The sequence below is a fragment of the Streptomyces puniciscabiei genome (genome assembly GCF_006715785.1).
Taxonomy (GTDB): domain Bacteria; phylum Actinomycetota; class Actinomycetes; order Streptomycetales; family Streptomycetaceae; genus Streptomyces; species Streptomyces puniciscabiei.
On the sequence record NZ_VFNX01000001.1, the window covers coordinates 3,354,019 to 3,464,959 of the forward strand.

The 110,941-nt window shown below is 70.5% G+C and carries 110 protein-coding genes, 3 rRNA genes and 3 pseudogenes (2 of these 116 running past the window's edge); 59 read left to right on the top strand and 57 right to left on the bottom strand.

Annotated features, from left to right (window positions below):
- On the top strand, positions 1–1,616 hold the 3' portion of the coding sequence (locus tag FB563_RS15395) for an AfsR/SARP family transcriptional regulator (RefSeq protein ID WP_208766298.1). Its footprint begins 1,720 nt before the window's first position; only the last 1,616 of its 3,336 coding nucleotides appear in the window; its start codon lies off the left edge, out of view; its stop codon occupies positions 1,614–1,616.
- Between the two features lie 25 nt (positions 1,617–1,641).
- Here FB563_RS15395 and FB563_RS15400 read toward each other — a convergent pair whose 3' ends face one another.
- Both FB563_RS15400 and FB563_RS15405 read right to left on the bottom strand, forming a co-directional pair.
- Entirely contained in the window at positions 1,642–3,558 is a 1,917-nt protein-coding gene (locus tag FB563_RS15400) for a sigma-70 family RNA polymerase sigma factor (RefSeq protein WP_208766299.1), read from the bottom strand.
- Between the two features lie 197 nt (positions 3,559–3,755).
- Positions 3,756–4,535 carry a TetR/AcrR family transcriptional regulator gene (locus tag FB563_RS15405; RefSeq protein WP_055708630.1) on the bottom strand — a complete coding sequence of 260 codons (780 nt, stop codon included), beginning with the start codon at positions 4,533–4,535 and terminating at the stop codon, positions 3,756–3,758.
- 377 nt (positions 4,536–4,912) lie between these two features.
- Here FB563_RS15405 and FB563_RS15410 point away from each other — a divergent pair, with 377 nt between their 5' ends.
- Both FB563_RS15410 and FB563_RS15415 read left to right on the top strand, forming a co-directional pair.
- Positions 4,913–6,292 (top strand): NAD(P)/FAD-dependent oxidoreductase, encoded by a 1,380-nt coding sequence (locus tag FB563_RS15410; RefSeq protein WP_055708629.1) that lies wholly within the window; start codon positions 4,913–4,915, stop codon positions 6,290–6,292.
- 132 nt (positions 6,293–6,424) lie between these two features.
- A complete protein-coding gene (locus FB563_RS15415; RefSeq protein WP_055708628.1) occupies positions 6,425–8,071 on the top strand; it encodes an ATP-binding SpoIIE family protein phosphatase in 1,647 nt (548 codons plus the stop codon).
- 200 nt (positions 8,072–8,271) lie between these two features.
- Here FB563_RS15415 and FB563_RS15420 read toward each other — a convergent pair whose 3' ends face one another.
- A complete protein-coding gene (locus FB563_RS15420; RefSeq protein WP_234357900.1) occupies positions 8,272–9,555 on the bottom strand; it encodes an MDR family MFS transporter in 1,284 nt (427 codons plus the stop codon).
- A 110-nt stretch (positions 9,556–9,665) separates the two neighbouring features.
- Between FB563_RS15420 and FB563_RS15425 the strand changes: the two genes are divergently transcribed.
- From FB563_RS15425 to rrf, 4 genes are all read left to right on the top strand, one after another.
- Positions 9,666–10,217 carry a MarR family winged helix-turn-helix transcriptional regulator gene (locus FB563_RS15425; protein WP_142218721.1) on the top strand — a complete coding sequence of 184 codons (552 nt, stop codon included), beginning with the start codon at positions 9,666–9,668 and terminating at the stop codon, positions 10,215–10,217.
- Between the two features lie 653 nt (positions 10,218–10,870).
- Positions 10,871–12,396: ribosomal RNA gene (locus tag FB563_RS15435) — 16S ribosomal RNA — on the top strand.
- Positions 12,397–12,701: 305 nt separating this feature from the next.
- A 23S ribosomal RNA gene (locus FB563_RS15440) occupies positions 12,702–15,820 on the top strand.
- An 82-nt stretch (positions 15,821–15,902) separates the two neighbouring features.
- Positions 15,903–16,019: ribosomal RNA gene (gene rrf, locus FB563_RS15445) — 5S ribosomal RNA — on the top strand.
- The 16S, 23S and 5S rRNA genes sit together here, the layout of an rRNA operon.
- A gap of 58 nt (positions 16,020–16,077) precedes the next feature.
- On the opposite strand, the gene FB563_RS15450 is transcribed toward rrf, so the two are convergent.
- Positions 16,078–16,626 carry a cysteine hydrolase family protein gene (locus FB563_RS15450; RefSeq protein ID WP_142218722.1) on the bottom strand — a complete coding sequence of 183 codons (549 nt, stop codon included), beginning with the start codon at positions 16,624–16,626 and terminating at the stop codon, positions 16,078–16,080.
- A gap of 53 nt (positions 16,627–16,679) precedes the next feature.
- Between FB563_RS15450 and FB563_RS15455 the strand changes: the two genes are divergently transcribed.
- Positions 16,680–17,246: a GNAT family N-acetyltransferase gene (locus FB563_RS15455; protein ID WP_142218723.1), complete on the top strand. Its 567-nt coding sequence runs from the start codon at positions 16,680–16,682 to the stop codon at positions 17,244–17,246.
- Here the strand turns inward: FB563_RS15455 and FB563_RS15460 are convergent.
- The 9 genes and pseudogenes from FB563_RS15460 to FB563_RS15500 all read right to left on the bottom strand — a co-directional run bounded on the left by FB563_RS15460 (position 17,243) and on the right by FB563_RS15500 (position 27,382).
- Complete coding sequence (locus FB563_RS15460) at positions 17,243–18,736, bottom strand: type IV secretory system conjugative DNA transfer family protein (RefSeq protein WP_142218724.1); 1,494 nt, start codon at positions 18,734–18,736, stop codon at positions 17,243–17,245. The genes FB563_RS15455 and FB563_RS15460 overlap by 4 nt on opposite strands.
- Before the next feature lie 11 nt (positions 18,737–18,747).
- Positions 18,748–20,160 carry an ATP-binding protein gene (locus FB563_RS15465; RefSeq protein ID WP_142218725.1) on the bottom strand — a complete coding sequence of 471 codons (1,413 nt, stop codon included), beginning with the start codon at positions 20,158–20,160 and terminating at the stop codon, positions 18,748–18,750.
- A 14-nt stretch (positions 20,161–20,174) separates the two neighbouring features.
- Positions 20,175–21,734, bottom strand: coding sequence for an SCO6880 family protein (locus FB563_RS15470; RefSeq protein WP_142218726.1), 1,560 nt, complete (start codon positions 21,732–21,734; stop codon positions 20,175–20,177).
- Positions 21,731–23,062, bottom strand: a complete 1,332-nt coding sequence (locus FB563_RS15475) for a hypothetical protein (protein WP_142218727.1) — start codon at positions 23,060–23,062, stop codon at positions 21,731–21,733. The genes FB563_RS15470 and FB563_RS15475 overlap by 4 nt, the downstream gene beginning before the upstream one ends.
- The gene (locus tag FB563_RS15480) at positions 23,052–23,882 is read right to left on the bottom strand and encodes a DUF8175 domain-containg protein (protein ID WP_142218728.1); all 831 of its coding nucleotides are present in this window, start codon (positions 23,880–23,882) and stop codon (positions 23,052–23,054) included. The genes FB563_RS15475 and FB563_RS15480 overlap by 11 nt, the downstream gene beginning before the upstream one ends.
- 108 nt (positions 23,883–23,990) lie before the next feature.
- Positions 23,991–24,299, bottom strand: coding sequence for a hypothetical protein (locus FB563_RS15485; RefSeq protein WP_009189392.1), 309 nt, complete (start codon positions 24,297–24,299; stop codon positions 23,991–23,993).
- A 357-nt stretch (positions 24,300–24,656) separates the two neighbouring features.
- Positions 24,657–24,854: pseudogene (locus FB563_RS45705) on the bottom strand (peptidase S8); the annotation flags it as partial.
- 236 nt (positions 24,855–25,090) lie between these two features.
- Positions 25,091–26,458 (bottom strand): annotated as a pseudogene (locus FB563_RS15495) (S53 family peptidase); the annotation flags it as partial.
- 297 nt (positions 26,459–26,755) lie between these two features.
- On the bottom strand, positions 26,756–27,382 hold the full coding sequence (locus FB563_RS15500) for a TetR/AcrR family transcriptional regulator (protein ID WP_411573205.1): 627 nt from the start codon (positions 27,380–27,382) through the stop codon (positions 26,756–26,758).
- A 53-nt stretch (positions 27,383–27,435) separates the two neighbouring features.
- Here FB563_RS15500 and FB563_RS15505 point away from each other — a divergent pair, with 53 nt between their 5' ends.
- From FB563_RS15505 to FB563_RS15530, 6 genes are all read left to right on the top strand, one after another.
- A complete protein-coding gene (locus FB563_RS15505) occupies positions 27,436–28,332 on the top strand; it encodes an oxidoreductase (RefSeq protein ID WP_055708090.1) in 897 nt (298 codons plus the stop codon).
- 268 nt (positions 28,333–28,600) lie between these two features.
- Positions 28,601–29,371 carry a trypsin-like serine peptidase gene (locus FB563_RS15510; protein ID WP_055708089.1) on the top strand — a complete coding sequence of 257 codons (771 nt, stop codon included), beginning with the start codon at positions 28,601–28,603 and terminating at the stop codon, positions 29,369–29,371.
- Between the two features lie 18 nt (positions 29,372–29,389).
- Positions 29,390–29,665 carry a hypothetical protein gene (locus FB563_RS15515; RefSeq protein WP_055708088.1) on the top strand — a complete coding sequence of 92 codons (276 nt, stop codon included), beginning with the start codon at positions 29,390–29,392 and terminating at the stop codon, positions 29,663–29,665.
- A gap of 248 nt (positions 29,666–29,913) precedes the next feature.
- Positions 29,914–30,141 (top strand): hypothetical protein, encoded by a 228-nt coding sequence (locus FB563_RS15520; RefSeq protein WP_055708087.1) that lies wholly within the window; start codon positions 29,914–29,916, stop codon positions 30,139–30,141.
- Between the two features lie 532 nt (positions 30,142–30,673).
- Positions 30,674–31,630 (top strand): C40 family peptidase, encoded by a 957-nt coding sequence (locus FB563_RS15525; RefSeq protein WP_079048940.1) that lies wholly within the window; start codon positions 30,674–30,676, stop codon positions 31,628–31,630.
- Positions 31,631–31,865: 235 nt separating this feature from the next.
- Entirely contained in the window at positions 31,866–32,570 is a 705-nt protein-coding gene (locus FB563_RS15530; protein ID WP_055708085.1) for a phosphatase PAP2 family protein, read from the top strand.
- Between the two features lie 47 nt (positions 32,571–32,617).
- Here the strand turns inward: FB563_RS15530 and FB563_RS15535 are convergent, their stop codons facing one another.
- Complete coding sequence (locus FB563_RS15535; protein WP_055708084.1) at positions 32,618–34,174, bottom strand: FAD-binding oxidoreductase; 1,557 nt, start codon at positions 34,172–34,174, stop codon at positions 32,618–32,620.
- A 353-nt stretch (positions 34,175–34,527) separates the two neighbouring features.
- Here FB563_RS15535 and pstS point away from each other — a divergent pair, with 353 nt between their 5' ends.
- The 4 genes from pstS (at position 34,528) to pstB (ending at position 38,664) form a co-directional block, all read left to right on the top strand.
- Positions 34,528–35,658: a phosphate ABC transporter substrate-binding protein PstS gene (pstS, locus tag FB563_RS15540; RefSeq protein ID WP_055708083.1), complete on the top strand. Its 1,131-nt coding sequence runs from the start codon at positions 34,528–34,530 to the stop codon at positions 35,656–35,658.
- A gap of 114 nt (positions 35,659–35,772) precedes the next feature.
- The gene (gene pstC / locus FB563_RS15545) at positions 35,773–36,780 is read left to right on the top strand and encodes a phosphate ABC transporter permease subunit PstC (protein WP_055708082.1); all 1,008 of its coding nucleotides are present in this window, start codon (positions 35,773–35,775) and stop codon (positions 36,778–36,780) included.
- On the top strand, positions 36,777–37,838 hold the full coding sequence (gene pstA / locus FB563_RS15550; RefSeq protein ID WP_055708081.1) for a phosphate ABC transporter permease PstA: 1,062 nt from the start codon (positions 36,777–36,779) through the stop codon (positions 37,836–37,838). The genes pstC and pstA overlap by 4 nt, the downstream gene beginning before the upstream one ends.
- A 49-nt stretch (positions 37,839–37,887) precedes the next feature.
- Positions 37,888–38,664: a phosphate ABC transporter ATP-binding protein PstB gene (gene pstB / locus FB563_RS15555; protein ID WP_055708080.1), complete on the top strand. Its 777-nt coding sequence runs from the start codon at positions 37,888–37,890 to the stop codon at positions 38,662–38,664.
- Positions 38,665–38,763: 99 nt separating this feature from the next.
- Here the strand turns inward: pstB and FB563_RS15560 are convergent, their stop codons facing one another.
- The 4 genes from FB563_RS15560 to FB563_RS15575 all read right to left on the bottom strand — a co-directional run bounded on the left by FB563_RS15560 (position 38,764) and on the right by FB563_RS15575 (position 41,110).
- On the bottom strand, positions 38,764–39,132 hold the full coding sequence (locus FB563_RS15560) for a PIN domain-containing protein (protein WP_055708091.1): 369 nt from the start codon (positions 39,130–39,132) through the stop codon (positions 38,764–38,766).
- Between the two features lie 8 nt (positions 39,133–39,140).
- Positions 39,141–39,398, bottom strand: a complete 258-nt coding sequence (locus FB563_RS15565; protein WP_055708079.1) for a hypothetical protein — start codon at positions 39,396–39,398, stop codon at positions 39,141–39,143.
- Positions 39,399–39,483: 85 nt separating this feature from the next.
- A complete protein-coding gene (locus FB563_RS15570; protein ID WP_055708078.1) occupies positions 39,484–40,482 on the bottom strand; it encodes an inorganic phosphate transporter in 999 nt (332 codons plus the stop codon).
- 7 nt (positions 40,483–40,489) lie between these two features.
- Positions 40,490–41,110 (bottom strand): DUF47 domain-containing protein, encoded by a 621-nt coding sequence (locus tag FB563_RS15575; protein WP_055708077.1) that lies wholly within the window; start codon positions 41,108–41,110, stop codon positions 40,490–40,492.
- A 205-nt stretch (positions 41,111–41,315) separates the two neighbouring features.
- Between FB563_RS15575 and FB563_RS15580 the strand changes: the two genes are divergently transcribed.
- The gene (locus tag FB563_RS15580) at positions 41,316–41,621 is read left to right on the top strand and encodes a metal-sensitive transcriptional regulator (protein WP_055708076.1); all 306 of its coding nucleotides are present in this window, start codon (positions 41,316–41,318) and stop codon (positions 41,619–41,621) included.
- 7 nt (positions 41,622–41,628) lie between these two features.
- Here the strand turns inward: FB563_RS15580 and FB563_RS15585 are convergent, their stop codons facing one another.
- Positions 41,629–41,826, bottom strand: a complete 198-nt coding sequence (locus FB563_RS15585; RefSeq protein ID WP_079048939.1) for a hypothetical protein — start codon at positions 41,824–41,826, stop codon at positions 41,629–41,631.
- A 92-nt stretch (positions 41,827–41,918) separates the two neighbouring features.
- Complete coding sequence (locus FB563_RS15590; RefSeq protein ID WP_055708074.1) at positions 41,919–42,767, bottom strand: SCO4651 family lipoprotein; 849 nt, start codon at positions 42,765–42,767, stop codon at positions 41,919–41,921.
- Positions 42,768–42,909: 142 nt separating this feature from the next.
- Between FB563_RS15590 and FB563_RS42940 the strand changes: the two genes are divergently transcribed.
- Positions 42,910–43,083, top strand: a complete 174-nt coding sequence (locus FB563_RS42940; RefSeq protein ID WP_167528488.1) for a hypothetical protein — start codon at positions 42,910–42,912, stop codon at positions 43,081–43,083.
- Here the strand turns inward: FB563_RS42940 and FB563_RS15595 are convergent.
- From FB563_RS15595 to mshD, 7 genes are all read right to left on the bottom strand, one after another.
- A complete protein-coding gene (locus tag FB563_RS15595) occupies positions 43,065–43,472 on the bottom strand; it encodes an NUDIX hydrolase (RefSeq protein WP_055708073.1) in 408 nt (135 codons plus the stop codon). The genes FB563_RS42940 and FB563_RS15595 overlap by 19 nt on opposite strands.
- A 19-nt stretch (positions 43,473–43,491) precedes the next feature.
- Positions 43,492–44,574 carry a CHAD domain-containing protein gene (locus FB563_RS15600; protein WP_142218729.1) on the bottom strand — a complete coding sequence of 361 codons (1,083 nt, stop codon included), beginning with the start codon at positions 44,572–44,574 and terminating at the stop codon, positions 43,492–43,494.
- Positions 44,555–46,909 carry an RNA degradosome polyphosphate kinase gene (locus FB563_RS15605; protein WP_199833017.1) on the bottom strand — a complete coding sequence of 785 codons (2,355 nt, stop codon included), beginning with the start codon at positions 46,907–46,909 and terminating at the stop codon, positions 44,555–44,557. The genes FB563_RS15600 and FB563_RS15605 overlap by 20 nt, the downstream gene beginning before the upstream one ends.
- A gap of 542 nt (positions 46,910–47,451) precedes the next feature.
- Positions 47,452–48,453 (bottom strand): hypothetical protein, encoded by a 1,002-nt coding sequence (locus tag FB563_RS15610; RefSeq protein WP_055706601.1) that lies wholly within the window; start codon positions 48,451–48,453, stop codon positions 47,452–47,454.
- A complete protein-coding gene (locus FB563_RS15615; RefSeq protein WP_055706600.1) occupies positions 48,450–49,346 on the bottom strand; it encodes an ABC transporter ATP-binding protein in 897 nt (298 codons plus the stop codon). The genes FB563_RS15610 and FB563_RS15615 overlap by 4 nt, the downstream gene beginning before the upstream one ends.
- Positions 49,343–49,729, bottom strand: a complete 387-nt coding sequence (locus FB563_RS15620; protein WP_055706599.1) for a GntR family transcriptional regulator — start codon at positions 49,727–49,729, stop codon at positions 49,343–49,345. Before FB563_RS15620 ends, FB563_RS15615 begins: the two co-directional genes overlap by 4 nt.
- A 94-nt stretch (positions 49,730–49,823) precedes the next feature.
- Positions 49,824–50,750, bottom strand: coding sequence for a mycothiol synthase (mshD, locus tag FB563_RS15625; protein ID WP_055706598.1), 927 nt, complete (start codon positions 50,748–50,750; stop codon positions 49,824–49,826).
- A gap of 183 nt (positions 50,751–50,933) precedes the next feature.
- On the opposite strand from mshD, the gene FB563_RS44910 reads away from it, so the two are divergent.
- Together FB563_RS44910 and FB563_RS15630 are read left to right on the top strand one after the other, a co-directional pair.
- Positions 50,934–51,056 carry a hypothetical protein gene (locus FB563_RS44910; protein WP_267888650.1) on the top strand — a complete coding sequence of 41 codons (123 nt, stop codon included), beginning with the start codon at positions 50,934–50,936 and terminating at the stop codon, positions 51,054–51,056.
- 265 nt (positions 51,057–51,321) lie between these two features.
- Positions 51,322–53,141: pseudogene (locus FB563_RS15630) on the top strand (ABC transporter ATP-binding protein).
- Positions 53,142–53,151: 10 nt separating this feature from the next.
- On the opposite strand, the gene FB563_RS15635 reads toward FB563_RS15630, so the two are convergent.
- Positions 53,152–53,799 carry a Uma2 family endonuclease gene (locus tag FB563_RS15635; protein ID WP_055706597.1) on the bottom strand — a complete coding sequence of 216 codons (648 nt, stop codon included), beginning with the start codon at positions 53,797–53,799 and terminating at the stop codon, positions 53,152–53,154.
- Positions 53,800–53,936: 137 nt separating this feature from the next.
- Positions 53,937–54,806: an NmrA/HSCARG family protein gene (locus FB563_RS15640; protein ID WP_055706596.1), complete on the bottom strand. Its 870-nt coding sequence runs from the start codon at positions 54,804–54,806 to the stop codon at positions 53,937–53,939.
- Positions 54,807–54,926: 120 nt separating this feature from the next.
- Here FB563_RS15640 and FB563_RS15645 point away from each other — a divergent pair, with 120 nt between their 5' ends.
- On the top strand, positions 54,927–55,415 hold the full coding sequence (locus tag FB563_RS15645) for a MarR family winged helix-turn-helix transcriptional regulator (RefSeq protein ID WP_079048799.1): 489 nt from the start codon (positions 54,927–54,929) through the stop codon (positions 55,413–55,415).
- 31 nt (positions 55,416–55,446) lie between these two features.
- Here the strand turns inward: FB563_RS15645 and FB563_RS15650 are convergent, their stop codons facing one another.
- The 6 genes from FB563_RS15650 to FB563_RS15675 all read right to left on the bottom strand — a co-directional run bounded on the left by FB563_RS15650 (position 55,447) and on the right by FB563_RS15675 (position 61,268).
- Entirely contained in the window at positions 55,447–56,928 is a 1,482-nt protein-coding gene (locus tag FB563_RS15650) for a sensor histidine kinase (protein ID WP_055706595.1), read from the bottom strand.
- A complete protein-coding gene (locus tag FB563_RS15655; RefSeq protein WP_055706594.1) occupies positions 56,925–57,659 on the bottom strand; it encodes a response regulator transcription factor in 735 nt (244 codons plus the stop codon). Before FB563_RS15655 ends, FB563_RS15650 begins: the two co-directional genes overlap by 4 nt.
- A 267-nt stretch (positions 57,660–57,926) precedes the next feature.
- Complete coding sequence (locus tag FB563_RS15660) at positions 57,927–58,166, bottom strand: hypothetical protein (RefSeq protein ID WP_055706593.1); 240 nt, start codon at positions 58,164–58,166, stop codon at positions 57,927–57,929.
- Between the two features lie 58 nt (positions 58,167–58,224).
- Complete coding sequence (locus FB563_RS15665) at positions 58,225–59,220, bottom strand: S1C family serine protease (RefSeq protein WP_055706592.1); 996 nt, start codon at positions 59,218–59,220, stop codon at positions 58,225–58,227.
- Positions 59,221–59,326: 106 nt separating this feature from the next.
- Complete coding sequence (locus FB563_RS15670) at positions 59,327–60,352, bottom strand: LacI family DNA-binding transcriptional regulator (protein WP_055706591.1); 1,026 nt, start codon at positions 60,350–60,352, stop codon at positions 59,327–59,329.
- Between the two features lie 127 nt (positions 60,353–60,479).
- Positions 60,480–61,268, bottom strand: a complete 789-nt coding sequence (locus tag FB563_RS15675) for a response regulator transcription factor (RefSeq protein WP_055706590.1) — start codon at positions 61,266–61,268, stop codon at positions 60,480–60,482.
- Between the two features lie 193 nt (positions 61,269–61,461).
- On the opposite strand from FB563_RS15675, the gene FB563_RS15680 reads away from it, so the two are divergent.
- Genes FB563_RS15680 through FB563_RS15690 form a run of 3 tightly spaced genes read left to right on the top strand, consistent with a single transcriptional unit; the run spans position 61,462 to position 63,830 of the window.
- Positions 61,462–62,322: an alpha/beta hydrolase gene (locus tag FB563_RS15680; protein WP_107100636.1), complete on the top strand. Its 861-nt coding sequence runs from the start codon at positions 61,462–61,464 to the stop codon at positions 62,320–62,322.
- A gap of 46 nt (positions 62,323–62,368) precedes the next feature.
- Positions 62,369–62,623, top strand: a complete 255-nt coding sequence (locus tag FB563_RS15685) for a MoaD/ThiS family protein (protein WP_055706588.1) — start codon at positions 62,369–62,371, stop codon at positions 62,621–62,623.
- A gap of 4 nt (positions 62,624–62,627) precedes the next feature.
- Positions 62,628–63,830: a hypothetical protein gene (locus FB563_RS15690; RefSeq protein ID WP_055706587.1), complete on the top strand. Its 1,203-nt coding sequence runs from the start codon at positions 62,628–62,630 to the stop codon at positions 63,828–63,830.
- An 88-nt stretch (positions 63,831–63,918) separates the two neighbouring features.
- Here FB563_RS15690 and FB563_RS15695 read toward each other — a convergent pair whose 3' ends face one another.
- The 5 genes from FB563_RS15695 to FB563_RS15715 form a co-directional block, all read right to left on the bottom strand.
- A complete protein-coding gene (locus tag FB563_RS15695; RefSeq protein WP_063797083.1) occupies positions 63,919–64,560 on the bottom strand; it encodes a hypothetical protein in 642 nt (213 codons plus the stop codon).
- Positions 64,561–64,948: 388 nt separating this feature from the next.
- Positions 64,949–65,239, bottom strand: a complete 291-nt coding sequence (locus tag FB563_RS15700; protein ID WP_043502058.1) for a DUF1416 domain-containing protein — start codon at positions 65,237–65,239, stop codon at positions 64,949–64,951.
- 58 nt (positions 65,240–65,297) lie between these two features.
- Positions 65,298–66,143, bottom strand: coding sequence for a sulfurtransferase (locus FB563_RS15705; RefSeq protein WP_055706586.1), 846 nt, complete (start codon positions 66,141–66,143; stop codon positions 65,298–65,300).
- Between the two features lie 129 nt (positions 66,144–66,272).
- Complete coding sequence (locus tag FB563_RS45455) at positions 66,273–66,353, bottom strand: Ms5788A family Cys-rich leader peptide (RefSeq protein WP_350751515.1); 81 nt, start codon at positions 66,351–66,353, stop codon at positions 66,273–66,275.
- Positions 66,354–66,563: 210 nt separating this feature from the next.
- Positions 66,564–67,307 (bottom strand): LmeA family phospholipid-binding protein, encoded by a 744-nt coding sequence (locus FB563_RS15715; RefSeq protein WP_055706585.1) that lies wholly within the window; start codon positions 67,305–67,307, stop codon positions 66,564–66,566.
- A gap of 117 nt (positions 67,308–67,424) precedes the next feature.
- Here FB563_RS15715 and FB563_RS15720 point away from each other — a divergent pair, with 117 nt between their 5' ends.
- Complete coding sequence (locus FB563_RS15720) at positions 67,425–67,688, top strand: DUF3099 domain-containing protein (RefSeq protein WP_055706584.1); 264 nt, start codon at positions 67,425–67,427, stop codon at positions 67,686–67,688.
- A gap of 4 nt (positions 67,689–67,692) precedes the next feature.
- On the opposite strand, the gene FB563_RS15725 is transcribed toward FB563_RS15720, so the two are convergent.
- Genes FB563_RS15725 through FB563_RS15735 form a run of 3 tightly spaced genes read right to left on the bottom strand, consistent with a single transcriptional unit; the run spans position 67,693 to position 68,563 of the window.
- Positions 67,693–68,055 carry a DsrE family protein gene (locus FB563_RS15725; protein WP_055706583.1) on the bottom strand — a complete coding sequence of 121 codons (363 nt, stop codon included), beginning with the start codon at positions 68,053–68,055 and terminating at the stop codon, positions 67,693–67,695.
- Positions 68,052–68,309, bottom strand: a complete 258-nt coding sequence (locus tag FB563_RS15730) for a hypothetical protein (RefSeq protein ID WP_055706582.1) — start codon at positions 68,307–68,309, stop codon at positions 68,052–68,054. The genes FB563_RS15725 and FB563_RS15730 overlap by 4 nt, the downstream gene beginning before the upstream one ends.
- A complete protein-coding gene (locus FB563_RS15735) occupies positions 68,306–68,563 on the bottom strand; it encodes a hypothetical protein (RefSeq protein ID WP_234357776.1) in 258 nt (85 codons plus the stop codon). The genes FB563_RS15730 and FB563_RS15735 overlap by 4 nt, the downstream gene beginning before the upstream one ends.
- A gap of 174 nt (positions 68,564–68,737) precedes the next feature.
- Between FB563_RS15735 and FB563_RS15740 the strand changes: the two genes are divergently transcribed.
- The 8 genes from FB563_RS15740 to ygfZ all read left to right on the top strand — a co-directional run bounded on the left by FB563_RS15740 (position 68,738) and on the right by ygfZ (position 74,713).
- Entirely contained in the window at positions 68,738–69,580 is an 843-nt protein-coding gene (locus tag FB563_RS15740) for a helix-turn-helix domain-containing protein (protein ID WP_055706581.1), read from the top strand.
- Positions 69,562–69,840, top strand: coding sequence for a DUF397 domain-containing protein (locus tag FB563_RS15745; protein WP_055706580.1), 279 nt, complete (start codon positions 69,562–69,564; stop codon positions 69,838–69,840). Before FB563_RS15740 ends, FB563_RS15745 begins: the two co-directional genes overlap by 19 nt.
- Positions 69,841–69,938: 98 nt before the next feature.
- Positions 69,939–70,652 (top strand): hypothetical protein, encoded by a 714-nt coding sequence (locus FB563_RS15750; RefSeq protein WP_063797082.1) that lies wholly within the window; start codon positions 69,939–69,941, stop codon positions 70,650–70,652.
- Entirely contained in the window at positions 70,649–71,503 is an 855-nt protein-coding gene (locus FB563_RS15755) for a hypothetical protein (protein ID WP_055706579.1), read from the top strand. The genes FB563_RS15750 and FB563_RS15755 overlap by 4 nt, the downstream gene beginning before the upstream one ends.
- Positions 71,500–72,456: a hypothetical protein gene (locus tag FB563_RS15760; RefSeq protein WP_234357775.1), complete on the top strand. Its 957-nt coding sequence runs from the start codon at positions 71,500–71,502 to the stop codon at positions 72,454–72,456. The genes FB563_RS15755 and FB563_RS15760 overlap by 4 nt, the downstream gene beginning before the upstream one ends.
- 235 nt (positions 72,457–72,691) lie before the next feature.
- Positions 72,692–73,267 (top strand): heme-binding beta-barrel domain-containing protein, encoded by a 576-nt coding sequence (locus FB563_RS15770; protein ID WP_055706578.1) that lies wholly within the window; start codon positions 72,692–72,694, stop codon positions 73,265–73,267.
- 33 nt (positions 73,268–73,300) lie between these two features.
- On the top strand, positions 73,301–73,738 hold the full coding sequence (locus FB563_RS15775) for a Fur family transcriptional regulator (RefSeq protein ID WP_055706577.1): 438 nt from the start codon (positions 73,301–73,303) through the stop codon (positions 73,736–73,738).
- Positions 73,739–73,747: 9 nt separating this feature from the next.
- Positions 73,748–74,713, top strand: a complete 966-nt coding sequence (gene ygfZ, locus FB563_RS15780) for a CAF17-like 4Fe-4S cluster assembly/insertion protein YgfZ (protein WP_055706576.1) — start codon at positions 73,748–73,750, stop codon at positions 74,711–74,713.
- A 183-nt stretch (positions 74,714–74,896) separates the two neighbouring features.
- Here ygfZ and dtd read toward each other — a convergent pair whose 3' ends face one another.
- A complete protein-coding gene (dtd, locus tag FB563_RS15785) occupies positions 74,897–75,322 on the bottom strand; it encodes a D-aminoacyl-tRNA deacylase (RefSeq protein ID WP_055706575.1) in 426 nt (141 codons plus the stop codon).
- A gap of 171 nt (positions 75,323–75,493) precedes the next feature.
- On the opposite strand from dtd, the gene FB563_RS15790 reads away from it, so the two are divergent.
- The 3 genes from FB563_RS15790 to FB563_RS15800 all read left to right on the top strand — a co-directional run bounded on the left by FB563_RS15790 (position 75,494) and on the right by FB563_RS15800 (position 78,617).
- Positions 75,494–76,105, top strand: a complete 612-nt coding sequence (locus FB563_RS15790) for an RsiG family protein (protein ID WP_055706574.1) — start codon at positions 75,494–75,496, stop codon at positions 76,103–76,105.
- Between the two features lie 57 nt (positions 76,106–76,162).
- On the top strand, positions 76,163–77,398 hold the full coding sequence (locus FB563_RS15795) for a GNAT family N-acetyltransferase (RefSeq protein ID WP_055706573.1): 1,236 nt from the start codon (positions 76,163–76,165) through the stop codon (positions 77,396–77,398).
- 304 nt (positions 77,399–77,702) lie between these two features.
- Entirely contained in the window at positions 77,703–78,617 is a 915-nt protein-coding gene (locus FB563_RS15800; protein ID WP_055706572.1) for a winged helix-turn-helix domain-containing protein, read from the top strand.
- A gap of 13 nt (positions 78,618–78,630) precedes the next feature.
- Here the strand turns inward: FB563_RS15800 and FB563_RS42945 are convergent, their stop codons facing one another.
- Positions 78,631–78,798 (bottom strand): hypothetical protein, encoded by a 168-nt coding sequence (locus FB563_RS42945; RefSeq protein WP_167528489.1) that lies wholly within the window; start codon positions 78,796–78,798, stop codon positions 78,631–78,633.
- A gap of 143 nt (positions 78,799–78,941) precedes the next feature.
- Between FB563_RS42945 and FB563_RS15805 the strand changes: the two genes are divergently transcribed.
- The 7 genes from FB563_RS15805 (at position 78,942) to FB563_RS15835 (ending at position 87,661) form a co-directional block, all read left to right on the top strand.
- Complete coding sequence (locus FB563_RS15805; RefSeq protein ID WP_199832835.1) at positions 78,942–79,823, top strand: winged helix-turn-helix domain-containing protein; 882 nt, start codon at positions 78,942–78,944, stop codon at positions 79,821–79,823.
- Positions 79,772–80,587 (top strand): HAD family hydrolase, encoded by an 816-nt coding sequence (locus FB563_RS15810; RefSeq protein ID WP_199832834.1) that lies wholly within the window; start codon positions 79,772–79,774, stop codon positions 80,585–80,587. The genes FB563_RS15805 and FB563_RS15810 overlap by 52 nt, the downstream gene beginning before the upstream one ends.
- 340 nt (positions 80,588–80,927) lie before the next feature.
- Positions 80,928–81,824: a winged helix-turn-helix domain-containing protein gene (locus FB563_RS15815; RefSeq protein ID WP_234357774.1), complete on the top strand. Its 897-nt coding sequence runs from the start codon at positions 80,928–80,930 to the stop codon at positions 81,822–81,824.
- A gap of 299 nt (positions 81,825–82,123) precedes the next feature.
- Complete coding sequence (locus FB563_RS15820; RefSeq protein ID WP_199832833.1) at positions 82,124–84,280, top strand: aminoglycoside phosphotransferase family protein; 2,157 nt, start codon at positions 82,124–82,126, stop codon at positions 84,278–84,280.
- A 19-nt stretch (positions 84,281–84,299) separates the two neighbouring features.
- The gene (locus FB563_RS15825; protein WP_055706569.1) at positions 84,300–84,917 is read left to right on the top strand and encodes a TetR family transcriptional regulator; all 618 of its coding nucleotides are present in this window, start codon (positions 84,300–84,302) and stop codon (positions 84,915–84,917) included.
- Positions 84,918–84,967: 50 nt separating this feature from the next.
- Positions 84,968–86,998: a HelD family protein gene (locus FB563_RS15830; protein ID WP_055706568.1), complete on the top strand. Its 2,031-nt coding sequence runs from the start codon at positions 84,968–84,970 to the stop codon at positions 86,996–86,998.
- Positions 86,999–87,121: 123 nt separating this feature from the next.
- Positions 87,122–87,661 carry a DUF6817 domain-containing protein gene (locus tag FB563_RS15835; protein WP_055706567.1) on the top strand — a complete coding sequence of 180 codons (540 nt, stop codon included), beginning with the start codon at positions 87,122–87,124 and terminating at the stop codon, positions 87,659–87,661.
- Positions 87,662–87,679: 18 nt separating this feature from the next.
- On the opposite strand, the gene FB563_RS15840 is transcribed toward FB563_RS15835, so the two are convergent.
- A complete protein-coding gene (locus FB563_RS15840; protein WP_055706604.1) occupies positions 87,680–90,049 on the bottom strand; it encodes an ATP-binding cassette domain-containing protein in 2,370 nt (789 codons plus the stop codon).
- A 151-nt stretch (positions 90,050–90,200) separates the two neighbouring features.
- On the opposite strand from FB563_RS15840, the gene FB563_RS15845 reads away from it, so the two are divergent.
- The 5 genes from FB563_RS15845 (at position 90,201) to FB563_RS15865 (ending at position 93,326) form a co-directional block, all read left to right on the top strand.
- Positions 90,201–90,767 carry a carboxymuconolactone decarboxylase family protein gene (locus FB563_RS15845; RefSeq protein WP_055706566.1) on the top strand — a complete coding sequence of 189 codons (567 nt, stop codon included), beginning with the start codon at positions 90,201–90,203 and terminating at the stop codon, positions 90,765–90,767.
- Positions 90,764–91,630, top strand: a complete 867-nt coding sequence (locus FB563_RS15850; protein WP_055706565.1) for an RNA polymerase sigma-70 factor — start codon at positions 90,764–90,766, stop codon at positions 91,628–91,630. The genes FB563_RS15845 and FB563_RS15850 overlap by 4 nt, the downstream gene beginning before the upstream one ends.
- Before the next feature lie 89 nt (positions 91,631–91,719).
- On the top strand, positions 91,720–92,196 hold the full coding sequence (locus tag FB563_RS15855; protein WP_055706564.1) for a helix-turn-helix domain-containing protein: 477 nt from the start codon (positions 91,720–91,722) through the stop codon (positions 92,194–92,196).
- Positions 92,197–92,273: 77 nt separating this feature from the next.
- Positions 92,274–92,864, top strand: coding sequence for a hypothetical protein (locus tag FB563_RS15860; RefSeq protein ID WP_055706563.1), 591 nt, complete (start codon positions 92,274–92,276; stop codon positions 92,862–92,864).
- A 141-nt stretch (positions 92,865–93,005) separates the two neighbouring features.
- Complete coding sequence (locus tag FB563_RS15865; RefSeq protein WP_079048796.1) at positions 93,006–93,326, top strand: DUF2516 family protein; 321 nt, start codon at positions 93,006–93,008, stop codon at positions 93,324–93,326.
- Positions 93,327–93,435: 109 nt separating this feature from the next.
- Here FB563_RS15865 and FB563_RS15870 read toward each other — a convergent pair whose 3' ends face one another.
- The 3 genes from FB563_RS15870 to FB563_RS15880 form a co-directional block, all read right to left on the bottom strand.
- The gene (locus tag FB563_RS15870; protein WP_055706562.1) at positions 93,436–94,737 is read right to left on the bottom strand and encodes a PP2C family protein-serine/threonine phosphatase; all 1,302 of its coding nucleotides are present in this window, start codon (positions 94,735–94,737) and stop codon (positions 93,436–93,438) included.
- 294 nt (positions 94,738–95,031) lie between these two features.
- Positions 95,032–96,123, bottom strand: coding sequence for a C40 family peptidase (locus FB563_RS15875; protein ID WP_055706561.1), 1,092 nt, complete (start codon positions 96,121–96,123; stop codon positions 95,032–95,034).
- A 199-nt stretch (positions 96,124–96,322) separates the two neighbouring features.
- Complete coding sequence (locus FB563_RS15880) at positions 96,323–97,135, bottom strand: class I SAM-dependent methyltransferase (protein WP_107100635.1); 813 nt, start codon at positions 97,133–97,135, stop codon at positions 96,323–96,325.
- A gap of 147 nt (positions 97,136–97,282) precedes the next feature.
- Between FB563_RS15880 and mshA the strand changes: the two genes are divergently transcribed.
- The 3 genes from mshA (at position 97,283) to FB563_RS15895 (ending at position 100,888) form a co-directional block, all read left to right on the top strand.
- Positions 97,283–98,620: a D-inositol-3-phosphate glycosyltransferase gene (mshA, locus tag FB563_RS15885; protein WP_055706560.1), complete on the top strand. Its 1,338-nt coding sequence runs from the start codon at positions 97,283–97,285 to the stop codon at positions 98,618–98,620.
- Complete coding sequence (locus FB563_RS15890; RefSeq protein WP_055706559.1) at positions 98,613–99,116, top strand: type III secretion system chaperone family protein; 504 nt, start codon at positions 98,613–98,615, stop codon at positions 99,114–99,116. The genes mshA and FB563_RS15890 overlap by 8 nt, the downstream gene beginning before the upstream one ends.
- Positions 99,117–99,220: 104 nt before the next feature.
- On the top strand, positions 99,221–100,888 hold the full coding sequence (locus FB563_RS15895) for a glycosyl hydrolase family 28-related protein (protein WP_208766300.1): 1,668 nt from the start codon (positions 99,221–99,223) through the stop codon (positions 100,886–100,888).
- Here FB563_RS15895 and FB563_RS15900 read toward each other — a convergent pair.
- Positions 100,867–101,667 (bottom strand): helix-turn-helix transcriptional regulator, encoded by an 801-nt coding sequence (locus tag FB563_RS15900; RefSeq protein ID WP_055709768.1) that lies wholly within the window; start codon positions 101,665–101,667, stop codon positions 100,867–100,869. The genes FB563_RS15895 and FB563_RS15900 overlap by 22 nt on opposite strands.
- Positions 101,668–101,716: 49 nt before the next feature.
- On the opposite strand from FB563_RS15900, the gene FB563_RS15905 reads away from it, so the two are divergent.
- Positions 101,717–102,142, top strand: a complete 426-nt coding sequence (locus FB563_RS15905; RefSeq protein ID WP_055709767.1) for a DUF2000 domain-containing protein — start codon at positions 101,717–101,719, stop codon at positions 102,140–102,142.
- 15 nt (positions 102,143–102,157) lie between these two features.
- On the opposite strand, the gene FB563_RS15910 is transcribed toward FB563_RS15905, so the two are convergent.
- A complete protein-coding gene (locus FB563_RS15910; protein WP_055709766.1) occupies positions 102,158–102,631 on the bottom strand; it encodes a carboxymuconolactone decarboxylase family protein in 474 nt (157 codons plus the stop codon).
- A gap of 486 nt (positions 102,632–103,117) precedes the next feature.
- On the opposite strand from FB563_RS15910, the gene FB563_RS15915 reads away from it, so the two are divergent.
- Together FB563_RS15915 and FB563_RS15920 are read left to right on the top strand one after the other, a co-directional pair.
- Positions 103,118–103,327: a hypothetical protein gene (locus FB563_RS15915; RefSeq protein WP_142218730.1), complete on the top strand. Its 210-nt coding sequence runs from the start codon at positions 103,118–103,120 to the stop codon at positions 103,325–103,327.
- 182 nt (positions 103,328–103,509) lie between these two features.
- Positions 103,510–103,761, top strand: a complete 252-nt coding sequence (locus tag FB563_RS15920; RefSeq protein WP_142218731.1) for a hypothetical protein — start codon at positions 103,510–103,512, stop codon at positions 103,759–103,761.
- 458 nt (positions 103,762–104,219) lie between these two features.
- On the opposite strand, the gene FB563_RS15925 is transcribed toward FB563_RS15920, so the two are convergent.
- Positions 104,220–105,473, bottom strand: a complete 1,254-nt coding sequence (locus FB563_RS15925) for an MDR family MFS transporter (protein WP_142218732.1) — start codon at positions 105,471–105,473, stop codon at positions 104,220–104,222.
- A gap of 167 nt (positions 105,474–105,640) precedes the next feature.
- On the opposite strand from FB563_RS15925, the gene FB563_RS15930 reads away from it, so the two are divergent.
- Complete coding sequence (locus tag FB563_RS15930) at positions 105,641–106,402, top strand: phosphoglyceromutase (RefSeq protein ID WP_055706918.1); 762 nt, start codon at positions 105,641–105,643, stop codon at positions 106,400–106,402.
- A 102-nt stretch (positions 106,403–106,504) separates the two neighbouring features.
- Here the strand turns inward: FB563_RS15930 and FB563_RS15935 are convergent, their stop codons facing one another.
- From FB563_RS15935 to FB563_RS15945, 3 genes are all read right to left on the bottom strand, one after another.
- Positions 106,505–106,729, bottom strand: a complete 225-nt coding sequence (locus tag FB563_RS15935) for a hypothetical protein (RefSeq protein WP_055706919.1) — start codon at positions 106,727–106,729, stop codon at positions 106,505–106,507.
- 481 nt (positions 106,730–107,210) lie between these two features.
- On the bottom strand, positions 107,211–107,879 hold the full coding sequence (locus tag FB563_RS15940; protein ID WP_142218733.1) for a pentapeptide repeat-containing protein: 669 nt from the start codon (positions 107,877–107,879) through the stop codon (positions 107,211–107,213).
- A 100-nt stretch (positions 107,880–107,979) separates the two neighbouring features.
- Positions 107,980–108,612 carry a response regulator transcription factor gene (locus tag FB563_RS15945; protein WP_063797088.1) on the bottom strand — a complete coding sequence of 211 codons (633 nt, stop codon included), beginning with the start codon at positions 108,610–108,612 and terminating at the stop codon, positions 107,980–107,982.
- 255 nt (positions 108,613–108,867) lie between these two features.
- Here FB563_RS15945 and FB563_RS15950 point away from each other — a divergent pair, with 255 nt between their 5' ends.
- Positions 108,868–109,740 (top strand): GAF and ANTAR domain-containing protein, encoded by an 873-nt coding sequence (locus tag FB563_RS15950; RefSeq protein WP_244329021.1) that lies wholly within the window; start codon positions 108,868–108,870, stop codon positions 109,738–109,740.
- A gap of 36 nt (positions 109,741–109,776) precedes the next feature.
- On the opposite strand, the gene FB563_RS42950 is transcribed toward FB563_RS15950, so the two are convergent.
- Positions 109,777–109,932 (bottom strand): hypothetical protein, encoded by a 156-nt coding sequence (locus FB563_RS42950; RefSeq protein WP_167528490.1) that lies wholly within the window; start codon positions 109,930–109,932, stop codon positions 109,777–109,779.
- 117 nt (positions 109,933–110,049) lie between these two features.
- Positions 110,050–110,739 (bottom strand): phosphate signaling complex protein PhoU, encoded by a 690-nt coding sequence (phoU, locus tag FB563_RS15955; RefSeq protein ID WP_055706922.1) that lies wholly within the window; start codon positions 110,737–110,739, stop codon positions 110,050–110,052.
- A gap of 180 nt (positions 110,740–110,919) precedes the next feature.
- On the opposite strand from phoU, the gene phoR reads away from it, so the two are divergent.
- Positions 110,920–110,941: the beginning of a two-component system sensor histidine kinase PhoR gene (phoR, locus tag FB563_RS15960; RefSeq protein WP_055706923.1), read on the top strand. The gene runs 1,238 nt beyond the window's last position; only the first 22 of its 1,260 coding nucleotides appear in the window; it begins with the start codon at positions 110,920–110,922; the stop codon falls past the right edge of the window.

A 110,941-nucleotide genomic window follows, 5' to 3' on the forward strand; every position in this document is an offset into this window, starting at 1 on the left:
GCATGCTCGAGACCATCCACGAGTACGCCACCGAGCGCGCGGCCGAGATCCCCGGACTGCGCGCCGGGGCCGAGCGCCGGCATCGGGCGTGGGTGCGGACGCTGGTGGAGGAGGCCGAGCCGCGCCTGCGGTCGGCGGACCAACTGTCCTGGATCTCCCGCCTGGAGAGCGAGCTCGACAACATCCGGGCGGCCTTGGACCGCTCCGTGCGCGCCGGCGACGAACCGGAGGCCGGCGCGATCGTGCTGGCCATCAGCTGGTTCTGGTGGCTCCGCAACCACCGCCAGGAAGCGATCGCCTGGGTCCGCCTGCTCCTCCGCCTGGGCGTGGCCCTGGACACCCTGAGGTCCTCGGACGCCCCGGTGCCCTCGGATGCCGGTACCGGCGCCGAGCTGATGTCCCTGGTGGAGTCGGCCGACCCCGTAGGGGCCTTCCTCGCCGTGCCCGACGGCGAGGCCGGGCATCCGCTGCGGGAGCTGCGGATGGACCTGCGGATGCTCGACCTGTTCCTGACCTCCGAATCGAATACCGAGCACCTCGCGGCCGACCCACGCGCCCGTGAGTACATCGCCCGCGTCCGTGCCGCCTACGAGTGCGGCGGTCCCCAGGCCGCCCGGCTCCCGGGCATCGTCTGGCCGCTGACCGCCTACTACCTGGGCGACCCGGCGGACCTCGGCCCGGACCTGACCGAGACCGTGGCCAACTGCCGTGTGTACGGCGGAGACTGGGAGATCGGCGTCTCCCTGATGTTCCGTACCCATGTGATCGTCGACTCCCCGGGCAACCTGCGGGGCGTGGACGAGGACCTGGCCGAGCTGCGGACGCTCAGCCGGCGCGTCGGGGACCGCTGGATGCGGGCGCAGGTGTGCAGCGCGGCCGGCGAGGCGGCCATGGTCCGCGGCAGGTTCGCCGAGGCACGCGGTGAGTACGAGGAGGCACTGCGCCTGGCCTACGAGGTCGGGGCGTACGCCGAGTCGCCGTTCCTGATGGCCCGGCTCGCCGAGATCTCCTACCGCTCCGGCGACACCGAGACCGCACTGGCCGTCCTGGAGGAGGCGGGAACGGCCGCCGACCGGTACGCGGTGCCGGAGTCGCGCGCCTTCGTCCTGCTGCTGCGCGCCCACATCGCCCTGCACCACGGGCAGGCCGCCCTTGCCCGCGAGCTGTACGAGCGGACCCACGCGGTGGCCCGCGGCGGCACTCCGCCACCGCAGTTCGAGGCGGCCCTGCGCATCGTCGAGGCGCTCCTCGCCGCCGAGGAGTCGGGCCCCGCGCACGGGCTGCCGATCGCCGCCGAGGCGCTGCGCGTGGCCCTGGCCCAGCGGTGCGCCGAGACGGTCACGGCGGGGCTGGTGGACGTCGCGGCCGGTCTGCTGGCCCGGTGCGGCGATCTCGCCGGCGCGGTCCGGCTGTTCGCCGCCGCGGACCACTGGCGCAACGGCAATCCGCGCCCCGAGCCGGAGTGCGGCGAGGCCGCCCGGGTACACGCCGACGCCCGCGCGGCCCTGCCGCCCGAGCGGTACGAGGCCGAGCGGGCCCGGGGAGCGTCCCTCGGCCCGGCCGACGTACTGCGGGAACTCGCCCCCACGGATCGGGCCCCCGCCCCCGGCCGCTGACGCCCACCGCCCTGCCGCCCCCGGCCTACCGGCAGGTGAACCGTGACTCCGCCCAGTCGGCGAGTGCCGTCTGGTCGAAGGCGTTGCCGTGCGGCCGTACGACGAGCCGTACGGTCCTGCGCCCGGTGAGGTCGACGTGGACGGGCACGGCCTGGTCGTGGCCCTTGACCGTGCCGGACTGCCAGAGCCGGACCCCGTCGGCCCAGACGGAGAAGGACACCTTGCCGAGGCCGAGCGTCATGTCGTCCACGCCGGCCAGCGCGTCGTAGGCGGTGCACTGCCGGTTGAGGGCGACGGTGACGGAGGACTCGCCGTGCACGGTCACCCCGCGCGCGTACCGCTTGTCGCCGATCGACATCCCGTGGCGCTGCCACACCCAGCTGCTCTCGGCGAGCTGGATCTCGGGCTTGGTGCCGTCGCCGTCGAGGTCGTAGTCGAGGTCGCTCAGCTCGTAGACGGTGGGCGCGGGCGGCACAGGGGGCGTCGGTGTCGGCGTGGGTCTCGGCGTGGGCGTGGGCGTGGGCGTCGGGGTGGGTCTGGGCGTCGGTGTCTGCGTGGGCGCGGGCGTGGGTGTCGGCGTGGGCGTCGGCTTCTGCGTGGGTGCCGGCTCGGGCGCGAGCACCACCGGCTCCGGCGCGGACTTCTTCTTCGACGGGGCCGGCGTCGGCGTCGGGGGCCGTACGACCGGCGCGGACGGTGACGGCTTGGCGGCCTCCTTCGCCGGCGGACGGCCGTCGTTCACCAGGGCCAGCGCCACCACGGCGGCGGCCACCGCGACCACACCGGCCGCGATCCCCGCCTTCACCGGCGCCGCGAGCCCCTCCGAGGCCGCGGCACCGCCCGCACCGCCGGACCCGCCGGACGACGCCCCGGTGGCCGCCGCGGCGGCACCCGCCGCCCCCGCCCCGGCACTCCCGGCGATGACGCCGAGCGCCTTGGCGTACCCGGCGGCCCCGAACCAGCCGATGACCGCGACCGGCACGACACCGGGGATACCGCCGGCGACCTCTTCGATCTGCGCGGCCGCCAGCCGGCACTTGGCGCATTCCTCCAGGTGCTTGCGCAGGCCCCGTTCGGCGCGGAGGCGCAGTTTGCGGCGGGCGTAGGTGCCGAGCTGGTCGGCGTAACGGGCGCACTCCTCGTCACCGGCCAGGGAGGCGCTGACGTGGGCCTGGAGATAGGCCTGCTTCAGCCCCTCGCGGGCGCGGCTCGCCAGCACGCGCGTGCCGTTGGCGTCCAGCCCGAACAGCACGGCCACTTCGCTCGGGGACTCGTCCTCCACCTCGGTGTGCCACAGCACGGCCTGCCAGCGCTCGGGCAGCGAGCGGAAGGCCTGCATGGCCATGGACTGCTCCGCCTCGTGCATCGCGCGCACATCGGCGCCGAGGTCCAGCCCCGCTCCGAAGGAGCCCAAGGACGCGGTGTCGTCGGGCACTTCGGAGGCGCGCGAGGCCTGCTGGGAGAAGACGGCGAAGTCGTCCACGAGCTGCTCACGCCGGGCGGACCTGGTCCAGTGCGCGGCGACGCGCCGCACGGAGGTCAGCAGATAGGCCCGCACGGCGTGCTCGGGCCCCGATCCGCCGCGCACCGCCTGCAGCATCCGGGCAAAGACCTCGGCCGTCAGGTCGTCGGCGGTGTGCCCGTCCCGGCAGCAGGTGCGCGCATACCGCCGTACGGAGCCCGCGTGCCGCCGGTAGAGCTCCTCGTACGCGGAGTCGTCACCGCCGCGCATCCGCTCGATCAGCTCGCCGTCGTCGGGGGGCGTCTCCCGGGGCGGCGGCAGCGCGCTGCCCTCACGCTGGGCCGGCACGCTCTTCCCGCTGCGCCCGACGGCGGAAGCCGGACGGCCGCCCTGGTTCGGCACCTGGGGCGGGGTCGGGCCGGCGGCGGCCTCCGCGCCCGCGTCGTCACCGCGTGACTCGTCCCACCCGTCAACGCCCATCGCGGAAAGCCCCCGCCCCCGGCCCAGCCCAACCCGTCACCGGCTCAGGGTGCCACAGCGCCTTTCGGCCAAGCCCCGCATGTTCACGGCATCCACCCATCCGAGGGTTCTTGCCGGCGCAGACCTCCGCCCACCACTCGAAAGGGTGGACGGCACCGCCGGCAAACGCCCACCCGCAGCCGCCGAAGACATGACCCCTACGCGGGACGTGACCGCAGCCCCTCCAGCAAAATGTCCAGCAGCCGCGCAGAGGCCGCCGCCTGATGTGCCGCATCCGGCAGGGACGGCGCCGCCGTGGCGATCACCAGCAGCACATCCCCCACGGACACATCCGTGCGCAGCTCACCGGCCGCCCGAGCCCGTTCCACCAGTTGCCCGACCACATCGAGCAACGCCCCGGCCCCGCTGTCCTCACCGGCGGACTCCCCGGACACCAGCCGAAGCTCCCCCGTCCCCGGCTGCACCCGCTGCTGCGGCACCCGGGCCTCCTCGGCGGAGCCCCCCGAAGCGTGCTGCTCGGCCGAACCGGCGGAGCCCTGCGCGGAGCCGACCCGCAGGACCTGCGGTGGCAGCAACCGCCCCGCCCCCGAGGCCACGGACGTCCGCAGGAAGCGGGACAGCGCCGACCACGGCTCGTCCTCCTGCCCGAGCGCGGCGCGTGCCTGCTCGGTCAGCCGCGCGGTCTCCTCCTCGGCTATCCGTCGGACCAGTACGTCCTTGCTGGGAAAGCGCCGGTACACCGTGCCGACACCCACCCGCGCGCGCCGCGCCACGTCCTCCATCGGCGCGCCGTAGCCCAGCTCGCCGAACACCTCACGTGCCGCACGCAGCACGTGCTCCAGATTGCGCTGTGCGTCCACCCGCAGCGGGGCCGTACGCGACCCGTCCGCGCGTCCGTTGCCCACCGCCGCGCTCATCGCCCCGGCACCCGGTGCGACGGCGGCTGCTGATGACCAATGCGTGTCCTGAACATGCATGTGTTTCCCCCGGTAATGACGTCTCCCCCCGGAGACTCCCCGCCACTTAGTCCGAAGTGCGCGGGACTGACACCGATCGCCACCGGCTTCGCCCGTCGCGATCCCAGTTCGACCACATTCCCCACACCCCGTCGACACACGAACATAGTTGAGAGGAAGTCAATTCAGAAGAGGCAGGTTCCGTACAGTGCGCCCCCCGATCGGAGTACGGGTCCGGTACGTCCCGGTTCGCCACTTTCGCGCCCCCGTGCCCGCCCTCGCTGACCTGCCCCCTTTCGGCTCGTCCCGACATCATGCCGGGTCCCGCGCCCACCCGGCCGCCGGTCACACAAATTGCCGGGGCTGTGGACAAACAACAGCGCCGGGTGCGTCATGGGATGGTGAAGGAACGTGCGCGCATTCTGGTTGTCGGCGGCGGCTACGTCGGGATGTACACGGCACTGCGTCTGCAGCGGAAGCTGAAGGGCGAGCTCAGGCGGGGTGACGTCGACATCACCGTTGTCACTCCCGACCCCTACATGACCTACCAGCCGTTCCTTCCCGAAGCGGCCGCCGGTTCGATCTCCCCTCGCCATGTCGTCGTACCGCTGCGCCGCGTCCTGGACCAGTGCCACGTCGTCGTCGGCGAGGTCACCTCCATCGACCACGCGGTGCGCACCGCCGCCGTCCACACCCTCGCCACCGCCGAGGAGGGAAAACCGGCCGAATTCCTCGGTTACGACGAGCTCGTGCTGGCCCCCGGCTCGATCTCCCGCACCCTGCCCATCCCCGGCCTCGCCGAGTACGGCATCGGCTTCAAGACCGTCGAAGAGGCCATCGGACTGCGCAACCACGTCATCGAGCAGATGGACATCGCCTCCTCCACCCGCGACCCCGCCATCCGCGACGCCGCCCTCACCTTCGTCTTCGTCGGCGGCGGCTACGCGGGCGTGGAGGCGCTCGCCGAACTGGAGGACATGGCCCGCTACGCCGCGCGCTACTACCACAACGTCCGCCCCGAGGACATGAAATGGATCCTCGTCGAGGCCACCGACCGGATCCTGCCCGAGGTCGGCGAGGAAATGGGCCGCTACACCGTCACCCAGCTGCGCCGCCGCAACATCCAGGTCCTGCTCGAAACCCGCCTGGACTCCTGCGCCGACCGTGTCGCCGTCCTCAGCGACGGCCAGCGCTTCCCGACCCGTACGGTCGTGTGGACCGCGGGCGTGAAGCCCAGCCCGCTGCTCGCCGCCACCGACCTGCCGCTCACCGAGCGCGGCCGGCTGAAGTGCACCCCCCAGCTGACCGTCGACGGCACGGAGCACGCCTGGGCGGCCGGGGACGCGGCCGCCGTACCCGACGTCACCGCCGCCGAACCCGGCACCGAGACCGCCCCCAACGCCCAGCACGCCGTGCGCCAGGCCCGGACCCTCGGCGACAACATCGCCCACGCGCTGCGCGGCGAGCCCCTCGAGACGTACGCCCACAAGTACGTCGGCTCGGTCGCCTCCCTCGGCCTGCACAAGGGCGTCGCCCAGGTCTACGGGCGCAGGCTGAAGGGCTACCCTGCCTGGTTCATGCACCGCGTCTACCACCTCAGCAGGGTGCCCACCTTCAACCGAAAGGCCCGCGTGCTGGCGGAATGGACCCTGGCCGGACTCTTCAAACGGGAGATCGTCTCGCTCGGTTCGCTCGAACATCCGCGAGCCGAGTTCGAACTCGCTGCCGGTGGAAAGCCTCCTCACAGCCCCTCGGACAACCCGAAGGGGTCGTCCTGACCGGACCCAGGAACTCCCCGGCCCGCCCAGGCGTCTGACGGATGTCGCCGCGGCGCGCCCCCTGCCAGACTGCCCCACGTCCTCGGACGGGCCACCCGCCCGTCCTTAAGCACCCACGAGGCTTCTTCCCAAGTGAACTTCACGCGCTGGAGCGCCCGGCTCCCCGGAACGCAGCGCCGCGCCGCCGCGCGGACCGAGACCCCGGTCTCCCCGGACCGGCGGGGGGAAGGCTCCGTGCCCACGGCCCGCGCCGAACGGCCGGCCGACGGCACAGCCCCGGTGCCCGCCGTCGACGAACTGCCCGCGCGCGACGTCCTCGACCGCGTCCCGGCCCTGGTCGCCCTGGTGCACGGCCGCGACCACCGCATCGCCTATGTCAACGACGCGTACACGGCGGCCTTCGGCGTACGGCCGATGGGCACGCCCGCGCGGGAGGCGCTCCCGGAGCTCGCCGGGCTCGGCCTGCTCCCGCTCCTCGACCAGGTGCTGCGCAGCGGCAAGCCCCGCACCCTGAAGTCCCGCAAGGCCGTCGACGGCCGCTCGTACACCTTCACCTGCACCCCGGTCGACGAGGACGGTGACCGGGACGGCGGCGTGCTCGTCTTCGCCACCGACGTCACCGATCACGCCGAGGCCGCCGAACGGCTGCGGGCCAGCGAGCGCCGCCAGCGCGAGACGGCCGTGACCCTCCAGCGCTCCCTGCTCCCACAGGAACTGGAACAGCCCGACGACCTGCGCATCGCCGCCACCTACCAGCCCGGCGGCACCGAGGCGGCGGTCGGCGGCGACTGGTACGACGTCATCACCCTGGGCGGCGGCCGCACCGCCCTGGTGATCGGCGACGTCATGGGCCGGGGTGTGCGGGCGGCGGCGGTCATGGGCCAGTTGCGCACGGCCGTCCGGGCCTACGCCCGCCTGGACCTCCCCCCGCACGAGGTGCTCCAGTTGCTGGACGGCCTGGCCGCCGAGATCGACGCCAACCAGATCGCCACCTGCGTCTACGCCATCCACGACCCCAACGAGGGAAGGCTGGTGTACGCCTCCGCAGGCCACCTGCCGATCCTGGTCCGCGACGAGAACGGCACCGTCTCCCGCGCCGACGAGCCCACCGGCCCACCGCTGGGCACCGGCGGCTGGATGCACGCCTCCGGCTCCATCGCCCTCGGCCCGGGCTCCACGGCCGTCCTCTACACCGACGGTCTGGTCGAACGCCGCGACGAGGACCTGGACGAGGGCATCGCGGCCCTCGAAGGCGCCCTCGCCGGTGCCACGGGCACGCCTCAGGTGATCTGCGACCGCCTGGTCCGCTCGGCCGGCGTCACCGCCGACCACGACGACGACGTCGCCGTCCTCGTCCTCCAGCACCCCGCCCGTACGGGCCCCGACGGCGAGCTCTTCCGCAACGCCGCCCTGGAACTCCTCGGCGGAGTCGAAGCGGCCCCCCGCGCCCGTGCGTTCGCCTCCGGCGTGCTGACGAGCTGGCGCTTCCCGCCCGAGCTGCACGACCTCGGTGTCCTCGCCGCGAGCGAGCTGGTCGCCAACTCCCTCCAGCACGGCACCCCACCGATGCGGCTGCGGCTCCGCCGCACCGACCGCCGCCTGATCATCGAGGTGACGGACGGCGACGACCACCTCCCGCGCCGCCGCCGCGCGGAACCGGGCGACGAGTCGGGCCGGGGCATCGCCATCGTGGCGACGATCGCCTCCCACTGGGGCTGCCGCAGAACGCCGGGCGGCGGCAAGGCCGTGTGGTGCGAGTTCGTACTGCCGAAGGGCTAGGCGCCGTGGGGATGGGGGGCGCGTTGCCGGGTGCGGGTGCGTAATGGGTTGCTCGCGCAGTTCCCCGCGCCCCTTCGAGGCACTCATCGCCGTCGCAGCCTGCGGGCAGTCGTGCCGCTGGGGCGGCACGGGTGGGCGCAGGCGGCACCTCCCAGCGAGCAGCGCCCCAGACGTGCCTAGTCACAGCACCGGGTGGCTTACTACGCCGCCAGGGACTCCGCGGGTGCCCCACCCCGGGCGACCACCCGGGTCCCGCGGGCCAGCCAAGGCCGGTCCTGCACCGGGGTGAGCCGCCTGCCCAGCCGCAGCGCCAGCACGCTGATCCCCAACGAGAACAGCAGGAAGGTCACGATGTACGGCCCGTGCAGCTCGGCACCGAGCGGCCCGCCCACTGCCGGACCGATGGCCAGGGCCAGCTGCTTGACCAGCGCGAACGCCGAGTTGTACTGCCCGGCCATCCCCTCGGGAGCCAAGTCGGCGACCAGCGGAGCGACCGTCGGCGACAGCATCGCCTCACCCAGCCCGAACAGCGCGTACGTCGACACGAACGCGGCCGTCGCCATCTCCTGGCTGCCATGCCCCAGCCCCGCGTACCCCGCGGCCAGCCAGGCCACGGCCCAGATCAGACCGACACCGGCGATGACCCGGGACCGCCGCCGACGCTCCACGAACCTCAGCACGGCGAACTGGGCGACCACGATCATCAGCGTGTTCGCGGCCAGGGCCGTCCCCAGCGCGGAGGTGGATATCCCGGCCGCCTCGACGCCGTACGCGCTCAGCCCGGACTCGAACTGGCCGTAGCAGGCGAAGAACAGCACGAAGCCCAGCACACACAGCTGCACCATCGCCCGGTTCCTGAGCAGCTGCTTCCAGCTGCCCTTCGCCGACTCGGCCGGGGCGTCCTCGATCCGCGGCGAGTGCGGCATCCGCACGGTCGCCATCACCGCGACCAGCAGCAGGAACATCGCGGCCTCGATCGCGAACAGCAGCGTGAAGGACGACACGCGCGTGGTGTCGACGAGGTGGCCGCCGATGAGGCCGCCTATCCCGAGCCCCAGGTTCTGCAGGAAGAACTGCATCGCGAACGCCCGCGACCGCGTGTCGGCCGTCGAGCAGTCCACGATCATCGTCGCCAGCGCCGGCTGCATCACGGCCTGCCCGGCACCGAGCGCCGCGGCCGACAGCAGTACCGCGGTGGCATTGCCCGCGAGGCCCAGGCTCAGCGCGCCGAGCGCGGCGGTGACCAGGGCGGCGAGCAGGACCGGCAGCGGGCCGCGCCGCACGATCGCCCGACCGGCGAACGGCAGCACGATCAGCGCGGCCACGGCGAAGACGGCGAGTACGAGACCCGCCGTCATGGCTCCCAGGCCCCGCACCTGCGCCACATAGACGTACAGGTACGGGACGGTGAAGCCGAGCCCGAACGCGCTGAGTGCGTTGCCCACGTGGATCCGGCGCATCGCTGCGCCCATCGCCCTGGTCACGTTCACCTCTCTCACTAGTTAGGCCTGAAGACTTCAAGGCTAAAGTTCGAAGCTAAAGACTACACATGGAAGGACTTCAACGCAAAGGCGGTGCGTGCGATACTGCGACCATGGCCGACACAGCCCCCGACCTGACAGAGCCGACGCTCGAAGAGCAGATCGCCGCCTACCAGCGCGAGTTCCGGGACCTGGACCCGCAGGTCGAGAAGATCGTGTCGGCGCTGTCCCGGCTCAACCGCCGGATGAACGTCGCCTACGGCCGCCAGACCGCCGCCCTCGGCATCAGCAACGCCGAGTGGGAGGTACTCAAGGCGCTGGTCCTCTCCGGCGCCCCGTACCGCATGGGCCCGAGCGACCTCGCCAAGCGGCTCGGCCTCACCCCGGCCGCGATGACCCACCGGATCGACCGCATGGTTTCCGAGGGACTGGTCACCCGGGAGCGGGACGAATCCAACCGAGTACGGGTCATCGTCGAGCTGACCCCGGAGGGGCGGGAGAAGTGGCTGGAGGCCATGCGCCTGGCGACCGTCTTCGAGGAGGACCTGCTCCAGGACCTCACGCCGGCGGAGCGCGCGGTCCTGGGCGAGGTCCTGACCAGGCTCCTGATCAGGGTGGAGCACGCTCAGCCGGACGCCGGCGGCCGGCTCAGCGACCTCGACTGAGGCCGCCGACGGCCGACGTAAAAAATCTTGACAGAGGGGTGTTGACACGCCCCCGGCCGATCCGTAAAGTTCTTCGGGTTGCCACGGAGCCGTAACGGTTCTTCGGCAGCACCTCCGCCGCCTCGAGCGGCACCCCTCACACCTGAAGCACGATCTCCCGGACGGGTTGTATTCGGCGTGCCCGAATTCAATTCGAATGGAAGCCCGGCGGTCCGATTGGGAATCGCCGAGCGGATCCGCTAAGGTTTGAGACGTCGGAACGGCCCAACGAGGCCGGGAAGACAAGCCCGCTGACTGGGCGTCAGACACCGAAAGGATCTGATAGAGTCGGAACCGCCGGAAAGGGAAACGCGAGAGCGAGAACCTGGAAAGCACCGAGGAAATCGGATCGAGAAAAGATCTGATAGAGTCGGAAACACCGAAGGGAAGCGCCCGGAGGAAAGCCCGAGAGGGTGAGTACAAAGGAAGCGACCGTTCCTTGAGAACTCAACAGCGTGCCAAAAATCAACGCCAGATATGTTGATACCCCGTCCGTCGGAACAATCCGATGGTCGAGGTTCCTTTGAAATAACACAGCGAGGACGCTGTGTGCGAGGGGACTATTCCTCCTCTCGCACCGCTCTCGTGGTGTTCATCCCGATCACGGGAAAACATTCACGGAGAGTTTGATCCTGGCTCAGGACGAACGCTGGCGGCGTGCTTAACACATGCAAGTCGAACGATGAAGCCCTTCGGGGTGGATTAGTGGCGAACGGGTGAGTAACACGTGGGCAATCTGCCCTTCACTCTGGGACAAGCCCTGGAAACGGGGTCTAATACCGGATACGAGGTTCGCAGGCATCTGTGAACTTGGAAAGCTCCGGCGGTGAAGGATGAGCCCGCGGCCTATCAGCTTGTTGGTGAGGTAATGGCTCACCAAGGCGACGACGGGTAGCCGGCCTGAGAGGGCGACCGGCCACACTGGGACTGAGACACGGCCCAGACTCCTACGGGAGGCAGCAGTGGGGAATATTGCACAATGGGCGAAAGCCTGATGCAGCGACGCCGCGTGAGGGATGACGGCCTTCGGGTTGTAAACCTCTTTCAGCAGGGAAGAAGCGCAAGTGACGGTACCTGCAGAAGAAGCGCCGGCTAACTACGTGCCAGCAGCCGCGGTAATACGTAGGGCGCAAGCGTTGTCCGGAATTATTGGGCGTAAAGAGCTCGTAGGCGGCTTGTCACGTCGATTGTGAAAGCCCGAGGCTTAACCTCGGGTCTGCAGTCGATACGGGCTAGCTAGAGTGTGGTAGGGGAGATCGGAATTCCTGGTGTAGCGGTGAAATGCGCAGATATCAGGAGGAACACCGGTGGCGAAGGCGGATCTCTGGGCCATTACTGACGCTGAGGAGCGAAAGCGTGGGGAGCGAACAGGATTAGATACCCTGGTAGTCCACGCCGTAAACGGTGGGAACTAGGTGTTGGCGACATTCCACGTCGTCGGTGCCGCAGCTAACGCATTAAGTTCCCCGCCTGGGGAGTACGGCCGCAAGGCTAAAACTCAAAGGAATTGACGGGGGCCCGCACAAGCGGCGGAGCATGTGGCTTAATTCGACGCAACGCGAAGAACCTTACCAAGGCTTGACATACACCGGAAAGCATTAGAGATAGTGCCCCCCTTGTGGTCGGTGTACAGGTGGTGCATGGCTGTCGTCAGCTCGTGTCGTGAGATGTTGGGTTAAGTCCCGCAACGAGCGCAACCCTTGTTCTGTGTTGCCAGCATGCCCTTCGGGGTGATGGGGACTCACAGGAGACCGCCGGGGTCAACTCGGAGGAAGGTGGGGACGACGTCAAGTCATCATGCCCCTTATGTCTTGGGCTGCACACGTGCTACAATGGCCGGTACAAAGAGCTGCGATACCGTGAGGTGGAGCGAATCTCAAAAAGCCGGTCTCAGTTCGGATTGGGGTCTGCAACTCGACCCCATGAAGTCGGAGTCGCTAGTAATCGCAGATCAGCATTGCTGCGGTGAATACGTTCCCGGGCCTTGTACACACCGCCCGTCACGTCACGAAAGTTGGTAACACCCGAAGCCGGTGGCCCAACCCCTTGTGGGAGGGAGCTGTCGAAGGTGGGACTAGCGATTGGGACGAAGTCGTAACAAGGTAGCCGTACCGGAAGGTGCGGCTGGATCACCTCCTTTCTAAGGAGCACTTCTTACCGGGTTCGCTCGGTCAGAGGCCAGTACATCGGCGAACGTCCGATGCTGGTTGCTCATGGGTGGAACGTTGATTATTCGGCACGGTCCAGGATGGACCAGGCGCTAGTACTGCCCCTCGGGGCGTGGAACGCTGATCTGGTCGGCTGATCGTGTCGGGCACGCTGTTGGGTGTCTGAGGGAATGAACTCCCTCTGAGATGCCGGCCCCGGTGAACTCGAGCCTGTTGGTTCGGGGTGATGGGTGGCTGGTCGTTGTTTGAGAACTGCACAGTGGACGCGAGCATCTGTGGCCAAGTTTTTAAGGGCGCACGGTGGATGCCTTGGCACCAGGAACCGATGAAGGACGTGGGAGGCCGCGATAGTCCCCGGGGAGTCGTCAACCAGGCTTTGATCCGGGGGTTTCCGAATGGGGAAACCCGGCAGTCGTCATGGGCTGTCACCCGCTGCTGAACACATAGGCAGTGTGGAGGGAACGCGGGGAAGTGAAACATCTCAGTACCCGCAGGAAGAGAAAACAACCGTGATTCCGGGAGTAGTGGCGAGCGAAACCGGATGAGGCCAAACCGTATGCGTGTGAGACCCGGCAGGGGTTGCGTATACGGGGTTGTGGGATCTCTCTTCTATCGTCTGCCGGCGATAGGGCGAGTCAGAAACCGTTGATGTAGGCGAAGGACATGCGAAAGGTCCGGCGTAGAGGGTAAGACCCCCGTAGTCGAAACGTCAGCGGCTTGCTTGAGAGACACCCAAGTAGCACGGGGCCCGAGAAATCCCGTGTGAATCTGGCGGGACCACCCGCTAAGCCTAAATATTCCCTGGTGACCGATAGCGGATAGTACCGTGAGGGAATGGTGAAAAGTACCCCGGGAGGGGAGTGAAATAGTACCTGAAACCGTGTGCCTACAAGCCGTGGGAGCGTCGGATGCAGCTTGCTGCATCTCGTGACTGCGTGCCTTTTGAAGAATGAGCCTGCGAGTTTGCGGTGTGTTGCGAGGTTAACCCGGGTGGGGAAGCCGTAGCGAAAGCGAGTCCGAATAGGGCGCTGTAGTAGCACGCTCAAGACCCGAAGCGGAGTGATCTAGCCATGGGCAGGTTGAAGCGGAGGTAAGACTTCGTGGAGGACCGAACCCACCAGGGTTGAAAACCTGGGGGATGACCTGTGGTTAGGGGTGAAAGGCCAATCAAACTCCGTGATAGCTGGTTCTCCCCGAAATGCATTTAGGTGCAGCGTCGTGTGTTTCTTGCCGGAGGTAGAGCACTGGATAGGCGATGGGCCCTACCGGGTTACTGACCTTAGCCAAACTCCGAATGCCGGTAAGTGAGAGCGCGGCAGTGAGACTGTGGGGGATAAGCTCCATGGTCGAGAGGGAAACAGCCCAGAGCATCGACTAAGGCCCCTAAGCGTACGCTAAGTGGGAAAGGATGTGGAGTCGCACAGACAACCAGGAGGTTGGCTTAGAAGCAGCCACCCTTGAAAGAGTGCGTAATAGCTCACTGGTCTAGTGATTCCGCGCCGACAATGTAGCGGGGCTCAAGCGTACCGCCGAAGTCGTGTCATTGCAGCTTTAGCCCCAACGGGTGCTGTGATGGGTAGGGGAGCGTCGTCTGCCGGGTGAAGCGGCACTGGAAGGTAGTCGTGGACGGTTGACGAGTGAGAATGCAGGCATGAGTAGCGATTCACACGTGAGAAACGTGTGCGCCGATTGACTAAGGGTTCCTGGGTCAAGCTGATCTGCCCAGGGTAAGTCGGGACCTAAGGCGAGGCCGACAGGCGTAGTCGATGGATAACCGGTTGATATTCCGGTACCCGCTGTGAAGCGTCAAACATCGAGCATCGTGATGCTAAGGCCGTGAAGCCGCCCCGGAGCCTTCGGGCAAAGGGGAGTGGTGGAGCCGCCGAACCAAGCGGTTAGTAGGTGAGTGATGGGGTGACGCAGGAAGGTAGTCCATCCCGGGCGGTGGTTGTCCCGGGGTAAGGGTGTAGGACGCAGGGTAGGCAAATCCGCCCTGCACATAGTCTGAGACCTGATGCCGAGCCGATTGTGGTGAAGTGGATGATCCTATGCTGTCGAGAAAAGCCTCTAGCGAGTTTCATGGCGGCCCGTACCCTAAACCGACTCAGGTGGTCAGGTAGAGAATACCGAGGCGTTCGGGTGAACTATGGTTAAGGAACTCGGCAAAATGCCCCCGTAACTTCGGGAGAAGGGGGGCCACACCTGGTGATCCAATTTACTTGGTGAGCTGGGGGTGGCCGCAGAGACCAGCGAGAAGCGACTGTTTACTAAAAACACAGGTCCGTGCGAAGCCGTAAGGCGATGTATACGGACTGACGCCTGCCCGGTGCTGGAACGTTAAGGGGACCGGTTAGCTCCATTTCGGTGGGGCGAAGCTGAGAACTTAAGCGCCAGTAAACGGCGGTGGTAACTATAACCATCCTAAGGTAGCGAAATTCCTTGTCGGGTAAGTTCCGACCTGCACGAATGGCGTAACGACTTCTCGACTGTCTCAACCATAGGCCCGGTGAAATTGCACTACGAGTAAAGATGCTCGTTTCGCGCAGCAGGACGGAAAGACCCCGGGACCTTTACTACAGTTTGATATTGGTGTTCGGTTCGGCTTGTGTAGGATAGCTGGGAGACTGTGAAGCATGCACGCCAGTGTGTGTGGAGTCGTCGTTGAAATACCAGTCTGGTCGTGCTGGATGTCTAACCTGGGTCCGTGATCCGGATCAGGGACAGTGTCTGATGGGTAGTTTAACTGGGGCGGTTGCCTCCTAAAGGGTAACGGAGGCGCCCAAAGGTTCCCTCAGCCTGGTTGGCAATCAGGTGTTGAGTGTAAGTGCACAAGGGAGCTTGACTGTGAGACCGACGGGTCGAGCAGGGACGAAAGTCGGGACTAGTGATCCGGCGGTGGCTTGTGGAAGCGCCGTCGCTCAACGGATAAAAGGTACCCCGGGGATAACAGGCTGATCTTCCCCAAGAGTCCATATCGACGGGATGGTTTGGCACCTCGATGTCGGCTCGTCGCATCCTGGGGCTGGAGTCGGTCCCAAGGGTTGGGCTGTTCGCCCATTAAAGCGGTACGCGAGCTGGGTTTAGAACGTCGTGAGACAGTTCGGTCCCTATCCGCTGTGCGCGTAGGAGTCTTGAGAAGGGCTGTCCCTAGTACGAGAGGACCGGGACGGACGAACCTCTGGTGTGCCAGTTGTTCTGCCAAGGGCATGGCTGGTTGGCTACGTTCGGGAGGGATAACCGCTGAAAGCATCTAAGCGGGAAGCCTGCTTCGAGATGAGGACTCCCACCCACTTGATGGGGTAAGGCTCCCAGTAGACGACTGGGTTGATAGGCCGGATCTGGAAGCCAGGTAACTGGTGGAGGTGACCGGTACTAATAGGCCGAGGGCTTGTCCTCAGTTGCTCGCGTCCACTGTGTTGGTTCTGAAACCACGAACAGCCCCATGCCTTGCATGGTTCGGTTGTCAGTTTCATAGTGTTTCGGTGGTCATAGCGTGAGGGAAACGCCCGGTTACATTCCGAACCCGGAAGCTAAGCCTCACAGCGCCGATGGTACTGCAGGGGGGACCCTGTGGGAGAGTAGGACGCCGCCGAACAATTCTTGGGAAAGGCCCACGCCATTTGGCGTGGGCCTTTCTGCGTTTCCGAGCAGTCTCAGAAGATCACTTCCGCCGTTTTCACGGTCCCGCCCCGTCGACCGGGGGCCTCGTGGGACTGCCAGTAGAGGTTGGTGTGGGCGATCACCTGTTCCGGGGTCGGAGCGCCGTACGGGGTGAGGTCCTCAGTGGTGTGGGCGTCGGCGACCAGTGTCGCGTCGTAGCCGCGGACGATCGCGCCGTGCAGGGTGGAGCGGATGCAGACGTCCGTCTGGGCGCCGGTGACGATGAGCCGGCCCACCTTGTGGCGTGCGAGCACGGTCTCCAACTCGGTGTCCTCGAAGGCGTCCGGGTAGTTCTTCGGGATCAGGGGCTCCGTGTCCTGCCGGGTCAGCTCGGGGACGTACTCCCAGTTCTCGGTGCCCTCCTTCAGTTGGTCGTCGGAGTGCTGGATCCAGATCACCGGGACGTCGGCCGCGCGGGCCTTGTCGACCAGGGTGTTGATGTTCGCGACGACGTCGTCGCGGTGGGGTGAACCCGCGACGACGCCGTTCTGCACGTCGATGACGAGCAACGCCGTGTTCGGCCGCTCGGGCAGTGTTGTCATGGCGTCCACAATATGAGCTGCCACCGACAACGAGCGGCACTACGGTGGCCCACATGAGTACCTCGACCGGCGGAGACTACGTCATCCGCGCCATACGACCGGACGACTGGCCCCGAGTGAAGCAACTACGGCTGGCGGCCCTGCGGGACCCGGTCGCGCACCTCGCCTACCTGGAGACGTATGAGGAGGGCGAGGCCAAGCCGGACTCTTTCTACCAGGAGCGGGCCGCGCGGTCGGCCGACGAGCAGAGCGTGGCGCGGCAGTTCGTCGCCGAGGCGCCCGACGGTACCTGGGCCGGCTCGGTCACCGTCCTGATCGAGGAAGCAGGGATGACGGACTGGGCCGGATACGTCGTCGATCGCCGGCAGGGCCATGTGGTCGGGGTGTACGTCCGGCCCGAGCACCGCGGGAACGGGCTGATCAAGGCCCTGTTCGACGCCGGTGTGGAATGGGCTCGGGAGCGGGGCGCGGAACGGGTACGGCTGCTGGTGCACGAGGACAACGAGCGGGCCCAGGGCGCCTACCGCAAGCTCGGGTTCGTGCCGAGCGGCGTGGTCGTGCCGTTCGTGAGGGACGCCGCGCAGAACGAGCTGGAGTTCGTGCTGGAGTGGCGCTCCTAGACCGGCAGTTCCCGGTGCGGCCAGCGCGAGCGGGCCTGTTCGCGGGAGCGGAGCAGGGCGAGGGTGGGCAGGCCCTGGTCGGTGCCGGTGGCGAGCAGGTCGGGGAGCTGGGGGATGGGGGCCACGGCTGCGACGTCGTCCAGGACGAGCGTGAGTGGTGGGTCGAGCCGACCGGAGGATGACCGTTCGGCCATGCGCCGGCCGCGCTCGACCACGCTGGAGACGAGGGCCGTCAGGAGGGGCATCGCGCCCGGATTGCTCCTGGGGTCCTCGATGGATTCACCGACCACATAAAGCGTGCCCCCTTCGTGAACGAAGGAATCCAGTGACAGGGCATCTGTTCGGTTCGGGGTGCAGGCCTCGCGGATGTTCACCGTGGACAGGGCCGAGAGGGCCCGGCTGGTCAGCTCCTGGGCGATGTCCCGGCGTTCGGGGTGCGCGGTGAGCGCGGCCTCGAGTTCGCCGGCGGCGCCGGGGGCGGCCTTGGGGTGGGTGCGCAGGGTGCGTACGGCGTCCTGGACCTGGGTGCCCTGGGACCAGCGGTGCACATGACGGATGGTGCGGTCCTCCAGGGCGGCGGCGTGGAGGTAGCTCCGCAGGAGCGTCACCGCCGTGTCGGCGACCGCCTGGTCGATCTTGGCCGTGGGCTGTACGGGGCTGAGCAGGGCGGTGGCTGTGTTCAGTGCGGTCTGTCTGTCCTCGCAGCCGGCTGTGGGGGTCCAGTGGAGGCGGGCCGGGGTGTCGCAGAGGTGGGTGGGGTCGTAGAGGAGGGTGGGGCCGAGCTTGGCTCTGGCGTCCTTCGTCTCCGTCCAGAGGGCCGGGTTCGAGGTGACGACGAGCGTGGGGCCTTCGGCGTCGCGTACGGCCCGGGCCGCGGCCGTCCGGCGGCCTTCCGTGGGTGCCACGAGGATCTTCTCCCACCCGCCCAGCCGTTCGCCGTCGGCCGGGAAGTCAGCGACAGGGACGCTGGGAGAGGGCGTCTCCTGGAGGGGCACCGTCGGCGCGGGTACCGGCTCCGTGCGCTGCGGTGGCACCTCGTACCGCTGCTCGGCCTGCGCAGCCGGGTGCGCTGCCCCGGCAGTCGGCTGCGGTGTGCCCTTGGCGGCCGCCGCCCGCCGTGTCCTGCCCGCCCGCCATCTCGCCACCGTTCCCATGACGAACACGGTGAGGACGAACAGGGCCATCAGCTGGCCGATGAACAGGCCCCAGAACAGGCCCCAGCCGGAGAGCTGGGAGGCGGGGGCGTCGGGCCAGGCGCCGGTGAGGTCGTGGGGTGCGCCGATGAGGTGGCGCATGGCGACGGGGGTGCGGGTGAAGGTGACGCCGTGCGGCCAGGCGCCGTGGGCGAACAGGGCGGCGAGACCCGTGGCCGTCCACACCAGCAGGGTCATGCCGAGGAGGAACGCGAGTATGCCGATCAGCAGGCCGTCGGGGATGCCGCCCTGGCCGTCCCGGCGGTCCTCGCGGCGGTCGCGAGCGTCCGGTCTCACCCGTTCCTCCCCTAGGCCACGGTCGACTCGGAGTCGCCCAGATGCTGTTCCACGAAGGCCGCCGCCCGCTGCTCGGCCTCCAGCTCGGCGGCGCGCAGCGCGTCGTCGGCCGTGAGGTCGCTGGAGGACTCGGTCATCGCGCGGTCGGTGAAGACCAGCGGGCGCTCCGTCTCCGTGACCAGGTGTTTGACCACCTGGACGTTGCCGTTGACGTCCCATACAGCGATGCCGGGCGTCAGTGTCGGGATGATTTCCACGGCCCACCTCGGCAAACCCAGCACCCGGCCGGTGGCCCGGGCCTCGTCGGCCTTCTGGGCGTAGATGGTCCTGGTCGAGGCCATCTTCAGGATGGCCGCGGCCTCCTTGGCCGCCGCCCCGTCCACCACGTCCGACAGATGGTGGACCACCGCCACGAACGAGAGACCCAGCCGGCGCCCGAACTTCAGCAGCCGCTGGAAGAGCTGGGCCACGAACGGGCTGTTGATGATGTGCCAGGCCTCCTCGACCAGGAAGATGCGCTTCTTGCGGTCGGGGCGGATCCAGGTGTGCTCCAGCCACACGCCGACGATCGCCATGAGGATGGGCATGGCGATGGAGTTGCGGTCGATGTGGGAGAGGTCGAAGACGATCAGCGGGGCGTCCAGGTCGATCCCCACGGTCGTCGGGCCGTCGAACATGCCGCGCAGGTCACCGTCGACCAGCCGGTCCAGCACGAGGGCGACATCCAGTCCCCAGGCCCGTACGTCGTCTATGGCGACGTTCATCGCCTCGGCCGACTCCGGCTCCGGGTGCCGTAGCTGCTCGACGATGTCGGAGAGGACCGGCTGGCGGTCGAGGATCGACTCGTTGACGTAGGAGTGGGCGACCTTGAGCGCGAAGCCGGAACGTTCGTCCAGGCCGTGGCCCATCGCGACCTCGATGATCGTCCGGAGCAGCGCGAGCTGGCCGGTGGTGGTGATCGCCGGATCGAGGGGGTTGAGCCGGATGCCGTGGTCCAGGGCGGCCATCGGGTCCAGCCGGATGGGTGTTATCCCCAGTTCCTCCGCGATCAGGTTCCATTCCCCGACGCCGTCCTCGCCCTGGGCGTCCAGGACGACGACCTGGCGGTCCTTGAAGCGCAGCTGGCGCAGGACGTAGGTCTTCTCCAGGGCCGACTTGCCGTTGCCGGACTCGCCGAGGACCAGCCAGTGCGGGGCCGGGAGCTGCTGGCCGTAGAGCTGGAAGGGGTCGTAGATGTAGCCCTTGCCGGAGTACACCTCGCGGCCGATGATGACGCCGGAGTCGCCGAGGCCGGGCGCGGCCGTGGGCAGGTAGACCGCCTGGGCCTGGCCCGTGGAGGTGCGCACCGGCGACCGGGTCGTCTCGACCTTCCCGAAGAGGAAGGAGGTGAAGGCGTCGGTGAGGACGGACAGCGGATCCCGCATCGGTGAATCAGCCCCTACCTTCGGATGCCGGTGGCGAAGGGAAGTGTGTTCACGAAGGCGCGGTGGTGCTCCCGGTCGCACCACTCCAGCTTGAGGTACGACTTGCCGGCGGAGGCCCTTATGGTGCGCTTGTCGCGGTTGAGGGCGTCCGGGGTGCGGGCGGAGACGGTGATGTAGCCGACGAGGTTGACGCCGGCGGCGCCGCTCGCGAGGTCCTCGCCCCGCTGGTCGAGGCGGTTGTGCGCGGCGACGTCCCGCGGGTCCACGGTGCGGTTCATCTTGGCGGCGCGGGAGGCCTCGGCCTCGTCGTTGGTCTTCTCGGTCAGCATGCGTTCGATGGCTACCTCGGTGGGCTCGAGATCCATCGTCACGGCGACCGTTCGGATGACGTCCGGGGTGTGGACGAGCAGGGGCGCCAGGAAGTTGACCCCGACCGGGGTCATCGGCCACTCCTTCACCCAGGCGGTGGCGTGGCACCAGGGGGCGCGGGTGTTGGACTCGCGGGTCTTGGCCTGGAGGAAGGTGGGCTCCGTGGCGTCGAGCTCGGCCGGCCAGGCGTTGCGCTTGGTCATCGCCTGGATGTGGTCGATGGGGTGGTCGGGGTCGTACATGGAGTGGATGAGGGAGGCGAGGCGGCCCTGGCCCAGCGGCTGGCGGACCCGGATGTCGGCCTCCTGGAGCCGTGAGCAGATGTCGGTCAGCTCGCGGGCCATGACCACCGCGAGGCCTGCGTCCCGGTCGACCTTGCTGCCGCGGGCGCGCATGGCGCGGGCCATGGCGTGCGCCTCGGCGGCCAGTTCGCGGTTGTAGGGCATGCAGGCGACGAGGTAGGCGCGGTGCTGCTCGCTGCTGGTGGACACCATGGACTGCAGCTGGTCGTACGACTGCTGGAGCCAGCCGGGGGAGCGGGGGTCGCCGCGCTGGGCGACGTCCTTGGCGTGTGCGTCGGGGTCGGCGGGCAGGGTGCGGGCGAGCATCTGCAGCCGGGTCACGAACCCGTCGCCGTTGGCGACGTGCTTGAGCAGCGTGCCGAACCGGTCGACCAGGGCCTCCTGGTCCTCGGAGTCGCGCAGGCCGACGCCGGGGCCCTCGATCTCGATGGCGGCGGTGACGGTCTTGCGGTCGGCGTGCAGGAGGACGGCGATCTCGTCGGGCCCGAAGGGTGCGGCGAGCCAGGTGATCCGTCCGATGCCGGGCGGCGGCCCGACCTCGATCTCCCGCCCGTCGAGCCGGGTCCCGGCCTCCATGGCGCCGGACCGGTAGACGGCCTCGCCCCGCTTGACGGCGCGCTTGTAGCTGCGGTTGATCTCGAACCACTTGTAGAAGGTGCGGCGCTTGTACGGCACGTAGACCGCGGCGAGTGCGAGCAGCGGGAAGCCCATCAGCAGCACGATCCGCAAGGACAGCACCGGGACCAGGAGGCCGCACATCATGCCGAGGAACGCGCCCGCGATGATCAGCGCGATCTCGCCGGACTCGCGGTTCCGGCCGATGATCGCGTTCGGCCGGGCGCGGCCGATGAGATACGTACGGCGGGGCGTGACCGGATGGGACAGGTGGGACTCGGTCGTCAACGCCCTTCACCTCCCGTGCGGTTGTTGCGGGTGTTGCCTGCGTGCGGGGTGTTGACCGGGCTGGGCGCGCGGGGCGCGGGCGTGGCGGAAGGGACGGCTCCGCCGCCACCGGTGGGGGTACGGCTGCTGTGGGCGGCGACACCGCCGGTGGCGGGGTTGGCGGGGCGCGGGGTGCTGCTGGTCTGTCCTCCGCCCGCTCCGTTGTTGTCGGCGCGGGAGCTGTGGGTCTTGATGCCCTGTGCGACGAGGGTGGCGGGGGAGCTGATGACGGCGGCGGCCTTGCTCTCGGCGCCCTGCATGATGCGGTTGTTGCGGCCGTTCGCGATCTCGTCGCCGAAGCCGGGGACGAAGCGGTAGATCATCGCGCTGGCGAAGATGGCGAGCAGGATGATGGCGAGGCCGGAGACGACGGCGGAGAAGGCGTCCGGGCCGTTGCCGCTGGACAGGGCCCCGGCGAGCCCGAGCACGATGACGATGACGGGCTTGACGAGAATCACGGCGATCATGATGCCCGCCCAGCGCCGTACGTGCCCCCACAGGTTCTTGTCCACCAGCCCCGCGTAGACGACGGTGCCGAGGAGGGCGCCGACGTACAGGAGCGCGGCCCTGATGACCAGCTCCAGCCAGAGGACGCCGGCGGCGAGGATGCTGACCAGGGAGACCACGATCAGCATGATCGGGCCGCCGCCGATGTCGGTGCCCTTGCCCAGGGCGCCGGAGAAGGTGCCGAAGAACGTGTCGGCCTGGTCGCCGGTGGCCTTGGCGAGCACGTCCGTGACGCCGTCGGTGGCCGACACGACCGTGTACAGGATCAGCGGGGTGAAGGCGGAGGCGAGCACGGTCAGCCAGAGGAACCCGACCGCTTCCGAGATCGCGGTCGTCAGCGGTACGCCGCGCACGGCGCGCTTGGCCACGGCCAGGAGCCACAGCAGCAGGGTGAGGATCGTGGACGCGGCGAACACGATCGCGTACTGCTGCAGAAACTTCGGATTCGTGAAGTCGACGTTGGCCGTCTCCTTCACGGCCTTGCTGAGCTTGTCGATGGTCCAGGTGGCGGCGTCCGCACAGCCCTTGGCCAGGGAGGAGAGGGGGTCGAGGGTGTCGGAGAGGGGGTTGTTGCCGGGCCCGGTGATACCGCTCTTGGAGCCGCCGCCATCCTTTTCGCAGAACTGTTTGGCTGGGCCGATCAGCAGGTCGCAGGGGTCACTGCTGTTCGACGGCTTGGGCGAAGGTGCTGCGACGGCATGCGTGGCCAGCAGCACGGCGGCTGTCTGTGCGGCGGCCACCAAGCCGGTGAGCGTTAGTACGCGGCGCGGGTTACCGGGCATAAGTGAACCCTCCGTACTGCTCAATGGCTTTGCTGATTTCGTCGGAGCTTGCAGCCTTGTCGTCGCCGGGAACCGGTGCCGGGCCGTCCTTCTGGCTATCCGTGACGATCTTCCAGTCGTCGTTGAGCCACTGCAGATCACACGTCCATGTCTTCCAGGTAGAGGTCACGGGGTTGGTGGATGAGTCTCCCGACATTCCGATGAGGCCCATGTACCAGACCGACACTCTGGCCTGGGTGTTGTTGTACTGCTCCACTTTGGTGCCAATTGGGATGGAGCGAGACACGAAAGTGCTGCCCGCTGGGGGATTGCCGTTCGCATCGAGCCCCATCGTGCCAAGGAAGCTTGCCGAGTAGGCGCCGTCCATTGCGCCCTGCAGTTTCGCCGCCGCCGTGGGTGTGTAGATGGTGTCGACGATTCCGTGTCGGCTGTCCCTGTTGAACATGCCGGTGGACCCGAGCACCACCGCATAATTCGCCGCCGCACTCTCCGCCCCCTGCTCCGTATGGGCGAAGCCCGTTGGGATGCCGCCGGTCTTGGTCTCCACCGGGTGCGTGCCTGTGGGAGCTGTTGCGGAGTTCTGGGGGTGGGTGTTCTTCGCCGCCGAGCCGTCGGCAGACGAGTGGTCCCCCCTGTTGGCGAATGCGATCGCGGCGATGAGGAGGACCACTACGCCGACGACCGTGACGAGGCTGCGGGAGGAGGAGCGGGTGGGGCGGCGGGGGGCGCCGCCGTAGGGGTCGGTTTCGGGGAGGCGGGTGCGGGTGTGGCCGCCCGTGTCGCCGTAGTCGGCGTAGGACTGGTCGTCTCCGGAGGTCATGGCGTGCGCGCTCCCTCACCCTCGTAGGCGTACGACGGTAGCCGTGCTGGTTGCCGCGCGGGCGCGGTGTGGTGACTCGACATCAGGGAGACGCAACCTTCAGGGGGCTCAGACCGCCATGCCGTACACGATCGTGAACAGGGTGCCGAGGGAACCGATGATGAAGACCCCGGTGAGGCCGGCGATGATGAGGCCCTTGCCCTGTTCGGCGCTGAAGGTGTCCCGGAGGGCCGTGGCGCCGATGCGCTGTTTGGCCGCGCCCCATACGGCGATGCCGAGGCACAGGAGGATGGCCACGGCCATGACCACCTCGATCATCACCTTGGCCTCGTTGCCCAGGCTGCCGAAGGGGCCCCAGTTCGGAGCGATTCCGCCGATGATGGTGTTGATGTCTCCCTTGTCGGCCGCAAAGAGCATGTAAGTCACCGCCCCTGGTGGGTAGTTCCGTCGGCCCCTGCGGTGTGCAGAGGTCAGGCCTCATTGTCGCCGACAACGCCGCCAACGCATGTCGACTTGACGTCATTGACTGGCGGGTTTCGTACGAATGGTGCGTACGGTCACTCTGTGTATCACGGCAGGTCACGCCGGGCAACGAGGTCCGACCGGAACCTGTCGTGTGGTTCGGTCGTTGTTCCCCTTCACGACCTGGCACGGCTTCTGACGGCTGGTCGGGTGAGGTGTCGGGATGATGTTCTCACGGGGGGCCGTCGGAAAATGGACAAGGCCCCGGCGGCGCCTGCCGTCGGGGCCCGTGACGTGCGGAGCGATGCGCGGTCAGCCGGTGAAGGCGGTCACGCCCTCCGGGGTGCCCCAGCCGGTCGGGCCGTCGTAGCCCGACTGGGCGGTGCGCAGGTAGCTGGTGGCGCAGGTGCCGTTGTTGCCGCTGGTGACGTCGTTGAGTGCGGAGGTGCCGGCCGCGGTGTACGCGAACTTGGCCGGGTAGCTGCCGCTTGACGGGGTGCCGGCGAGACGATGACTTGTTGAGTACGCGACAATCAGAGGGTCCCTGGAATCCTGGCGTCCGCCCTACCGAAGGGTGCCGGTCCCTTGACCCGGCTCACAGGTGACGCAAGGGCGTTGTACAGGGAAAACGGGCCGCGGCCGGCTGCCGTGGCCCGTCTTCCCTGCCGCCGAGGGGACCCCACGTCCCCCTCATCCGGCGGCTCCCCGTGACCCGACGGGGCGGTCTTACGCGTCTGTCGGCTTGCGGAGAAGGCGCTCGTGCCCTCCGGGGTGCCCCAGCCGGTCGGGCCGTCGTAGCCGGACCGGGCGGTGCAGAAGTACGTCGTGGAGCAGCTGCCGTTGCTGCCGCTGGTGACGTCGTTCAGGGCGGAGGTGCCGGCCGCGTTGTAGGGGTACTGGGCCGGGTAGTCGCTGCTGCCCGGGGTGCCGGCGAGGGCGTACACGCTCGCGATGATCGGCGAGGAGGCGCTGGTGCCGCCGTAGGTGTTCCAGCCGGTGCCGTCGGAGCCGTAGGTGTCGTAGACGGAGACGCCGGTGGCGGGGTCGGCCACGGCGGACACGTCGGCGATCATGCGCTTGGCGCAGCCGGAGTCGGTCTGCCAGCTGGGCTTGGCGTCGTAGGCGGAGCAGCCGGAGCCGGTGCCCTCGGTGCTGGAGGTGTTCCAGACGCTCTCGGTCCAGCCGCGGCTGTCGGAGGAGGTCTTGAGGGCGGTGCCGCCGACGGCGGTCACGTACTTCGAGGCGGCCGGGTACTCGGCGCCGTAGCCCTCGTCGCCGGCGCTCGCGGTGATGGCGACGCCGGGGTGCTTGTAGTACGAGGAGTCGTACGTCGTGTCGGAGGAGGACTCCGAGCCGCCGTAGCTGTTGGAGACGAACTTGGCGCCGAGCTTGACGGCCTCGTTCACGGCGGTGCCCAGGTTGGCGTCGGAGGCGGACTTCGCCTCGACCAGCAGGATGTTGCAGTTCGGGCAGATCGCGCTGACCATGTCGAGGTCGAGGGACTCCTCACCGGCCCAGCCGCTGTCGGCGGAGGGCAGGGAGGTCGTGGAGCCGGTCTGACCGACCTTGGTGAAGCAGCCGTTGTCGCTGGTGCAGTCGGGCAGGCCGTAGTACGACCGGTAGGTCGCGAGGTCGGACTCCGCGTTCGGGTCGTCGTAGGCGTCGACGATGGCGACGGTCTCGCCCGAGCCGCCCGCGGACGCGGCGTCGGCCAGGCCGTAGGCCGACTGCAGGTCGCTCGGACCGTAGCCGGTCGGGGAGTCGGAGGCGGCCTTCGGTGAGACGGTCTTCGGCGCGATGCCCTTCAGGGCCGCCTGCCTCTCCATGAAGGCGGTGGTGCCGCCGGTGACGCGCAGGGCGTTGCAGGCGGCGTAGCCCTTCTTCGGGGTGTCGCCGCACGCCTTCTCGTAGCGCACGTGGGCCTTGGCGACATGGGCGGCGACGGCCTTGGCGCTCACCTTGTGGGGCGTGGCCGCGGTGGCGGCCGGCGCGGCCTGGGCGTGGGCCGCGGTGGTCAGGCCGGCGGCGAGGAGTGCGGCGGTGGCCGCGGCGGCCGAGCCGATGCGGCGCCATCTGCCGCGTATGTGGGGGGAGTCGGGCGTGGTCGTACGCAAGGTACAGCCTCCTGGAAGTGGTGGGCAGAGGCCTGCGGGTGTGGGGGGCCACCGGTGGTGACCGGTGGGGGCGGCGGCCCGCGTCGACCATCACCTTGTTGAGTACGCGACAACAAGGGGCTTTCGGATTTCTGACTTCCGCGTTACTCAAGGAGGTTGGGGGCTTACTGATCAATGGCTGTGTGCTGGCTCTGTGCTGGGCATGGCTTGACCCGACGCACAGCGCGACCACAGGGCGCTGCGGCTACGCGCGTAGCCGACGTCCGACCGGGGCGTGTTGTCGCGGCCGGAGTCCGTTCACCGCGGCCGGAGTCCGTTCAGCAGCAGATGCACGTGCTCGTCCAGGCCGCTCATCGCCTCCTCGGCGTCGAGCGCGCAGGCGGCGATGAGGGCGGCGAGGCCGTGCAGGCTCGCGGCGGCGATCATGGTGATCTGCTCCGGGTCGCCCGCGACGATCTCGCCCCGCTCCTGGGCGTCCGCGATCATCCTGGTGAGGGAGCCGAAGGACTCGTCGACGGCCGCGGCGAGCCGGTCGGAGCTGTCGGGGTCGTGCTTGCGCGCGAACATCAGCTCCAGCAGTTCGGGGTTCTCGACGGCGAAGCCGAGGTAGGCCCGGGCGAGGGCCGCCATCCGTCCCTCGAAGGTGAGCCCGGGCCGTCCGGCGGCGGTGTCCAGGGCCCGGTTCAGCCGCTCGTACCCGTCCAGCGCGAGGGCGTCCATGAGGGCCTGCTTGTCCTTGAAGTGCCGGCCGGGGGCCGCGTGGCTCACCCCGACGTCCCGGGCCAGTTCGCGCAGCGAGAGCGCGCCGGCCCCCTTCTCGCGCAGGGTGCGCTCGGCGCTCTTGAGCAGGGCGGCGCGCAGGTCTCCGTGGTGGTAGGGGCGGTTCTTCGTCGGTGACGGGGACATGCGCGGCATGCGGACCATCGTAACGCGATGTTGTCGTTGACATCATTGTTGTCGGTGCCTACTTTGGGGGCATGACCGATAACTGGAACGCGACCCACCTCCCCGACCTGACCGGCCGTACGGCCGTGATCACCGGCGCCAACAGCGGCCTCGGGCTGGTCACCGCCGAGGCGCTGGCCCGGGCCGGGGCGCATGTGGTGTTCGCCGTACGGGACCTCGCGCGGGGCGGCGCCGCCGCGGCGAAGGTGAGCGGCAGTACCGAGGTGCGCCGCCTGGACCTGGCCGACCTGGACTCGGTACGGGAGTTCGCGGCCGGCTGGGACCGCCCGCTGGACCTGCTGATCAACAACGCGGGCGTGATGATGCTGCCGGAGCAGCGCACCAGGCAGGGCTTCGAGATGCAGTTCGGCACGAACCACCTGGGCCACTTCGCGCTGACGAACCTGCTGCTGCCCCATGTGACGGACCGGGTGGTGACGGTGTCCTCGGGCCTGCACCGCGGGGGAGTGATCCACTTCGAGGACGTCAACCTGCGCGGCCGCTACACCCCGACCCGCGCCTACGCCCAGTCCAAGCTGGCCAATCTCCTCTTCACCCTGGAACTGCAGCGCCGCCTCACCGAGGCCGGCTCACCGGTCCGCGCCCTCGCCGCACACCCCGGCTACGCGGCCACCAACCTCCAGAGCCACCACGCGAACCCCCTGGCGAGGGGCCTCATGGCCATCGGCAACCGGCTCTTCGCGCAGAGCGACAGGGCAGGTGCCCGGCCGACCCTCTACGCCGCGAGCCAGGACCTCCCCGGCGCGTCCTACGTCGGCCCGGCCGGCCTCGGCGAGATGCGCGGCGCGCCCACCCTGGTCGGCCGCAGCGCGGCGGCCGCCGACCCGGCGGCGGCCCGGCGCCTGTGGACGCTGTCGGAGGAGATGACGGGGGTGGAGTGGGGGCTGAAGTCGGTCAGCGGGCCGTGACGCGCCCTTGGCCGTGACGGCGAAACACCCCTCCGTGTCACCCACATGGGTGGTGAAACGGCTGTTTCGCGAGAGAATCTGCGGGTGCCGGAGGCGCGCCCTGGGTGGGAAGCCGTTGTGAGCGGACCGTCATGGAAGTGACCTGACGTAATCGGTCCTGGTCGGAGGGTTGCTGCGGGCGCGCCGCGGGCACGGCGGAAGGTTTCACAGGAAAATCTCAGATAAGTCGCAGCGGGAATCTCACGTTCGTGGGGGACAGTGAGCACTGATGAAGCGCATCTCACGCATCACGGTCACCACGCGTCCCGCGCTGCTCGGGGCCGTGGTGATGCTTGCCCTGACGTCGGCGTCCGTGGCGGCCGCCGATGACGGGCCGGGACCCCTGGGGGTCACCGCCGATGCCGCGGCGACTCGGCAGACGGCGAGGGTCGGCGCGCTGTTCGGCGCCGACCGGGCCGACGACCTGTCCGGCGGCCACTTCTGCACGGCCTCGGTCGTGCACAGCCCGCAGGGCAACCTCCTCGTCACCGCCGCGCACTGCGTGGGCGACCCCAGCACCGACCTGGTGTTCGTGCCGGGCTACCGGGACGGGCAGGCGCCGTTCGGGGTGTGGAAGGTCGCCAAGCGCTACCTGCCCGACGGCTGGGCCAAGGACCAGGACGAGGACAGTGACGTCGCCCTCGTGACCGTGGACGACCTGGACGGCAGGCCGATCGAGGACGTGGTGGGGGCCAACCGGTTCACCACCGGTACGGCCACCGGGGCCACGGCTGTGACCGTCGTCGGCTACCCGGACTCCCGCGAGGTGCCCATCAGCTGCACCAACAAGCCGGTCCCGCACAGCAGCACCCAGCAGCGCATCGACTGCCCCAGCCTCACCAGCGGCACCAGCGGCAGCCCTTGGATCAACGGGGACCACCAGGTCGTCGGCATCCTCGGCGGCCACGAGGAGGGCGGCTCGACCGACGACGTCTCCTACAGCGTGGTGCTCGGCGGCAAGGCGGCCGAGCTGTACAAGGACGCGATCGGCGATCCCTGAAGAGCGGACGGCGCGCAGGTGGCTCCGGCGGGGGGAGCACCTGCGGACAGCCGCCCTTCGGAAAGCCCGACGGCCGGTCAGCGGGCCGCCGCAGCCGGCGAGGTCTTCCCCTCCGTCACCTTCACCGCCGGCCTGTCGGCCGCGACCTTCGCCGCCGCTGCCGTCGCCGTGTGCTGGGCGGACAGGCGCAGGCACAGGTTGCTGGAGATCGGCACCGGAACGGTCGGCCAGGCGCCGACCACCCGCGTGCCGGCCGGGACCGCACCGGCCGGCGCGGAGACGACGACGCGCTGAAGGTGGTTCCGGGGATGTGCTCAGGCCCCGGGATCCGACACGCATAGGCACGCACACGCTGCTTGCCCGGGGGTGATCCGGGAGGAAATCACCGACCATCCCGAGACCCTGGGCCGGTTCCGGCGCGAGCTGGAGACCACCCGGCCGGTCCGAAGTGCACGCACCGCAAACCTGATTGACGCCACGTTGGACCGCCCCCCTACTGGCCGGCCACCGAGTACGCCGCCGGACCCACCCTCGCCAAGGCCGTGGCGGAACGCGGCCCGCTCCCCCCGGAAACCTGCCGGAGCCTCTTCGCCGCCCTCGCGTACGCGGCGACCGGACGGGCCTCGTTCGGCAGCGGCGACCCGGACGGGGCCGGCCACCGCGCGGTCCGCGAGCCCATCGACCTGGCCGGTGTCGCGCCGGATCTCACGGCCCTGATCGAGGCGTGCTTGGCCAAGGACGCCGTCGCCGGCCGGGGCTCGCCGAGGTGATCGCGTGCTGCGGGGCGCGCACGGCTGTGGTGGAGGACCCGGTGTACGCGGGTCTCGCCGCACTGGTTGCCCGCCCGGCCGACCCGGCGCCCGGGCAGGCGGTGGCCGGCGGCCGTGGCGGTCGGGCTCGTGGTGGGGATCGATGCGGCCACCGCGGTGGTGCTCGCCCAGCAGGGTGACGGCAAGGGCACCGCTGGGGGCCGGACTTCCGCCGGCCCGTCGGGCAAGGCGTCCAGTCCGCAGGCGATGGCGTCCAGGACGGCCACCGGCACGGGCGGCGCGCCCGCCTACGCGGGTGACAGTGCCGACCGCCAGTGGTGGAAGTCGGCGACGGGAGACTGCCGGTTGCCGGACGCAAGCGGGCGCCCGCCCGGGCGACTTCCGCCCCTGGACGCCGGACGGGAAAAAGCCCTTGCCCCACCGTGAAATGACGCCACATCACGCAAAAAGCGTCTTGAACCGCACGCGCATGGGGGAAAGTTGAACCGTGCGGAAGGTATGGGTGATCGGTGGGGCGGCCGTCGGGCTCGGCATGGGCTTCGTCATGCTGCTCGTCGTCGGGGTCTACGTCGTCGCCGGGAACCTCATGGGCGGGATCGTCTCGGCGGGCCGGGGGCTGTCCAAGGGGGCCGTACCGGCTGCTTACCAGGGGCTCGTGCAGAAGTGGGGCAACCTGTGCCCGCAGCTGACCCCCGCGCTGCTCGCCGCGCAGCTGTACCAGGAGAGCGGCTGGAACCCGAGAATCGTCAGCCCGGCCAACGCGCAGGGCATCGCGCAGTTCATCCCCGGCACGTGGGCCATCTACGGCATCGACGGCAACGGGGACGGCAAGCGGGACGTGTGGGATCCCAACGACGCGATCCCGTCCGCCGCTTCGTACGACTGCCAGCTGGCGAAAGACGTGAAGGACGTGCCGGGCAACGTCTCCGACAACATGCTCGCCGCCTACAACGCCGGTGCGTACCGGGTGATAAAGGCCGGCGGGGTGCCCGGCATCAGCGAGACCCAGAACTACGTCCAGCGGATCAACAGCCTGGCCAAGAGCTTCGCCGCCCCCGTCACCCGTATCGACCCCACCCGGCAAGCCGCCGGTGCCATCGCCTTCGCGCAGAGCAAGCTCGGTACGCCGTATCTGTGGGGTGGGGAGGGATCGGCCGAGCAGGGTGGGCGGTTCGACTGTTCGGGGCTGACGCAGGCCGCGTACGCGAAGGTGGGGATCAGTCTGCCGCGTGTGGCCAATGATCAGTACAACGCCGGACCGCACCCGTCGCGGGACCAGCTTCTCCCGGGTGACCTGGTGTTCTTCTCGACCGACCCCAGAGACTCGCGGGCCATCCACCACGTGGGCATCTATGTGGGCGGCGGGTACATGATCGACGCGCCGAGGACGGGGGCCGTCATCCGGTTCGATCCGGTCGACACGGCCGAGTACTTCGGTGCCACCCGGGTCACCGAGGATGGCGCGAAAGCGCTCCCCACGACGGTGTGACCGAGCGTGAACCAACCCGCTGAGCTGCGATGATGAGTCTCTCTTCGATAACGTCTGCGTGATCATTCAGTGGAGAGTGGAACGTAATGATGGGGACCGTGCGTTCCTGTTGACGTAGCCGAGCGGACGTCAGTGCGGGCAGTACGGCAGTGCAGCGGAAGCGGATCTACGAACCACGGGGGTAGGAGCGGCGCACACAGGTGCGTCCGGTAGACGACGAAGGGGCCGCAGCACCATGGCTGTACTCGCCGAATCCGGATCGAACCCCGACGTCGACCTGCTCTACGACATCAATGGCCTGGCCAAGGACGCGCCCCACTGGTTCGACCGGGTCATGGAGTTCGTCGGAGAGTACGGCCTGCTGGTGGCCACGGTGCTGCTGGTGCTGTGGTGCTGGTGGTCCGTGCGGCGCCGGGGCGCCGAGGATGCCGCGTCCTCCGTCGCCGCGCTGGTGTGGGCGCCGCTCGCCGCCGGCATCGCGGTGCTGGTCAATGTCCCCATCAGGGGGTTCGTGGAGCGGCCCCGCCCCTTCGTCGATCACCAGGGGCTGGACGTCCTCGTCTCCGGCAAGACCGACTTCTCCTTCGTCAGCGACCACGCGACGATCACCATGGCGCTGGGCGTCGGCCTCTTCGTCGCCAACCGCCGCTTCGGCATCGCGGGCATCGGCCTCGCGCTGCTGGAGGGCTTCTGCCGGGTCTACATGGGCGTGCACTATCCGACGGACGTCGTCGGCGGCTTCGCCCTCGGTACGGCCGTCGCGCTGCTGCTGTCGCCGCCGGCCATGGCGCTGCTCACCCCGCTGATGCGAGCGGTGGAGCGGTCGCGGCGGGCGGGGTGGCTCGTACGGCGGCGCTCGGCGACGCCGGCCGGCCGGGACCCGCTGCTGCCGAGCGCCCGTACCGCGCTGGAGTCGGAGGAACGGGACCTGGCGGCGTAGACCGCCGGATCCCGTCGCCTGCTTCCGAGCGAGCCCGGCCGGGCCCCCTAGAGCCCCTGCGCGTACGAGAAGAAGCGCTGCGGGTCGTACTGCTTCTTCACCGTGGCAAGCCGGGTCGCCGCGTCGCCGTAGTACGCCTTCTTCCAGTCCTTCAACGTCGAGTCGGTGTAGTTCTGGTACGCCGCGCCCGAGGCGTACGGGGCCATCGCCTGGTGGGCCGAGGCCAGCCAGGACTGGGCCGTGCCGCCGGAGGCCCCCGCGCCCCAGGACGCGATGTACTGGGCCAGCATCCGGGAGCGGCGGTGGACGAAGGCCGTCGCCGTGGGGGAGACCCGGTTGACCGCGCCGCCGAGGGCGGTGAACGCGATGCTGCCCGCGCCGCCCCGGACCGAGGCGATCTGCCGCAGCACCGTCTGGATGCCCGCCGCCGACAGCGAGCGGTCGAAGAAGTCCGAGCGGGCCGCGTAGGTCTCCCGGCCCAGGCGGCCCTGGGGGGAGCGGCCGGGGGTGGAGCCCGGCAGGTGGCACTGGGCGTCCGAGGAGAAGGAGGAGCAGCCGGCGTAGATCTCCATCGCCTCCTCGTAGCCCCGGCGGCGCAGGGTGACGGAGGAGGCGTTCGCGCCGGCGGCGTGGGCCAGGCGGTCCACGGCGTTCTGCAGTTCGCCGTAGGTGCCGAGGGAGAAGCAGGCCACGGAGATGGTGGGGGTGCGGCCCGGTGAGCACTCCAGGTGCAGGGAGGACCAGATCTCGTCGGGCTGGGTCGGGCCCCACTCCTGCCAGGCCCTGAGGACCGCGGCGGCCTTCGCCCACGGCCAGGTCATGTACGCCGTGACCGCCTGCGGGGCCGGGTGGGTCTTGAACTGCAGTTCCGTGACCACGCCGAAGTTGCCGTTGCCGGCGCCGCGCAGTGCCCAGAAGAGGTCGGAGTGGGACGACGCGTTCGCCGTCACCTGGGTGCCGTCGGCCGTGATGACCGTCGCCTGGGTGAGGCTGTCGCAGGTCAGGCCGTAGGCGCGGGAGGCGACGCCGTGGCCGCCGCCGAGGACCAGGCCGGAGACGCCGACGGTGGGACAGGAGCCCGCGGGTATGGTCACGCCCTTCGCGGCCAGCGCCCGGTAGACGTCGATCAGCTTGGAGCCGGCGCCGACGACCGCCGTCCCGCCGGAGACCCGTATGCGGTTCAGCTTGGACACGTCGAGGATGAGGCGGTTGTCGCCGGAGGAGTAGCCCGCGTAGGAGTGGCCGCCGTTGCGTATGGAGACGCGGACGCCGTGCGCCTGGGCGTAGGAGAGGGCCGTACGGATGTCGTCGGCGTGTGCGACGTACGCCACCGCGGCGGGCTTCAGGGTGTCGAAGCGGGTGTTGTACAGCTGGTGGGCCGTCGTCCAGGACGCGTCGCCGGGCCGGAGCAGGGTGCCGTCCAGGGCATGGGCGAGGGCCGTCCAGTTCGCGGCGGCGTTCGCGCTGGTGGTCTTGAGCGACGTGAGTGAGGATGAGCGGGTGGTCGCCGCGGTGGTGGACCTGTTCGTACCCGAGCTGCAGCCGGTCAGTGCGGTCGCGGCCAGTACGGCCGTGCCGCCCGCGATGAACCTACGCCGTTCCATGCCCATCGTCCTCAGTCGCCCTTCCACGGGCCACCGTGGCCCTACGTGGGGTGAGACGACCGCATGGGCACGTTGGTTCGTAACAGTTCTCGCACAGGGAGACGAACGCCGAAGACGTGTGTGCGTAACCCGCCGGTCGGAACCTCCATGTGCCCTCCCCGTAAGCATTCCGTGACCTAACCGGGCCGACGGCAGGGGTTCACCCCCCGTTCACTTCCGGCCATCGGCGGCTTCACCTGTTCTGCCTAATTTCGGCCGTGCACGGTGCGGAGTGCGGCCATAGATGCGCTCGCGCACTCCTCGAAACCTCGCACGCCGCCGACCGCGGCGGCTCCTGGAAGGAACTCCCGAAAGTGAAGCTTCAGCGCAAGAACCGGCTGCGCGCCCTGTCCCTCGGTGCGATCGCCGTGACCGGCGCCCTGGCCCTGACGGCGTGCGGCTCCGACGACACCGGCAACGGTGGCAAGTCCTCGGGCAACCCGTCCGGCGCCACCAACGCTTCGTCGATCAAGTGTGACAACGCCAAGGGCCAGCTGCTCGCAGACGGCTCCTCCGCGCAGAAGAACGCGATCGACGCGTGGGTCAAGGAGTTCTCCCAGGCCTGTGGCGTGCAGATCAACTACAAGGGCGGCGGCTCCGGCGCCGGTGTCACCTCCTTCAACCAGGGCCAGCTCGCCTTCGCCGGTTCCGACTCCGCGCTGAAGCCGGACGAGGTCACCGCCTCCAAGAAGGTCTGCTCCGGCGGCCAGGGCATCGACCTGCCGATGGTCGGCGGCCCGATCGCCCTCGGCTACAACGTCCCGGGTGTCGACAACCTGGTCCTGGATGCCCCGACCATCGCCAAGATCTTCGACAGCAAGATCACGAACTGGAACGACCCGGCGATCAAGAAGCTGAACCCCTCGGCGAAGCTGCCCGACCTGAAGATCCAGGCCTTCCACCGCTCCGAGGACTCCGGCACCACGGACAACTTCACCAAGTACCTGATCGCCACCACCCCGGACAACTGGAAGTACTCCGGCGGCAAGGCCTGGCAGGCCAAGGGCGGCCAGGCGGCCTCCGGCTCCGCCGGTGTGGCCCAGGGCGTCAAGCAGAACACCGGCGCGATCGGCTACTTCGAGCTGTCCTACGCCAAGGACATGACCACCGTCGCCATCAACACCGGTGCCAAGGCTCCGGTGAAGCCCTCCACCGACTCCGCCACCGCCGACATCGCGGCCGCCAAGGTCGTCGGCACCGGCAAGGACCTGTCGCTGAAGCTCGACTACGCCACCAAGGCCGAGGGTGCCTACCCGATCACCCTGGTGACGTACGAGATCGTCTGCGACAAGGGCAACAAGGCGGACACCCTGCCCGCCACCAAGGCGTTCCTCCGCTACATCGCCAGCGAGGACGGTCAGAAGCTTCTGACGAGCAACAACTACGCCCCGATCCCCGCAGAGATCAACAGCAAGGTCCGCGCCACCATCGAGGGCCTCAGCTGACCTGATCCGAGAGTGCGGCCCGTGCCCGACAGGGCCCGGGCCGCACCGTCCGGTGCACCGCCGCCATGAGCCACCGCCCGTGAGGGCGAACGGCTCCGCAGACCGGAGAACCCGATGGACATATCGACCAAGACAACCGACGCACCTCCCCCCACGCCCCAGCCCTCGCCGACCGAGCAGAAGCGCAACGCCCGTGGCGCGACCCGCCCCGGCGACCGCATCTTCCTCGGCCTGTCCCGCGGCTCGGGCATCCTGCTGCTGGTGATCATGGCCGCGATCGCGGTCTTCCTCACCTACCGTGCCTCCCTCGCGATCAGCAAGGACCACGGGAACTTCCTCACCACCTTCGAGTGGAACACCAACCTCGTCCCGCCGAGCTTCGGCATCGCGGTGCTGGCCTTCGGCACGATCGTCTCCTCGATCATCGCCATGGTCATCGCGGTCCCGATCGCCGTCGCGATCGCGCTGTTCCTGACGCACTACGCGCCGCGCCGGCTGAGCGGTCCCATCGCCTATGTGATCGACCTGCTCGCCGCCGTGCCGTCCATCGTCTACGGCCTCTGGGGTGCCCTCATCCTCGTCCCGCACATGACGGGTCTGTACGGCTGGCTGAACGACTACCTCGGCTGGACCGGCATCTTCTCCTGGGACGGCGGCGCCCCCCGCGCCATGCTCACCGTCGGCATCCTGCTGGCGATCATGATCCTGCCGATCATCACCAACGTCAGCCGTGAGGTGTTCCGGCAGGTCCCGCGGATGCACGAGGAGGCCGCGCTGGCCCTCGGCGCCACCCGCTGGGAGGTCGTCCGCATGTCGGTGCTGCCCTTCGGACGCTCCGGTGTGATCTCCGCGTCCATGCTCGGCCTCGGCCGCGCCCTCGGCGAGACGATGGCCGTCGCCACCGTGCTCTCCCCGGACTACATCATCCACGCCAGCCTGCTGAACCCGGGCGGCGGCACCTTCGCCCAGAACATCGCCAGCAAGTTCGGTGAGGCCACCGAGCAGGGCCGGGACGCGCTGATCGCCTCCGGTCTCGTCCTCTTCGTCATCACCCTGCTGGTCAACGGCGCGGCCCGCATGATCATCGCCCGCCGCAAGGAGTACTCGGGGGCCAACGCATGAGCACCGCAGCCGTCACCCACAAGCGCCACAGCACGCTGCGCGGCGCCAGCCTCCCGAAGTGGTCCCCCTGGGCCATCGCCGCCGGCTCGATCGTCGTGGCCGTGGCCATCGGCCTGATCGCCGGTCTGAACAGCAAGGTCCAGTGGGGCCTGATCGCCGCGATCCTCTTCGTCCTCGGCACCTACGGCATCGCCGCCAAGGTCGAGGGCCGCCGGCAGGCCAAGGACCGGATCGCCACCTCCTTCGTCTGGGTCGCCTTCCTGCTCGCCGTCATCCCGCTGGTCTCCCTGATCTGGGTGACCGTCTCGCGCGGCGTGAAGGTCCTGAACGTCTACTTCCTCACCCACTCCATGGGAGTCGTCGCGGACTCCGAGCCCGGTGGCGGCATCTACCACGCCATCATCGGAAGCCTGGAGCAGGTCGGCCTCGCCACCGTCATCGGTGCGCCGATCGGCATCCTCACCGCGATCTACCTGGTGGAGTACGGGCGGGGCAAGCTCGCCAAGGCCGTCACGTTCTTCGTCGACGTCATGACGGGTATCCCGTCGATCGTCGCGGGCCTGTTCATCCTGTCGCTGATGCTCATCTTCAAGATGCAGCCGTTCGGCTTCGCCGGTTCGCTGGCGCTGGCCATCCTGATGATGCCGGTCGTCGTACGCTCCACCGAGGAGATGCTCAAGCTCGTCCCGAACGAGCTGCGCGAGGCCTCGCTGGCGCTCGGTGTGCCGAAGTGGCGGACCATCCTCAAGGTGGTCCTGCCCACCTCGATCGGCGGCATCACCACCGGCGTCATGCTGGCCATCGCCCGTATCGCGGGCGAGACCGCGCCGGTGCTGCTGCTGGTGTTCGGCAACCCGTTCATCAACAACAACCCGTTCGAGGGTGCGCAGGCGTCGCTGCCGCTGTTCATCTTCCAGCAGTACCAGCAGAGCGCGGGTGCCAGCGCGGCGTACGACCGTGCGTGGGCGGCCTCGCTCACGCTGATCGCCTTCGTGATGATCCTCAACCTGGTGGCCCGCGGCATCGCCCGCTGGAAGGCCCCGAAGACCGGTCGCTGACGCGGCCAACAGCGACCGAGCTTGAATCTCTGGAAGTGAAGTAGAAGACATGGCCAAGCGAATCGACGTAAGCGGACTGACCGCCTACTACGGGTCCCACAAGGCGATCGAAGACATCTCGATGACCGTCGAGCCGCGTTCGGTGACGGCGTTCATCGGCCCCTCCGGCTGCGGCAAGTCGACGTTCCTGCGCACGCTGAACCGCATGCACGAGGTCACCCCCGGTGGCCGCGTCGAGGGCAAGGTGCTCCTCGACGACGAGGACCTGTACGGCGCCGGGATCGACCCGGTGTCCGTCCGCCGCGAGGTGGGCATGGTCTTCCAGCGCCCGAATCCCTTCCCCACCATGTCGATCTTCGACAACGTGGCGGCGGGCCTGCGCCTGAACGGCAAGTACAAGAAGGCGGAACTGAACGACATCGTCGAGAAGTCCCTGAAGGGCGCCAACCTCTGGAACGAGGTCAAGGACCGCCTGAACAAGCCGGGCTCCGGACTCTCCGGCGGTCAGCAGCAGCGCCTGTGCATCGCCCGCGCGATCGCGGTCGAGCCGAACGTCCTGCTGATGGACGAGCCCTGCTCCGCCCTGGACCCGATCTCCACCCTCGCGATCGAGGACCTGATCGGCGAGCTGAAGGAGCGCTTCACGATCGTCATCGTGACGCACAACATGCAGCAGGCGGCGCGTGTCTCCGACCGTACGGCGTTCTTCAACCTCGCGGCGGTGGGCCAGCCCGGCCGCCTGATCGAGATCGACGACACCGAGCGCATCTTCTCCAACCCGTCCGTCCAGGCGACGGAGGACTACATCTCCGGCCGCTTCGGCTAGGCCGGTACGACCCCTCGCGGTGCTGCATGGCGGTGCCACCGCGAGGACGCAAGAGGGCCCGCCCCTGGCTCCCGGGGGCGGGCCCACTGCGTTCGGCCGCTACGGATTGAGGTCCAGCACGCGCACCGGCTCGCCGATCCACCGGTCCGGGGTGGTGGTGGCGATGATCGCTCCGTCGGGACGGTCCGGAGTGGGCTGAGCGGCGTACTGACAATGCGCAGTGGCCCACGTGTTCTGCCGGGCGACCGCCAGGGCGGCAGGCAGATCCAGGTCCAGGATGGTGATGCCGGGCAGGGCGGCGAGATGCTCTGCCGTGCCGGGACGCATCCGGTCGGCCTCGACCAGTGCGCACGCCGGGGCGTACAGGTACCAGCCGGCCTCCACGTGGGCGCGGTGGATCAGCCGGGAGGCAAGGACATTGCCCCGGCCGGCCGCGGCCATGGCGGTGTCGTCCAGGACGATGTGCATCGCGTCGCTCACCGGGCCGCCGCCCGGGCCAATCGGCGGTCCAGCTCGCTGTCGAGGTCCCGTTCCTCCGCGGGACTGGGCGCGTAGCCGGTCCATTCCGTCAAGGCGGCGCGGGCCTGCTCGGCCCGCTCGGCCCGCTCGGCGGGGGTGAGCAGGGTTTCGGCGAGCCGGGCCAGATAGGCGCGCAGCGACATCCCTTCGGCTGCCGCTATGGCGGCGAGCCGGTCCCGGGCTTCCTCAGGGATACGGATGTTGGCGTCGGACATCGTCGGACTCCTCTGCACACCATGGGTACGGGTACGTACCCGTACTCTAGGGGATCAGGCCCCGCCTCCGGTGAAGAACAGAGGATTACAGCACCGTCAGCTTCACCACTCCGAAAGCCAGCGCAGCGACCAGCGCGGCTGCCGGCATCGTGATGAACCAGCCCAGGACGATGTTCTTGGCCACGCCCCAGCGGACGGCGTTGACGCGCTTGGTCGCGCCGACGCCCATGATCGCCGAGGTGATGACGTGGGTCGTGGAGATCGGCGCCTTGAAGAGGTACGCCGTACCGAACATGATCGAGGCGCCGGTGGCCTCGGCCGCGAAGCCCTGGGGCGGGTCCAGCTCGATGATCTTGCGGCCGAGCGTGCGCATGATGCGCCAGCCGCCCGCGTAGGTGCCGAGGGAGAGCATCAGGGCGGAGACGATCTTCACCCAGACCGGGATCGGATCACCGAACGTCTCGTGGCCGGAAATCACCAGTGCCATCACGACCACACCCATGGTCTTCTGGGCGTCCTGGAGGCCGTGGCCGAGGGCCATGCCGGCGGCCGAGACGGTCTGGGCGATGCGGAAGCCCCGCTTGGCCTTGTGCGGGTTGGACCGGCGGAACAGCCACATGATGGCCAGCATGACGAGGTAGCCGACGATCAGGCCGACCACCGGGGACAGGAACATCGGAATGATGATCTTGTCCAGCACGCCGTTCCAGTGGACCGCCGTGCCGCCCGCCAGGGCCGCGCCCACCAGGCCGCCGAACAGGGCGTGGGACGAGGACGACGGCAGGCCGAAGTACCAGGTGATCAGGTTCCAGGTGATCGCGCCGACCAGGGCGGCGAAGAGGATGCCCATCCCCGTCGCGCCCGAGGGTGTCTCGATCAGGCCCTCGCTGACGGTCTTGGCGACCCCGGTACCGAAGAAGGCACCGGCCATGTTCATGACCGCCGCCATGGCGAGTGCCGCCCGCGGGGTCAGCGCCCGTGTCGACACGGACGTCGCGATCGCGTTCGCCGAGTCGTGGAAGCCGTTGGTGTACGTGAAGAAGAGCGCGACCGCGATGGTCACGACCAGGGCGAAGGTGTCCATCGACGCCTCAGGACTCCTTGACGGCGATGGTCTCCACCGTGTTCGCCACGTGCTCGAACGCGTCCGCCGCCTCTTCCAGGACGTCCACGATCTGCTTGAGCTTGAGCACCTCGATGGCGTCGTACTTGCCGTTGAAGAGGTGGGCCAGCAGCTTGCGGTGGATCTGGTCCGCCTGGTTCTCGAGGCGGTTGACCTCGATCCAGTACTCGGTCAGGTTCTCCATCGTGCGGAGATTGGGCATCGCCTCCGCCGTCAGCTCGGCGGCCCGGGCCAGGACCTCGATCTGCTGCTCGACGCCCTTCGGGAGCTCCTCGACGTTGTAGAGGACGACCAGGTCGACGGCCTCCTCCATGAAGTCCATGATGTCGTCGAGGGACCCGGCGAGGGAGTAGATGTCCTCGCGGTCGAACGGCGTGATGAACGAGGAGTTCAGCTGGTGGAAGATCGCGTGCGTGGCGTCGTCACCCGCGTGTTCCGCGGCCCGCATACGCTCTGCGATCTCGGCTCGGGCAGATGCGTCCGCCCCGAGCAGTTCCATCAGGAGTTTCGAGCCGGTGACGATGTTGTCCGCGGAGGCGGCGAACATGTCGTAGAAGCTCGTCTCCCTGGGGGTCAGACGAAAGCGCACGTGGGGTCCTCGGGGTGCTTCGGTTTCGGTCACGCTGATGCTAGGCGCATCATTCGGCCACGGCTATCGGGCCGCATCCCAGTGTCGCCCATCGGGCAGAGTGATCAGCACGGGGGCGTACGAAGGGCTCTCTACCCCGCGAAATTGGTTACCATATACCCACCAGGGGTATATATCCGCGGCTCGTCCGAGAGGGAGGCCTGTGATGACGACGACCGAGGCCGGCGCCACGCACGGCTACCACAAGCAGAAGGACGAGCACCTCAAGCGGCTGCGCCGGATCGAGGGGCAGATCCGCGGCCTGCAGCGGATGGTCGACGAGGACACGTACTGCATCGACATACTGACCCAGGTCTCGGCGTCCACCAAGGCGCTGCAGTCCTTCGCGCTGCAGCTGCTGGAGGAGCACCTGCGGCACTGCGTGGCCGACGCGGCCCTCAAGGGCGGCGACGAGATCGACGCGAAGGTGGACGAGGCGACCAAGGCGATCGGCCGTCTGCTCCGGTCCTAGCCGCCGGTCACCAGTTGCCGGGTCCCGGCTGCCGGTCCCGGCCGTCGCGTTCCTCGGCCACCCGCAGCACCTCGTCGATGCTCTCCAGGCTGAGCCGCTCCTCGGCCGCGGAGGCCGCGATGATCAGCTCCCCGCACAGTTCGATCTCGGCGAGGGCCACGTGGTCCTGTACCGCCGTCCCGCCGACCGGTGCCACCCGCCTCACCTCTTCCCTGCCGTCGCCGACTTCCTAGAGTAGGCAGCGCCCTACACCCCGCGCATGGCACGGACGGGCTACTTACCGGGTGGTGCCGGGGACTAGTCGCGCTCCTCGGCGATACGGCCCGCGTAGATGTCCGCCGGGCGGGGCAGCCGTACGTCGGCGGGGGCGCCGAAGTCGTACAGCAGGGTCGTCGAGGCGACCGCCACCGGGGTCTTCTGCCGGCCGTTGACGAAGCTGAAGCGCTGCCTGAGCTTGCGGATGCGGCCCTGGTCGTCGAGATAGGCGTCGAACGGCACTTCGGCCGTGGCGAACCCTTTCGCCGCCGCGGCCAGTGGTTCCCTGTTCTCGGCGGAGGCCTGACCGGCCGCGCTGGTCAGGTCCGCGGTGCCCCGGTAGTGCCGTACGGCGGTCCCGGCGACCTCGGTCCGGCCGACGTAGGCCGCCGTCCGCGTCCCGCGCAGCACCTCGGCCGCCGCGTACGGGTCGGTCGCGCCGCCGGTGACCAGGTTGCCGTCGGACAGCGTGGCGGTGTCCACCCGGACCCACTTGTCGGGGGGCACGCCCGCGCCCCGGTTCTTCATGAACAGGGCGCCGGGGGCGAGGAGTTCGGTGATCGGTTTGTGCTCGGAGGTGCCCGCCGGGTCCTCGGGCAGGACGACGGTGAGCCGGCCGAGCCGGTGCCGGAAGTCGTAGACGCCCTGGCCGCGGATGGTGACCCGGGTGCCGCCCGTCGCCATCTCCATGGAGGTGGTGGCCTTGGAACTCCCCGTGCCGCGCAGGGTGTCGGCGGCCCGGCGCAGGACGGCGACCGGATCGCCCCCGCCCTTGACGTCCTCGGCGGCGGCCCCGAAGCCGGAACAGCCCGTGGCACCCGCCCCGAGGCCGAGCATGAGCCCGACCGCGACGACCGTCCTGCCCGCGTTCCTGTGCTGCCGCCGATCCATCGCCTGCCTACCCCCAGCCGGTACGTCCGTCACGGGCCCCCTACTCGTCCGGTTAACGACGGGTAGGGGGCGCCGTCACGCGCCGCCGGGGGCGGGCAAGGCCGTACGAGCCCTTTACCGTGCGGCCGGTAACGTTGTCAGCGTGGCGCAGCAGGAGGGGCCGGAGCGCGTCCGGCAGGGGCAGGAGCACCTCACCTCGACGACGGAACAGGGCCGCTTCTGCGTGGCCCGCTGCAGTTGCGGCTGGCGGGGTCCCGCCCGCCGGGCCCGCAGCCAGGCCCGTACGGACGCGGAGGCTCACGCCGCGGAGCTGTGAAGGGCGTCGATGAGCTCGCGGTCGCGGGGCTGGGTGAGGCGGCCGCGGGCCGCGGCGGGGGAGAGCCACAGGATCCGGTCGACCTCGGCGTTCGGGGTGAAGTGCCCGGAGACCGCCTCGGCCGCCCAGTAACGCACCTGCTTCGGGCGGCCGTTCGCGAGATACCGCAGGGTCGGCAGCTCCGCGCCGGGCTCGGCCGTGTACCCGGTCTCCTCCGCGACCTCCCGAAGGGCGCCCGCGAGCGGGTCCTCGCCGCGCTTGAGCTTGCCCTTCGGGTGCGACCAGTCGTCGTACTTCGGCCGGTGGACAAGGCAGATCTCCAGGTCGCCGGAGACCGGCGAGCGGCGCCACAGCACGCAGCCGGCCGCCCGCACCAACGTCTCGCTCACACCGCCTCCTCGGGAGAACTCAGGGTGTGCTGACGGTCTGCTTCTGCCAGGCCTGCTGGAAGGCGAACCTGGCGGCCTCCACCTCGTGCCGCTGGTCGGCGTGGAGCACACCGAGCGCGTACGCCGTCGCCGGGGCGATCCGGGGCGTACGGGCGGCCTGGGCCGCCGCCGCTGCCGCCTCCGAGGCGTCCCGGTGCCGGTTCAGGGCCCGGCCGGCCGCGAGCAGGCCCACGTCCGCAGGAGGGTTGCCGCCGTGCAGCGCCTCCTGGGCGTACCGGTGCAGGCGCAGCAGCAGCCGGACCTGGTGCCAGGGGCCGTCCTGGGGGTGCGGGGACGGGTCCGGGGACAGTCCGTGTACCAGCGCCTCCGCGTTGTACGGGTTCCCGGCGACGACCAGCGGCAGCGCGGCGATCGCGTCTGTCAGCCGTTCCTCCGCAGCGGCTGCCAGGGGGCGCAGGTCGGTGGTGGGCGCCGTGGGGGTGAGGGGGACCTCGCTGGCGAGTACGGCGACCTTGTCGGCGACGGCGTGGAAGCGGGACGAGCCGAGGGCCTGGAGCGCGGTGGAGTGGGCCCGGGTCCGGGCCAGGGTCAGCTGGCGTTCCAGGAGCGCGCCCGCTTTGGCCGCGCCCACTGTCAGGTTGCCGCGTTCCTGGGTCGCCGCCGGGTGGGCCGGGCCACCGGAGTCGGAAGGTGCCGCCGCACCGACCGCCACGGTCGTGACGGCCTGCACCGGGAGCGCCGTCGCCCCCGACAACCGGTGCAACGCCAGCAACAGCCGTTCCAGCCGGGCCTCGTACGCGTGCTCCAGGCCCAACGTGCCGGACAGCCAGGCCAGTTCGGGGCGCATCTCCTCGGACCAGTCGGCGTCGAGGAGCGGACGGAAGGTGTGCAGGCTGCCGCTGATGCGGCGGGCCGAGCGGCGCAGCAGGCGGGCCCAGTCGACGGACTCCTCCGCACCGGCCGCCGTGGTGCCGCCGGTCTCGCGGTGCAGGCGCAGGGCGCGGAGGAACTCCGTGGCCTGCGCGCGCAGGTACGCCCCGAGGGCGTCCCCCGTCACCACCTCGGCCGTGGGGTCCGTCGGGTCAAGGTGTTGCTGTGCCACGCCGGCGCCTCCGGGCGTCTATGAGCATCTCCTGGACGTTGCGCAGGGGCTGGCCGTCCGCGTCGGTCGCGTGTCGCGTCCACTCGCCGTCCGGACCGAGGTGCCAGGAGGAGGTCGAATCGGACATGCCGGTGTCGAGCAGCCGGTTGAGGGCCGCCCGGTGGGCGGGGTCGACGACCCGCACCAGGGCCTCTATCCGGCGGTCGAGGTTGCGGTGCATCATGTCGGCGCTGCCGATCCACACCTCGGGCTCGCCGCCGTTGCCGAAGGCGAACACACGGGAGTGCTCCAGGAAGCGGCCGAGGACCGAGCGGACCCGGATGTTCTCGGACAGGCCGGTGACGCCGGGGCGGAGCGCGCAGATGCCGCGCACCCACACGTCCACCGGCACGCCCGCCTGGGACGCGCGGTAGAGGGCGTCGATGACCGCCTCGTCGACCATCGAGTTGACCTTGATGCGGACGAAGGCCGGGCGGCCCGCGCGGTGGTGCTGGACCTCCTTGTCTATCCGCGAGATCAGGCCGTCGCGCAGGGACTTGGGGGCCACCAGCAGGCGGCGGTAGGTCTCCCGGCGGGAGTAGCCGGACAGGCGGTTGAAGAGGTCGGAGAGGTCCGCGCCGACCTGCGGGTCGGCGGTGAGCAGGCCCAGGTCCTCGTACAGGCGCGCCGTCTTCGGGTGGTAGTTGCCCGTGCCGACGTGGCTGTAACGGCGCAGGGTCTCGCCCTCCTGGCGGACCACCAGGGACAGCTTGCAGTGCGTCTTCAGGCCGACCAGGCCGTAGACGACGTGGCAGCCGGCCTCCTCCAGCTTGCGCGCCCACTTGATGTTGGCGTGCTCGTCGAAGCGGGCCTTGATCTCGACCAGCACGAGGACCTGCTTGCCGGACTCGGCGGCGTCGATGAGCGCGTCGACTATCGGGGAGTCGCCGGAGGTGCGGTACAGGGTCTGCTTGATCGCGAGGACGTCCGGGTCGGCCGCCGCCTGCTCCAGGAAGGCCTGCACGGACGTGGAGAAGCTGTCGTACGGGTGGTGCAGCAGCACGTCCCGGGTGCGCAGGGCCGCGAAGATGTCGGGCGCGGACGCCGACTCGACCTCGGCGAGGTCGCGGTGGGTGCCGGCGATGAACTTCGGGTATTTCAGCTCGGGCCGGTCGAGGCTGTGGATGCGGAAGAGACCGGTGAGGTCGAGGGGACCCGGCAGCGGGTACACCTCCGCCTCGGAGATCTTCAGCTCGCGGACCAGCAGGTCCAGCACCTCGCGGTCGATGGACTCCTCGACCTCCAGGCGCACCGGCGGGCCGAAGCGGCGCCGCATGAGCTCCTTCTCCAGGGCCTGGAGCAGGTTCTCGGCGTCGTCCTCCTCGACCTCCAGGTCCTCGTTTCGGGTGAGGCGGAAGGTGTGGTGCTCCAGCACCTCCATGCCCGGGAACAGCTCCTCCAGGTGCGCGGCGATGACGTCCTCGATGGGGACGTACCGGCCGGGGCTGCTCTCCAGGAAGCGGGACAGCAGCGGCGGCACCTTCACCCGCGCGAAGTGCTTGTGGCCGCTCACCGGGTTCCGTACGACGACGGCCAGGTTCAGGGAGAGGCCGGAGATGTACGGGAAGGGGTGCGCGGGGTCGACGGCCAGCGGCGTCAGCACGGGGAAGATCTGGTGCCGGAAGAGCGTGAAGAGCCGGGCCTGCTCCTTGTCGGTCAGCTCGCTCCAGCGGACCAGGTGGATGCCCTCCTCCGCCAGAGCGGGGGCGACGTCCTCGTGGTAGCAGGCGGCGTGCCGGGCCATCAGCTCGCGCGAGCGGGCCCAGATCATCTCCAGCACCTCGCGCGGCTGCAGCCCGGAGGCGGACCGGGTGGCGACCCCGGTGGCGATACGGCGCTTCAGTCCGGCGACCCGGACCATGAAGAACTCGTCCAGGTTGCTGGCGAAGATCGCGAGGAAGTTCGCCCGCTCCAGCAGCGGTGTGTTCGGGTCCTCGGCCAGCTCCAGAACGCGTTCGTTGAAGGCCAGCCAGCTGCGCTCACGGTCGAGGAAACGGCCCTGGGGCAGGGTGGTGCCCTCGGCCTTCGACTCTTCGTACGCGTCCAGGTCCGCGTCGAGGTCGGGTTCGAGGTCGGACACCGCGCCCTGCGCGACATGCGTGCGGTGCGCGGCTATGGAGCCCACGTCGGGCTGGATGCGCTGGACCTCTGCCTGGGTGTCTGGCTGACTCATGACCCCATTCTTCCGCGCCACGGGCATCACAGGCGCGTCGGAACGTGCGGGCGGGAGCGTCACGGCCCCGTTCCCCGCGGGCCCCTCGGGGGGCGGCGAAGGCTCTGGCACGACGGGCTTCATTGGCCGAGCGTCGCAAGTCTGGCTGAATCGATGGTTACGGCGACATGACGTGCGGGATAGCGCGGGGCGGATCACAGGGGGCGCGGTCGCGAAAGCGACGGGTTGCCGTGCCCGGCGCAGGCGCCGGAACCCGGCAGGGCGCGCCCGCGCCCACCCGCACCGGAAGCCGCCCGCGCCCACCCGCACCGGAAGCCGCCCGCGCCCACCCGCACCGGAAGCCGCCCGCGCCCACCCGCACCGGAAGCCGCCCGCGCCCACCCGCACCGGAAGCCGCCCGCGCAGCCGCACGAGCCCATCCGGCACCCGCAGCGGCCCGAGCCCCCGCATCGGAAGCGGCCCGAGCCCCCGCATCGGAAGCGGCCCGAGCCCCCGCATCGGAAGCGGCCCGAGCCCCCGCATCGGAAGCGGCCCGAGCCCCCCGCACCGGTCCCCGCAGCCGCCCGCGCCCATCCGGCACCGGAAGCCGCCCGCCTCGCACCGCCCGCGCAGCCGCACGAGCCCATCCGGCACCCGCAGCCGCCCGCGCCCCCGCCGTACGGCGATCAGGCGCCGACGAGCGCACCCTTCGCTTCCACGGCCGCCCCGGCCCCCCGCAGCGCCCCTGTCTGCCGCCGCAGCACCAGGTAGGAGGCGAGCACCAGCAGGCCGGTGACCACCAGCAGCAGTGCGCCGGTGGTGAGCTGGAGGGGCCAGTAGTGCGAGTAGGACGTGTTGAAGTAGCCGGCGGCCTCCGCGTAGGCGGCGTCGCACGAGCCGCTGCCGCACGTCACGTGCGCGCCGGTCCTGGTCACCAGGCCCTGCTCGACGACCATGCCGTCCCCCCGGTAGCCCTGCTGGCGGGTGCCGATCGTGGTGACCGCCGGCCACAGGTGGCGCATCAGCTTCTCGGCCAGGCCGCCGATGCCCGCGGTGACCAGGAGGCCGGCGACCAACGCGGGCAGCGCACGGCGCAGCACCAGGCCCGCCAGGGTGCCCGTGGCCAGCCCGGCCAGGGTGAGGGCGGCGGTGGTGGGGCCGTTGGCGTGGAAGGTCCACAGGTCGTACGAGCGCTTGGCGGAGTCGATGCGGCCCCGGCCCGCCGCCCAGGCGCGGTTGTGCAGCCAGAACAGCAGACAGGTGCCGGCGGTGACGACGACCGACGGGACGGCCAGCCGGACCGTGAGCCAGCGGGCCGGGGAGGTGCTCTGGGTCCAGGCCAGCCTGGCGGAGCCGGTCTCCAGTTCCCGGCCGGTCAGGGCGGCGCCGGCCCAGGCGGCCACCAGGAAGGGCAGCGCGGTCAGGGCGAGGGTGGCGTAGTCGTAGTAGTCCTTGTAGCGCAGGATCGCCGCCTGGTCGTAGCGGCACCTCATCATGTCGGTGCACGCGTCGAACTGCCGCCAGCCCTCGGCCGCCGCGTCGGCGAACGGGCCGGCCAGGGCCAGTTGCACCGCGGTCAGGACGATCACCAGGGCGGCCCAGCCGTACAGCGCGGGGCGGTGCAGCCGCAGCATCCAGCGGGCCGTGCGCGGCCGGGCGGCGGTCGGAGCGGTCAGGGCGGTGGTCACGCGGCACTCTCCTCTGTGACGGCCGGAGCGGTGGTCAGGGCGGGGGCCTCGGGATTGCGCAGGTGGGCGAGGACCAGTTCCTCCAGCGAGGGCGCATCGGCGCGCCAGTCGGCGGGGAGCGGCCCGGCCGGGCGGATCAGCGCGGTCAGCTGGCGGCCGGTGACGCGGGACTCGACCACGGTGTGCGGGCCGAGATCGGTGCCCTCGGCGGGGCCGCTCACGCGGACGTGCGCGTCGAGCAGGTCACCGATCTCGCCGGCCAGCCGGATCCGTCCGCCGCCGACGAGGAGCAGATGGTCGCAGGAGTCCTCCAGCTCGGCGACCACGTGCGAGGACATCGCGATGGTGGTGCCGCACCGGGCGGCCTGGGCCATCAGCGTGCCCATCAGCTCGTGCCGGGCGAGGGGATCGAGGTCGGCCATCGGCTCGTCCAGGAGCAGCAGTTCGGGCCGTTTGCCGAGGGCGAGGGCGAGCGCGACCCGGGTGCGCTGACCGCCGGAGAGGGAGCGGATGCGGGCCTTGGGGTCCAGGTCGCCGCCGGCGACGACGTGCTCGGCGGCGGCCCGGTCCCAGTGCCCGGGGTTGAGGTCGGCGCCCATGCGCAGGATCTCGGCGATGGTGAGCTGGGGGTAGAGCGGCTTGTCCTGGGCGACGAAGCCGACCCGGGGGCGGGCCGCGGCCGGGCTGGTGCCGAGCACCCGTATCCGGCCCTCGGTGGGCGGGAGCAGTCCCGCGGCGAGGGCGAGCAGCGTCGACTTGCCGGCGCCGTTGGGCCCGACGACGGCGCACACCCGCCCGGCGGGCAGCCGCAAGGCACAGTCGCGCAGCGCCCAGCCTCCCCGGCGCCCGAAGCGCTTGCCGAGGCCGGTCGCCTCGATCGCCGTGTCGCTCATGAACGTTCTCCCTGGAAGTGCGTGTCGAGTACGGCGGTGAAGAGTGCGGCCACGTCGTCCCGCTCCAGCCCGGCGCCGCGTGCCCGCTCGGCCCATGCCTCCAGCTCGGTACGGAGGGAGGGGTCGACCGGGGTGGTGCCGAGCGCCCGCCGCACGAAGGTCCCAAGACCCCGGCGCGCCTCCACCAGTCCCTCGCGTTCCAGTTCCCGGTACGCCTTCAGGACGGTGTTGGGGTTGATCGCGGTGGCCTCCACGACCTCGCGTGCGGTGGGCAGCCGGTCGCCCGGCCGGAGCAGGCCCATGCGCAGGGCCTGTTTGGTCTGCTGGACGATCTGCACGTAGGTGGCGACCCCGCTGTGCCGGTCGATGCGGTACTCGACCATGCGTTGAACCACCCTTTCACTAATTGAGTAGTGAAAGGTGTGTGTGTAAGGAAGGGGCGGCCGTCAAGCCGGCCGCCCCTCGTCCTGCCGTGTGTCAGGTTTCCGTGCGGTACATCAGGTCCGTCTCGTACGTCGTGAAGCCCAGCCGCTCGTACACCGACACCGCCGCCTGGTTGTCGGCGTCGACGTAGAGCATCGCGGTCGGCAGCTGCTGGCCGGCCAGGTGGCGCAGGCCGATCGTGGTGAGGGCCTTGCCGAGCCCGCCGCCCTGTTCACCGGGGCGGACCCCGAGGACGTACACCTCGCCCAGCCCCTCCTCGGCGTGCACCTTGGTCCAGTGGAAGCCGACCAGCTCCCCGCGCCGCTCGGCGAGGAAGAACCCGGCCGGGTCGAACCACGGCTCGGCCTTGCGGTCGTCGAGGTCCCGCTGGGTCAGCGAGCCCTGCTCGGGGTGGTGGGCGAAGGCGGCCGCGTTGACCGCGAGCCAGGCGGCGTCGTCCTTGCCGGGCACGAAGGTGCGCACGCTCACGCCCTCCGGCAGTACCGGCTCGGGCAGCCGCAGATCGGTCAACGGCCGCCGCATCTGCCGCAGTTCGCGGAACAGGGTCAGGCCGAGCACCTGCGCGAGGTGCCGGGCGGCGGGATGCCCGCCGTGCGCCCACACCCGAAGCCGCTTGCCGGAGGCGGCGAGCAGCGCCGAGCCGAGCGCCCGGCCGTGCCCGTGCCCGCGGTGCGCGGGGTGTACGACGAGTTCGGCGGCCGGCGCCTCCACCGGGTCGGTGTCCTCCAGCTGGGCGTAGCCGACGAGTTCGCCGTCGACGGTCAGCAGCAGATGCGAGACGCCCTCCCGGGCGCCCCCGCGCAGCTGCAGCCGGCCCTGCTCGGACACCGGCTGCTGTCCGTCGACCGCGGCGGCCTCGGCGAGCAGGGCCCGCACGGCCTCGGACTGGTCCGGGGTGAGCGCGGAGTGGGTCTCGAGGGAGCGGGAGGGGAAGGCCCGTACGGTGTCGTCGCTGCTCATGCGTAGAGGGTACGGCAGCCACCCCGTAAAACCTATGTGAATGGCGTCGTGGTTCCCGGAATTGCCCGTGAATTGCCCACAGGGCTCTTTAATTGAGGTCTCACCGGAATCCGCTTTTCCTGGCTCTCGAATGCCGTAATGTTTTCCGTGTCGAAAGCGAGCCGCATCGAAAGGGAAAAGCAGATGAGCTTCCACAGGATCGTCCCGGTGTGGAAGACCCGCAAGCCCGCCCCCGTCCCGGCGCCGCACCACAAGAAGCGCGCCCCCAAGAAGCACGAGCCCAAACGCCCGGTCGGCCGCAAGTAATTCTCAGGAATCACAGGAAACGGGGAGGGTAATTCCATGTCCTTCCACAAGCTCGCCCCCGGCGGGAAGCACTGCAAGCCCGCCCCGGAGCGGAAGAAGCCGGCGCCGAAGAAGCCCGCGCCGAGGCGCCGTCCGGTCGGAGAAAAGCGCTGAGTCAGGCCGTCGTGAGGCCGGGTCACCGGTTACCGCGTGGTCGTACCGGTGGCCCCGCCTCGGGCGTGTGCGCAGGGCGTGTGTCCACAGCTGTGGAAAGGAGTTGCCGTCGATGCCGAGGGAAGCCCGGAGGGCCTTCGGGCGGTTCTGGCCGCTCACCCGCGGGGACCGCAGGTGACTCGGGGTCGTCATCGTCTGCGTGGTCGTGGCCGCGCTCGCCGAGACAGCCGCGATCCCGCTGTTCGCCGAGCTCACCGACCACGCCCTGAAGGCCGGTTCGCTGTCCGCCTTCTGGGGTCCGGCCGGCGCCTGGCTCGGCGTGGCCGCGCTCGCCGCGTTCGTCGGCTGCCTCGGCAACTCGCCGGCCACCTGGACCGCCGAGAGACTCGTGCTACGGCTGCGCGCGGCCGTCTTCCGGCACGTCCAGGACCTGCCGCCGCACTTCTTCCAGCAGCACCGCCAGGGCGACCTGGTCGAACGGCTCACCGGGGGCGCCGAGTCCATCGAACAGCTGGTGGTCTCCGGCGTCGTAGGGGCCGTATCGGCGGCCTTCTCCGCCGCGTTCTACGCCACCGCCGCCTTCTGGCCGCGCTGGGACCTGGCGCCGGCCACCTTCGTGCCGGCGCCGCTGTTCCTGCTCGCCGCGCGCCGCTTCTCCGGCCGCATCGAACAGGCATCCCGTGACGGGCGGGTCGCCGACGGCGCGATCACCTCGGTGGTGGAGGAGTCGCTCGGCAACATCGTGCTGACCCAGGCCTACAACCCGCGCGCGGACGGAGGAGAAACGGCTCGACCGCGAGGCCCGCGCCTGGATGCGGGCCAGTGCGCGCGGGGTGCGGCTGAGCGAGATGTACGAGCAGTTCGTCGAGGTCGTCGAGACGCTGTGCGTGCTCGCGGTGATCGGCCTGGGTGTGTGGGAGATCTCCGCCGACCGTATGACCCTCGGTCAGCTCCTCGCCCTCGCCGCCTTCTCGGCTACCTCTACCCGCCGGTCCGCAACCTCGGGCAGCTCGGTCTCGCGGTCACCGCCGCCACCGCCGGTGCGCACCGCATCGGCGAGATCCTCGACGCCGAGCCCGCGGTCACCGATCCCGCCGGCCCCGTCCCGCAGTGGCCGGTACAGGGCTGGATCGGCTTCCACGACGTCTCCTTCCGCTATCCCGGCTCCCCCCGAGCCTCACTCCGCGACGCTGAATTCACCGCGCAGCCGGGCGAGTTGGTGCTGATCGCCGGTGCGAGCGGGGCGGGCAAGTCCACCGTGGCGAAGCTCCTCACCCGCTTCTACGAACCCCTCGGCCGGCGTGATCACCCTGGACGGCGTACCGCTCACCGACGTGCCCCTGCACTTCCTGCGCGAGCAGGTCGCCCTGCTGCCGCAGCAGACCTTGATCCTCAACGGCACCATCCGCGAGAACATCGCCTGCGGCCGCCCCGGCGCGACGGACGCCGAGGTCGAGCAGGCGGCGCGGGACGCGGCGGCCCACGACTTCATCACCGCGCTCCCCGGCGGCTACGACACCCCCATCGCCCCCGGCACCGCCGCCCTCTCCGGCGGCCAGCTCTGGGGGTCCGCCCAGGCCCTTGAGGCACTGGGGGAGCATCGCCATCGCCCGCGCCATGCTGCGTGCGGCCCCGGTCCTCGTCCTGGACGAGCCCACGGCCGGCCTGGGCGCGGTAGCCGCCCGCCAGGTCGTACGGCCCCTGCGCCGCCTGATGTCCGGCCGTACGACCATCATGATCACCCGCGACCTGTCCCTCGCCCCCGACGCCGACCGCATCCTGGTCATAGACCGGGGCCGCCTGGTGGAGACGGGCACGCACGCCGAACTGCCGGCGCGGGGCGGCGCGTACGCCCGCCTGGCCTCACCCCTCCCGGAGACGCTCACGGCCCCGGCGCCGACGGCCGACGACAGGCTGGTCCTCCGCTGGTGAGGAGCCGCGGTCAGCTCCGCTTGGGCCCGGTGATGCCCTCCCCGACGACGAACCCCTTGGCGGGGCCTTCCGGGATGGTCACCTCCGTGCCGTACGGGACCCGGTGGATGTCCTCCCAGTCGGCCTTCTCGGGCCGCGGGCCGGTGAAGAGGGTGACGGCGCCCTGACCGTCGTAGTCGTCGATGAGCAGGTAGACGGGGATTCCGGCGCGGGCGTACTCGCGGCGCTTGCGGATGCGGTCGCGGTCCTGGTTGCGTTTGCCGGGGGAGACGACTTCGACGACGAGGTGCACGGCGTCGGCCTTCACACCCACGTCGTCCTCATCGCCGCACGGTTCGGTGTCCTCTGGGGCGATGAAGGCATCAGGGATCCACGCTTTGCGCTTGTGGATGACGTTCACGTCCTGATGACAGGCGTACTCGGTCCCATCCAGAAACTTGTCGAGAGCCCTTCGCAGGCGGTTGGTGATCTGACCGTGCGAGCGGCGGGCGGTGGGCGACACCTCGATGGCTCCCTCGATGATCTCGGCGCGGTAGCCCTCGGGGAGTTCCATGGCCTTCCATGCCTGCCACAGGACTTCGTCCAGGTCGGGTCCGTTCAGAGATTCGGCCTGCGCCTCGGACATGGTCTTCGGCCTCTCTTCTGCGAGAGCGGTCAAGGTGGCACCTCCTCCTCAAGTGTGGGCTGGGTGTGCGAGCGGCACAAGCAACGCGATCACCGTAGGCGTGGCGGGGTATATGACTGGGGAAAATGACATACGCTCAGCCGTTCGGGCGACGGCCGAGGCCCTCGCGGTCACCCCTGACCCAGCAACGCTCCCCAGTCCTCCCCGGCCGCCCAGTCGGTGAAGGTGTGCCAGGTGAGCTCCGGATACGTGCGGTGCAGGGCCGGGGTGTCGACGTCGAGGCCGGTGGTGGTGAAGTAGGCGAACATGGCCGCCAGGTCCGTGGAGTGGGTGCGGACGATGTCGAGGGGGACCTCGTGGTGGGTGATCGGGCGGCCCGTGGCGGTGGTGAGGGCGGCCGCGATCTGCTGCGGGGTGCGGGTGTCGGAGGCGATGTCGATGCGGCGGCCCGTGAAGTCCGTCCGGCGTTCGAAGACCAGCGCGGCGAACGTGCCGATGTCGGCGGCGGGGATCAGGGCGAAGGGCCGGTCGGCGGGCATGGGCCAGCCGAAGACGCCCTCACGCAGTCCGGAGAGGGTCCAGCCGGTGGCGTAGTTGTCCATGAACGCCGCCGGGGCGATCACCGTCCAGGGCACGCCGGACGCGCGCAGGTGACGCTCGACCTGGTGCTTGCTCTCGTAGTGCGGGATGCCCGTGGCGCGGTCGGCGTGGGCGGCGGAGGTGAGGACGACGTGTCCGAGGCGGGCGGCCGCCGCGGCGTCGACGAGGGCCCTGCCCTGGCGCACCTCGGTGTCGGTGTCGGTGCCGAAGGGAGTCGTGACCGCGAAGAGCGCGTCCGCGCCGGCGAGGGCGGCGTCGAGCGAGGCGCGGTCGTCGAAGTCGGCGTGGCGGATGTCGGCGCCGAGGGCGTGCAGGGCCGCGGCGGCCGACGCGTCCGGGTGGCGGGTCAGGGCGCGGACCCGGTGCCCGGCGGTCAGCAGGGCGCGGGCGGTGGCTCCGCCCTGGGCGCCGGTGGCGCCGGTGACGGCGACGGTGAGCATGGGTGTCCCCCGGTGGATAGGATGACGGACGGCTGATAGCTGCGTGACGCATTAGCTGCGCCATGCAGGAGAGTAGCGAGAATTCGCTGCGCCGCGCAGTGATTTTTGGAGGCGAGCCACGTGACGGACATGACCGAACCGCGCCGGGCCCGGCTGTACGAGGAACTGGCCACGGAGTCGCGCCGCTACCACGCGGCGTTCGTGCTGTTCAACCAGGCCGTCGCCGACCACCTCGGCCTGCACCCCACCGATGTGCAGGCCCTGAGCCTGCTGACCGTCGAACCGGCGCCGCTCACGGTCCGGCAGATCGCCGACCTCACCGGCCTCACCACGGGCTCGGCCACCCGGCTGGTGGACCGGCTCGAACGCGGCGGCTATGTGGCCCGTACGCCGGACGCGCGGGACCGCCGCCGGGTACTGGTCAGCCCGGTGCCGGAGCGCATCGCCCGGGTCACCGCGGTGTGGGACGAGCTCGGCCGCACCTGGCAGACCCTGCTCGACGACCACAGCGAGGACGAACTGCGGACGATCACCCGCCACATGCGCCGCGCGAACGAACTGAGCCGCACCCAGATCCAGCGCCTGCGCGCCCTGCCGAAGCCGGACTGAGCCGGGCGGCCCCGCTCGCGAAAGGCTCCGCTCACCCGGCCAGGGTCTCGGCCGTCTCCGGTGTCTCCGGCGGCGGTGTCGGGGCGCCCGGCAGCCGTAGCGTCGCCACCGTGCCGCCGCCCTCCGCGCGGGCCAGGGTGACCTCGCCGCCCGCCTGCTGGACCGTGCGGGCCACGATGGACAGGCCCAGTCCCGAGCCCGGGAGGGCCCGCGCGCTGGGGGAACGCCAGAAGCGGTCGAAGACGTACGGGAGTTCGTCCTCGGGGACGCCGGGGCCATGGTCCCGGACCGTCAGGACGCCCTTGCTCAGCCGCACCGCCACCGAGCCGCCGTCAGGGCTGAACTTCACCGCGTTGTCCAGGACGTTGACGACCGCCCGCTCCAGCGCGGACGGCTCCGCCCGGACGTACCAGGGCTCCAGGTCCGCCGTGATCGTCAGCTCCGGGCCGCGCAGGCGGGCGCGGCGCAGGGCCGCCTCGACCGTGTCCTGGAACGACACCACCTGGACCCGCTCGCCCTGCTGCCCCTCCGAGCGGGACAGCTCCTGCAGGTCGCCGATCAGTGCCGCCAGTTCGGTCATCTGCGCCTTCACCGAGGCGAGCAGCGCCTTGCGGTCCTCCGGCGGGAGCGGCCGGCCGGTCTCCTCGCTGCGGGTGAGCAGTTCGATGTTCGTGCGCAACGACGTCAGGGGAGTACGGAGTTCATGGCCGGCGTCGGCGATCAGCTGCTGCTGGAGGTCGCGGGAGCTGGCCAGGGAGGCGGTCATGGAGTTGAAGGACCGGGAGAGCCGGGCGACCTCGTCCTCGCTGTCGTCCTCCACGGGGATGCGGATCGTCAGGTCCTCCGTACGCGCCACGTGCTCCACGGCCTCGGTCAGCTTGTCGACGGGACGCAGACCGGCCCGGGCCACGGCGAGGCCGGCGGCGCCGGCGCCCACCACTCCTATGCCGGAGACGACGAGGAGGATCAGGGCGAGGTCGTTGAGGGTCTTCTCGGTGTTCGCGAGCGGGACGGCGGTCATCCAGGCGGCACCCGGGTACGCCTGGGACCCCCCGGTGTCCGTGCCGATCATCAGCGGCATGGTGAGCACCCGGAGCTGGTTGCCCTCGGTGTCCGTGCCGTTGCGGAGGATGCCCCGGCCGTCGGCGCGTCCGACGACCGCACGGTCCGCCGCGGTGGTCTTCACCACGCCCGGGGAGTCCGAGGAGACACAGGCCGTGCCGTCGGCCTTGACCAGCTGCCAGTAGAGGGTGTTGCGGGGCGGCAGCCCGCTGGAGGACTGCGTCGGTTTCGACGGGCACGTGGCCAGCAGATCGAGCACCTGCCCGGGCCGCACGGGATGCTTTGCCGAGTTCTGCAGGTCCGTGTCGACCAGGTCGTACAGCTTGCCCTGCACGATGAACCACGCCGTCACCGACACCGCCGCCACCGCGAACGCCACCGCCGCCGCGACCAGCATCGCCAGCCGGGCCCGGATCGGCAGGGAGCGGTAACGCCGTACCAGCCTGCTCACTCGGCGCCGCCCTGGCGCAGGACGTACCCCACGCCCCGCACCGTGTGCACGAGGCGGGGCTCGCCGCCGGCCTCGGTCTTGCGGCGCAGGTACATGACGTAGACGTCGAGGGAGTTGGAGGAGGGCTCGAAGTCGAAGCCCCAGACCGCCTTCAGGATCTGCTCGCGGGTGAGGACCTGGCGCGGGTGCGCCATGAACATCTCCAGGAGGGTGAACTCGGTGCGGGTCAGCTCCACCTGTCGGCCGCCGCGCGTGACCTCCCGGGTCGCGAGGTCCATGCGCAGGTCGGCGAAGGTCAGCGCCTCGTCCTCCTGGGCCTCGGCCGACACCGCTGCCGCGTACGAGCTGCGGCGCAGCAGCGCGCGGATGCGGGCGAACAGCTCGTCCAGCTCGAAGGGCTTGACCAGGTAGTCGTCGGCGCCGGCGTCGAGGCCGGTCACCCGGTCGCCGACGGTGTCGCGGGCCGTGAGCATGAGAATCGGGGTGGTGTCGCCCGCCCCGCGGATGCGGCGGGCCGCGGTCAGCCCGTCCATGCGCGGCATCTGGATGTCCAGGACGACCAGGTCGGGCTTGTAGGCGGTCGCCTTCTCCAGCGCGTCCGCGCCGTCGACGGCCACCTCCGTGTCGTACCCGTCGAAGGCGAGGCTGCGCTGGAGCGCCTCGCGTACGGCCGGCTCGTCGTCGACGATCAGGATGCGCTGCGGGTCACGGTCGCCTTCGGCGGGGCTCATGGCTCGGGGTACCTCGGGGTGCGGTGGTTGGGGCGGAGGGGTAGACGGGGCGGACCGGGTTGGCTGTCTCACGCCTGCCTCTCAGCCTGCCACGACCGGCGCCCCGAAAGGCACACCTGCCGTGGCCGGGCGCGGACCGAAGCCAGGCCCGATCCATCGCCGGCCCGATCCGTCGCCGGCCCGGACCGAGGCGTGGCCCGACCCGCGGGTGCCCCGGCCGGGGTGGGGCCGGCCGGGGCTGGATCCGGTGGGGGTCCACCCTGGGGGTCAGGCGCGGACCGCTGTCAGGCGGTTCAGGGGGACCTTGCGGCGGTGGGTGCGGACGGGAGCGGTGCGCAGGCCCATCAGCTCCGGGACCGGCGTGGCGACCACCTCGGGCGCGCGGGGCGCCGGCTCGGGCTTGCGGGGCGCCGGGATCGGCAGATGCAGGGCCCGGGTGACCGTGAGGGGCAGGCCGAGGTCGGCGGGACCGTGGTCGGCGATCTGGTGCGAAACCTTGGTGATCATGACGTACTCCCTGCTGACTGGTGCAGTGCTCACGCGCTGACTCGTGCGTGCTGCCGCGCTAGCTGTTGTTGCCCGCCCGCAGCTTGGCCAGGTCGGACTTGACGGTGTTGACGGGGATCGCGAAACCGAGGCCGATGCTGCCCGCGTCCGAGGACGACGAGGACTGCTGGCTCGACGAGTACATCGCGGAGTTGATGCCGATGACGTTGCCGCTCGCGTCGATCAGCGCGCCGCCGGAGTTGCCGGGGTTGAGGGACGCGTCCGTCTGGATCGCCTTGTACGTCGTCGTGGACGAACCCGTGTCGCCGTTGAACTGGCGGCCGCCGAACTGGAACGGCCACTGGCCGTCGCCCTGGCCCTGACCCTGGTTCTCGTCGGTCGAGACCGTCACGTCCCGGTTGAGCGCGGAGACGATGCCGCTGGTCACGGTGCCGGTCAGGCCCTCGGGAGAGCCGATCGCGACCACCGTGTCGCCCACCTGGACGCCGGAGGAGTTGCCGAGGGAGGCGGCCCTCAGGCCCGAGGCGCCGCGCAGCTTGATCAGCGCGAGGTCCTTGGAGCTGTCGGTGCCGACGACGTCGGCGGTGTAGCTCTTGCCGTCGCTGGTGCGCACCTTGATCGTCTGCGCGCCGGAGATGACGTGGTTGTTGGTGACGATCTCGCCGTTCGACGTGATGATCACGCCGGAGCCGGTGGAGGAGCCGTTGCCGAGGGTCGCGTCTATCTCGACCACGCTCGGGCTGACCGCGGCGGCGATCGCGGCGACGTCACCCCGCTTGCCGGTCGGCACCACGGTGGTGCTGGTGCCGGCGGAGGCGACCGTGTCCTTGCCGGTCAGCTCCTGGAAGCCGTACGCCGTGGCGCCGCCCACCGCAGCCGCGACGATCGCGACGGCCGCGAGGAGGGCCGCCGGACCCCGGCCGCGCCTCTTCTTCCGCTCGGGTGCCGCTGCCGTCACCGGCTCGTACGGCGGCGGGGGCGGCCACTCGGGGTTCGCGGGAGCGGAGTAGCTGCTGGTGGGCTGCTGGGGGTAGGAACCCTGGCTCTCGGTCATGACCAGAAGCCTCCCCCGTGACCATGAGAGCTTCCTGAGTGCTCGCTGAGAAGCCCGGCAGAACCTCGTTTGCCGGATATAAAGACGTGTCGGTGAGGCTCCGGCCTCAGGTCGTACAACCGCAGCTCGTCCGTACCACCAGCCGGGACGGGAACGTCTTCAGCCGCTCCCGCCGGGAGCCGACGACCCGCAGGCCGTCGTCCAGGACCAGGTCGACCGCCGCCCGGGCCATCGCCGAGCGGTCCGAGGCGACCGTGGTCAGCGGCGGGTCGGCCAGCGCCGCTTCCTTGATGTCGTCGAACCCGGCCACCGCCAGCTCGCCCGGCACGTCGATGCGCAGTTCGCGCGCCGCCCGCAGCAGGCCGATCGCCTGGTCGTCGGTGGAGCAGAAGACCGCCGGCGGCCGGTCGGGCCGGGCGAGGATCTCCAGGGCGACCTGGTAGGCGTCGTAGCGGTTGTACGGCGCCTCGAACAGCCGGCCCTCGGTGGGCAGGCCCGCCTCGTCCATGGCCCGCTTCCAGCCCTCGACGTGGTCGGAGACCGGGTCGCCGACGGCCGGTGTCTCGGCCGTACCGCCCATACAGGCGACGTACTCGTAGCCGTGCTCCAGCAGGTGGCGTACGGCGAGCTGGGCGCCGCCGAGGTCGTCCGTGACCACGGCGACGTCGTCGATGGCCTCGGGGCGCTCGTGCAGCAGCACCACCCGGGCGTCCCAGGCGTCGATCTCGGCGGCCGCCAGGTCGTTCAGGGCGTGGGAGACGAGGATCAGGCCCGAGACGCGCATGCCGAGGAAGGCGCGCAGATAGTGGACCTCGCGCTCACCGATGTAGTCGGTGTTGCCGACCAGGACCATCTTTCCGCGCTCGGAGGCGGCCTGCTCGACCGCGTGCGCCATCTCGCCGAAGAAGGGCTGACGGGCGTCCGGGATGATCAGGCCTATGAGATCCGTGCGCCGGGAGGCCATCGCCTGGGCGACCCGGTCGGGGCGGTACCCCAGTTCCTTGATCGCGGCGAGGACACGCTCGCGCGTGGCCGGGGCGACCGGCCGGGGTCCGTTGTTGATGACATAACTGACGACGGCGGTGGAGGTTCCAGCCAGCCGTGCCACGTCATCCCGAGTCACCTTGGCCACGCGCGGAGTCTACGCGGATTGACCACTCCTGGGCAGGGCGTATCACTGCTTGGATGTGCGGAAGCAATGCCCCGCCCGGGAGGCCGTCACACCTCCCCGGCGGGAACCCGTCGGTAACTTTCCGGAACTAGGCGTCCGCGTGGACCTCGGTGCCGTCCAGGACGGCCGGTGCGTCCGCATCCTCCGCCTTTGCCCGGGCCGCCTTGGCCCGGGCCTCCTCGGCGGACCGGTCGGCCTTGTCCCCCTTCTCGGGCGTAACGAATCGATAACCGACGTTCCGGACGGTGCCGATCAGCGACTCGTGCTCCGGGCCGAGCTTCGCCCGCAGCCGCCGTACGTGGACATCGACCGTCCGGGTGCCGCCGAAGTAGTCGTACCCCCACACCTCCTGCAGCAGCTGGGCGCGGGTGAAGACCCGGCCCGGGTGCTGGGCGAGGTACTTCAGCAGCTCGAACTCCTTGAAGGTGAGGTCCAGGACCCGGCCCTTGAGCTTGGCGGAGTAGGTCGCCTCGTCCACGGACAGGTCGCCGTTGCGGATCTCCATCGGGGAGTCGTCGTTCACGATCTGCTGGCGGCCCATGGCGAGGCGCAGCCGCGCCTCCACCTCGGCGGGCCCCGCGGTGTCGAGGAGCACGTCGTCGATGCCCCAGTCGGCGGTGACGGCGGCGAGACCGCCCTCGGTGACGACGAGGATCAGCGGACAGCCGGGGCCGGTGGAGCGCAGTAGCTGGCACAGGCTGCGCACCTGGGGCAGGTCACGGCGGCCGTCGACGAGGATGACGTCGGCGCCCGGCGTGTCGACGAGGGCGGGACCCTCCGCCGGGGCCACCCGCACGTTGTGCAGGAGCAGGCCGAGAGCGGGCAGCACCTCCGTCGACGGCTGGAGGGCGTTGGTCAGGAGCAGCAGAGAACTCATACGTCTGGTTCCTCCTCGGTCCCTGCGAGGCTGTGCGGACGGGCACTGCTCTGCGATCCCGAAGGCCCCGTACACCCGCGGTCACCCCGGCGTCTTCACCTGAGGTTTCCCACTTCGTATACAACGCTTCCGAAAGCACAAAAGGACCCGGGGGCTGCGCTGCCCGAGTCCTCTGCCCAGCAGAATAGCCCACATGAGGAACCGTCCGGCAGGTCAAGTGGCGCATTCCACCGTTCGTCCGAATCGCGAGACACGCAGACAGGCGCCTATCCGGACGTTTCTGCGCACGGCCGACGGAATTCCGATCGATTCCGTATACGATCCGGGCCCCGTCGTATACGAAACCTCCGGATCCGATCCGGACGCCCGCCGTTCGCCCGCGCGTGACCTGGTGTTCGTCGTCGCCCACGGGTTCACCGGGGACGTGGACCGTCCGCACGTACGAAGGGTGGCGGGCGTGCTGCGCGGTTACGGCGCGGTCGTCACCTTCTCCTTCCGCGGCCACGGGCGCTCCGGCGGCCGCTCCACGGTCGGCGACAAGGAGGTGCTGGACCTGGCCGCCGCCGTCGCCTGGGCCCGGGGCCTCGGGCACGCGCGCGTGGCGACCGTCGGCTTCTCGATGGGCGGCTCGGTGGTCCTGCGGCACGCGGCCCTGAACCGCGGCACGGTCGACACGGTGGTCTCGGTCAGCGCCCCGGCCCGCTGGTACTACCGGGGCACGGCCCCCATGCGCCGCCTGCACTGGCTGGTCACCCGGCCCGAGGGCCGCCTGGTCGGCCGCTACGGCCTGCGCACCCGCATCCACCACCGCGACTGGGACCCGGTCCCGCTCTCCCCGCGGGAAGCGGTCCCGCGGATCGCCCCCACACCGCTGCTGATCGTGCACGGCGACCGCGACGGCTACTTCCCCCTCGACCATCCGCGGATGCTCGCCGAGGCGGCCGGTGACCACGGCGAACTCTGGGTGGAGGCGGGCATGGGCCACGCCGAGCACGCGGCGGACGACGCCCTGCTGGGCCGGATCGGGGAATGGGCGGCCGCCAGGGCGGGCTAGCCTGACAGCACTCTTATTTCTTTCCTGCCGTCGATTGAGGAAACAGATGCCCAAGGTCACGGTGCGCTATTGGGCCGCCGCCAAGGCCGCGGCCGGTGTCGCCGAGGAGCCGTACGACGCGGAGACGCTCGCCGACGCGCTGGCCGCCGTGCGCGCGCGACACCCCGGTGAACTCACGAGCGTGCTGCAGCGATGCTCCTTCCTCGTCGACGGTGACCCCGTCGGGACGCGCGCGCATGAGACGGTACGGCTGGCCGAGGGCGGCACGGTCGAGGTGCTCCCGCCGTTCGCAGGAGGGTGAGGCGATGAGCGACCAGCCGTATCAGGGCGGTCAGCCCTATCAGGGCGAGCAGCCGTACCAGGGCGGCCCCTACGAGGGCCACGACCCGTACCAGCAGCACTGGGCCGGGTACGAGCACGAGCAGCAGGGCTACGACCCCCAGAACACCCAGCAGTGGCAGGGCCGGACCTGGGACACGCACACCCATGCCTCGATGCAGATGCCGGCCGAGGCGGCCGGGACGGCGTACGTGCCGCCCGCGCAGTCGTACGAGGGGCAGTACCAGCAGTACCCGCAGCACCAGCAGCAGTACGCGCAGCACCAGTACCCGCAGCATCAGCAGCAGTACGCGGCCGCTCCGCAACCGGAGCCGCAGCCCGCGCCGCCCACGCCCGCGTCCGCACCCGCGCCGCAGGCCGAAGCGGACTCCGGGCCGTCCTACGGCCCCGCCACGGTCGCCGGGAACGCCCGGATCACCGATGCGCAGCGGGCGCGCCTGGAGGGCCGTTCGCCGATCATCGAGCCCGGTATGCAGCCGGCGCTGCTGACCGCGGTGCTGGGTCTGCTGCTGGCCGCGACGGCACCGGTCGCCTCGTACGCGCTGGTCGTGCCGCTCGTGGTGCTCCAGGGCGTGACGGCGGCGGGCTGGTTCCGGCTGAACGGCATGTGGCCGGCCCGGCAGGGCATCGCCCTGGCGTTCCTGGGCGGGCTGGCGGCCGACGCGGCTGTCCTCGCCGCCGGCCGTGACCACGCCCCCGCGGCCATCCTCGGCCCGCTCGGCATCTGGGTGCTGCTGGCGCTGGTCCTGCAGCTGCGCTCGCACGCCTCGCCGGACGAGCGGATGTACGGCCTGATGGCGACGGTCGTCTCGGCGGCGCTGTCGGTCCTGGCCACCGGCTACCTCGGCGCCGACGCGCACGCGGTGTCCGTGGGCGCCGCGGCGGTGGCGGTGGCGGTCCTGGCCCGGGCCCTGCCGCTGCCGGGACCGGCGTCGGTCGTGGTGTCGCTGATGGCGGCGGCGGGTGCGGGGATCGCCGTGGGCGGGATGACCGGGCTGGGCGCGAAGGGTGCGCTGCTCGGGGCGGCGGCCGGGGTGTGCGCGCTGGTCGGTCACCGCGTCGCCAGTTACGACTACCCGTCCCGGTTCGTGCACTTCACGGCCGGCGTGGCGCTGCCGCTGTCCGCCGCCGCGCCGGTGGTGTGGGTGCTGGGGCGGGCGCTCGGCTAGGCCCTGTCGTCGTCCGCACCCGGACAAAGCCGGAGCCCCGGCCCGATTCCGGCGGGCCGGGGCTCCCTATCTCGCAAGGGACTGTGGATTACCGGCCGCCGTCGCCGCCGTCACCGCCGTCCCAGCCGCCGTCCCAGCCGCCGTCGTGACCGCCGTCGCGGCCGCCCCAGCCCCAGCCCTCGTGGCCGACCACGCGGAAGCTGCCGACCACACCGTCGTGGACGTGGATGCCACGGGTCTGGCGGACGCGCACGCCGTCGCTCTGGCTGAAGGGTCCGACGGTGGCGACAGGGGCGCCGTTGTCGCAGACCGCACCACGGAAGACCTCGACCACCCGGTGGCTGTCGTTGCGGATGTTCAGGGTCTTCGCGCCGAGGCCGCTGACCACGGTGATGCAGTCACCGGGGTGGGCGGAGTAGGACCGCTCGTTGATCTCGATCCGGCCCTCGAAGTGCCGACGGCCGCCCTCACGGCCGCCGCCCTCGTTGCCCTTGCCCTCGTTGCCCTTGCCGTTGTTGTTGTTGTCGTTGCCGTTGTTGTTGTTGCCGTTGTTGTTGCCGTTGCCGCCTCCTGCGAGAGGGGCGGGGGCCGCCGGCGCCGCCACGGGGGCGGGAGCGGCCGGCGCCGCCTCGGGCGCGGAGGCAGCGGAGGCGTAGGTGACGCCGGTCGCTGCCAGGGCCGCTGCACCCAGGGCAGAGGCCGTGACGACGGTGGAACGCGAGAACTTCATGGTGCAACTCCAGTCTCTGAGACGCCGACTCGTTGGCCGGTCGTGATGAACGTACGGACCGACCGCCATGGCTGTCATGTCGGGAATGTCCGGAGACCTGGTTTTTGTGCACCATTCGGGGGAATTACGGCACTTACCCGCGGCTCCTCGTTCCTGAAGGAGTCGTCAAATCCCCACGAACAAAGGGGAATTGATACACCGCTAGACCTTTTGGATGATCTTATGACAAGTCGCTACCCCAGCGGCAAGCGTGTCGTTACTGGCGCAAGGACGCCTTGCGCGCTAGCAACGGCCGCCCGCACATGCCGAAGGGCCGCACCCCACTGGCGTCCAACCCAGGGGTGCGGCCCTTCGACCGTCACTGTGCCGCTGCTTCGCGCGAGCCCGTTCAGACCGCGATGGCGACCTCGGCCAGCGCGCCCTTCTCCGCCACGACGACCGTGCGGTCGGCCGTCCCGCCCGGGACGAGCGCCCGGACCGTCCACGTGCCCTCGGCCGCGTAGAACCGGAACTGGCCGGTCGCCGAGGTGGGCACCTCGGCCGTGAACTCGCCGGTCGAGTCCAGCAGACGGACGTAGCCCGTCACCGGCTCGCCGTCGCGGGTCACCTGACCCTGGATCGTGGTCTCACCGGGCTTGATCGTCGAGGCGTCCGGGCCGCCGGCCTTCGCTCCGCACATGCTGTTTCTCCAGAGGGGTCTGACCGGAAGGCCGGTCGGGAGGGGGATACCTGTTGGCTTACTTGTTCGCGCCGAGCTCGATCGGCACGCCGACGAGGGAGCCGTACTCGGTCCAGGAGCCGTCGTAGTTCTTGACGTTCTCCACGCCGAGCAGCTCGTGCAGCACGAACCAGGTCAGGGCCGAGCGCTCACCGATGCGGCAGTAGGCGATCGTGTCCTTGGTGAGGTCCACGTTCTCCTCGGCGTAGAGCTCCTTGAGCTCCTCGTCCGACTTGAAGGTGCCGTCGTCGTTGGCGTTCTTCGACCACGGGATGTTGCGCGCGCTCGGGACGTGACCCGGACGCTGCGACTGCTCCTGCGGCAGGTGCGCCGGGGCGAGCAGCTTGCCGGAGAACTCGTCGGGGGAGCGCACGTCGACCAGGTTGTGCGAGCCGATCGCGGCGACGACGTCGTCACGGAAGGCGCGGATCGAGGTGTCCTGCGGCTTGGCCTTGTAGTCCGTCTTCGGGCGCTCGGGGACCTCGTCGCCCGGGACCAGCTCGCGGGCGTCCAGCTCCCACTTCTTGCGGCCGCCGTCGAGGAGCTTGACGTTCTCGTGGCCGTAGAGCTTGAAGTACCAGTAGGCGTAGGAGGCGAACCAGTTGTTGTTGCCGCCGTACAGGATCACCAGCGTGTCGTTGGCGATGCCCTTCTCCGACAGGAGCTTCTCGAAGCCCTCCTGGTCGATGAAGTCGCGGCGGACCGGGTCCTGGAGGTCCTTGGTCCAGTCGATGCGGATCGCGTTCTTGATGTGGTTCTTCTCGTAGGCGGACGTGTCCTCGTCCACCTCGACGATGGCGATGGCCGGGTCGTCCAGGTGCTCCTGCAGCCAGTCTGCGTCGACCAGGACGTCGGTGCGGCTCATGCTCTTTCTCCTCCGGGGCAGTTGCGGCGGGGCGTGCGGGTACGGGGATGCGCGCGCTCGGGAACCGGGCGGCGCACGGGTGCCCTTCCAGCAGGGCGGCTGAGGGATGCGGAAGTCGGGGACTTTCGCTCAGAAGGGGCGACAGAGCATGGCGGCAACGCGGCACAGGTCCACTGCCCGCCGCTTCGTGAGATCCGCCTGTCGCTTCATGGGCTCGATCGTAGGGACGTCCGGGTGGGCGTGTCACCGGCATGTCATATGACGAGACACGATCGTCCGTATGGCGGGATGAGAAGAGCGCCCGCACCGTCGCGGGACGGTTCGCAGGCGCTCGTGGGGCCGACTGGATCTACGGTACGGACGTGACCGTCTCGCCAGTCGGACGAGGTTGGTCCACCGCCGGTCCACCCGGCGGTCTTCCTACCCCGCCAGCTTGACGTCCGAACCCTTCACGCTGACCTGCACACCGTCCTGCGCGGCCTGCACCTTGTCCAGCTCGATGCCGCCCGGGAGGTGGTCGATGGCCTGCTGGAAGTCGGTGATGTTGCGGACGCGGTTCTCGGCCAGGGAGATCGCGGCCAGCTTGGGCAGCGAGTCCGCGTGCACCTCGACCTTGTCGTGCACGACGGTCACCGTGCTGAGCACGGACACCGTCCGGTCGATCGGCACGGTCAGGAAGCTGCCGGTCACCCGGACCGCGACCTTGATCTTGCCGTTGCCCCCGTCGGACAGGCCCACGACCCGGGCCTTGACCCCGGGCGCCACCTCGGTCGGCTCCGACTTGGCGGTCCTCAGCAGCTCGGCGTAGGAGATCGTCGCGGTGCCGGTGGCGCTGGCCGCGGTGGCGGAGCTGTAGTCGCCGGAGAAGGAGACGCCCTTCATGTCGGCCTTCAGGTCGTCGATCCGGATCGTCTTCCCGGCGGTGCCGGTCGCGGCCTCGTAGTCCTTGATCCCCACCTCGACGTCGTCGAGCGACCCGCCCGCGACCTGGGTGAGGAAGGGGAACCCCTTGATGTTCACGTCCGGCGTCGAGGCCAGGTTCTCCGTCGACTTCAGCTTGTCGGCGGCCTCGCCCTCGGCGAAGTGCACGGCCACCCGGTCCGCGATCACGAACAGCCCACCCAGGATCACGACGAGGATGAGGAGTATTCGCAGGGCGCGCATGTGGTGTTCCCCCGGAGCGAGAGCGGTCTTCGGTACGCCACGGTAACCCTGCGGGCGCTGCCCGGTCGCCGATTGTCGATCAGTTGTGACAGGTACGGCCCGTCCTACCCTGTACTTATGTACGCACGGCGGCGTCACATCTACTTCGCCATGATGGGGACCTGCATCGGGCTCTTCGTCCTGGCCTGGGGAGTCGTGCGTATCTGGTCGGTCCCGGCCGCCGTCGGCATGTGCATCGTGGCCATGGTCATCCCGCCGGTCGCCGCGATGATCGCCAACCGGCGGGGCCCGGAGGACCGCTGGTGGGACGACCCCTCCGGCGATCCCCAGTCCGACGAGTGGTGGGACGAGCTGGACGGCAAGAATCCGCCGAGGCGCTGAGCCGTCAGTAGACGAGCGCCTGGGCGCCGTCGGCCAGCGCCTCCTGCACGAAGACCTGCGCGCCCGCGATGCGCACGCCCTCGATGACGTCCTTCTCGGTGATCTCCCGCCGGGCCGCGCACTGGGTGCACAGCGTGATGCGGCCGGCCGCCAGGACCGACTCGAGCAGATCCGGCAGCGGGGCGGCGTGCGGCAGCTCGAACTCCGCCGCCCGCCCCGGCAGCGCGAACCAGGACGACTCCCCGGTCAGCCACAGCGAGACCTCGACGCCACTGGCCACGGCCACCGCCGCCACGGTGAACGCCTGCGAGCAGCGCTCGGGCGCGTCGGCCCCGGCCGTCACCTTGATCACGAGCTTCTTGGTCATACCGGCAGCGTAGCCGTGAGCACGACCGTCGCGATCAGCATGGCCACGCAGAAGGCGGTGAGCACGCCGCTGACCGTGGCCCCGTCGACCGGCCGCCGCGAGCGCCGCCGCTCCCGTGCCCGCTCGGCGAAGTACAGGTGGAAGGGCGGGAGCGCGTACCCCGGGGAGACCGGCGTCCGCTCGCGCGGCTCGCACGGCGGGGCCTGCTCCTGCTGTCGCCGGCATTCCTCGTACGGCAGTCCCTCGCCCCTCATGCGCGGTGCTCCTGCCGCTGGTGCTGGCGCAGCAGCACGTTGGCGTCCGTCTCCGCGCTCCGTTCGTACGCCGCCCGCGCCGCGTCCCGCCGCTCGGCGAGCGCCAGACAGGCCGGGCAGCCCGGGACGGGCCGGGGCGGCCGGCTCAGGTCCTCGGGATCGGGCGGCATGGCCTGGGCGCGCTGGTTCGCGGCGCGGACGTCGGCGCGGAGGCGTGCGGGGTCGTACAACGGGGTGGCCGGATCCGTTCCCATGAGGTTTGTTCCCTTCTACCAATATCTGTACGGAATGCGAAAGTTGCACTACTCTGCGTGCTCCTGCGCTGATACGAGGATGGTCCAGCGCGGAGGCGGATACGAGCGGAACGGCCGCAAGTTCCACAGCGGGCGCTCCAAATTCCACAAATTCCACAGCCTGGGGAGGGTGCGGTGCCGCAGCGGAGGGCGATCACGGGGCGGAGCCAGGAGCCGAGGGCTCGTTTCGCCGAGGAGCTGCGGTTACTGCGGGCCGAACGAGGGGTGAGCCTGCGGGCCCTGGCGGAGGTGGCGGGCTGGGACGCGTCCCTGTTCGGCAAGCTGGAGAACGGCCAGACACTGGGCGGCCCGGAGGTGGTGCAGGCGCTGGACCAGTACTACGGCACGAACGGAATGCTGCTCACGCTGTGGGAGTTGGCCGTCGCCGACCCGACGCAGTTCAAGGAGCGGTACCGGCGGTACACGGTGTTGGAGGCCGAGGCGGTGAGCCTCTGGCAGTACTCGGTGAGTCGACCACCGGGGTTGCTTCAATCGGCTGGGTACGCACGAGAAGCACTCGCCGCAGGCGGGCTCAGCGGGGAGGAGCTGGATCAACAGGTCGGTGCGCGCATCGGGCGGCGCCACGTGCTGGAGGGGGACTGTGCACCGCCATTTCGCGTCATCCTCTGGGCGGCTGTGCTGCGCAACTCGCTGCGTGACCCCGACGAGTGGCGCGAGCAACTGGCGTACCTCGCGGAGGCAGCGGAGCGCCCGAACATCACCCTCTATGTACTGCCGTTCGGCGTCGGCCTGCACGGCATGGACAGCACCGACACCATGTTCCTCCGGCTCCCGGACGGACGTACCGTGGCTTACGCGGAGAACGACGTGCGGGGCGAACTCATCGAGGAAACAAGCAAGGTTGAGCGTCTGCAGCGCACCTATGATGACGTGCGCGATCTGGCATTGAGCCCCGCCGAGTCGCGGACGTTCATCTTGCGGATGTTGGAGGAAGCGCCATGCGAGTCATCGACCTGAGCACCGTGACGTGGCGCAAGAGCAGCTACAGCAACTCGGACGGCGGCAACTGCGTCGAGGTCTCCGACGACCTCCTCCGCGCCGCCGACTGGCGCAAGAGCTCGTACAGCAACCAGGACGGCGGCAACTGCCTGGAAGTCGCCGTCAACGCCCCCGCGCAGGGCCTCGTTCCCGTGCGGGACAGCAAGGACGTCACCCGTGGCCCCCTGCTGATCGGCGCGGGCGCCTGGGGCGCGTTCGTCGAAGGCGTCAGGCGCTGAATCGTGATCAACTGCGCCACAACTCCATGCGCATGCCATGAGTCTCCTGTGGGGCGCGGGTGACGGAACCCGCGCTTCCCGTTCTGTAGGGAGACGTCTTGGAATCACCTGAAAGACCGGGCCGGCGCCGGACCGCCGCGCTGATCGCGGGGGCCGCCGTGCTCGGTGTCGTCGCGGGTGTCTGCACCGGTTACGTCGTCCAGGCCGGCCGCCCGCCCACGAAGCTGCCCTCGCTGTCGCAGCCCGTCGTCGCCCAGGCCAAGGGACCCGTCGAGCCGCTGTCGGCGGCGTACGACCGCCGGGTGAAGACCGACGGCGACCTGCGCAAGCTGCTGCTGAGGCGGCCTGCGGGCGCGCGTGCCGACGACTTCGGGAGCTCCGACGGCTGGATGGACCTGGCTGGTTACGCGAGCACCTTCGAGCAGCCGAACGGGGCTTTCCGGTACCAGCTGGGGACCGAGTTCCGGCGCGCGGCCCGGACCGCCTGGCGGATCGGCACGTACGACGTCGAGATACGGCTCATCCAGTACCGCCAGGTGTTGGAGCCGGGCGCCGCCAAGCAGGTGGAGAGCCAGCGGAAGTGGGCCGAGCAGGTGCCGGACACCGGCAGCTCGCCCATCCCCGGGACCGGCGACGGCATGGTGTACGTGCACCGGACGCCCGAGACGAAGAGCGGCTATCTGCCGGTGTACCTGGCCGAGGCGATCGCCTCACGCGGTGACGTCTTCATGGACATATGGATCAGCGACACTCGGCCGATCCCCGAGAACAAGATCATGGATCTGGCGAAGCGGCAGGTGGCCCAGCTGTGAACGAGGCTGTGAACGAGTCGCTCGCGGAAGACCCGCGTCTGCCGGAGACCACCGAGCCCGGGGAGCCGGCCGCAGCGGCCCCCGGTCGGCGGCCCGTGGGCCGGATCGTCGCCGTCGCGCTGCTGGCCCTCGCCGTCGTCGGCGGCGTCGGGTCCACCGCGGTGACGGTCGCAGGGGCCGACCGGGATGCCGGGGACCCCGTCTGGAAGTTCCCCAAGGCCGCCAAGGCGGACCGGAGCGGCCAGGACGAGCAGCAGGGCACGGACGTCTCGGGACTGCGCGGCCTGCTGATGCCGTACGACAGGCCCGGGTCCCAGGGCTACGTCCAGGGGCCGGACATCGGCGAGTTCGGCTCCGACGTCGCGCTCGACGGGCGCGAAGCCAGCGCTCTGCGCAAGCGGGAGATCATCGGCCTGCCGTCGGCGACCCGGCAGGCGATGGACCGTGTGATCGACAAGGAGCACATCCAGGGCCTGGCGATGCGCAGCTACGCCCCGTTCAACGGCTACGGAGGTTCCGACAAGTCCTTCACGCTCAGCTTCGAGCTGGTCCGGATGGCGAACCGCGAGTCCGTGCGCGAGCTCTCCGCCGGCCGGGACGAGATCTTCAAGGCCCTCGGGGTCTTTCCCAAGGGGCCGGAGATACCGGGCCACAAGGAAGCGGCCTGCTTCCGGATGCCCAAGGCGAGCGACGAGAAGATCGACCGCATGGTCTGCTCCGCCTCCGTCGGTGACGTGCTCGTCACCGTCAACGCGGCCGGGTCCCGCCCGCTCGACACCGGCGCCATCGCCGTCTTCGTCGGCAGACAGCTCGACCGCATCAAGGACAAGGACCCGGGGAAGGCCGTATGAGCGAGCAGCAGATTCCCGTCGACCCCGCGCTGCCCGTGCCGGAGCCCCAGCCGGAGCCGTTGGCGGAGCCTCAGCCTCAGCCGGAGCCGGAGCCGGAGCCGGAGCCGGAGCCGGAGCCGGAGGCCGCGATGCCCACGGCGCCCACGGCGACCGCGACGCCCACGGAGCCCCCGGTGCCCACGGTCAAGGACCGCCGGGTCCTGCGGGCCGTCCTGCGCTGGACCGCGGCCCTCGCGGTCTTCGCGGTGGCCGGCACCGCGACGGCGTACGGCATCACCCGGATGCAGCGCACCGACCTCCCCGGCCTCGCCACGCGCCCGGACGGTCGCTGGGACTACCCGCGGATCGTCCGTCCGCCGCTGCCCGCCGGCCGGCCGGCCCCCTTCGCCCCCGGCAATGCGGCCGACATCCACTACGCCGACCTGCGCAAACTGGTGCTGCCCGCGCCGAAGGGCGCCAAGGCCGACCCCGCGCTCGCCGGTGACCACGGATGGACGGCGCCGAAGGTGCTCCTCGCGGAGTACGCGAACAAGGACGACCGGGACGCCCTCCAGGGCGAGCTCACCGACCACGGCCTGCGGCACATCGCCGCCCGCGGCTGGACCATGCCGGACGGCACCCGGACCCGGATCTACCTGCTGCAGTTCGAGACCGGCCTGATCGCCGGCGAGGTCCAGCAGGACGAGTTCGCCGGCTACCAGGACCCGGGGCTGGCCCTGCGCGGGACTGCCTCCAACGTGATGGACGAGTCGTTCCCGGAGGCGGCCAGTGCCGACGGGAACGGCCTGGTGGAGGAGTACGCCGAGAAGCAGCCGTACGGCGCCGAGCAGGTCCGGCAGGCCTACATCTCCTCCGGTGACGTCATCGCGCTCGTCGTGCAGTCCCGCCCGGGCGGCGCGAAGGAGATCCCCTTCCAGCAGACGGTGGTCCTGCAGCAGCAGCTGCTCGGCTGAGCCCGCCGGGGTCATGTCGTTACGGACCACCTCGCAAGGAGAGCCTGCGCCCGGCCGCGTAAGCTGGGCCCCGGCTCTGTCGTATGCCCACCCTCGCTCAAGGAGCACCCGTGGAGATCTTCTTCGAAACCCTGCTGGTCCTGGTCTGCGTCGGCGTGCTCGCCTTCGCCGGTCTGACCGTGAAGAAGCTGTACCAGGGCCAGCGCTGACCACTCCCACCCAGGAACCGCCCCTCATGATCGAGATCCCGTCCGACCTGCACAAGGACCTCGTCCCGCTCGCCTTCCTGCTCGGCAACTGGGCCGGCGCGGGCGTACACGACTTCCCCGGCTCTCAGAAGTGCAACTTCGGCCAGGAGGTCAGCTTCACCCACGACGGCCGGGACTTCCTGGAGTACCACTCCCAGACCTGGGTGCTGGACAACGACGGCAACAAGGTCCGCCCGCTGGAGTCGGAGCACGGCTTCTGGCGGATCGACGCCGACCGCAAGGTCGAGGTGACGATGACCCGCGACGACGGCGTCATCGAGATCTGGTACGGCGAGATGGCCGACAAGAAGCCGCAGATCGACCTGGTCACGGACGCCGTCGCCCGGACGGCCGCCTCGCAGCCGTACAGCGGTGGCAAGCGGCTCTACGGCTACGTCAAGAGCGACCTCATGTGGGTCGGCGAGAAGCAGACCCCCGAGGTCGAGCTGCGCCCCTACATGTCGGCCCACCTGAAGAAGGTCGTCACCCCGGAGGACGTCGAGCGCTGGGCCAAGGCCCTCCCGGACGACCTGCCGGACGACGGCATCGCCTTCTTCAAGTAAGCCTTCCCCGCCCGTAGCCCTAGACTCGTCGGTGTGGTGAGCACCGACTGGAAGAGCGACCTCAGGCAGCGCGGCTACCGGCTGACGCCGCAGCGCGAGCTTGTCCTCGAAGCCGTGGACACCCTTGAGCACGCGACCCCCGACGCCATCCTCACGGAAGTGAAGAAGACGGCGTCGGGGGTCAACATTTCCACGGTCTACCGCACTCTGGAGCTGCTGGAGGAGCTGGGCCTGGTCAGCCACGCCCACCTCGGGCACGGTGCGCCGACGTACCACCTCGCCGACCGCCACCACCATCTGCACCTGGTGTGCCGCGACTGCGAGAACGTGATCGAGGCCGACGTGGACGTGGCCGCCGAGTTCACCGCCAAGCTGCGGCAGCAGTTCGGGTTCGACACCGACATGAAGCACTTCGCGATCTTCGGCCGGTGCAAGGACTGTTCGCTGAAGAGTTCAACTACCACGTCGTAGGCTTGCCATATGAAGAGCCCCCTGCTGTCCCTGCCCGGCGCCGTCCCCGCCGAGGGCGTGGACGAAGGCGTCGCCGCCCACTACGGCGACCTGTTCCGCGAGCAGCGCGCCCTCGCCGACGGCACCGGTTTCGTCGACCTGTCCCATCGCGGTGTCGTCACCGTCAGTGGTGAGGACCGGCTGAGCTGGCTGCACCTGCTGCTCACCCAGCACGTCAGCGAGCTGCCGGCCGGTGAGGCCACCGAGGCGCTGATCCTCTCCGCGCACGGGCACATCGAGCACGCGCTGTACCTGGTGGACGACGGCAGCACCGTCTGGGCGCACGTGGAGCCCGGCACGCAGGACGCGCTGATCGCGTACCTGGAGTCGATGAAGTTCTTCTACCGCGTCGAGGTCGCCGACCGCACGGCCGACTTCGCGGTCGTCCACCTGCCCGCCGGGTCCATCGCCGAGGTGCCGGAGGGCGTCGTCGTACGCGAGACGCCGTACGGCCGTGACCTCTTCCTTCCGCGCGAGGACCTGGAGTCCTTCGCGGCCGAGCACGGGCCGGCCGCCGGCCTCCTCGCCCACGAGGCGCTGCGCGTCGAGCAGCACCGGCCCCGGCTCGGCTTCGAGACCGACCACCGCACGATCCCGCACGAGCTGGGGTGGATCGGTACGGCCGTGCACCTCCAGAAGGGCTGCTACCGGGGCCAGGAGACGGTCGCCCGCGTCCAGAACCTGGGCAAGCCGCCGCGCCGCCTGGTCTTCCTCCACCTCGACGGCAGCGAGGTCCACCTCCCGGTCCCGGGCACGGAGATCCGGCTCGCCGACGAGGGCCCGGAGGGCCGCAAGATCGGCTTCGTGACGACCTCCGCACGGCACCACGAGCTGGGCCCGGTGGCCCTGGCCCTGGTCAAGCGCAACGTCCCCCTCGACGCGAGGCTCCTGGCCGGAGAGACGGCGGCGGCGCAGGAAGTGGTTGTCGAGCCGTAGTCATGCGGCTGCGGGTGCGTGGTGGTGCTCGCGCAGTTCCCCGCGCCCCTTACGGGGCGCTGCAGGGCCGGCGCACTCGAAAACACCGCCGCCGCTGCGGGCAGTCGTGCCGCTGGGGCGGCACGGGTGGGCGCAGCGGCACCCCGCACGCGCGGCAAGCCGCCAGCCCCGGCCGACCCGCGCCTAGATCTCCAGCAGCACCGTAAAAGGCCCGTCGTTCGTCAAAGACACCCGCATCTTCGCGCCGAACCGGCCGGTGGCGACCGTCGCGCCCAGCGCCCTCAGCTGGGCCACCACCTCGTCCACCAGCGGCTCGGCGATGTCGCCGGGGGCGGCGGCGTTCCAGGTGGGGCGGCGGCCCTTGCGGGCGTCGCCGTAGAGCGTGAACTGGCTGATGACGAGCAGCGGGGCGTCGATGTCGCTGCACGACTTCTCGTCCTGCAGCATGCGGATCGACCAGAGCTTGCGGGCCAGCTGCGCCGCCTTCTCCTTGGTGTCCTCATGGGTCACCCCGACCAGGACGCACAGCCCCTCGCCCTCGATCGCGCCGACCGTCTCCCCGTCCACGACGACGCTCGCGCCGTCCACTCTCTGCACCACCGCACGCATGCGGACCATCCTGCCGGGTGGGCCGGCACGTGGGCAGAGAGAATCAATCATAGATCCCTTATAGATCTCTAACCCCCCATCTGGGGCCGTTCGGGGGCACTCGGTCACATAGCGGCCGGTTGGGGTGGCACGATGCTTCCACACGCCGGTCGAGGGGACGGTCACAAGCACATGAGCACACCGAGTACGAGCGGGTGGCTGGGGACACAGGGGACGTACCGGCCGCCCGCCCAGCGCGCTGACGCTCCGGCGGTCCCGCCGGGTCCCACGCTGCCCGCCGAGCCGCCCGAACCCGAGCTGGCCCGGCTGAGCCTGCCCGAGCTGCGCACGCTGCGCCGCGACGCCCAGCGCGACGAGGCGGACCTCAGCTATGTGCGGCGGCTGCTGCAGGGGCGGATCGACATCCTGCGGGCGGAGCTGTGCCGGCGCGGCCGCGCCTCCCTTCCGGCGCCGGCGGACGCCTCCGTGGTCGACCGGCTCCCGGAGATCCTCAAGGACGCCCCGGCCCGGCACCGCTCCTCGGCCCGCCATGTCACGCTCGGCACCCCGCACAACGAGGAGTACCGGCAACTGGCCGCCGAGATGCTCGCCGAGGTCGAGCTGTCGGACCTCCAGGCGCGGACGGACCTCGAACTGACCGCGGCCATGGGGCGCCTGGTCCGGTACGAGCAGGAGGTCTCCGGGCGCCGCCAGCTCCTGCAGCGTACGACCGACGACTGCAGCGCGGAGATCGCCCGCCGGTACCGGGAGGGCGAGGCACAGGTGGACGACCTGCTGCTCTGACGACGGCACACCGAAAACGGGAGGACACCCGGCGGGGCGCCCGCCTACCGTGGGCCCATGAGCGACGTCCGGATCGTCACCGAGGCCGATTTCGAGGACTGGCAGCGCGCGCTGGCCACCGGCTTTCTGCAGCCACCCGTCCTGACCCCCGAGGAACTCGACGCCCGCCGCCTGCAGTTCGTGCCGGGCCGGCTGCTCGGGGCCTTCGACGGCGGCCGGTGCGTCGCCACCTTCCGTTCCTTCACGCAGGAGCTCACGGCGGTGGGCGGCGGCCTGGTCCCGGCGGACGCGATCAGCAACGTCACCGTCAGCCCCACCCACCGCCGCCGTGGCCTGCTCACGCAGATGATGAACCGGGACCTCGCGGCGGCGAAGGAGCGCGGTGACGTGGTCGCCACGCTGATCGCCGCCGAGTACCCCATCTACGGCCGCTACGGCTTCGGCCCGGCCACCTGGACGACCGAGTGGACCGTCGAGGTACCCCGGGCCGGTCTCGATCCGCGCTGGCCGGGCCCGGACGACGGGGGCCGTATCGAGCTCGTGGACGGGGCGGAGGTCCGCAAGCTGGGCCCGGAGTTCCACGAGCGGTTCCGTCGCATCCAGCCCGGCGCGGTCAGCCGGAACGAGCTGTGGTGGCAGTTCAACACCGGAGCCGTCCGGCTCGGCTCCGACTGGACCGAGCCGTTCTACGCCGTCCACCGCGCGGCCGACGGCGAGGTCCAGGGCCTGGTGGCGTACAAGTCCGACGAGACCTGGACCGGCAAGCAGCCGGACCAGACCGCCAGCGTGCTCAGGCTCACCGCCACCACCACGGCGGCCGAGCGCGCCCTGTGGCACTACCTGTGTTCGATCGACTGGATCACCAAGGTCAAGAGCGGCTACCGCGGCCCCGACGACCTGCTGCCCCACTACCTCCCCGATCCGCGCGCCGCCCGGATCACCGAGCACGCGGACTGGCTGTGGGTGCGGATCCTGGACGTCGTACGGGCCCTTCAGGCGCGGACGTACGACGGGACGGGCACGCTGGTCCTGGAGGTCGTGGACCGTGCCGGTCTGGCCGGGGGGAGGTTCCGGCTTCAGGCCTCGCCGGAGGGGGCGTCCTGCGCGCCCACCGGGGAGAGTGCCGATCTCACGCTCGACGTCGCCGAGTTGGCCTCGGTCTGGCTCGGCGGTGAGTCCGTGCTGCGGCTCGCGGCGCTCGGGCGGGTCGGGGAAGAACGTGAGGGCGCCGCCCGGAAGGCCGACGCCCTGTTCCGCTCGTCCGGGCGTCCTTGGTGCCCGGACATCTTCTGATCGCTCCCTTCTCCCGGTGGCTTTCGACTGTGCATCCGTAGCGAGCTGTTCAGTTGTGGCTGTGCTGGCGGTGTTCAGTTGTGGCTGTGCCCTGTCGTGTTCAGTTGTGACTGTGCGCTTCGCCGGCCGTCCCCTGCCCGGGCTCCCGGCTCCCCTCCGGAAGGGAGCCCGATCGGCCAACCACTGGAAAGCTTGACCATGTCGTGCAAGTTGGCAGCCAACTTCACCGTACTTATGTCCGTTGGGAAGCGGCTCATAACCAGCTGTCGCTGAACTGCCGTAAGTTGGCGGGAAGTTGTAGTGTTTGTCCGTGGACCTGGAGCACGTCTCCGCCAGTGGACGGACGAGGTCACACCGGCCCCACCCGTCCCACCGCGACATCGCCGACGAACTGCGCAGCCGGATCAGGACCGGTGTGCTGCGGCCGGGCCAGCGCATGCCCACGCAGGCGGAGCTGGCCGTCGAGTTCGGCGTGGAACGCGCGGCCGTGCGCCAGGCCCTGCGCATCCTGCATGCGGAGCACCTGCTCACCAACGTGTCCAAGGGCAGTCCGGCCACCGTGGCGGCGGCACCGGGACGGGTCCGGCTGCCGACCGGGCCGGGCGCGCCGCCGCAGCCCACCATGGTCGGGCTCGCGCCCCGGATAGCGGAGGCCTTCGCCGTCCCCCACGTGCGGATCGACGCGCTGTGCCTGACCTCGGTCTCGCTCACCCTGGCCGTCGGCGAGCCGCTGCGGGAGATCCACGCGGGACGACTGGAACCGGCCAAGATCGACGTCCGGGTGCTGCTGCCCAGCCGCGACATCGACCTCGCCTTCCCGGCCCCGGTGCACGCCGACGACCACGGTCTGCTGCACCGGCGCTGGCTGGCCCAGCGCAACGCCCAGGGCATGGTGCTGCGGCAGAACCTGCTGGCCCTGCGCACCACGCACGACATCGACGTCCAGGTCTCCTTCCGCGCCCTGCCGTTCACCCCGCCGGTCAAGCTGTACCTGCTCAACGGGGTGGAGGCGCTGTTCGCGTACTACACACTCAAGCGCCGGGAGCGGGAGATCGAGCACGAGCAGCTCCAGCTGTACGACGCCGACGGCACCCGCTCGATGCTGTTCGCCTTCGAGCGGTGTGCCGGGGAGCGCGACGCCGCGTTCGTGGAGCAGTCGCGGCGGTGGTTCGACGCGCTGTGGGAGACGATCAGTTCGGAGCTCCTGCTCAGCTCCTAGAACGCGTGCGGCTTCACAGCGCCGGGCCCGCGAGGAGCACGGCGAGCAGGACGGCGCCGGCGGAGAGGGCCTTGTGGCTCCTGGTCTCGATACCGACGGAGATGAGCAGCAGGCCGACGGCGCCTGCGACACCGTACTTCCACTGGACGAGTTGCTCGACGAGGAGAGCGAGTGCGGGCATGGCGGTTCCCCCTTCCGAAGGTTGGCCAACTTGGAAAAGATCGTAGAAGTTGGCAACCAACTCCAACTAAGTTGTCCCCACTTGGTCCGAGTTCATAAACAACTTCTCGGCAACTCCCCAAAGATGGATCAGAGTTGTAGCGTTTGGTCGTGACTCAGGAGCATGTGGCAGTGAACGGCAGCAGGAGGCTCACGCCCCAGGAGATCGCCGAGACCCTGCGCGAGCGCATCCGCAGCGGTGAGCTGCAGCCGGGCGAGCGGCTGCCCACCCAGGCCGAGCTGGCCGGGGAGTTCGGCGTCGAGCGGGGTGCCGTACGCCAGGCGCTGCGGATGCTCCAGGCGGACGGCCTGCTCGCCGACGTCAGCAAGGGCAGCCCCCCGCGGGTCGCCGAGCCACGGCTCACGCGGGGCGAGCCGCAGCCGACCATGGTGGCGCTCGCGCCCCGCCTGACCGAGGCGTTCGCGGCGCCGCACGTGCGCATCGACGCCGTCTGCCTGACCGCGCAGAGCCTGATCCCCGCGCTCGGCGAGCCGCTGCGCCTGGTCCACGAGGGCCGGCTGCGCCCGGAGCGGATCGACGCCCGCATCCTGCTGCCGTCCCGCGACATCAACCTCGCCTTCCCGGTCTCCGTCGACGCCGGCAGCGAGGAGGACGACGCCGTCCACCAGCGCTGGCTGGCCATGCGCAACGCCCAGGGCCAGGTGCTGCAGTACAACCTCCAGGCGCTGCGCGCCACCCACGACATCGACGTCCAGGTCACCTTCCGGGCGTTGCCGTTCACCCCGCCGGTCAAGCTGTACCTGCTCAACGGGGTGGAGGCGCTCTTCGCGCACTACATGATCACGCGGCGCGAGGAGCCCACCGACAGCGGCACACTGGAGATGTACGACACCCTCGGCTCCGAGTCCCTGCTGTTCTCGTTCGAGCAGCGGGCAGGACAGCGGGACGCGGCGTTCGTGGAGCAATCGCAGAAGTGGTTCGACGCCCTCTGGGAAACCATCACCACGGACCTGACACTCTCCTAGTGACTTCTGATGCGACGCAGACTGAGACGCAGACTGAAACGGCGCAGTCCGAACAGACGGCGAACGAGATCGAGAAGCTACGGGTTCTGATCGAGAGTGCCCAGGTGGTCCTCTGGGACTTCGACGGACCGATCTGCCGTCTGTTCGCGCGGCACCGGGCGGAACGGGTGGCGGCCGAGCTGGTGGACTGGCTGGCCGGGCGCGGGCTGCACAACCTGCTCAGCGACTCCGAACGCGACTCGCTGGACCCGCATGTGGTGCTGCGCGCCGTGGACCGCCGGCACCCCGGCAGCGACCTCGTGACCGAGCTGGAGGAACGTCTCACCCAGGAGGAGCTGCGGGCCGCCGGTTCCGCCCTGCCCACCCCCTACGCCGACCCCCTGATACGCACCTGGACCGCGGTCGGCTCCCGCCTGGCCATCACCACCAACAACTCCCCCAGAGTGGTCCGCGCCTATCTGCAGGGCCGCGAGCTCACCGGCTGCTTCGCCCCGCACATCTACGGACGCACGACCGACCTGCACCTCCTCAAACCCGACCCGCACTGTCTGAACCGGGCGCTGGCCGCGACGGGCTCCGCCCCCTCGGCGGCCCTGATGATCGGCGACTCGCCCTCCGACCTCGCCGCCGCGAACGACGCCGGTGTGCCCTTCCTCGGCTACGCGCGTAACGAACGGAAGGGGAAGCTTTTGCGGGAGGCCGGAGCCGGGTTCGTGGTCGCGTCGCTGGAGCCGCTGCTGCGCGTGTTGCGTCGCCGCCGGTGACAGCGGGCCGCGCGGCACCCGGAACCCCGGCCCGCGACCGGTGCCGTACCCGCTTGCGGATCCAGGCCGTCAGCGACACCAGCAGTCCCGCGCCCCACAGGACGAGCTGACCGAGGTCGTCGACCTGCACGTCGAACCCGAGCACATGGATCGTCACGGCTTCCACCCCCCGTCGCGCCCCGGCAACCGGTCAACCCCTCAAGTCGCCACTGTTGACTGGTGAAGTTGACTGCTTGTGGCAGCATGCCCGGTCAACTAGATCCAGTAACCGGCCAGTTGACTTGACTGGTTGCCTGGCGGCCGGAGTTTGCCGCCGGTGCGGGGGAGGTACGAACCGGGTGTGACGGTGGAGCGGGAGGACCGGGCCGACGAGGCGGGCGGGCACGAGTTCCTCCGGGTCGCGGACGAGCTGCGGGCGCGGATGGCCGACGGCTTCTACCCGGTGGACACCTATCTGCCCCCGCAGAGAACGCTGGCGGAGGAGTTCGGGATCTCCCGGGACACCGTGCAGCGGGCCCTGCAGGCACTGCGCGGCGAGGGCTGGATCCAGTCCCGGCAGGGCAAGGGCTCACGGGTGCTGCGCAACCAGCGCATCCAGTCCTCGACGCCCCGGGCCAGCCGCTCGCGCCGCCAGCTGACCCTCGGCCCGCTGATCGCCGAGGCCTTCGAGCAGCCCGAAGTCACCCTGGACATCTACACGTTGACCTCGGAGAGCCTGGACACCCACATCCACCTGCAGGCGGAGCGGATCCGTGCCGGGATCATCGCGCCCGAGCGCATCGCCCTGCGCCTGATCCTGCCGTCCGCGATCGACGCCCTGCCGTATCCGCGGGGAGTGGACCGGCGGGACGACAAGCGGCTGCGGGAACGGCTGCGGCGCATCGCCGACACCCACATCGCCTCCCTCGGCAAGGTCCTCGGGGAACTGCACACGGAGAAGCTCGTCCCGAAGGTGTCGTACGAGTTCCGCCATGCCCCCTTCGCACCCACGTTCAAGCTGTACGTCATCAACCGCTCCGAGGTGCTGCACGGTCCCTACATACCGCTCGTCCGGCCGGTGATGCTCGACGTCCACGAAGAGGTCCGGGCGGTGGACGTCCTGGGCTTCGGCGCGACCCTCACCCATCACGTCCGGGACGGCCGCACCGACTCGCCGGGGTCGACCTTCGTGGACGGCATGACGGCGTGGTTCGACGCGATGTGGGAGCTGCTGACGGACGAGTCCGCCGCCGGGTGAGCACAGCCCCGCTGATCGAGGGCCGGTCGAGCGGTGTGCTGTAGCATGCGCGCACCGAGTGAGCAACCGCTCCCGTTCGTACGTACGGGACGGCAATCGTGCCGACCCGAAAAGAACCTGACGCAGACGAGCGCCGAACACACCCGTTGAGGCTAGTCGGCCACGGTTCCGCTCGTGCGGACAGACACCCGCGTTTACCGTTTGCCATACTTTCCACCAGCGCGAGCAATTCGGAGCGGCCAGTGGGCGCACCTCCCGTTTCCCACCTCTTGCGTGGGGAACGCGCCGGACCCGGCGCAGTGCATGCGCTGAACGAAGGATTCGTCGACCTCGCCACGCGTCAGGGCGAGGTGAGCAGCGGCCACCACAACGACAACTACCGGATCCCGCTCCCGCTGCCCCTGGCACAGCTCCTGGGCCGCGAGGCGGGCACCTCGGTGACCGTGCGGATCCGGCGGCCGAAGGTGCTGCCGGTGGTGATCAGGACCTGGCACAACGAGGCGGAGATCCTCCGGGCGGTCAGGAGCGTCCTGCCGCACGCGCCGGAGTGCCTGGCGGAGGGGGACGGGTTCGCCGTCCACAGCTATGTGGAAGGCGTGCCGCTCTCCAGCGTCTGCGGCAACGGCAAGCCCGTCGACGCGCTGCTGATCAAGGCCCTCGCCGGGCTGCTCGCCCAGATGGCCCAGGTGCGCCGGGGTGCGCTGCCACCGCTGCCGGCCGGCTGGCCCAGCAACGACCAGGACAGCCAGGGCTTTCTGCAGACGCTCGCGCGCCTGGCCGACCAGCAGATCCGCCGGCCCAACTGGAGGGCGTTCGGCGGTCTGTTCGCGGCGCTGGGCATTCCGGAGGACGCGCTCGTCCGGCTGGCCGAGCGGGTGCCGCCGATGGCGCGCCGGCCGTACAGCCTGCTCCACGCCGACCTGCACCGCGACAACCTGATCATGACGTACGCCGGGGAACCCCCGCTGATCTGCGTCGACTGGGAGCTGGCGACGTACGGCGACCCGCTCCACGACCTGGCGACCCATCTGGTGCGCATGCGGTACCCGAGGCACCAGTGGTCCGAGGTGATCGACGCCTGGGCCGAGGCCATGGGGCGGGTCCGCCCGGCGGCGGTCAACGGGCTGGCCAAGGACCTGCGCCACTACATCGCCTTCGAGCAGGCGCAGTCGGTGTACCCGGACGTCATGCGCGCCGCGATCTCCCTGGACGAGACGTTCGACCAGAAGGGGCTGGACCACGCCACGGGGAAGGTGCGCCGCGCCCTGGAGGCGGCCCGGGCACCGCTGAACCTGCGCGCTCTGCCCGGCGAGGCGGAGATCGAGCGGATCCTGTTCCGCTGGCGCATCTCTCGCGGAAAGGCACGCAAGGGCCTGTTCTCCACCTTTGTCTCCCCCTCCTGGACCCCGGACAGAAGGGTGCCCGAGCACCGGGACTTCCCTTACTCGGCCGTGCACGCGGCGCTGCACGCGGAAGGTGCCGCTCCGGCCGGCCGGGTGTTCAAGGGAACGGCCCATCTGAATTCCGTGGTGCGGGTCCCCGGTGTCGACTTCCCGGTGGTGGTACGGCGGAAGGTGGCGAAGGTCTGCCGCCGTGAACGCAGCTTTCTCAGCGAGCACGCGGTGCTGCGGGCCATCGAGGACTCGGGTGTTCCGGTGGCGGCGCCGAGGATTCTCGCCCTGGGCGAGAGCTATCCGGGGCAATTCCGTAAGGACAGTTTCGCCATCCACACCTACGAGGGGCCGCTCGACACCCAACGGCCGCCCGACCACCCGGTGCACGGGCTGCTCCCGCACGAGGCGGACCGGCTCGTCGACCAGCTCTGCGCGCTGAAGGACGTGGACTACACGAAGCTCGACCCCGCGGCGGGCGAGCGGGACTTCCGCTTCTACGGCTGGCTGGCGGACCAGCTCGTGGCCCTGGTCGGCGGTCTGCCCAAGCAGTCCCAGCACCTGGCCCGGCTGCTCGGTCTGCCCGAGGCCGGCCGGCTGCGGCAGATACTGGCCCGGCACGACGTGAGCCACCGGAAGCCGACCCTGCTGCACGGCGACCTGAATCCGTGGAACCTCGTACGCCGCGACGACGACCTGGCGCTGACCCTCATCGACTGGGAGCTGGCGGCCTTCGGCGATCCCCTGTACGACCTTGTCAGGCACATGCACCTGACGCCGACCCGGCCGGAGATCCGGGACCGGATGTTCCGCCGCTGGGAGTCCCTGATGCCCGCGGAGTACACCCGTGACTGGCAGCAGGACTGGCGGGTCTACCGGTGGATCGAGATCGTCCGCTCGGCCTATGTGGACCTCGACCGGCTGGTCACCGGCGCCAGTCTGGACGCTCCCAACGTCCGCCGTGCCGTGGACTCGTACGCCATGACCCTGGCGGCGGCCAAGGGCTCACTCGGCCTGCCGGCCCGCCCGACGGCGAATCCCTATCTGGCTCGTGCCCTGGCGTAGCGTGCGTAGGCTCGGCGGTATGGGTGAGGAGATCGGCCTGCGTGAGCGCAAGAAGCGGCGGATGTACCAGGAGGTGTCGGACATCGCCGTACGGCTGTTCCTGGAGCGGGGCTTCGACGCGGTGTCCGTGGCCGAGGTCGCGGCGGCGGCCGGGATCTCCAAGCCGACGCTCTTCCGGTACTTCCCGGCGAAGGAGGACCTGGTCCTGCACCGGATCGCGGACCACGAGACGGAGGCCGCGCGGGTGGTCGCCCAGGCGGCCGACCCGGTGGACGCGCTGCGCCGGCACTTCCTCGCCGGTCTCGAACGGCGCGATCCGGTCACCGGGCTGAACGACCACCCCCAGGTGCTCGCCTTCCACACCCTGCTCTACGGCACCCCGGCCCTGGTGGCGCGGGCGCACTCCCATCTGGAGCGGTCGGAGGCGGCGCTCGCCGAGGCGCTCGGCGGCGGACTGGACGCACGGCTGGCCGCCGGGCAGATCATCGCCGTGCAGCGCATCCTCGCCCAGGAGAACTGGCGGCGGGTCGCGGCGGGGGAGCGGATCGAACAGGTGGCGCCGGACGCCGTACGGGCGGCGGAGCGGGCGTTCCGGCGGCTGGCGGAGGGGCTGCCGGAGCTGAGGCGTGACGCATGAGACTCGGTTAAAAATGTAACTCGGTAACGTTATCGCGTTACCCTGGCGCCATGACGTCACCCCGCCCCGCCCTCACGGACACCCTGCACACCGAGCGCGCCCACCACGACACCTGCCGTGCCGCCCTCGCCGCGATGGTCGAGGGCGCCGCCGAGCAGGTCGTCATCGGCGAGGACGTCTCCGCCTCCGGGGCCGACGCCGAAGTGCTCGGCCGCCGACTGCGCAGCCAGGCCAAGGCGCTGCGCGAACTGCCGCCCGGACCGCTGTTCTTCGGCCGCCTGGACTTCGCCGCCACCGACCCCGAGCACGGCGGGCAGCACTACCACGTCGGCAGGCTCCGCATCACCGAGGACCCGGCCGCCCCACCCCTCGTGGTGGACTGGCGGGCCCCGGTCTCCCGCGCCTTCTACCAGGCGAGCGCCCGGGACCCCCGGGGCGTCGAGGTACGGCGCCGGTTCGGCTGGGCGCCCGGCAGCCGGGGCGACTCCGCCGACCTCACCGGCCTGGAGGACGAGCACCTCGGCCGGGGCGAGTCCCGGACCAGCGACATCCTCGCCCGCGAGATCGAGCGGCCCCGCGTCGGACCCATGCGGGACATCGCCGCCACCATCCAGCCCGAACAGGACGACCTCGTCCGCGCCGCCCTCACCGAGTCGGTGTGCGTCCAGGGCGCGCCCGGCACCGGCAAGACGGCGGTGGGCCTGCACCGCGCCGCGTACCTGCTCTACACCCACCCCAAGCGGCTCCAGCGCGCCGGACTGCTGATCCTCGGCCCCAACCGCACCTTCCTGTCGTACATCGCCGAGGTACTGCCCTCGCTCGGCGAGACGGGTGTGCGCCAGTCGACCCTCCTGGAGGAGATCGCCCGCCACCCGGTCACCGGCACCGACCCGGCGCACACGGCGGCGCTCAAGCACGACCCCCGCATGGCCGAGGTGCTGCGCCGGGCGCTGTACGGCCGGATCACCACCGACGGCGTGACCGACCTCGTCGTGAAGGACGGCTCCAGCCGGTGGCGGGTGCCCGCCGCGGAACTGGCCGACATCGTCGAGGCGGTGCGCACCGAGGAGCCGCCGTACGCCATCGGCCGCGAGCGGGTGCGCACCCGGGTGGTGCGGCGGTTGCGTGAGCGGGCCGAACGGCGCGCCGGGGTGCTGCCCGCCTCCTGGGTGCGCCGCATGGAGCGGGCCCGCCCGCTCACCGAGCATCTCGACCTGGTCTGGCCCAGGGTCCGCCCGGAGGAGGTGCTGACCCAACTCCTCGCCCATCCCGGGGAGTTGTCGCTTTCGGCCGAAGGCCTGCTGGACCCGGACGAGCAGGCGGCACTGCTGTGGCCCCGCCCGCCGCGCTCGTACAAGTCGGCCCGCTGGTCGGCCGCCGACCTGGTCCTGCTGGACGAACTCGCCGGCCTGATCGAACACCCCGAGGGCTACGGCCACCTCGTGGTCGACGAGGCCCAGGACCTGTCTCCCATGGAGTGCCGGGCCATCGCCCGCCGGGCGGCCTTCGGCTCGCTCACCGTCCTCGGCGACCTCGCCCAGGGCACCACTCCGTGGGCCGCCCGCGACTGGTCCGTCCAGCTGCGCCACCTGGGCCGCGCCGAGGCCGCCGTGGTCCCGCTGACCACCGGGTTCCGGGCCCCGGCGGCCGTCGTGGCGCTGGCCAACCGCCTGCTGCCCCGCCTGGACGTCTCGGTGCCCCCGGCCCACTCCCTGCGCGCCGACGGCGAGTTGAGGATGCGCCCGACCGACGACGTGCCGGGCACGACCGTGACCGCGGTGCGCGAGGCGCTGGTCCACGAGGGCTCGGTGGGCGTCGTGGCGGCCGACGTGGACGTGGCCGCCGTACGGCAGGCCCTCACGGCGGCGGGCCTCGCCCCGGCCGGCCCGGACGAGCTCGGCGCCCGCCTGACACTCGTCCCCGCGACCCTGGCCAAGGGCCTGGAGTACGACCATGTGATCGCCGTGGAACCGGCGGCGGTGGCGGAGGCGGAGGAGCGGGGCGCGCACCGGCTGTACGTCGTGCTGACAAGGGCGGTCTCCCGCCTGGACGTGGTCCACGCCCGTCCGCTCCCGTTCTGACGGGGGAAGCGGGTGAAGCGTCGGCTTGGGCCGGTGGAGGGAAACCGAGGATTGACCGGCCCGCCGCGGCCGCCGGATGATCGGCAGGTCGATGTCCCCCGGGCCGATGGACGGAGGAGACCCGTGTCGGACCCCCAGGCCGCCGCGGTCGCGTTCCTGCGCGAGCGGGGTGCCGCCCGTCTCGCGCATCCGGGCGGCACCCTCCTCGCGCATCTCCGGCGCGTCGAACGGCAGCTGGCGGAGTGGGGCGCGCGCCCGGCCCTCCGGCTCGCCGGCCTGTGCCACGCCTGCTACGGCACCGACGGCTTTCCCGAGCCCCTGCTGCCGCCCGGCCGACGGGCCGAACTGGCGGCCGTCATCGGTGCCGAGGCCGAGGCCCTCGTGTACCTGTACGGCTCCTGCGACCGCAAGGCCACCTATCCGGCGCTCGCCGAGGACGACGGGCTCTTCCAGGACCGGTTCACCGGTCGCGCCCATGTCCCCGGGGCCGGCCCGCGCCGGGACTTCGCCGAGCTGACCGCCGCCAACGAACTCGACCTGGCCCGCCGGGACCCCGCCTTCCGCGGCCGATGGGGTCCGGACCTCCTCGCTCTCCTCACCCGCGTCCGGCCCCTGCTGAGCCCGTCGGCCTGGTCGGCCTGCGAGACGGTACTGGCCGGCTGACCCGGCCGGCCCGCCCCCTCACGCGCCGACGTACTCCGCCAGGTGCTCACCGGTGAGGGTGGAGCGGGTCTTCACCAGCTCCGCCGGGGTGCCCTCGAAGACCACGCGGCCGCCGTCGTGGCCGGCGCCGGGGCCCAGGTCGATGATCCAGTCGGCGTGGGCCATGACGGCCTGGTGGTGTTCGACGACGACGACCGACTTGCCGGAGTCGACCAGACGGTCCAGCAGGGCGAGGAGCTGTTCGACGTCGGCCAGGTGGAGGCCGGTCGTCGGCTCGTCCAGGACGTAGATCCCGCCCTTGTCGGCCATGTGCGTGGCCAGTTTCAGGCGCTGGCGTTCCCCGCCGGAGAGCGTGGTGAGCGGCTGGCCCAGGGTGAGGTAGCCGAGGCCGACGTCCGACATCCGCTCGAGGATCTTGTGGGCGGCCGGGGTGCGCGCCTCGCCCGCGGCGAAGAACTCCTCCGCCTCGGTCACCGACATCGCCAGCACCTCCGCGATGTCCCGCCCGCCGAAGGTGTACTCCAGCACCGAGGCCTGGAAGCGTTTGCCCTCGCACTCCTCGCAGGTCGTGGCGACACCGGCCATCATCGCCAGGTCGGTGTAGACGACACCGGCGCCGTTGCAGGTGGGGCAGGCGCCCTCGGAGTTGGCGCTGAACAACGCCGGCTTCACACCGTTGGCCTTGGCGAACGCCTTGCGGATCGGCTCCAGCAGCCCGGTGTACGTCGCCGGGTTGCTGCGCCGCGAGCCGCGGATCGGGGTCTGGTCGATCGACACGACGTCCGCGCCCGCGGGCATCGAGCCGTGCACCAGCGAGCTCTTGCCGGAGCCCGCGACACCCGTGACGACACAGAGCACGCCCAGCGGGACGTCCACGTCGACGTTCCGCAGGTTGTGCGTGTTCGCGCCCCTGATCTCCAGCGATCCGGTGGGCTTGCGCACGGTGTCCTTGACGCGGGCCCGGTCGTCCAGGTGCCGGCCGGTGAGGGTGCCGCTGGCCCGCAGCCCCTCCACGGTGCCCTCGAAACAGACGGTGCCGCCCGCCGTACCGGCGCCGGGACCGAGGTCGACGACATGGTCGGCGATCGCGATCGCCTCCGGCTTGTGCTCCACGACCAGCACGGTGTTGCCCTTGTCCCGCAGGCGCAGCAGGAGCTCGTTCATCCGCTGGATGTCGTGCGGGTGCAGGCCGATGGTCGGCTCGTCGAAGACGTACGTGACGTCGGTGAGGGACGAGCCGAGGTGGCGGATCATCTTCACGCGCTGGGCCTCGCCGCCCGACAGCGTGCCCGCCGGCCGGTCGAGCGAGAGATAGCCGAGGCCGATCTCCACGAACGAGTCCAGGGTGTGCCGCAGGGATGCCAGCAGCGGTGCCACCGTCGGCTCGTCCAGCCCGCGTACCCACTCGGCCAGGTCGCTGATCTGCATCGCGCACGCGTCGGCGATGCTGACGCCGTCGATCTTCGAGGAGCGGGCCGCGGCGGTGAGCCGGGTGCCCTCGCACTCGGGGCAGACGGTGAAGGTGACCGCGCGGTCCACGAACGCCCGGATGTGCGGCTGCATGCCCTCCTTGTCCTTGGCGAGCATCGACTTCTGGATCCGCGGGACCAGACCCTCGTAGGTCATGTTGATGCCCGCGATCTTCATCCGGGTCGGTTCCTTGTACAGGAAGTCCTGCAGCTCCCGCTTGGTGAACTTCCGGATCGGCTTGTCCGGGTCGTACAGGCCGGACTCGGTGTAGAGGCGGTAGTTCCAGCCGCCCGTCTTGTAGCCGGGGACCGTCAGCGCGCCCTCGTTGAGGGACAGGGAGTCGTCGAAGAGCTGGGTGAGGTCGAGGTCGGTGACCGTGCCCCGGCCCTCGCAGCGCGGGCACATGCCGCCGGTGATGCTGAAGCTGCGCCGCTCCTTCACCTGCTGTCCGCCGCGCTCCACGGTGACCGCGCCGGCCCCGCTGATCGAGGCGACGTTGAAGGAGTACGCCTTGGGCGAGCCGATGTGCGGCTTGCCGAGCCGGCTGAACAGGATGCGGAGCATCGCGTTGGCGTCGGTGGCGGTGCCGACGGTGGAGCGGGGGTCGGCGCCCATCCGCTGCTGGTCCACGATGATCGCGGTGGTGAGCCCGTCGAGGACGTCGACCTCGGGGCGCGCGAGCGTCGGCATGAAGCCCTGCACGAACGCGCTGTACGTCTCGTTGATCAGCCGCTGCGACTCCGCGGCGATCGTGTCGAACACCAGCGAGCTCTTGCCGGAGCCGGACACGCCGGTGAACACGGTCAGCCGGCGCTTGGGGAGCTCCACGCTGACGTCCTTGAGGTTGTTCTCCCGGGCGCCGTGCACACGGATCAGGTCGTGGCTGTCGGCTGTGTGCGGTGCGGTGGCGTCGTCCATGGCGGTCACGGTAGCGGGGCGGGGCCGCCCGCCGCTTCTCGAATCCTGACCACCCTTGCGACCTGCCGCCGGGCCCGGTGTCACACCCGCAAGCCCGGCGGTGTCTTCATGGCGAACCGGTCAGAACCGGTCGGTACCCGAGGAGGACACCATGACCCTGCGCGTTCCGAAGGCAGAACTGCCCGCCGAGCTGAGGGAGGCCCTGCTGAAGCAGCTCGGTGCCGTGCCCGAGCCCGACGAGGTGCTGTGGAACCACCCGGAACTCGCCATGGCCTGCCGGGAGTTCGCCATGAAGGTCGGCGCGTGCGAGGCGGTCGACGCGGACCTCAAGACCTTCGCGCACATGGCCGTGGCGGCACAGGTCGGCTGCAGCTGGTGCCTCGACATCAACTACTTCCTCGCGCTGAACCAGAACCTGGACCTGACCAAGGCGAGCCAGGTGCCGCGCTGGCGGGAGTCGGAGGTGTTCACGCCGCTGGAGCGGGACGTGCTGGAGTACGCCGAGGCCATGACGAACACCCCGACGACCGTCACCGACGAGCTGTCGGCACGGCTGCTCGACCGGCTCGGCCCGGCGGCGCTGGTCGAACTCACCGTGGTCATCGGCTTCGCCAACTTCGCGAGTCGCTGCAACACGGCCCAGGGGATCACCTCGCAGGGCTACTCCGAGTCCTGCGAGATCCCGCTGGCCGCGCGTCCGGAGCAGCCGGCTCGATGACCGAGGATCCCTTCGTCGCCCACCGCAGCCTGCTCTTCACGGTCGCCTACGAGATGCTCGGCTCGGCGGCCGACGCCGAGGACGTGCTGCAGGAGTCCTGGCTGCGGTGGGCCGGCGTCGAGCGGGCCGAGGTGCGTGACGCCCGGGCGTACCTGGTGCGGATCGTCACCCGGCAGGCGCTCAACCGGCTGCGCGCCCTGTCCCGCCGCCGCGAGGAGTACGTCGGCGAGTGGCTGCCGGAACCCCTGCTGACCAGCCCCGATGTCGCCGAGGACGTCGAACTCGCGGAGAGCGTGTCGATCGCGATGCTGACGGTCCTGGAAACCCTGGGACCGACCGAGCGCGTGGTGTTCGTGCTCCGCGAGGTCTTCGAGCTGCCGTACGGGGAGATCGGGGAGGCGGTCGGGAAGACGGCGGCCACGGTACGGCAGATCGCGCGGCGCGCCCGTGAGCACGTGGCGGCCCGGCGGCCGCGCGTGCGGGTGAGCCGCGCCGAGCAGCAGGCCGTGGTGGAACGCTTCCTGGCCGCACTGCGCACCGGGCAGCTGGCGGAGCTGCTGCAGCTCATGGCCCCGGACGTGGTCATGGTCACCGACGGGGGCGGGGTGGTGGCCGCCGCCGTGACGCCGTTCCACGGGGCCGCAGCGGTCGCGGAGGTGCTCGTGCGCGCGCACCGGCTGGTGGACACGCTGGAGGTGACGTCGGTGTGGCTCAACGGCGCCCCGGCCGGCCGCATGGACGTCGACGGCGAACCGAGCGCGCTGAGCCTGACGGTGGAGGACGGCCGGATCACCCGGATCCACGTGGTGCGCAACCCGCACAAGCTGACCCGCCTGAACGAGCCGGCCGAACTCGCCCGGTAGGTCCGGCGCCCCTCCCTCGCCGCGGACTGCGACAGACTTTTGCAAGCGGGTGCTTGCAATTGTTAGCGAGGGTGGGGCAAGGTGGAGGCATGGCATCGCTGAACGTCGGCAACCTCGGTGAGTACCTGCGCGAGCAGCGGCGGAACGCACAGCTGTCGCTGCGGCAGCTCGCCGACGCCGCCGGGGTGTCCAATCCCTACCTGAGCCAGATCGAGCGCGGGCTGCGCAAGCCGAGCGCGGAGGTGCTCCAGCAGGTCGCCAAGGCCCTGCGCATCTCCGCCGAGACGCTGTACGTCCGCGCCGGGATCCTCGACGCCGAGCGGGACCGGGATGAAGTGGAGACCAGGGCGGTCATCCTCGCCGATCCCTCGCTCAACGAGCGGCAGAAGCAGGTGCTGCTCCAGATCTACGAGTCCTTCCGCAAAGAGAACGGATTCGGGATCGGCGAGCCCGCCGGCGACGAGGACGGCGCACAGGGAGCGGACACCGACGGCACCGCCGTGCCCGGCACCGGCACGGCCGGCGGACACGATGCCGATGCAGGCCCGCGGCGGACGGCCGGGTAACCGGACCAGGGCGCCGGCTCCCACCGCGGGACCACACCAACCTCAGCCGAACGCGAATCCGGGAGGACCAGATCACCATGGCCATCACCGACGACCTGCGCAAGACCCTCAGCGACCCCACCCCGCTCTACTTCGCCGCCGGCACCGCCGACCTCGCCCTCCAGCAGGCCAAGAAGGTGCCCGCCCTGGTCGAGCAGCTGCGCACCGAGGCCCCGGCCCGCATCGAGAAGGTGCGCAACACCGACCCGAAGGCCGTGCAGGAGAAGGCCGCCGCCCGGGCCAAGGAGGCGCAGGAGACCCTCCAGACCAAGGTCAACGAGTTCCTCGGCACCCTCGACGTCGACCTGAAGAAGCTCGGCGAGCAGGCCCAGGACCTTGCGCTGCGCGGGGTCGGCGTCGCCGCCGAGTACGCCGTCAAGGCCCGCGAGACCTACGAGAAGGTCGCCGAGCACGGCGAGCAGGCCGTGAAGAACTGGCGCGGCGAGGCCGCCGAGGAGATCGAGGACCTCGCGATCGCCGTCGAGGGCAAGCCCGAGCCGGCCGCGGCGGAGCCGAAGCCGGCCGAGGCCGCCGCGGAGCCGGCCGAGGAGAAGAAGCCGGCGGCGAAGAAGGCGCCGGCCGCGCGCAAGGCCACCACCGCGAAGAAGACGACGCCGCCGGCCAAGTGACCGGCAGCGGCGGGATCACGACGGAATGACAGCGGGCCGGGCACCTTGGGGGTGTCCGGCCCGTTGTACGGGTACGGTGGCTGTACGGACGACTCGACTCGGGTGGTGGGCATTGTGCTGACGACGGCAATCGGCGGAGTGATGTGGCTGATCTCCACCGCGATGCTGGCGCTCGCCATCGTGGCCTTCGTGATGGCCGCGATCTTCCGCCAAGACGCGTACCGCGCCGCGGACAAGCAGAACAAGGGCTTCTGGCTGATCATCCTCGGCCTCGCGGTCGCCGTGAACTTCATCCCGGTGTCGATGCTGTTCCTGCAGCTCGCGGGCCTGGTCGCCTCGATCGTCTTCTTCGTGGACGTACGCCCCGCCCTGCAGCAGGTCTCCGGCGGGAAGGGTTTCCGTCGCCGGGGGCGCGGGAGCAGCAGCGATGGTCCTTACGGGCCGTGGAACGGCGGCCGCTAGGAGCTGGGCGAGCTGCAACTCCCCAGGGGCGCGGGGAACTGCGCGTGCGACCCACCACACACCCGCACCCGGCGATGGCGAGGAACCCCCTACGGCGAGACCCCGACCACTACGCCGTCCGGTCCAGCAACACAACCGCCACGTCGTCCGTCAGCTCCCCCCCATTGAGCTCCCGCACCTCACTGACCGCGGCCCGCAACAACTCCTCCCCCCGCAGACCCTCGGAGAGCTGGCGGCGGATCATCGACACCATCCCGTCCTGCCCCAGCCGCTCGCCGTCCTCGCCGACCCGGCCCTCGATCAGGCCGTCGGTGTAGAGCATCAGGCTCCACTCGGAACCCAGCTCCACCTGCATCCGCGGCCAGCGGGCGCCCGGCAGCAGGCCGAGCGCGGGGCCGTTGTTGTCGTAGGGCAGCAGCCGGGCCTGCCGGCCGGGGCGGGCGAGCAGCGGGGCCGGGTGACCGGCCAGGCACAGGCCCGCGCGGCGGCCGTCGGGCGCGATGTCCACCGTGCACAGGGTCGCGAAGATCTCCTCGTCGGCCCGCTCGTGCTCCAGCACCTGCTGCAGCGTGCCGAGCAGCTCGTCGCCGCACAGGCCCGCCAGTGTCAGCGCCCGCCAGGCGATGCGCAGCTCCACGCCGAGCGCGGCCTCGTCCGGGCCGTGGCCGCAGACGTCGCCGATCATGGCGTGCACGGTGCCGTCGGGGGTGCGGACGGCGTCGTAGAAGTCACCGCCGAGCAGCGCGCGGGAGCGGCCTGGGCGGTAGCGGGCGGCGAAGCGCAGGGAGGAGCCCTCCAGCAGGGGCGTGGGCAGCAGCCCGCGCTCCAGGCGCCGGTTCTCCTGTGCGCGCAGCCGGCCCTCGGCCAGCCGCCGCTCGGCCGTGTCGGAACGTTTCCGCTCCACCGCGTAGCGGATGGCGCGGCTGAGCAGCCGGCCGTCCAGCTCGTCCCGGAAGAGGTAGTCCTGCGCGCCCACGCGCACGGCCTCGGCACCGCGCTCGGCGTCGCCGGAGGCGGTCAGCGCGAGCACGGCATGCCGGGGCGCGAGCTGGAGCACGTGCTTGAGCACGGCCAGCTCGTCGTCGCTGTCGGTGCCGCCCGGCGCCGGAAGGGCCAGGTCCAGCAGGATGCAGTGGACGTCCTCGGTGAGCAGCCGCTCGGCCTCGGTGAGGTTCCGGGCGGTACGGACACGGATCGGCTTGCCGGCCGGGTCCAGCAGGTCGGGCACGATCGGCGAACCGGCCGGATCGTCCTCGATCAGCAGCAGGGTGAGCGGGGCGGCGTTCGCGCCGCCCGCGGTGGTGGCGTTGCGGTGCGCCTCTTCCTTGAGGGGGCCGCCTTGCGACGCGGCCTGCGCCTGACCACTCTCCACGGCCGGGATCGCTCTCTGCCGCGGTACGGGTACGGGCATCGTTCCGGGTTCCTTCCCTCCCCCCGAGGGCATGGGCGGCGCCGAGGGTCTCGAAGCCACCGACGGGGACCATAGCGGGTGTTCCCGTCCCGATGGAATGGTGTGAGCCGCGTCGCTCACGCGCAGGCCGCTGTCATATGCCGCGTTCCGTACGACAGTTGGACAGGGCGCCCCGGCTCCGGGGATGACGAAGCTCACGTCCGGCCCGGGTTTGGGCGGGGGTTGGGGGTGTGGTGGGTCACGTGGCGTGGGTCACGAGGATCCGCCGCCCGCCCGCGCGCCGCGGCCGCATACCTACGCGTCCGGTCGTACGACCCCCAGGATCGGCATCGAGCCGGCGCCCGCGACCGTCACCGTCCGCCCGGGACGAGGGGCCTGGATGATCGCGCCGTCGCCGACGTAGAGGGCGACATGGCTGGCGTCGTCGAAGTAGATGATGAGGTCGCCGGGGCGCATGTCCTTGATGTCGACGTGCTGGAGCTGCTTCCACTGCTCCTGCGAGGTGCGCGGGATGGGGTGGCCGGCCGCCGCCCAGGCCTGGGAGGTCAGGCCGGAGCAGTCGTAGGACTTCGGGCCCTCGGCGCCCCACACATAGGGCTTGCCGAGCTGGGCGGTGGCGAACGCGATCGCCTTCTCGCCCTGCGCGGAGGCCTTGCCGTGGATCTTCTTGAGGATGCCGGTGTCCAGCCAGTCCGTCTGCGCCTTCAGCGCGGCCTGGTCCTCCAGCTTGGCGAGCCGCTCCCGGTCCCGCTTCTCCAGCTCGGACTCCAGCTTCTGGGCGGCGGCGATCTGCTGCTCGATCTTCTTCTTGGCCGTGGCCTTGGCCTGGCGCTCGGCGTCGAGCTTCTTCCACTGCGCGGCGGCGTCGTCGGCGTACGCCTGCAACTGCTTCTGGGTGCTGGTCACTTCGCTCATCAGCGACTTCGTCGCACGCTGGCCCTGGAGCACCAGTCCGGCCCCGTCCAGCACCTGTCCGGGGTCGTCGCTGAGCAGGAACTGGGCGGTGGGCGGGATCCCGCCGGTGCGGTACTGCTCGCGGGCGGCCGCGCCCGCCTGGTCCTTGAGCCTGGCGAGCTTCTGCTGGCCCTCGTCGATCTTCTTGGCCAACGCGACGATCTGGGCGGACTGCTGCTTCGTCTGCTCCTCGGCCGCGTTGTAGGCGTCGGTGGCGACGGCCGCGTCGTGGTACAGCCGGTCGAGCTGCTCGCGGACCTTCTCCAGATCCTTGCTCGGCGGGGGAGTCGGGGACGTGCTCGGAGTGGGAGCCGGGGTCGTGCCCGGCGTGGGTGCCGGGGTGGCGAAGGCCGTGCCGGGCGCTGCCAGCACGGTCACCGCGCAGACCACGGTCACGGCGGCCGAGAGGATGCTGCGCCTGCCCCAGCCCATCACACTTGCCCCCAAAGTTGATTTACCGTCAGTAACTTATGGTGTCTGGGGGATGGTGCCACGTTGTGCCGCAAAACGACAGAGGCCGGTGACTCGGTGAGGTGTTCCCCCGCGTCCGCCCCCGCATGACCATCTCCCCGCCGGTGTGACGAACGGCGCACGAGGATCGTTCCGTCTCACCGGTCCCGAACGGGTGATGTCAGCTTCGGGGCGCCAACGCTCCCCACGGGAGCGTCACTTCACCCTGCCGCCAGCGCGCCGGACCGTCCGTCACCGGCCAGTCGGCCGTCAGGTCCCGTACCGCGCGCAGCCAGCGCTGCCGGGCGCCGTAGGAGGCGTAGGGCGCGGCGGCGGCCCAGGCGCGGTCGAAGTCGCGCAGGAACGCGTGCACCGGCTCGCCGGGCACGTTCCGGTGGATCAGCGCCTTCGGCAGCCGCTCGGCGAGGTCGGAGGGCCGCTCCAGCGAGCCCAGCCGGGTGGCGAAGGTGACGGTCCGCGGCCCCTCCGGGCCGAGCGCCACCCACACGTGCCGCCGCCCGATCTCGTCGCACGTGCCCTCGACCAGCAGCCCGCCGCGCGAGCCGCCGTGGGCCGGGGCGAGCCGCGCGCACAGCCGCTCCCAGACGGCGGCGACCTCGGCCTCGCCGTACTGGCGCAGCACATTGGCGGCCCGGATGAGCATCGGCCGCCCGGACACCGGCACCTCGAAGCCGCCGTGCCGGAAGTCCAGCCCCTCCCGCTCGTAGGCCCTCGCCGCCGCGACCCGCTCCGGTTCGATCTCGATGCCGACCACGCGCGCGCGGGGCGCGACCGTCCGCAGCCGGCCGAGCAGTTCGACGGCGGTCCAGGGGGCGGCGCCGTAGCCGAGGTCGATCGCCAGCGGGTCCCCGGCGCGCCGCAGCTCGGCGCCGTGCGTCGCCGCGATCCAGCGGTCCATACGGCGCAGCCGGTTGGGATTGGTCGTCCCGCGCGTCACGTTTCCCACGGGTCGGGACGTTGCGCGGGCATGCATGCCTACGAGGGTAAGGGCAGCCGATGGTAATGATTGAGTAAAGCGCCTTGATCGGGAAATGGCGCGACCCCCTCCGCTGTTGGACCTCCTGGGAGGGCGAGGTCGGTCCTCCGTCCGGCATGCCCGCAGCAAGGAGAGGACCGCCAGGTGAGCCAGTACGTCAGCAGGCTCGGGCGACGCTCCCCGTCGGCCGCCGCACGGCTACGACTGCACCGCAGGCCCCGCCGCGTCGCCATGCTCTCCGTGCACACCTCCCCGCTCCACCAGCCCGGCACCGGCGACGCCGGCGGCATGAACGTCTACATCGTGGAGCTGGCCCAGCGGCTCGCCGCCATCAACATCGAGGTCGAGATCTTCACCCGGGCCACGGCGGGCGGCCTGCCGCCCACGGTCGAGCTGGCCCCCGGCGTCCTCGTCCGGCACGTCGACGCCGGCCCCTACGAGGGCCTCGCCAAGGAGGACCTCCCCGCCCAGCTGTGCGCCTTCACACACGGCGTGATGCAGGCCTGGGCCGGTCACCGCCCCGGCTACTACGACCTCGTCCACTCCCACTACTGGCTCTCCGGCCACGTCGGCTGGCTGGCCGCCCAGCGCTGGGGCGTCCCCCTGGTGCACGCCATGCACACCATGGCCAAGGTCAAGAACGCCAACCTGGCCGACGGCGACACCCCCGAGCCCGCCGCCCGCGTCATCGGCGAGACCCAGATCGTGGCCGCAGCCGACCGGCTCATCGCCAACACGACGGAGGAGGCCGACGAGCTGGTGCGGCACTACGCCGCCGACCCCGCGAAGGTCGCCGTCGTCCACCCCGGCGTCAACCTCGACCGCTTCCGCCCCGCCGACGGCCGCGCCGCCGCCCGCGCCCGCCTCGGCCTCCCGCAGGACGCCCTGATCCCGCTCTTCGCGGGCCGCATCCAGCCCCTGAAGGCCCCGGACGTCCTGCTGCGCGCGGTGGCGGTGCTGCTGGAGGAGCGCCCGGAGCTCCGCTCCCGCATCCTCGTGCCGGTCGTGGGCGGCCCGAGCGGCAGCGGGCTCGCCAAGCCGGAAGGGCTGCAGAAGCTCGCCGCCCGGCTCGGCATCGCGGACGTCGTACGGTTCCGCCCGCCGGTCGGCCAGGAGCAGCTCGCGGACTGGTTCCGGGCCGCGTCCGTGCTGGTCATGCCGTCCTACAGCGAGTCCTTCGGGCTGGTCGCCATAGAGGCGCAGGCGGCCGGCACGCCGGTGCTCGCGGCCTGTGTCGGCGGACTGCCGGTGGCCGTGCGCGACGGCGAGACCGGCTTCCTGGTCCACGGCCACCGTCCCGCCGACTACGCGCGCGTGCTGCGCCGTTTCGCCGACGAGCCCTCCCTCCCGGCGAGCATGGGCCGGGCCGCCGCCCGGCACGCACAGGGCTTCGGCTGGGACCGGGCGGCCGCCGAGACCGCCGACGTCTACACGGCCGCGACCCAGTCCCACCGCCGTCGCGTACGCTCCCACCATGGGTGATGGTGCGAAGTCGGCCGGGCAGGTCCTGGAAGGTGTCCTGAAGGACGCCGAGCTGGAGTGGGAGAGCCCCGAGCCCGGAAACTACGTGGTCAAGCTCCCCGGCACCCGCAAGCTCTCCACGACGGTCTCCTTCCTCCTGGGCCGCCACTCCCTCTCCCTGAACGCCTTCGTCATCCGCCACCCCGACGAGAACGAGGCGGGCGTCCACCGCTGGCTCCTGGAGCGCAACCTCAAGCTGTACGGCGTGAGTTACGCCGTCGACCGCCTCGGCGACATCTACGTCACCGCCCGCCTGCCCCTCGCCTCCGTGACCCCCGACGAGATCGACCGCCTCCTCGGCCAGGTCCTGGAAGCGGCCGACGGCGCCTTCAACACCCTGCTGGAGCTGGGCTTCGCCTCCTCGATCCGCAAGGAGTACGCCTGGCGGGTGTCCCGGGGCGAATCCACGCGCAATCTGGACGCGTTCAGGCACCTGATCGAGCGCCCCGCCGACTGACTTGCCGTAGGACCCCTTCCCCCTCCCGCCGGGGAGTGGCATGCTCACCGCCGACGCGATACTGAACAGCGTTCATATGAGTGAACATGAAGGGGCGGGTGGACATGAGCGGCACGCACCTCACGAGACGGACCCTGCTCGCGGGCGCCACGGCCGCGGCGCTCGGGGCGACGGCCGGCACCGCGCGGGCGGCCGAGGCCTCGCCCCCCGGACAAGTCCCGGACATCTGGCGCGAGTTCACGCGCGCCCCCCTCACGCACCCCCAGATCCCCTACGTCGGCCGCGCCGGCTACCGCGGCGGAGCGTCCCGCTTCCCCCGCCCCCGCCACTTCGCCGACGTCACCGACTACGGCGCCGTACCCGACGGCACCACCGACTGCGCCCCCGCGATCAACCGTGCCGTCGCCGCCGCCGGACGGGCCGGCGGTGGCACGGTCACCGTCCCGCCCGGCACCTTCCGCATCGACGACGTGATCCGCATCGGTGATTCGGGCGTGGTCCTGCGCGGCGCCGGCAGCGGCCGTACGACGCTGTACGCGACGAAGTCCCTCACCGAGCTGATCGGCGTCTACGGCTCCCGCTACGGCGGGGACAAGTCGGCCTGGTCCTGGGCGGGCGGGCTCATCTGGCTGGCGCCCGGAGCCCGATGGGACTCCCTCGTGGCCGCCATCAGGTCCCGCGCCTGGCCGTTCGAGGGCTGGACCGGCAACAAGCGGGACGAGTGGGCGCCGCTGACGGCGGTGGAACCGGCCCGGCAGGGCTCGTGGACGGTCACCGTCGCCGATCCCGAAGGGCTGCATCCCGGCCGGCTCGTCCTCCTCCGCCTCGCCGACGACCCCGCGCACACCCTCCTCCAGCACATGGCCGGCGGCGGCCCGGGCCCGGCGTCGTACTCCTGGGACGACAAGACCAAGCTGCTGTCGTACGTCCCCTACGAGTGGCCGGTGCGCATCACCCGGGTCCGGGGCCGCCGGATCACCCTCGAACGCCCCCTCCCGCTCGACATCCGTCCCGAGTGGAACCCGCAACTGACCAGTCATGTATCCGAGTTGACCGGGTCGGCGGTCGAGGGCCTGACCCTGGAGGCGGTCGAGACCCCGCAGTCCCCGCACCTGCTCGACAAGGGCCACAACGGCGTGGTCCTCCAATGTGCCTACGACTGCTGGGTGGACGACGTCACGGTGACGAACGTGGACAACGGCTTCGGCCTGGTCGCCGCCTCCGCCTGCACCCTGCGCCGCACCCGGGTGGCCGGACGCGGCTCGCACCACCCGTACTTCTGCCGCGAGGGCTCCCACGACAATCTGGTCGAGGACTTCGCCATCGAACAGCGCACGGTCCCGGCCCCGCCGAACACCCAGCTCCACGGCATCAACGTCGAGGGACTGTCCTCCCACAACGTTTGGTCGCGCGGCCGGATGGAGATGGGCACCTTCGACAGCCACCGCGGCCTGCCCTTCGCAGACGTCCGCACGGACATCACGGTGAACAACAACGGCCGCCACGGCGGGGACGCCAACGCCGGCCCGCTGTTCGGCGCCCGCTTCACCCACTGGAACATCAGGGTCACCAACGGCCGCGCGGGCCTGATGAAGATCGACGGCCTGGCCCCGTACTCGGCGACCGTCGGCCTCAACACGGTGACCGAGTCCGACCAGATCGACGTCCCCGACTTCACCGGCGACCTGCACTCCCGCCTGGAGCTGTACGGCACCACGGACGCCGTACGCCCGCGCAATCTGTACGACGCTCAGCGCGAGCTGCTGCGATAGCGCCCCGGGGTCACCCCGACCAGCCTCTTGAAGTGCCGGGTGAGATGGGCCTGGTCGTAGAAGCCGGTGGCCGAGGCCACCTCGCCCGGAGCCAGCCCGTCCAGCAGCAGCCGCCGGGCCCGCCCGACCCGGCGCGACATCAGGTACTGGTGCGGGGCGATGCCGTACGCCCCGCTGAACGCCCGCACCAGATGGGCGGGATGCGCGTGCAGCAGGCGCCCGGCCTCCTCCAGCGAGACGCCGTCGGCCACCCGGGCGTCGAGCAGTTCCCGCAGCCGCCGGCCGAGGACCGGATCCGGGCGGGGCACCGGTGCGTCGGTCCGCCCTCGCAGATGGTCCCGCAGCCGCTCCCCGACCAGGGTCAGCCTGCTCTCCGCCTCCAGTTCGTCGCCGGGCCCGGCGAGGGCGGAGTGCACCTGCCCGACGCGCCGCCGCAGCAGCGGATCCCGCAGGCCGGGTGTGTCGACGGCGCGCCCGATGAGCTCCTCGCCGAGCCGGCTGCTGTCGAGGTAGACGACCCGTTTGCGGAAGCCGTCCGGGGTGGCGGGGGAGCCGTTGTGCGGCACGTGCGGCGGCAGCAGGGTGACGGTGTCGTGCGGGGTGCCGTGCTCGTGCCGGTCGAGCTCGTACCGTACGGCCCCGTCGTCCACGATGAGCAGCGTCCAGGCGTCGTGGACGTGCATCGGGTAGGCGTACTCGGTGAAGTGGGCGTGGAAGACCTCCACGACACCCGGGACGCGCGGGCGCCAGGCGGAGACTTCGGGCTGGTCGGCGGCCACGCAAAGAACGTACAAGACGTCGTCGTACGGCGGTCGGCAGTCTCATTCCATGAGCGCTGAACCCATCCGTTTCGACACGAAGATCGCCGTGCTGCTGCGCGCGGACCTGGAGCCCTGGCAGCGGCTCAACGTCACCGCGTTCCTGGTCAGCGGCCTGGGCGCGACGGTCCCCGAGGTGATCGGCGAGCCGTACGAGGACGCCGACGAGGTGGCGTACCTGCCCATGTTCCGCCAGCCGGTGCTGGTCTTCGAGGGCTCGAAGGAGACCCTCAAGGCGGCCCACGGCAGGGCGCTGAGCCGCGCCCTGCCCCGTGCCGTCTTCACCTCGGACCTGTTCGCCACGGGCAACGACCGCGACAACCGCGCGGCGGTGCGGGCCGTACCGACGGCCGAGCTGGACCTGGTCGGGCTGGCGGTGTACGGCCCGCGCAACGCTGTGGACAAGGTCCTCAAGGGCGCACGGATGCACCCCTGAGGTGCGTGCCGCGGGTCAGCCGAACATGCCGGGCCGGTAGTCGCCGGCGGGCTGCCGGACGATGACGTTGACGCGGTTGTAGGCGTTGATCAGGGCGATCAGCGCCACGAGCGCGGCGAGCTGGTCCTCGTCGTAGTGCTTGGCGGCGTTCGCCCAGACCTCGTCCGGGACGCCACCGGCCGCGTCGGCGATGCGGGTGCCCTGCTCGGTCAGCTCCAGCGCGGCCCGCTCGGCCTCGCTGAACACCTCGGCCTCCCGCCAGGTCGCGACCAGGTGCAGCCGCTGCGCCGTCTCCCCGGCGGCGGTCGCGTCCTTGGTGTGCATGTCGGTGCACATCGCGCACCCGTTGATCTGACTGGCCCGGATCTTCACCAGCTCCTGTGTCGCGGCCGGCAGGGGGGAGTCCGTGACCACCTTCCCCGCCGAGTTGATGTGCTTGAGGAACGTGCCGGTCACGGCGTTGGCGAAGAGGTTGAGGCGTGCGTCCATGGTGTGCTCCCGTGTGGTTTTTCGTGGGCTGCACCTTCCTGACGGATCCGGCCGTGGAGATGTGACGAGGTCGAGCGTGACCCGGGTCACGGGTGTCCGGGCCGCGGATCCGTCCGTGAACGGAATCTGCACAGGGCTTACGCAAGCGGGGGCCGGGCGGGTTCGCTTGGTGCGGAGATGTCCTGGTCGGTGTGGCGGTGGCAAGAGCTGTGGCCTGCCTGTGCGGCGCGGCATGTGGAGGTACTGGCCCCAACCCGTGACCGTGTCCGCACCGATGGGTCATCCGGCGCGCTCAACTGACGGGGTGCGGCTGGCGGTTGACTGGCTGCCCGGCACGCTCCGTGGTTTGATCGCTCGCACCGCCGGGATCGCGCCAGGTGTCCTGAAAGGGATGGCGCACGCCCGCGGTCGCGGCCCACCATCTGTCCCCAGCGGGCCGCTTCCCCTTGGACCTTGTGGACCATCCATGCGAAGGGCAGTTTCACCATGAACGCCGCTCACCAGATCCAGACCCTCGAGATCTCCGACGCCGAGCTCGACACCGTCTCCGGTGGCCTGGCCCCCGAGGCCAGCCTCTCCGCCGACTCCACCACCCTGAGCAGCGCCGACGCGCTGTCCCAGCTCGGCGCCGTCCAGGGCGAGGTGCTGGGCGCCCTGGCCCAGCCCCACCAGATCGGCGTCAACCTCACCGTCTGATCACCCAGATCGCCGTACCCCAGCCCCCTGCCGGTGGAGAACTCCCGGGCGGGGGGCTCGGTCATGGCGGCGGACAGGGCCATGTGCGCCGCCTTTTCGGGTGCTTTGTGCACCTCGACGCTTCTCGCCCGCGGGGCGACGGCATACCTGTGGCGACCACACACCGACCGAAGGAGACGCTTATGCGTGCACCTGCCGTGCTGGCTGCCATCGCTCTTGCCGGAACCGTTCTGCTGGGTGGTGCGGCCCAGGCCCTCGCCGACGACAACGACGACATGGGCATGGGCAGCGTCATGGGCAACGCCGGAGGTGATTTCGGGAGCACCTCTCTGGCCAAGCCCGATTCCGGCAAGGACGCGTCCGGTCTCGGCCAGGGCCAGGGTGCGTCCGGTTTCGGCAAAGCCGGGTCGATCTTCGACCGGACCACCGGCTGACGGCCGGGCCGACCCCTGCAATCCCCGCCCGGCACCGGGATGTTCTCGGTGCGGGGCGGGGACTTTCCGCGGAGGGGAGGGGGTTGGCGGGGGTTTGCCGTGGGCGGCGGGCGGCGCGATCGCCTCGGCGGGGGGCGATTTTCTCGGCGGGGGGTGCGATTTCCTCGGCGTTCTCGGATGCTCGGTGCTCGGCGTGCTCGGAGTTCTCGGGTGCTCGGCGTCCTCGCGCCTCCTCGGCGTCCTCGTGCCTCCTCGTGCCTCCTCGTGCCTCCTCGTGCCTCCTTGGCCTCCTCGTGCCTCCTGGGGCCTACTCCGCCTCCTCGGCGTCCTCACGACTCCTGGCTGCTCGCGCCTCCTGGGGCTGCTCGCGCCTCCTGGGCCTGCTCCCGCCTCCTGGGCCTCCTCCGCATCCCCGGCTGACGTCAGGAGGTTCGGCGCCCCGGGTCTGCCCGAATCCCTCAGGCGGCCTGCTCGGACGCCCGCGGCTGCGCTTCCGGCGCAGGGGCCGCCGGGCTCTCCTTCGGCAGCCCCCGCATGAGCACCCCGTACCCCACCCCCGCGACCGTCCCCACCACGGCGCACATGCCCCACAGCCACTGTGCGCCCAGCCGGTCGATGACGGCGCCGGACATCAGCGGTGCGACCAGCGCGGCGACGGACCAGGACAGCGTGTACACGCCCTGGTAGCGGCCGCGTCCGTGGACCGGGGACAGCCGGACGACGAGTCCGGTCTGGGTCGGCGCGTTGACGATCTCGGCGAGGGTCCAGACGCACACGGTGACCATGAAGACGCCGACCGATCCGGCGAAGGCGGTGAGCCCGAAGCCGTAGCCGGCGAGCAGTGAGGAGACGACCAGCAGGGTGCGAGGGTCGCGGTGCTCGATGAACCGGGTGACCGGGATCTGCAGGGCGACGATCAGGATGCCGTTGACGGCGATGGCGACGCCGTAGTCGGCGGGCGAGAACCCGGCCCGGCCCATGGCCACCGGCAGTCCCACCGACCCCTGCTGGAAGACGAGGGCGACCAGGAAGGACAGCCCGACGACGGCCATGTACCGCCCGTCCCGCAGCACGGTGCCGAGGCTGACGGCGCCGTCCTTCTCCTTCACGTGTGCCGTCGGCCGGGACTCGGGCAGCTTGAGGAAGACGACGAGCGCGCAGGCCAGGGTCATCCCGGCCTCGATGAGGAAGCCGGCGCGATAGCTGACCTCGGCGATGAACCCGGCGGCCGTGGAGGAGACGGCGAACCCGAGGTTGATGGCCCAGTAGTTGAGGGAGAACGCGCGGACGCGGTCCTCGGGGCGGACGATGTCGGCCATCATCGCCTGTACCGCCGGCCGGGAGGCGTTGGAGGCCATGCCGACGAGGAAGGCGACGGCGGCGATGGCGACGGGGTCCGTCATGAAGCCGAGCAGCGCGACGGAGGCGGCCGTGGCCGACTGGGCGAGGAGCAGTGTCGGCCGCCTGCCGAGCCGGTCGGCCATCACCCCGCCCCCGAGCGAGGAGACGACCCCGCCCAGCCCGTGCAGCGAGGCGACGAGACCGGCGTACGAGGCGGAGTAGCCGCGGTCGAGGGTGAGGTACAGGGCCATGAAGGTGGCCACGAACGCGCCGAGCCGGTTGACGAGGGTGCTGGTCCACAGCCACCAGAACGCACGGGGCAGCCCGGAGACGCTCTCCCGGGCGGCACGTCGGAGACGGGTGGCGGACATGACAAGACCCCCCAGAGGTTTGCGGCTCAAGCGGTAAGCGGCTCATGCGGTAAGCACAACTTACATAGGAGGTCTGCCGGGGGCCACTCGATTAACAGATCCCGTCAACGGTCCACCCACCGGTCGGCCGGGGCGATGCCCCGAACGCGTGGATTACGCTCTGACGCATGGCCGACGCACCGTACAAGCTGATCCTCCTCCGCCACGGCGAGAGCGAGTGGAACGCGAAGAACCTGTTCACCGGCTGGGTGGACGTCAACCTCAACGAGAAGGGCGAGAAGGAGGCAGTCCGCGGTGGCGAGCTCCTGAAGGACGCCGACCTTCTCCCCGACGTGGTCCACACGTCCCTCCAGAAGCGCGCGATCCGCACGGCCCAGCTGGCCCTGGAGGCCGCGGACCGCCACTGGATCCCCGTCCACCGCAGCTGGCGCCTGAACGAGCGCCACTACGGCGCGCTCCAGGGCAAGGACAAGGCGGCCACCCTGGCCGAGTTCGGCGAGGAGCAGTTCATGCTCTGGCGCCGCTCCTACGACACCCCGCCGCCGCCGCTCGCCGACGACTCCGAGTTCTCCCAGTTCGACGACCCGCGCTACGCCACGCTCCCGCCGGAGCTGCGCCCGAAGACGGAGTGCCTGAAGGACGTCGTCCACCGGATGCTTCCGTACTGGTTCGACGCGATCGTCCCCGACCTCCTGACCGGCCGCACGGTCCTGGTCGCGGCCCACGGCAACTCGCTGCGCGCCCTGGTCAAGCACCTGGACGGCATCTCCGACGCCGACATCGCGGGCCTGAACATCCCGACGGGCATCCCGCTCGTCTACGAACTCGACGCCGACTTCAAGCCGGTCACCCCCGGCGGCAAGTACCTCGACCCCGAGGCGGCCGCGGCGGCGATCGAGGCGGTCAAGAACCAGGGCAAGAAGAAGTAGGTTCCGTGATCATGCCCCTGAGCTGGGCCTTCTGCGCAGGTCAGGGGCATTCTCGCGGTCTGGGCCCGCTCCGGGGCTCAGGCCCCGGGTCCGCTGTGCGGCCTATCCGAAATTCTTGACCTCGGCGCCGCCTGCTGCGGGCTTCGCGACCTGGAACGTCTTGGCGTACGTATGCTGCTCGTTGTCGCTGTCCAGGCAGACAACCTTGGCGGTTGCCTGCGTGCCGTTCTTCGGAATTCCCGTGAGGAGGACCGAGTACGACTCGGTCGCGTTGTCACCGGGAAGCTCGTCCGAGTCGGCTATTCCCTTCTTGGGCGTTACCGTCACCGTATCCGGTGTCGAGTCCCCGAATCTCGCACAGCTCACTGTTCCCAGTGAGGCCACGACCGCGACGGAGCCGAGTGTCTTCCCTTTCTGCTGCTGAAATTCCGCATTTCAGCCTCCCACGTTCAGACGGATTTGCCGGGTGCCGGCTGTCCAGGGCGCATGGGGGAGCCGGTCGATTCCGGCTTCGGACGCCAACTCCCTTGCGCTGAGCACTTCTACGGGTGTGACGCCTCTTTCGACACTAGCGAGCAGCGGGTGAGTCGTATAGCTCGAAGTCGCCCAAGAAATGGGCGACTTCCGACCCGCACATCGAGATGCACGCGTTTCTTGGCGGCCTTCCCCTCGGGGACGCGGCGCTCAGGTTCTGTGCAGTCGAAGGTGACCTGGACCACATGGCCTTCCCGCGATCACGCCCCCGACTTGCGCGTATCGCGCGGATCGGGGGCGTGTTCACGTGGAGGTGCTGTCACGCGGGAGACGCTCAGCCTCCGGTCGGTGCCTCGGTGGCCGCGCCACCGGTGTCTGAGCCGCCGGTGTTGGCGCCACCGGTGTCTGAGCCGCCGGTGTTCGCGGCGCCGGTGTTGGCGCCGCCGGTCTCAGCCGCGCCGGTGTTCGCGCCTCCGGTCTCCGGTGCGGTGGGGGCCCCGGTGCCGCCGCCACCGGTGTCCGTCGCGGTGGGCGCCCCGGTTTCCGTGGTGCCGCCGGTCGGGGACCCGGTGGTCGGTGCGCCGGTGGTCGGCTTGGCGGAGCCCGTGGTGGGGCTCGGCGACGGCGACGTGGTGCCCGCCGTGGGCGACGCCGAGGTCGGCTTCGGTGGGGTCGTGGTCGGTGCCGGTGACGTCGTGGTCGGCTTCGGCAGCGACGGTACGACGATGACCTGTGGGGGATTCTTCGGGGTGGGAACCTGCACCAGGATGATCACGATGACGTCGCGGCCGTTGTGGTGCTCGTGCCGCTTCTTGACCTGGTAGCAGACTATTTTCTTCGGATTCTTGTGTGTGCGGTAGCACTTGATGACCTTGGCGGTCGGCGTGAGTGAGGGCGTCTTCGACGTCGCACCGGCGTCCGTCGCCGAAATGGCCCAGGCGCCTGCCGCCAGGCAGGAAGAGGCCGTCACCGCGACACAGATTTTCCTGAGGTTGTTGTCCATTTTCCCAACCCTGGTTGCGTTTCACACGGGACGTACTCGAGGATCGCTGCCGGGCCGCGCAAGCTCCAGAGGCAGAACAACCCAGGCGGTGTGGGCAGAACTACCCCTCCTCGGCGGGCTCCGCAGCCGCCACTCCCCGCTGCAGCGCGAGCCGCGTGAGATCGGCCCGGCGGCGGTAACCCGTCTTGCTGTACAGCCGGTCCAGATGGGAATGCACGGTGTGCTCGCTGATATTCAATTCAGCGGCGATTTCCCGGTCCGTGGCACCGTTCGCGACCAGTCGCAGAATCTGCTGCTCCCGGTCGGTGATCCGGGGTGAATTCTTCTGCACGTCGAGGTCACCGAAAAAGCTGGTGGAGAAATAGCTGCGGCCGGAGGCGACGGTACGCAGTGCGGCCAGCAGTTCCTTCTCGCCCGCCCACTGACTCACATGGCCCCGGGCCCCGGCCTCGATGAGCAGCACGAGGTCGGTCTGTGTCGCGGCGGCCGACAGCACGAGCACCCGGCGGCCCTTCTCGTGCAGCCGGGCCACCTGATCGCAGATCTCCCGGACGGAGACGCGCAGATTGAGCAGGACCACGTCCCCCTCGCCGACCTCGTGCGGCACCACGGCGTTGCCGCCCGCCCCGAGCAGCCGCCGCAGCTCCGGCGCACTGTCGACGACGTGGATCAGTCCGTGCAGAAGGAGCGGGCAGTCGGAGACGACCGCCACGTTCGTCGGTTCTCTGCTCATCCGGCTCCCCCTGGTCGGGGGCCGGCCACGGCCGGGCGCCGGCTGGGCGACCAGGTGGCAGGCCACAGTCATCCCAGCATCCCGGGCCGGGATCGTCCGCGCCCGCCGGACTGACCCAACCGGAGGCCTCCGTCAGGCTTCGGGGCGCGAAGTCCGGCACGGGCGGGAGGGAGAACCAGGTGAGTTCCCCTGGGGGTGGGAACCCGGAGGCTGAAGCATTCGATCCGGGGGGTCGGACGGATACGGGTGGGTCATGTGTGCAGACGGCGCGCCGCGTCGGGGGTGCTGATCATGGCGCCCGAGCGGTCGCGGAAGCCGGCCGGTGGCGGTGTGCCGCCGGAGGTGACGGCACGGCTGCGGGTCAGTGAGACGCTGGCCGCCGCCGCGTGGGGGGCCCACGACCCGAAGGCGGTGCCGGGCGCGCTGTGCGAGGCGTGCGCACGGCTGCTGCCGGTCAGCGGTTCGTCGGTGTCGATCTCCGGCGGGAGGGACGTACGGGTCGTCTGGTGCGCCAGCGACCGGGTCGCCGCCCGGCTCGCCGAGCTGCAGTACACCGTGGGAGACGGGCCCTGCCAGACCGCTCTCGACGAGGGCGCCCCCGTCGTCGCGGCCGACCTCACGGGGTGCGACGCCCGCCGCTGGCCGATCTTCGCCCACGAGGCCGTGGCCCTCGGCGTCCGCGCGGTCTTCTCGCTGCCGCTCGGTGTCGGCGGTGCCGCGATCGGCACCCTCGACCTGTACAGCGAACACGCCGGCGGGCTGACCCAGCAGGACATGCGGACCGCGCTGTGGGTGCGGGACGCGCTCACCCACGCGCTGCTGAGCCTGCCGACAGCGGGCCGCGACCTCGCCGAGGAGGACACGGAGGACGAGGTGGCGTCCTGGGTGGCGGCCTCCGCGGCCGACCACAGCGAGGTCCACCGGGCGGTCGGCATGGTGATGGTGCAGCTGGACGCGGACTCCGGACAGGCCCTGGCCCGGCTGCGGGCCCACGCGTACGCCGAGGGCCGCACGGTCAGCCAGGTGGCCCGCGAGGTCCTGGCCCGCAGGCTCCACTTCCAGAATGAGCCGGAGGGCGGACGACGGCGCGGAACGAAGGGATTACGCGGACGGGAAGGGCCGGTGTGAAGCGGGTTCACACCGGCCCTACGACACAGGTTCCCTTCAGCCGCACTGGCAGGGGGCGCCCGACTGGCACCCGCAGCCGCAGCCCGAGCCGCAGCCGCACGCACCGATCAGCGGGAGGCTCCTGGTCTCGGCGGGCTGGTCGGTCTCACGCCGCTGCGTGGGGTCGGAGGTGGTGCTGGGGGATTCGGCCATGGGTCCCTCCTAGACGCTGGGGCAGGGGTGCCCTCGGCTATTTCATGCCCGCTTCCCCGGGCGCATCAACGGCGCACGGAGGCGCCCACGCGCCCCCGCAGCCCGGCCCCGACGCGGTTACGCGCCCTCGACCCCGGTCACCGGCTGGATGTCCGCCTGGAGCTCGTCCGCGTGCTCGCCCGTGACCAGGTACACGACCCGCTTGGCGACGGCCACGGCGTGGTCGGCGTACCGCTCGTAGTAGCGGCCGAGGAGCGTGACGTCCACCGCCGTCTCGATGCCGTGCTTCCAGCGCTCGTCGATCAGGTGCTGGAACAGGGTGCGGTGCAGCAGGTCCATCTCGTCGTCGTCCTGCTCCAGCTGCAGCGCGAGGTCGACGTCCTTGGTGATGATCACCTCGGCCGCCTTCGCCATCAGGCGCTGCGCGAGCTGGCCCATCTCCAGGATCGTGGCGTGCAGGTCGCGCGGCACCGCGCGCTCGGGGAAGCGCAGCCGGGCCAGCTTCGCCACGTGCTGGGCGAGGTCGCCGGACCGCTCCAGGTCGGCGGACATGCGCAGCGAGGTGACGACGATCCGCAGGTCGGTCGCCACCGGCTGCTGCCGGGCGAGCAGGGCTATGGCCCGGGCCTCCAGGTCGTGCTGGAGCTCGTCGACCTTCTGGTCGGCCTCGATCACGCTCTCGGCCAGCTTCAGGTCGGCGTCCAGCATGGCGGTCGTGGCGCGCCCGATCGCCGACCCGACCAGCCGGGCCATCTCCACCAGACCGTCGCCGATCGAGTCAAGTTCCTCGTGGTACGCGTCCCGCATCAGGGTTCCCTCTCATAGGTGTGCTTGGTCCCCACGCTCCCACGTTCTGCCCCGCACGCGTCCGTTTCCGCCACCCCAAATGAACCAATACTGGCTCCCAGGTGAACTCTGGGCGACGAGTGTCCGAGGTCCCACCTCGACGGCTGTGGTCATGTCGTAGGGCCTGCTTAACCTGGATGCATGGACGTGAACGCGGCGGTCG

Coding starts and splice junctions, on each gene's coding strand:
- FB563_RS15400 (WP_208766299.1), bottom strand. CDS start 3,558: ATGGGCGTTGACGGGTGGGACGAGTCACGCGGTGACGACGCGGGCGCG.
- FB563_RS15405 (WP_055708630.1), bottom strand. CDS start 4,535: ATGCATGTTCAGGACACGCATTGGTCATCAGCAGCCGCCGTCGCACCG.
- FB563_RS15410 (WP_055708629.1), top strand. CDS start 4,913: ATGGTGAAGGAACGTGCGCGCATTCTGGTTGTCGGCGGCGGCTACGTC.
- FB563_RS15425 (WP_142218721.1), top strand. CDS start 9,666: ATGGCCGACACAGCCCCCGACCTGACAGAGCCGACGCTCGAAGAGCAG.
- FB563_RS15450 (WP_142218722.1), bottom strand. CDS start 16,626: ATGACAACACTGCCCGAGCGGCCGAACACGGCGTTGCTCGTCATCGAC.
- FB563_RS15455 (WP_142218723.1), top strand. CDS start 16,680: ATGAGTACCTCGACCGGCGGAGACTACGTCATCCGCGCCATACGACCG.
- FB563_RS15465 (WP_142218725.1), bottom strand. CDS start 20,160: ATGCGGGATCCGCTGTCCGTCCTCACCGACGCCTTCACCTCCTTCCTC.
- FB563_RS15475 (WP_142218727.1), bottom strand. CDS start 23,062: ATGCCCGGTAACCCGCGCCGCGTACTAACGCTCACCGGCTTGGTGGCC.
- FB563_RS15480 (WP_142218728.1), bottom strand. CDS start 23,882: ATGACCTCCGGAGACGACCAGTCCTACGCCGACTACGGCGACACGGGC.
- FB563_RS15485 (WP_009189392.1), bottom strand. CDS start 24,299: ATGCTCTTTGCGGCCGACAAGGGAGACATCAACACCATCATCGGCGGA.
- FB563_RS15500 (WP_411573205.1), bottom strand. CDS start 27,382: ATGGTCCGCATGCCGCGCATGTCCCCGTCACCGACGAAGAACCGCCCC.
- FB563_RS15505 (WP_055708090.1), top strand. CDS start 27,436: ATGACCGATAACTGGAACGCGACCCACCTCCCCGACCTGACCGGCCGT.
- FB563_RS15510 (WP_055708089.1), top strand. CDS start 28,601: ATGAAGCGCATCTCACGCATCACGGTCACCACGCGTCCCGCGCTGCTC.
- FB563_RS15525 (WP_079048940.1), top strand. CDS start 30,674: ATGGGCTTCGTCATGCTGCTCGTCGTCGGGGTCTACGTCGTCGCCGGG.
- FB563_RS15530 (WP_055708085.1), top strand. CDS start 31,866: ATGGCTGTACTCGCCGAATCCGGATCGAACCCCGACGTCGACCTGCTC.
- FB563_RS15535 (WP_055708084.1), bottom strand. CDS start 34,174: ATGGAACGGCGTAGGTTCATCGCGGGCGGCACGGCCGTACTGGCCGCG.
- pstC (WP_055708082.1), top strand. CDS start 35,773: ATGGACATATCGACCAAGACAACCGACGCACCTCCCCCCACGCCCCAG.
- pstA (WP_055708081.1), top strand. CDS start 36,777: ATGAGCACCGCAGCCGTCACCCACAAGCGCCACAGCACGCTGCGCGGC.
- pstB (WP_055708080.1), top strand. CDS start 37,888: ATGGCCAAGCGAATCGACGTAAGCGGACTGACCGCCTACTACGGGTCC.
- FB563_RS15560 (WP_055708091.1), bottom strand. CDS start 39,132: ATGCACATCGTCCTGGACGACACCGCCATGGCCGCGGCCGGCCGGGGC.
- FB563_RS15565 (WP_055708079.1), bottom strand. CDS start 39,398: ATGTCCGACGCCAACATCCGTATCCCTGAGGAAGCCCGGGACCGGCTC.
- FB563_RS15570 (WP_055708078.1), bottom strand. CDS start 40,482: ATGGACACCTTCGCCCTGGTCGTGACCATCGCGGTCGCGCTCTTCTTC.
- FB563_RS15580 (WP_055708076.1), top strand. CDS start 41,316: ATGACGACGACCGAGGCCGGCGCCACGCACGGCTACCACAAGCAGAAG.
- FB563_RS15590 (WP_055708074.1), bottom strand. CDS start 42,767: ATGGATCGGCGGCAGCACAGGAACGCGGGCAGGACGGTCGTCGCGGTC.
- FB563_RS15605 (WP_199833017.1), bottom strand. CDS start 46,909: ATGAAGCCCGTCGTGCCAGAGCCTTCGCCGCCCCCCGAGGGGCCCGCG.
- FB563_RS15615 (WP_055706600.1), bottom strand. CDS start 49,346: ATGAGCGACACGGCGATCGAGGCGACCGGCCTCGGCAAGCGCTTCGGG.
- FB563_RS15620 (WP_055706599.1), bottom strand. CDS start 49,729: ATGGTCGAGTACCGCATCGACCGGCACAGCGGGGTCGCCACCTACGTG.
- mshD (WP_055706598.1), bottom strand. CDS start 50,750: ATGAGCAGCGACGACACCGTACGGGCCTTCCCCTCCCGCTCCCTCGAG.
- FB563_RS44910 (WP_267888650.1), top strand. CDS start 50,934: ATGAGCTTCCACAGGATCGTCCCGGTGTGGAAGACCCGCAAGCCCGCC.
- FB563_RS15640 (WP_055706596.1), bottom strand. CDS start 54,806: ATGCTCACCGTCGCCGTCACCGGCGCCACCGGCGCCCAGGGCGGAGCC.
- FB563_RS15655 (WP_055706594.1), bottom strand. CDS start 57,659: ATGAGCCCCGCCGAAGGCGACCGTGACCCGCAGCGCATCCTGATCGTC.
- FB563_RS15660 (WP_055706593.1), bottom strand. CDS start 58,166: ATGATCACCAAGGTTTCGCACCAGATCGCCGACCACGGTCCCGCCGAC.
- FB563_RS15665 (WP_055706592.1), bottom strand. CDS start 59,220: ATGACCGAGAGCCAGGGTTCCTACCCCCAGCAGCCCACCAGCAGCTAC.
- FB563_RS15675 (WP_055706590.1), bottom strand. CDS start 61,268: ATGAGTTCTCTGCTGCTCCTGACCAACGCCCTCCAGCCGTCGACGGAG.
- FB563_RS15680 (WP_107100636.1), top strand. CDS start 61,462: ATGAGGAACCGTCCGGCAGGTCAAGTGGCGCATTCCACCGTTCGTCCG.
- FB563_RS15685 (WP_055706588.1), top strand. CDS start 62,369: ATGCCCAAGGTCACGGTGCGCTATTGGGCCGCCGCCAAGGCCGCGGCC.
- FB563_RS15690 (WP_055706587.1), top strand. CDS start 62,628: ATGAGCGACCAGCCGTATCAGGGCGGTCAGCCCTATCAGGGCGAGCAG.
- FB563_RS15695 (WP_063797083.1), bottom strand. CDS start 64,560: ATGAAGTTCTCGCGTTCCACCGTCGTCACGGCCTCTGCCCTGGGTGCA.
- FB563_RS15700 (WP_043502058.1), bottom strand. CDS start 65,239: ATGTGCGGAGCGAAGGCCGGCGGCCCGGACGCCTCGACGATCAAGCCC.
- FB563_RS15705 (WP_055706586.1), bottom strand. CDS start 66,143: ATGAGCCGCACCGACGTCCTGGTCGACGCAGACTGGCTGCAGGAGCAC.
- FB563_RS45455 (WP_350751515.1), bottom strand. CDS start 66,353: ATGAAGCGACAGGCGGATCTCACGAAGCGGCGGGCAGTGGACCTGTGC.
- FB563_RS15715 (WP_055706585.1), bottom strand. CDS start 67,307: ATGCGCGCCCTGCGAATACTCCTCATCCTCGTCGTGATCCTGGGTGGG.
- FB563_RS15720 (WP_055706584.1), top strand. CDS start 67,425: ATGTACGCACGGCGGCGTCACATCTACTTCGCCATGATGGGGACCTGC.
- FB563_RS15725 (WP_055706583.1), bottom strand. CDS start 68,055: ATGACCAAGAAGCTCGTGATCAAGGTGACGGCCGGGGCCGACGCGCCC.
- FB563_RS15730 (WP_055706582.1), bottom strand. CDS start 68,309: ATGAGGGGCGAGGGACTGCCGTACGAGGAATGCCGGCGACAGCAGGAG.
- FB563_RS15735 (WP_234357776.1), bottom strand. CDS start 68,563: ATGGGAACGGATCCGGCCACCCCGTTGTACGACCCCGCACGCCTCCGC.
- FB563_RS15745 (WP_055706580.1), top strand. CDS start 69,562: ATGCGAGTCATCGACCTGAGCACCGTGACGTGGCGCAAGAGCAGCTAC.
- FB563_RS15760 (WP_234357775.1), top strand. CDS start 71,500: ATGAGCGAGCAGCAGATTCCCGTCGACCCCGCGCTGCCCGTGCCGGAG.
- FB563_RS15770 (WP_055706578.1), top strand. CDS start 72,692: ATGATCGAGATCCCGTCCGACCTGCACAAGGACCTCGTCCCGCTCGCC.
- ygfZ (WP_055706576.1), top strand. CDS start 73,748: ATGAAGAGCCCCCTGCTGTCCCTGCCCGGCGCCGTCCCCGCCGAGGGC.
- dtd (WP_055706575.1), bottom strand. CDS start 75,322: ATGCGTGCGGTGGTGCAGAGAGTGGACGGCGCGAGCGTCGTCGTGGAC.
- FB563_RS15790 (WP_055706574.1), top strand. CDS start 75,494: ATGAGCACACCGAGTACGAGCGGGTGGCTGGGGACACAGGGGACGTAC.
- FB563_RS15795 (WP_055706573.1), top strand. CDS start 76,163: ATGAGCGACGTCCGGATCGTCACCGAGGCCGATTTCGAGGACTGGCAG.
- FB563_RS42945 (WP_167528489.1), bottom strand. CDS start 78,798: ATGCCCGCACTCGCTCTCCTCGTCGAGCAACTCGTCCAGTGGAAGTAC.
- FB563_RS15825 (WP_055706569.1), top strand. CDS start 84,300: ATGGGTGAGGAGATCGGCCTGCGTGAGCGCAAGAAGCGGCGGATGTAC.
- FB563_RS15830 (WP_055706568.1), top strand. CDS start 84,968: ATGACGTCACCCCGCCCCGCCCTCACGGACACCCTGCACACCGAGCGC.
- FB563_RS15840 (WP_055706604.1), bottom strand. CDS start 90,049: ATGGACGACGCCACCGCACCGCACACAGCCGACAGCCACGACCTGATC.
- FB563_RS15845 (WP_055706566.1), top strand. CDS start 90,201: ATGACCCTGCGCGTTCCGAAGGCAGAACTGCCCGCCGAGCTGAGGGAG.
- FB563_RS15850 (WP_055706565.1), top strand. CDS start 90,764: ATGACCGAGGATCCCTTCGTCGCCCACCGCAGCCTGCTCTTCACGGTC.
- FB563_RS15855 (WP_055706564.1), top strand. CDS start 91,720: ATGGCATCGCTGAACGTCGGCAACCTCGGTGAGTACCTGCGCGAGCAG.
- FB563_RS15860 (WP_055706563.1), top strand. CDS start 92,274: ATGGCCATCACCGACGACCTGCGCAAGACCCTCAGCGACCCCACCCCG.
- FB563_RS15865 (WP_079048796.1), top strand. CDS start 93,006: ATGTGGCTGATCTCCACCGCGATGCTGGCGCTCGCCATCGTGGCCTTC.
- FB563_RS15870 (WP_055706562.1), bottom strand. CDS start 94,737: ATGCCCGTACCCGTACCGCGGCAGAGAGCGATCCCGGCCGTGGAGAGT.
- FB563_RS15875 (WP_055706561.1), bottom strand. CDS start 96,123: ATGGGCTGGGGCAGGCGCAGCATCCTCTCGGCCGCCGTGACCGTGGTC.
- FB563_RS15880 (WP_107100635.1), bottom strand. CDS start 97,135: ATGCATGCCCGCGCAACGTCCCGACCCGTGGGAAACGTGACGCGCGGG.
- FB563_RS15890 (WP_055706559.1), top strand. CDS start 98,613: ATGGGTGATGGTGCGAAGTCGGCCGGGCAGGTCCTGGAAGGTGTCCTG.
- FB563_RS15895 (WP_208766300.1), top strand. CDS start 99,221: ATGAGCGGCACGCACCTCACGAGACGGACCCTGCTCGCGGGCGCCACG.
- FB563_RS15905 (WP_055709767.1), top strand. CDS start 101,717: ATGAGCGCTGAACCCATCCGTTTCGACACGAAGATCGCCGTGCTGCTG.
- FB563_RS15910 (WP_055709766.1), bottom strand. CDS start 102,631: ATGGACGCACGCCTCAACCTCTTCGCCAACGCCGTGACCGGCACGTTC.
- FB563_RS15915 (WP_142218730.1), top strand. CDS start 103,118: ATGAACGCCGCTCACCAGATCCAGACCCTCGAGATCTCCGACGCCGAG.
- FB563_RS15920 (WP_142218731.1), top strand. CDS start 103,510: ATGCGTGCACCTGCCGTGCTGGCTGCCATCGCTCTTGCCGGAACCGTT.
- FB563_RS15925 (WP_142218732.1), bottom strand. CDS start 105,473: ATGTCCGCCACCCGTCTCCGACGTGCCGCCCGGGAGAGCGTCTCCGGG.
- FB563_RS15930 (WP_055706918.1), top strand. CDS start 105,641: ATGGCCGACGCACCGTACAAGCTGATCCTCCTCCGCCACGGCGAGAGC.
- FB563_RS15940 (WP_142218733.1), bottom strand. CDS start 107,879: ATGGACAACAACCTCAGGAAAATCTGTGTCGCGGTGACGGCCTCTTCC.
- FB563_RS15945 (WP_063797088.1), bottom strand. CDS start 108,612: ATGAGCAGAGAACCGACGAACGTGGCGGTCGTCTCCGACTGCCCGCTC.
- FB563_RS42950 (WP_167528490.1), bottom strand. CDS start 109,932: ATGGCCGAATCCCCCAGCACCACCTCCGACCCCACGCAGCGGCGTGAG.
- phoU (WP_055706922.1), bottom strand. CDS start 110,739: ATGCGGGACGCGTACCACGAGGAACTTGACTCGATCGGCGACGGTCTG.